Origin of the sequence: Methanocalculus natronophilus (genome assembly GCF_038751955.1) — an archaeon.
In the GTDB taxonomy this organism is placed as follows: Archaea; Halobacteriota; Methanomicrobia; order Methanomicrobiales; family Methanocorpusculaceae; genus Methanocalculus; species Methanocalculus natronophilus.
In genome coordinates this window covers 76740-188169 of the sequence record NZ_JBCEXH010000003.1, presented here as the reverse complement: position 1 = coordinate 188169, position 111430 = coordinate 76740, and the positions used below count along the sequence as shown (strand labels likewise).

The 111430-nt window shown below is 50.8% G+C and carries 129 protein-coding genes and 4 tRNA genes (1 of these 133 running past the window's edge); 71 read left to right on the top strand and 62 right to left on the bottom strand.

The window, feature by feature from the left end:
* Positions 1 to 339 carry the final stretch of a lysine--tRNA ligase gene (gene lysS / locus ABCO64_RS05005; protein ID WP_253456708.1) on the top strand. 1179 nt of this gene lie to the left of the window's left edge, so 339 of the gene's 1518 nt are visible here — the last part of the coding sequence; its start codon lies off the left edge, out of view; its stop codon occupies positions 337 to 339.
* A gap of 137 nt (positions 340 to 476) precedes the next feature.
* Here the strand turns inward: lysS and ABCO64_RS05000 are convergent, their stop codons facing one another.
* The 5 genes from ABCO64_RS05000 to ABCO64_RS04980 form a co-directional block, all read right to left on the bottom strand.
* The gene (locus ABCO64_RS05000) at positions 477 to 1133 is read right to left on the bottom strand and encodes a DUF3558 domain-containing protein (RefSeq protein WP_292616812.1); all 657 of its coding nucleotides are present in this window, start codon (positions 1131 to 1133) and stop codon (positions 477 to 479) included.
* A gap of 103 nt (positions 1134 to 1236) precedes the next feature.
* Positions 1237 to 2439, bottom strand: a complete 1203-nt coding sequence (locus ABCO64_RS04995) for an ArgE/DapE family deacylase (protein ID WP_343089248.1) — start codon at positions 2437 to 2439, stop codon at positions 1237 to 1239.
* A 4-nt stretch (positions 2440 to 2443) separates the two neighbouring features.
* Positions 2444 to 2947, bottom strand: coding sequence for a hypothetical protein (locus ABCO64_RS04990; protein WP_343089247.1), 504 nt, complete (start codon positions 2945 to 2947; stop codon positions 2444 to 2446).
* Positions 2948 to 3023: 76 nt separating this feature from the next.
* Complete coding sequence (gene moaA, locus ABCO64_RS04985) at positions 3024 to 3908, bottom strand: GTP 3',8-cyclase MoaA (protein ID WP_253456718.1); 885 nt, start codon at positions 3906 to 3908, stop codon at positions 3024 to 3026.
* On the bottom strand, positions 3889 to 4494 hold the full coding sequence (locus ABCO64_RS04980) for an RlmE family RNA methyltransferase (RefSeq protein WP_253456721.1): 606 nt from the start codon (positions 4492 to 4494) through the stop codon (positions 3889 to 3891). The genes moaA and ABCO64_RS04980 overlap by 20 nt, the downstream gene beginning before the upstream one ends.
* Before the next feature lie 105 nt (positions 4495 to 4599).
* On the opposite strand from ABCO64_RS04980, the gene ABCO64_RS04975 reads away from it, so the two are divergent.
* Positions 4600 to 5343, top strand: a complete 744-nt coding sequence (locus tag ABCO64_RS04975; RefSeq protein WP_253456723.1) for a DNA polymerase sliding clamp — start codon at positions 4600 to 4602, stop codon at positions 5341 to 5343.
* Positions 5343 to 6440: a DNA primase large subunit PriL gene (locus ABCO64_RS04970; protein WP_253456726.1), complete on the top strand. Its 1098-nt coding sequence runs from the start codon at positions 5343 to 5345 to the stop codon at positions 6438 to 6440. Before ABCO64_RS04975 ends, ABCO64_RS04970 begins: the two co-directional genes overlap by 1 nt.
* Before the next feature lie 95 nt (positions 6441 to 6535).
* Here ABCO64_RS04970 and ABCO64_RS04965 read toward each other — a convergent pair whose 3' ends face one another.
* On the bottom strand, positions 6536 to 6712 hold the full coding sequence (locus ABCO64_RS04965; protein ID WP_253456728.1) for a hypothetical protein: 177 nt from the start codon (positions 6710 to 6712) through the stop codon (positions 6536 to 6538).
* Between the two features lie 160 nt (positions 6713 to 6872).
* On the opposite strand from ABCO64_RS04965, the gene ABCO64_RS04960 reads away from it, so the two are divergent.
* The 9 genes from ABCO64_RS04960 to ABCO64_RS04920 all read left to right on the top strand — a co-directional run bounded on the left by ABCO64_RS04960 (position 6873) and on the right by ABCO64_RS04920 (position 12019).
* Positions 6873 to 7409 carry an HDIG domain-containing metalloprotein gene (locus ABCO64_RS04960; RefSeq protein WP_253456731.1) on the top strand — a complete coding sequence of 179 codons (537 nt, stop codon included), beginning with the start codon at positions 6873 to 6875 and terminating at the stop codon, positions 7407 to 7409.
* A 1-nt stretch (position 7410) separates the two neighbouring features.
* Positions 7411 to 7974 (top strand): thiamine-phosphate synthase family protein, encoded by a 564-nt coding sequence (locus ABCO64_RS04955; RefSeq protein ID WP_343089246.1) that lies wholly within the window; start codon positions 7411 to 7413, stop codon positions 7972 to 7974.
* An 11-nt stretch (positions 7975 to 7985) separates the two neighbouring features.
* Positions 7986 to 8174 (top strand): 30S ribosomal protein S17e, encoded by a 189-nt coding sequence (locus ABCO64_RS04950; protein ID WP_253456736.1) that lies wholly within the window; start codon positions 7986 to 7988, stop codon positions 8172 to 8174.
* A gap of 11 nt (positions 8175 to 8185) precedes the next feature.
* Entirely contained in the window at positions 8186 to 9073 is an 888-nt protein-coding gene (gene dapA / locus ABCO64_RS04945) for a 4-hydroxy-tetrahydrodipicolinate synthase (protein ID WP_253456739.1), read from the top strand.
* Entirely contained in the window at positions 9066 to 9830 is a 765-nt protein-coding gene (dapB, locus tag ABCO64_RS04940) for a 4-hydroxy-tetrahydrodipicolinate reductase (RefSeq protein ID WP_253456742.1), read from the top strand. Before dapA ends, dapB begins: the two co-directional genes overlap by 8 nt.
* 59 nt (positions 9831 to 9889) lie before the next feature.
* A complete protein-coding gene (locus ABCO64_RS04935) occupies positions 9890 to 10063 on the top strand; it encodes a ferredoxin family protein (RefSeq protein WP_253457364.1) in 174 nt (57 codons plus the stop codon).
* Between the two features lie 79 nt (positions 10064 to 10142).
* Positions 10143 to 11159, top strand: a complete 1017-nt coding sequence (gene asd, locus ABCO64_RS04930) for an aspartate-semialdehyde dehydrogenase (RefSeq protein WP_253456745.1) — start codon at positions 10143 to 10145, stop codon at positions 11157 to 11159.
* 8 nt (positions 11160 to 11167) lie between these two features.
* Positions 11168 to 11461, top strand: coding sequence for a DNA-binding protein Alba (gene albA, locus ABCO64_RS04925; RefSeq protein ID WP_253456748.1), 294 nt, complete (start codon positions 11168 to 11170; stop codon positions 11459 to 11461).
* 90 nt (positions 11462 to 11551) lie between these two features.
* Positions 11552 to 12019, top strand: coding sequence for a hypothetical protein (locus tag ABCO64_RS04920; protein WP_253456751.1), 468 nt, complete (start codon positions 11552 to 11554; stop codon positions 12017 to 12019).
* A 19-nt stretch (positions 12020 to 12038) separates the two neighbouring features.
* Here the strand turns inward: ABCO64_RS04920 and ABCO64_RS04915 are convergent, their stop codons facing one another.
* Entirely contained in the window at positions 12039 to 13508 is a 1470-nt protein-coding gene (locus tag ABCO64_RS04915) for an RNB domain-containing ribonuclease (RefSeq protein ID WP_253456754.1), read from the bottom strand.
* 203 nt (positions 13509 to 13711) lie between these two features.
* Here ABCO64_RS04915 and ABCO64_RS04910 point away from each other — a divergent pair, with 203 nt between their 5' ends.
* The 5 genes from ABCO64_RS04910 (at position 13712) to ABCO64_RS04890 (ending at position 16952) form a co-directional block, all read left to right on the top strand.
* Complete coding sequence (locus tag ABCO64_RS04910; RefSeq protein WP_253456757.1) at positions 13712 to 14263, top strand: hypothetical protein; 552 nt, start codon at positions 13712 to 13714, stop codon at positions 14261 to 14263.
* Positions 14264 to 14370: 107 nt separating this feature from the next.
* A complete protein-coding gene (locus ABCO64_RS04905) occupies positions 14371 to 15159 on the top strand; it encodes an alpha/beta fold hydrolase (protein ID WP_253456760.1) in 789 nt (262 codons plus the stop codon).
* A gap of 15 nt (positions 15160 to 15174) precedes the next feature.
* Positions 15175 to 15438, top strand: a complete 264-nt coding sequence (locus tag ABCO64_RS04900) for a hypothetical protein (protein ID WP_253456762.1) — start codon at positions 15175 to 15177, stop codon at positions 15436 to 15438.
* An 89-nt stretch (positions 15439 to 15527) separates the two neighbouring features.
* The gene (locus tag ABCO64_RS04895) at positions 15528 to 15860 is read left to right on the top strand and encodes a hypothetical protein (protein WP_253456765.1); all 333 of its coding nucleotides are present in this window, start codon (positions 15528 to 15530) and stop codon (positions 15858 to 15860) included.
* A gap of 543 nt (positions 15861 to 16403) precedes the next feature.
* Positions 16404 to 16952 (top strand): FecR family protein, encoded by a 549-nt coding sequence (locus ABCO64_RS04890; RefSeq protein WP_253456768.1) that lies wholly within the window; start codon positions 16404 to 16406, stop codon positions 16950 to 16952.
* Positions 16953 to 17027: 75 nt separating this feature from the next.
* Here ABCO64_RS04890 and ABCO64_RS04885 read toward each other — a convergent pair whose 3' ends face one another.
* Positions 17028 to 17225, bottom strand: a complete 198-nt coding sequence (locus ABCO64_RS04885; protein ID WP_253456771.1) for a hypothetical protein — start codon at positions 17223 to 17225, stop codon at positions 17028 to 17030.
* Positions 17226 to 17487: 262 nt separating this feature from the next.
* On the opposite strand from ABCO64_RS04885, the gene ABCO64_RS04880 reads away from it, so the two are divergent.
* Together ABCO64_RS04880 and ABCO64_RS04875 are read left to right on the top strand one after the other, a co-directional pair.
* The gene (locus tag ABCO64_RS04880; protein WP_253456774.1) at positions 17488 to 17877 is read left to right on the top strand and encodes a carboxymuconolactone decarboxylase family protein; all 390 of its coding nucleotides are present in this window, start codon (positions 17488 to 17490) and stop codon (positions 17875 to 17877) included.
* Positions 17878 to 18236: 359 nt separating this feature from the next.
* Positions 18237 to 19451 (top strand): tyrosine-type recombinase/integrase, encoded by a 1215-nt coding sequence (locus tag ABCO64_RS04875; RefSeq protein ID WP_343089245.1) that lies wholly within the window; start codon positions 18237 to 18239, stop codon positions 19449 to 19451.
* Positions 19452 to 19461: 10 nt separating this feature from the next.
* On the opposite strand, the gene ABCO64_RS04870 is transcribed toward ABCO64_RS04875, so the two are convergent.
* Entirely contained in the window at positions 19462 to 19998 is a 537-nt protein-coding gene (locus ABCO64_RS04870; protein WP_343089244.1) for a hypothetical protein, read from the bottom strand.
* A gap of 154 nt (positions 19999 to 20152) precedes the next feature.
* Here ABCO64_RS04870 and ABCO64_RS10960 point away from each other — a divergent pair, with 154 nt between their 5' ends.
* From ABCO64_RS10960 to ABCO64_RS04805, 14 genes are all read left to right on the top strand, one after another.
* Entirely contained in the window at positions 20153 to 20320 is a 168-nt protein-coding gene (locus ABCO64_RS10960) for an AbrB/MazE/SpoVT family DNA-binding domain-containing protein (protein ID WP_425463698.1), read from the top strand.
* Complete coding sequence (locus ABCO64_RS04865) at positions 20310 to 20450, top strand: hypothetical protein (RefSeq protein ID WP_343089243.1); 141 nt, start codon at positions 20310 to 20312, stop codon at positions 20448 to 20450. Before ABCO64_RS10960 ends, ABCO64_RS04865 begins: the two co-directional genes overlap by 11 nt.
* Before the next feature lie 182 nt (positions 20451 to 20632).
* The gene (locus ABCO64_RS04860) at positions 20633 to 21187 is read left to right on the top strand and encodes a hypothetical protein (RefSeq protein WP_343089242.1); all 555 of its coding nucleotides are present in this window, start codon (positions 20633 to 20635) and stop codon (positions 21185 to 21187) included.
* Positions 21188 to 21635: 448 nt separating this feature from the next.
* Complete coding sequence (locus ABCO64_RS04855) at positions 21636 to 22997, top strand: DNA polymerase (protein ID WP_343089241.1); 1362 nt, start codon at positions 21636 to 21638, stop codon at positions 22995 to 22997.
* A 202-nt stretch (positions 22998 to 23199) separates the two neighbouring features.
* Positions 23200 to 23514 carry a hypothetical protein gene (locus tag ABCO64_RS04850; RefSeq protein WP_343089240.1) on the top strand — a complete coding sequence of 105 codons (315 nt, stop codon included), beginning with the start codon at positions 23200 to 23202 and terminating at the stop codon, positions 23512 to 23514.
* Positions 23511 to 23885, top strand: a complete 375-nt coding sequence (locus tag ABCO64_RS04845; protein ID WP_343089239.1) for a hypothetical protein — start codon at positions 23511 to 23513, stop codon at positions 23883 to 23885. The genes ABCO64_RS04850 and ABCO64_RS04845 overlap by 4 nt, the downstream gene beginning before the upstream one ends.
* 145 nt (positions 23886 to 24030) lie before the next feature.
* Positions 24031 to 24552 (top strand): DNA N-6-adenine-methyltransferase, encoded by a 522-nt coding sequence (locus ABCO64_RS04840; protein WP_343089238.1) that lies wholly within the window; start codon positions 24031 to 24033, stop codon positions 24550 to 24552.
* Positions 24549 to 24749 (top strand): hypothetical protein, encoded by a 201-nt coding sequence (locus ABCO64_RS04835; protein WP_343089237.1) that lies wholly within the window; start codon positions 24549 to 24551, stop codon positions 24747 to 24749. The genes ABCO64_RS04840 and ABCO64_RS04835 overlap by 4 nt, the downstream gene beginning before the upstream one ends.
* A gap of 243 nt (positions 24750 to 24992) precedes the next feature.
* Positions 24993 to 25268 (top strand): DUF8136 domain-containing protein, encoded by a 276-nt coding sequence (locus ABCO64_RS04830; RefSeq protein WP_343089236.1) that lies wholly within the window; start codon positions 24993 to 24995, stop codon positions 25266 to 25268.
* On the top strand, positions 25265 to 25561 hold the full coding sequence (locus ABCO64_RS04825; protein ID WP_343089235.1) for a hypothetical protein: 297 nt from the start codon (positions 25265 to 25267) through the stop codon (positions 25559 to 25561). The genes ABCO64_RS04830 and ABCO64_RS04825 overlap by 4 nt, the downstream gene beginning before the upstream one ends.
* A gap of 2 nt (positions 25562 to 25563) precedes the next feature.
* A complete protein-coding gene (locus ABCO64_RS04820; protein ID WP_343089234.1) occupies positions 25564 to 25743 on the top strand; it encodes a hypothetical protein in 180 nt (59 codons plus the stop codon).
* Positions 25744 to 25817: 74 nt separating this feature from the next.
* Positions 25818 to 26006 carry a hypothetical protein gene (locus tag ABCO64_RS04815; RefSeq protein WP_343089233.1) on the top strand — a complete coding sequence of 63 codons (189 nt, stop codon included), beginning with the start codon at positions 25818 to 25820 and terminating at the stop codon, positions 26004 to 26006.
* Position 26007: 1 nt separating this feature from the next.
* A complete protein-coding gene (locus ABCO64_RS04810; RefSeq protein ID WP_343089232.1) occupies positions 26008 to 26484 on the top strand; it encodes a hypothetical protein in 477 nt (158 codons plus the stop codon).
* Positions 26485 to 26510: 26 nt separating this feature from the next.
* Positions 26511 to 26645: a hypothetical protein gene (locus tag ABCO64_RS04805; protein WP_343089231.1), complete on the top strand. Its 135-nt coding sequence runs from the start codon at positions 26511 to 26513 to the stop codon at positions 26643 to 26645.
* A 303-nt stretch (positions 26646 to 26948) separates the two neighbouring features.
* Here the strand turns inward: ABCO64_RS04805 and ABCO64_RS04800 are convergent.
* Positions 26949 to 27020 (bottom strand) — tRNA-Thr (locus tag ABCO64_RS04800).
* Between the two features lie 307 nt (positions 27021 to 27327).
* Entirely contained in the window at positions 27328 to 28035 is a 708-nt protein-coding gene (locus tag ABCO64_RS04795) for a sugar phosphate isomerase/epimerase family protein (RefSeq protein ID WP_253456793.1), read from the bottom strand.
* Positions 28036 to 28384: 349 nt separating this feature from the next.
* On the opposite strand from ABCO64_RS04795, the gene ABCO64_RS04790 reads away from it, so the two are divergent.
* From ABCO64_RS04790 to ABCO64_RS04780, 3 genes are all read left to right on the top strand, one after another.
* Entirely contained in the window at positions 28385 to 29041 is a 657-nt protein-coding gene (locus ABCO64_RS04790; RefSeq protein ID WP_343089230.1) for a radical SAM protein, read from the top strand.
* Positions 29042 to 29180: 139 nt separating this feature from the next.
* Positions 29181 to 30197 carry a hydrogenase formation protein HypD gene (hypD, locus tag ABCO64_RS04785; RefSeq protein ID WP_253456799.1) on the top strand — a complete coding sequence of 339 codons (1017 nt, stop codon included), beginning with the start codon at positions 29181 to 29183 and terminating at the stop codon, positions 30195 to 30197.
* 74 nt (positions 30198 to 30271) lie between these two features.
* Positions 30272 to 30343 (top strand) — tRNA-Arg (locus tag ABCO64_RS04780).
* Positions 30344 to 30390: 47 nt separating this feature from the next.
* Here ABCO64_RS04780 and ABCO64_RS04775 read toward each other — a convergent pair.
* On the bottom strand, positions 30391 to 31101 hold the full coding sequence (locus ABCO64_RS04775; RefSeq protein ID WP_253456802.1) for an FkbM family methyltransferase: 711 nt from the start codon (positions 31099 to 31101) through the stop codon (positions 30391 to 30393).
* Between the two features lie 244 nt (positions 31102 to 31345).
* Between ABCO64_RS04775 and ABCO64_RS04770 the strand changes: the two genes are divergently transcribed.
* The 4 genes from ABCO64_RS04770 (at position 31346) to carB (ending at position 38085) form a co-directional block, all read left to right on the top strand.
* Positions 31346 to 32218, top strand: coding sequence for a protein translocase subunit SecF (locus ABCO64_RS04770; RefSeq protein WP_253456805.1), 873 nt, complete (start codon positions 31346 to 31348; stop codon positions 32216 to 32218).
* Positions 32215 to 33699, top strand: a complete 1485-nt coding sequence (locus ABCO64_RS04765) for a preprotein translocase subunit SecD (RefSeq protein ID WP_253456808.1) — start codon at positions 32215 to 32217, stop codon at positions 33697 to 33699. Before ABCO64_RS04770 ends, ABCO64_RS04765 begins: the two co-directional genes overlap by 4 nt.
* A 170-nt stretch (positions 33700 to 33869) precedes the next feature.
* Entirely contained in the window at positions 33870 to 34931 is a 1062-nt protein-coding gene (carA, locus tag ABCO64_RS04760; RefSeq protein ID WP_253456811.1) for a glutamine-hydrolyzing carbamoyl-phosphate synthase small subunit, read from the top strand.
* On the top strand, positions 34924 to 38085 hold the full coding sequence (carB, locus tag ABCO64_RS04755) for a carbamoyl-phosphate synthase large subunit (protein WP_253456814.1): 3162 nt from the start codon (positions 34924 to 34926) through the stop codon (positions 38083 to 38085). The genes carA and carB overlap by 8 nt, the downstream gene beginning before the upstream one ends.
* Here carB and ABCO64_RS04750 read toward each other — a convergent pair.
* Together ABCO64_RS04750 and ABCO64_RS04745 are read right to left on the bottom strand one after the other, a co-directional pair.
* Positions 38078 to 39433: a hypothetical protein gene (locus ABCO64_RS04750; RefSeq protein WP_253456817.1), complete on the bottom strand. Its 1356-nt coding sequence runs from the start codon at positions 39431 to 39433 to the stop codon at positions 38078 to 38080. The two genes, carB and ABCO64_RS04750, sit on opposite strands and share 8 nt — an antisense overlap.
* Positions 39434 to 39596: 163 nt before the next feature.
* Positions 39597 to 40187 carry a hypothetical protein gene (locus ABCO64_RS04745; RefSeq protein WP_253456820.1) on the bottom strand — a complete coding sequence of 197 codons (591 nt, stop codon included), beginning with the start codon at positions 40185 to 40187 and terminating at the stop codon, positions 39597 to 39599.
* Positions 40188 to 40340: 153 nt separating this feature from the next.
* Between ABCO64_RS04745 and ABCO64_RS04740 the strand changes: the two genes are divergently transcribed.
* Positions 40341 to 41519, top strand: coding sequence for an argininosuccinate synthase (locus ABCO64_RS04740; RefSeq protein ID WP_343089229.1), 1179 nt, complete (start codon positions 40341 to 40343; stop codon positions 41517 to 41519).
* Positions 41520 to 41521: 2 nt separating this feature from the next.
* Here ABCO64_RS04740 and ABCO64_RS04735 read toward each other — a convergent pair whose 3' ends face one another.
* Genes ABCO64_RS04735 through ABCO64_RS04725 form a run of 3 tightly spaced genes read right to left on the bottom strand, consistent with a single transcriptional unit; the run spans position 41522 to position 44019 of the window.
* Positions 41522 to 41926, bottom strand: coding sequence for a pyridoxamine 5'-phosphate oxidase family protein (locus ABCO64_RS04735; protein ID WP_253456827.1), 405 nt, complete (start codon positions 41924 to 41926; stop codon positions 41522 to 41524).
* A gap of 50 nt (positions 41927 to 41976) precedes the next feature.
* The gene (gene ade, locus ABCO64_RS04730) at positions 41977 to 43635 is read right to left on the bottom strand and encodes an adenine deaminase (protein WP_253456830.1); all 1659 of its coding nucleotides are present in this window, start codon (positions 43633 to 43635) and stop codon (positions 41977 to 41979) included.
* Positions 43636 to 43662: 27 nt separating this feature from the next.
* Positions 43663 to 44019: a hypothetical protein gene (locus tag ABCO64_RS04725; RefSeq protein WP_343089228.1), complete on the bottom strand. Its 357-nt coding sequence runs from the start codon at positions 44017 to 44019 to the stop codon at positions 43663 to 43665.
* Between the two features lie 160 nt (positions 44020 to 44179).
* Here ABCO64_RS04725 and ABCO64_RS04720 point away from each other — a divergent pair, with 160 nt between their 5' ends.
* Positions 44180 to 44980 (top strand): CheR family methyltransferase, encoded by an 801-nt coding sequence (locus tag ABCO64_RS04720; protein ID WP_253456836.1) that lies wholly within the window; start codon positions 44180 to 44182, stop codon positions 44978 to 44980.
* Positions 44981 to 44986: 6 nt separating this feature from the next.
* Here ABCO64_RS04720 and ABCO64_RS04715 read toward each other — a convergent pair whose 3' ends face one another.
* A complete protein-coding gene (locus ABCO64_RS04715) occupies positions 44987 to 45229 on the bottom strand; it encodes a hypothetical protein (RefSeq protein ID WP_253456839.1) in 243 nt (80 codons plus the stop codon).
* Positions 45230 to 45413: 184 nt separating this feature from the next.
* On the opposite strand from ABCO64_RS04715, the gene ABCO64_RS04710 reads away from it, so the two are divergent.
* Entirely contained in the window at positions 45414 to 46094 is a 681-nt protein-coding gene (locus ABCO64_RS04710; RefSeq protein ID WP_253456842.1) for a hypothetical protein, read from the top strand.
* 29 nt (positions 46095 to 46123) lie between these two features.
* Here ABCO64_RS04710 and ABCO64_RS04705 read toward each other — a convergent pair whose 3' ends face one another.
* From ABCO64_RS04705 to ABCO64_RS04665, 9 genes are all read right to left on the bottom strand, one after another.
* Positions 46124 to 46303 (bottom strand): hypothetical protein, encoded by a 180-nt coding sequence (locus ABCO64_RS04705; RefSeq protein ID WP_253456844.1) that lies wholly within the window; start codon positions 46301 to 46303, stop codon positions 46124 to 46126.
* Positions 46304 to 46334: 31 nt separating this feature from the next.
* Entirely contained in the window at positions 46335 to 46586 is a 252-nt protein-coding gene (locus ABCO64_RS04700; protein ID WP_253456847.1) for a DUF7123 family protein, read from the bottom strand.
* Between the two features lie 75 nt (positions 46587 to 46661).
* Positions 46662 to 48500 carry a DHH family phosphoesterase gene (locus ABCO64_RS04695; RefSeq protein WP_253456850.1) on the bottom strand — a complete coding sequence of 613 codons (1839 nt, stop codon included), beginning with the start codon at positions 48498 to 48500 and terminating at the stop codon, positions 46662 to 46664.
* Positions 48501 to 48506: 6 nt separating this feature from the next.
* Positions 48507 to 49709, bottom strand: coding sequence for a potassium channel family protein (locus ABCO64_RS04690; RefSeq protein ID WP_253456853.1), 1203 nt, complete (start codon positions 49707 to 49709; stop codon positions 48507 to 48509).
* Positions 49710 to 49744: 35 nt separating this feature from the next.
* Entirely contained in the window at positions 49745 to 50950 is a 1206-nt protein-coding gene (locus ABCO64_RS04685) for a magnesium transporter (protein WP_253456856.1), read from the bottom strand.
* A 27-nt stretch (positions 50951 to 50977) separates the two neighbouring features.
* Positions 50978 to 51910, bottom strand: coding sequence for a ribonuclease Z (gene rnz / locus ABCO64_RS04680; RefSeq protein ID WP_253457367.1), 933 nt, complete (start codon positions 51908 to 51910; stop codon positions 50978 to 50980).
* Positions 51910 to 52680: a sugar phosphate isomerase/epimerase family protein gene (locus tag ABCO64_RS04675; RefSeq protein WP_253456859.1), complete on the bottom strand. Its 771-nt coding sequence runs from the start codon at positions 52678 to 52680 to the stop codon at positions 51910 to 51912. Before ABCO64_RS04675 ends, rnz begins: the two co-directional genes overlap by 1 nt.
* Entirely contained in the window at positions 52680 to 53225 is a 546-nt protein-coding gene (locus ABCO64_RS04670; protein ID WP_253456862.1) for an AAA family ATPase, read from the bottom strand. Before ABCO64_RS04670 ends, ABCO64_RS04675 begins: the two co-directional genes overlap by 1 nt.
* Positions 53185 to 53907, bottom strand: a complete 723-nt coding sequence (locus ABCO64_RS04665) for an anaerobic ribonucleoside-triphosphate reductase activating protein (protein ID WP_253456865.1) — start codon at positions 53905 to 53907, stop codon at positions 53185 to 53187. Before ABCO64_RS04665 ends, ABCO64_RS04670 begins: the two co-directional genes overlap by 41 nt.
* Positions 53908 to 54083: 176 nt before the next feature.
* On the opposite strand from ABCO64_RS04665, the gene thiC reads away from it, so the two are divergent.
* From thiC to ABCO64_RS04645, 4 genes are all read left to right on the top strand, one after another.
* The gene (gene thiC, locus ABCO64_RS04660) at positions 54084 to 55361 is read left to right on the top strand and encodes a phosphomethylpyrimidine synthase ThiC (RefSeq protein ID WP_253456868.1); all 1278 of its coding nucleotides are present in this window, start codon (positions 54084 to 54086) and stop codon (positions 55359 to 55361) included.
* Between the two features lie 143 nt (positions 55362 to 55504).
* Entirely contained in the window at positions 55505 to 57898 is a 2394-nt protein-coding gene (locus tag ABCO64_RS04655; protein ID WP_253456871.1) for a CDC48 family AAA ATPase, read from the top strand.
* Between the two features lie 20 nt (positions 57899 to 57918).
* Complete coding sequence (locus tag ABCO64_RS04650) at positions 57919 to 58347, top strand: Hsp20/alpha crystallin family protein (protein ID WP_253456874.1); 429 nt, start codon at positions 57919 to 57921, stop codon at positions 58345 to 58347.
* 108 nt (positions 58348 to 58455) lie between these two features.
* Positions 58456 to 59373: a beta/alpha barrel domain-containing protein gene (locus ABCO64_RS04645; RefSeq protein WP_253456876.1), complete on the top strand. Its 918-nt coding sequence runs from the start codon at positions 58456 to 58458 to the stop codon at positions 59371 to 59373.
* A gap of 92 nt (positions 59374 to 59465) precedes the next feature.
* On the opposite strand, the gene ABCO64_RS04640 is transcribed toward ABCO64_RS04645, so the two are convergent.
* The 3 genes from ABCO64_RS04640 to ABCO64_RS10955 all read right to left on the bottom strand — a co-directional run bounded on the left by ABCO64_RS04640 (position 59466) and on the right by ABCO64_RS10955 (position 61253).
* Positions 59466 to 60593 carry an RNA-guided endonuclease InsQ/TnpB family protein gene (locus ABCO64_RS04640; RefSeq protein WP_253456879.1) on the bottom strand — a complete coding sequence of 376 codons (1128 nt, stop codon included), beginning with the start codon at positions 60591 to 60593 and terminating at the stop codon, positions 59466 to 59468.
* 3 nt (positions 60594 to 60596) lie between these two features.
* Positions 60597 to 61007 carry an IS200/IS605 family transposase gene (tnpA, locus tag ABCO64_RS04635; RefSeq protein ID WP_253456882.1) on the bottom strand — a complete coding sequence of 137 codons (411 nt, stop codon included), beginning with the start codon at positions 61005 to 61007 and terminating at the stop codon, positions 60597 to 60599.
* An 87-nt stretch (positions 61008 to 61094) separates the two neighbouring features.
* Positions 61095 to 61253, bottom strand: a complete 159-nt coding sequence (locus ABCO64_RS10955) for a hypothetical protein (RefSeq protein WP_425463700.1) — start codon at positions 61251 to 61253, stop codon at positions 61095 to 61097.
* 357 nt (positions 61254 to 61610) lie between these two features.
* On the opposite strand from ABCO64_RS10955, the gene ABCO64_RS04630 reads away from it, so the two are divergent.
* Entirely contained in the window at positions 61611 to 61991 is a 381-nt protein-coding gene (locus ABCO64_RS04630; protein WP_253456885.1) for a PIN domain-containing protein, read from the top strand.
* The gene (locus tag ABCO64_RS04625) at positions 61975 to 62178 is read left to right on the top strand and encodes a hypothetical protein (RefSeq protein ID WP_253456888.1); all 204 of its coding nucleotides are present in this window, start codon (positions 61975 to 61977) and stop codon (positions 62176 to 62178) included. The genes ABCO64_RS04630 and ABCO64_RS04625 overlap by 17 nt, the downstream gene beginning before the upstream one ends.
* A gap of 380 nt (positions 62179 to 62558) precedes the next feature.
* On the opposite strand, the gene ABCO64_RS04620 is transcribed toward ABCO64_RS04625, so the two are convergent.
* From ABCO64_RS04620 to cfbA, 6 genes are all read right to left on the bottom strand, one after another.
* Positions 62559 to 62631, bottom strand: a tRNA-Glu gene (locus tag ABCO64_RS04620).
* Between the two features lie 301 nt (positions 62632 to 62932).
* On the bottom strand, positions 62933 to 63805 hold the full coding sequence (gene ilvE / locus ABCO64_RS04615) for a branched-chain-amino-acid transaminase (protein ID WP_253456892.1): 873 nt from the start codon (positions 63803 to 63805) through the stop codon (positions 62933 to 62935).
* Between the two features lie 41 nt (positions 63806 to 63846).
* Positions 63847 to 65223, bottom strand: coding sequence for a Ni-sirohydrochlorin a,c-diamide synthase (gene cfbB, locus ABCO64_RS04610; RefSeq protein WP_253456894.1), 1377 nt, complete (start codon positions 65221 to 65223; stop codon positions 63847 to 63849).
* Complete coding sequence (cfbD, locus tag ABCO64_RS04605) at positions 65223 to 66284, bottom strand: Ni-sirohydrochlorin a,c-diamide reductive cyclase catalytic subunit (protein WP_253456897.1); 1062 nt, start codon at positions 66282 to 66284, stop codon at positions 65223 to 65225. The genes cfbB and cfbD overlap by 1 nt, the downstream gene beginning before the upstream one ends.
* A 7-nt stretch (positions 66285 to 66291) precedes the next feature.
* Positions 66292 to 67518, bottom strand: a complete 1227-nt coding sequence (cfbE, locus tag ABCO64_RS04600) for a coenzyme F430 synthase (protein WP_292615479.1) — start codon at positions 67516 to 67518, stop codon at positions 66292 to 66294.
* On the bottom strand, positions 67496 to 67900 hold the full coding sequence (cfbA, locus tag ABCO64_RS04595; protein WP_253456903.1) for a sirohydrochlorin nickelochelatase: 405 nt from the start codon (positions 67898 to 67900) through the stop codon (positions 67496 to 67498). The genes cfbE and cfbA overlap by 23 nt, the downstream gene beginning before the upstream one ends.
* Positions 67901 to 68002: 102 nt before the next feature.
* Between cfbA and ABCO64_RS04590 the strand changes: the two genes are divergently transcribed.
* Genes ABCO64_RS04590 through ABCO64_RS04580 form a run of 3 tightly spaced genes read left to right on the top strand, consistent with a single transcriptional unit; the run spans position 68003 to position 70585 of the window.
* A complete protein-coding gene (locus ABCO64_RS04590; RefSeq protein WP_253456906.1) occupies positions 68003 to 69136 on the top strand; it encodes a methanogenesis marker 9 domain-containing protein in 1134 nt (377 codons plus the stop codon).
* Positions 69123 to 69926: a triphosphoribosyl-dephospho-CoA synthase gene (locus ABCO64_RS04585; RefSeq protein WP_253456910.1), complete on the top strand. Its 804-nt coding sequence runs from the start codon at positions 69123 to 69125 to the stop codon at positions 69924 to 69926. The genes ABCO64_RS04590 and ABCO64_RS04585 overlap by 14 nt, the downstream gene beginning before the upstream one ends.
* The gene (locus tag ABCO64_RS04580) at positions 69917 to 70585 is read left to right on the top strand and encodes a DUF447 domain-containing protein (protein WP_253456913.1); all 669 of its coding nucleotides are present in this window, start codon (positions 69917 to 69919) and stop codon (positions 70583 to 70585) included. Before ABCO64_RS04585 ends, ABCO64_RS04580 begins: the two co-directional genes overlap by 10 nt.
* On the opposite strand, the gene ABCO64_RS04575 is transcribed toward ABCO64_RS04580, so the two are convergent.
* The 5 genes from ABCO64_RS04575 to thiD form a co-directional block, all read right to left on the bottom strand.
* Complete coding sequence (locus ABCO64_RS04575) at positions 70582 to 70977, bottom strand: type IV pilin domain-containing protein (protein ID WP_253456915.1); 396 nt, start codon at positions 70975 to 70977, stop codon at positions 70582 to 70584. The genes ABCO64_RS04580 and ABCO64_RS04575 overlap by 4 nt on opposite strands.
* A 201-nt stretch (positions 70978 to 71178) precedes the next feature.
* Positions 71179 to 71607, bottom strand: coding sequence for a hypothetical protein (locus tag ABCO64_RS04570; protein WP_253456918.1), 429 nt, complete (start codon positions 71605 to 71607; stop codon positions 71179 to 71181).
* Positions 71608 to 71716: 109 nt separating this feature from the next.
* Positions 71717 to 71992: a hypothetical protein gene (locus ABCO64_RS04565; RefSeq protein WP_253456920.1), complete on the bottom strand. Its 276-nt coding sequence runs from the start codon at positions 71990 to 71992 to the stop codon at positions 71717 to 71719.
* Between the two features lie 69 nt (positions 71993 to 72061).
* Positions 72062 to 72502, bottom strand: a complete 441-nt coding sequence (locus tag ABCO64_RS04560) for an Lrp/AsnC family transcriptional regulator (RefSeq protein WP_253456924.1) — start codon at positions 72500 to 72502, stop codon at positions 72062 to 72064.
* 27 nt (positions 72503 to 72529) lie between these two features.
* On the bottom strand, positions 72530 to 73348 hold the full coding sequence (gene thiD, locus ABCO64_RS04555; protein ID WP_253456927.1) for a bifunctional hydroxymethylpyrimidine kinase/phosphomethylpyrimidine kinase: 819 nt from the start codon (positions 73346 to 73348) through the stop codon (positions 72530 to 72532).
* 165 nt (positions 73349 to 73513) lie between these two features.
* Between thiD and ABCO64_RS04550 the strand changes: the two genes are divergently transcribed.
* A complete protein-coding gene (locus ABCO64_RS04550) occupies positions 73514 to 74830 on the top strand; it encodes an AIR synthase-related protein (protein WP_253456930.1) in 1317 nt (438 codons plus the stop codon).
* Here ABCO64_RS04550 and ABCO64_RS04545 read toward each other — a convergent pair.
* Genes ABCO64_RS04545 through ABCO64_RS04490 form a run of 12 tightly spaced genes read right to left on the bottom strand, consistent with a single transcriptional unit; the run spans position 74816 to position 85752 of the window.
* Positions 74816 to 75553 carry a class I SAM-dependent methyltransferase gene (locus tag ABCO64_RS04545; protein ID WP_253456933.1) on the bottom strand — a complete coding sequence of 246 codons (738 nt, stop codon included), beginning with the start codon at positions 75551 to 75553 and terminating at the stop codon, positions 74816 to 74818. The genes ABCO64_RS04550 and ABCO64_RS04545 overlap by 15 nt on opposite strands.
* Positions 75550 to 76542 carry an AAA family ATPase gene (locus ABCO64_RS04540; RefSeq protein WP_253456936.1) on the bottom strand — a complete coding sequence of 331 codons (993 nt, stop codon included), beginning with the start codon at positions 76540 to 76542 and terminating at the stop codon, positions 75550 to 75552. The genes ABCO64_RS04545 and ABCO64_RS04540 overlap by 4 nt, the downstream gene beginning before the upstream one ends.
* A complete protein-coding gene (locus tag ABCO64_RS04535; protein ID WP_253456939.1) occupies positions 76542 to 77261 on the bottom strand; it encodes a 4-phosphopantoate--beta-alanine ligase in 720 nt (239 codons plus the stop codon). The genes ABCO64_RS04540 and ABCO64_RS04535 overlap by 1 nt, the downstream gene beginning before the upstream one ends.
* Positions 77258 to 78103 carry a GHMP family kinase ATP-binding protein gene (locus tag ABCO64_RS04530; protein ID WP_253456941.1) on the bottom strand — a complete coding sequence of 282 codons (846 nt, stop codon included), beginning with the start codon at positions 78101 to 78103 and terminating at the stop codon, positions 77258 to 77260. Before ABCO64_RS04530 ends, ABCO64_RS04535 begins: the two co-directional genes overlap by 4 nt.
* Positions 78088 to 79212, bottom strand: a complete 1125-nt coding sequence (gene coaBC / locus ABCO64_RS04525) for a bifunctional phosphopantothenoylcysteine decarboxylase/phosphopantothenate--cysteine ligase CoaBC (protein ID WP_253456944.1) — start codon at positions 79210 to 79212, stop codon at positions 78088 to 78090. Before coaBC ends, ABCO64_RS04530 begins: the two co-directional genes overlap by 16 nt.
* Complete coding sequence (locus ABCO64_RS04520) at positions 79209 to 80084, bottom strand: class I SAM-dependent methyltransferase (RefSeq protein ID WP_253456947.1); 876 nt, start codon at positions 80082 to 80084, stop codon at positions 79209 to 79211. The genes coaBC and ABCO64_RS04520 overlap by 4 nt, the downstream gene beginning before the upstream one ends.
* A 10-nt stretch (positions 80085 to 80094) precedes the next feature.
* Positions 80095 to 81141 carry a 60S ribosomal export protein NMD3 gene (locus ABCO64_RS04515; protein ID WP_292615488.1) on the bottom strand — a complete coding sequence of 349 codons (1047 nt, stop codon included), beginning with the start codon at positions 81139 to 81141 and terminating at the stop codon, positions 80095 to 80097.
* A gap of 10 nt (positions 81142 to 81151) precedes the next feature.
* Positions 81152 to 81439 carry a DUF424 domain-containing protein gene (locus ABCO64_RS04510; RefSeq protein WP_253456952.1) on the bottom strand — a complete coding sequence of 96 codons (288 nt, stop codon included), beginning with the start codon at positions 81437 to 81439 and terminating at the stop codon, positions 81152 to 81154.
* A 47-nt stretch (positions 81440 to 81486) separates the two neighbouring features.
* Positions 81487 to 82314, bottom strand: a complete 828-nt coding sequence (locus ABCO64_RS04505; protein ID WP_253456955.1) for a TatD family hydrolase — start codon at positions 82312 to 82314, stop codon at positions 81487 to 81489.
* Between the two features lies 1 nt (position 82315).
* Positions 82316 to 82639: a dihydroneopterin aldolase family protein gene (locus tag ABCO64_RS04500; protein ID WP_253456959.1), complete on the bottom strand. Its 324-nt coding sequence runs from the start codon at positions 82637 to 82639 to the stop codon at positions 82316 to 82318.
* Between the two features lie 9 nt (positions 82640 to 82648).
* Positions 82649 to 84781, bottom strand: coding sequence for a minichromosome maintenance protein MCM (locus ABCO64_RS04495; protein WP_253456962.1), 2133 nt, complete (start codon positions 84779 to 84781; stop codon positions 82649 to 82651).
* Between the two features lie 2 nt (positions 84782 to 84783).
* Positions 84784 to 85752 (bottom strand): replication factor C small subunit, encoded by a 969-nt coding sequence (locus ABCO64_RS04490; protein ID WP_253456965.1) that lies wholly within the window; start codon positions 85750 to 85752, stop codon positions 84784 to 84786.
* A gap of 2 nt (positions 85753 to 85754) precedes the next feature.
* On the opposite strand from ABCO64_RS04490, the gene ABCO64_RS04485 reads away from it, so the two are divergent.
* The 3 genes from ABCO64_RS04485 to ABCO64_RS04475 are packed head-to-tail and all read left to right on the top strand — an operon-like array spanning position 85755 to position 89957.
* On the top strand, positions 85755 to 86528 hold the full coding sequence (locus tag ABCO64_RS04485) for a hypothetical protein (protein ID WP_253456968.1): 774 nt from the start codon (positions 85755 to 85757) through the stop codon (positions 86526 to 86528).
* Entirely contained in the window at positions 86525 to 87298 is a 774-nt protein-coding gene (locus tag ABCO64_RS04480) for a metallophosphoesterase (protein ID WP_253456971.1), read from the top strand. The genes ABCO64_RS04485 and ABCO64_RS04480 overlap by 4 nt, the downstream gene beginning before the upstream one ends.
* The gene (locus ABCO64_RS04475) at positions 87225 to 89957 is read left to right on the top strand and encodes a DEAD/DEAH box helicase (RefSeq protein ID WP_253456973.1); all 2733 of its coding nucleotides are present in this window, start codon (positions 87225 to 87227) and stop codon (positions 89955 to 89957) included. The genes ABCO64_RS04480 and ABCO64_RS04475 overlap by 74 nt, the downstream gene beginning before the upstream one ends.
* 47 nt (positions 89958 to 90004) lie before the next feature.
* On the opposite strand, the gene ABCO64_RS04470 is transcribed toward ABCO64_RS04475, so the two are convergent.
* Entirely contained in the window at positions 90005 to 90568 is a 564-nt protein-coding gene (locus ABCO64_RS04470) for a TATA-box-binding protein (protein ID WP_253456976.1), read from the bottom strand.
* Positions 90569 to 90941: 373 nt separating this feature from the next.
* Between ABCO64_RS04470 and ABCO64_RS04465 the strand changes: the two genes are divergently transcribed.
* Positions 90942 to 91026: transfer RNA gene (locus ABCO64_RS04465), tRNA-Leu, on the top strand.
* Between the two features lie 17 nt (positions 91027 to 91043).
* Here ABCO64_RS04465 and rsgA read toward each other — a convergent pair.
* Positions 91044 to 92138, bottom strand: coding sequence for a ribosome small subunit-dependent GTPase A (gene rsgA / locus ABCO64_RS04460; protein WP_253457011.1), 1095 nt, complete (start codon positions 92136 to 92138; stop codon positions 91044 to 91046).
* 184 nt (positions 92139 to 92322) lie between these two features.
* Here rsgA and ABCO64_RS04455 point away from each other — a divergent pair, with 184 nt between their 5' ends.
* Positions 92323 to 92508 carry a hypothetical protein gene (locus tag ABCO64_RS04455; RefSeq protein WP_253457014.1) on the top strand — a complete coding sequence of 62 codons (186 nt, stop codon included), beginning with the start codon at positions 92323 to 92325 and terminating at the stop codon, positions 92506 to 92508.
* A 227-nt stretch (positions 92509 to 92735) separates the two neighbouring features.
* Positions 92736 to 93218 carry a hypothetical protein gene (locus ABCO64_RS04450; protein WP_253457017.1) on the top strand — a complete coding sequence of 161 codons (483 nt, stop codon included), beginning with the start codon at positions 92736 to 92738 and terminating at the stop codon, positions 93216 to 93218.
* 166 nt (positions 93219 to 93384) lie between these two features.
* On the opposite strand, the gene ABCO64_RS04445 is transcribed toward ABCO64_RS04450, so the two are convergent.
* The gene (locus tag ABCO64_RS04445; RefSeq protein ID WP_253457020.1) at positions 93385 to 93669 is read right to left on the bottom strand and encodes a DUF1294 domain-containing protein; all 285 of its coding nucleotides are present in this window, start codon (positions 93667 to 93669) and stop codon (positions 93385 to 93387) included.
* Between the two features lie 81 nt (positions 93670 to 93750).
* Positions 93751 to 94740, bottom strand: a complete 990-nt coding sequence (locus tag ABCO64_RS04440; RefSeq protein ID WP_253457023.1) for a hypothetical protein — start codon at positions 94738 to 94740, stop codon at positions 93751 to 93753.
* A gap of 183 nt (positions 94741 to 94923) precedes the next feature.
* On the opposite strand from ABCO64_RS04440, the gene ABCO64_RS04435 reads away from it, so the two are divergent.
* Positions 94924 to 95196, top strand: coding sequence for a zinc ribbon domain-containing protein (locus ABCO64_RS04435; RefSeq protein ID WP_253457026.1), 273 nt, complete (start codon positions 94924 to 94926; stop codon positions 95194 to 95196).
* 53 nt (positions 95197 to 95249) lie between these two features.
* Here the strand turns inward: ABCO64_RS04435 and ABCO64_RS04430 are convergent, their stop codons facing one another.
* Both ABCO64_RS04430 and ABCO64_RS04425 read right to left on the bottom strand, forming a co-directional pair.
* Entirely contained in the window at positions 95250 to 96128 is an 879-nt protein-coding gene (locus ABCO64_RS04430) for a TdeIII family type II restriction endonuclease (RefSeq protein WP_253457029.1), read from the bottom strand.
* A gap of 15 nt (positions 96129 to 96143) precedes the next feature.
* Positions 96144 to 97373, bottom strand: a complete 1230-nt coding sequence (locus tag ABCO64_RS04425; RefSeq protein WP_253457032.1) for a DNA methyltransferase — start codon at positions 97371 to 97373, stop codon at positions 96144 to 96146.
* Positions 97374 to 97550: 177 nt separating this feature from the next.
* Here ABCO64_RS04425 and ABCO64_RS04420 point away from each other — a divergent pair, with 177 nt between their 5' ends.
* The 8 genes from ABCO64_RS04420 (at position 97551) to ABCO64_RS04385 (ending at position 102989) form a co-directional block, all read left to right on the top strand.
* On the top strand, positions 97551 to 98072 hold the full coding sequence (locus ABCO64_RS04420) for a Na+/H+ antiporter subunit E (RefSeq protein WP_253457034.1): 522 nt from the start codon (positions 97551 to 97553) through the stop codon (positions 98070 to 98072).
* Entirely contained in the window at positions 98057 to 98323 is a 267-nt protein-coding gene (locus ABCO64_RS04415) for an MrpF/PhaF family protein (RefSeq protein ID WP_253457036.1), read from the top strand. The genes ABCO64_RS04420 and ABCO64_RS04415 overlap by 16 nt, the downstream gene beginning before the upstream one ends.
* A gap of 67 nt (positions 98324 to 98390) precedes the next feature.
* The gene (mnhG, locus tag ABCO64_RS10950; protein WP_425463699.1) at positions 98391 to 98663 is read left to right on the top strand and encodes a monovalent cation/H(+) antiporter subunit G; all 273 of its coding nucleotides are present in this window, start codon (positions 98391 to 98393) and stop codon (positions 98661 to 98663) included.
* Positions 98660 to 99208: a DUF4040 domain-containing protein gene (locus ABCO64_RS04405; RefSeq protein ID WP_253457040.1), complete on the top strand. Its 549-nt coding sequence runs from the start codon at positions 98660 to 98662 to the stop codon at positions 99206 to 99208. Before mnhG ends, ABCO64_RS04405 begins: the two co-directional genes overlap by 4 nt.
* Positions 99201 to 99623, top strand: coding sequence for an MnhB domain-containing protein (locus ABCO64_RS04400; protein ID WP_253457042.1), 423 nt, complete (start codon positions 99201 to 99203; stop codon positions 99621 to 99623). Before ABCO64_RS04405 ends, ABCO64_RS04400 begins: the two co-directional genes overlap by 8 nt.
* The gene (locus ABCO64_RS04395; protein WP_253457044.1) at positions 99620 to 100003 is read left to right on the top strand and encodes a cation:proton antiporter subunit C; all 384 of its coding nucleotides are present in this window, start codon (positions 99620 to 99622) and stop codon (positions 100001 to 100003) included. Before ABCO64_RS04400 ends, ABCO64_RS04395 begins: the two co-directional genes overlap by 4 nt.
* Positions 100000 to 101487 (top strand): proton-conducting transporter transmembrane domain-containing protein, encoded by a 1488-nt coding sequence (locus ABCO64_RS04390; protein ID WP_253457047.1) that lies wholly within the window; start codon positions 100000 to 100002, stop codon positions 101485 to 101487. Before ABCO64_RS04395 ends, ABCO64_RS04390 begins: the two co-directional genes overlap by 4 nt.
* Positions 101487 to 102989 (top strand): monovalent cation/H+ antiporter subunit D family protein, encoded by a 1503-nt coding sequence (locus tag ABCO64_RS04385; RefSeq protein ID WP_253457049.1) that lies wholly within the window; start codon positions 101487 to 101489, stop codon positions 102987 to 102989. Before ABCO64_RS04390 ends, ABCO64_RS04385 begins: the two co-directional genes overlap by 1 nt.
* A gap of 72 nt (positions 102990 to 103061) precedes the next feature.
* Here the strand turns inward: ABCO64_RS04385 and ABCO64_RS04380 are convergent, their stop codons facing one another.
* Entirely contained in the window at positions 103062 to 105005 is a 1944-nt protein-coding gene (locus ABCO64_RS04380; RefSeq protein ID WP_253457051.1) for a complex I subunit 5 family protein, read from the bottom strand.
* Positions 105006 to 105188: 183 nt separating this feature from the next.
* On the opposite strand from ABCO64_RS04380, the gene ABCO64_RS04375 reads away from it, so the two are divergent.
* The gene (locus ABCO64_RS04375; RefSeq protein WP_253457055.1) at positions 105189 to 106403 is read left to right on the top strand and encodes an FprA family A-type flavoprotein; all 1215 of its coding nucleotides are present in this window, start codon (positions 105189 to 105191) and stop codon (positions 106401 to 106403) included.
* A gap of 118 nt (positions 106404 to 106521) precedes the next feature.
* Positions 106522 to 107946 carry a dihydropteroate synthase-like protein gene (locus tag ABCO64_RS04370; protein WP_253457058.1) on the top strand — a complete coding sequence of 475 codons (1425 nt, stop codon included), beginning with the start codon at positions 106522 to 106524 and terminating at the stop codon, positions 107944 to 107946.
* Between the two features lie 23 nt (positions 107947 to 107969).
* On the opposite strand, the gene ABCO64_RS04365 is transcribed toward ABCO64_RS04370, so the two are convergent.
* Positions 107970 to 108323 carry a hypothetical protein gene (locus ABCO64_RS04365; protein WP_253457061.1) on the bottom strand — a complete coding sequence of 118 codons (354 nt, stop codon included), beginning with the start codon at positions 108321 to 108323 and terminating at the stop codon, positions 107970 to 107972.
* A gap of 137 nt (positions 108324 to 108460) precedes the next feature.
* On the opposite strand from ABCO64_RS04365, the gene ABCO64_RS04360 reads away from it, so the two are divergent.
* Positions 108461 to 109360, top strand: coding sequence for a PPK2 family polyphosphate kinase (locus ABCO64_RS04360; protein WP_343089227.1), 900 nt, complete (start codon positions 108461 to 108463; stop codon positions 109358 to 109360).
* Between the two features lie 45 nt (positions 109361 to 109405).
* Here ABCO64_RS04360 and ABCO64_RS04355 read toward each other — a convergent pair.
* Positions 109406 to 111430: tetratricopeptide repeat protein (locus ABCO64_RS04355; protein WP_343089226.1), on the bottom strand; the 2025-nt coding region annotated here is incomplete at its 5' end.

Here is a 111430-nt window from a genome sequence, read left to right as displayed (position 1 = left end):
TCAAAGCCCGGATATACCGAACGGTTCGAACTCTTTGTTGCCGGGATGGAACTTGCAAACGGCTTCTCAGAACTAAATGATCCCCTTGATCAGAAAAGTCGTTTCGAGGAGCAGGACGCAAAGCGCAGGCAGGGTGACCTTGAAGCGCAGATGATCGATTATGACTTCATCAACGCACTCGGCTATGGAATGCCTCCGACTGGCGGAGTCGGTATCGGTATTGATCGGCTGGTGATGCTTGCAACAGGGCAGAATTCAATTAAGGAAGTGATCCTCTTCCCATCGATGAAACCAATCAGGAGCGGAGAAGAAGAGAGTGAGAACGAACCCGCAGAATAACAGACGTGTCATCTGAAGAGTATTTTTATAGCATACTCAGAATGGTTGCCTGAAGAGATTTGCAGGCAACCCACTTTTGCTGCTTCTCTTCTTAACCTGCAACTCTTTTTTTATTCTGCATCCTGAAAGCAGTTGCTCTATTCTGTGATCATGGGCATCTTCATGCGGATATCTGCTGTCAGGTAATTACCGCTGAAGGTGACATGGTATTGCCCCCACCTCCTGATAGTTATCTCTATCTTCTCATGGTGAGGATATCCCCTGCCAAATCCATCACGGGCAATAACTGCTCCGGTATCCGCATCACGGACCACACATTCATACCAGGAAGCCTCTGAGATCCTGTTGACAACAGCGGTGAACTCTTTTTTCTTCCCGAACTGGCTGGTTCCAACAATCGTCCGCCGGACAGTCGGTGCAGAGATCTCGGTTGTGATGACAAGCGGAGGGTGTGGGAGATCAACAACCACTGCGACATCCTGGTAGCGGAACGTGATAAGCTGGGAGTATATCTCTGTATACCGGGGAACCGGAACCGGCGTTTCAACCGGCGCTGGAGTTGGACGCGGTGTCGGAGGAGGGGTTGATACAGGGAACGGCGTTGCCGGTACGACGACTGAAGGATCATAGACAGGCTCAGCTGTTGGAACAGGTGTGGCAACCGGGGTTGCCGGGGTTTCATCAGGTGTTGCCACTGGCGGATCAGCAACACCTGGGGGAGGCGCGGTGCATCCTCCGACAAGGACCATGAGAAGGCAGGCAATGAGCAGGTACCTTCCATTCCTGACATGCATTACGTTACAATAGCCATTCAAAGTATATAAGAGGTTGAGGTATCCTGAGAGCAGAAAAAGCTCATCCTTTTTTTCTCTCTTCCATCAATGATACCGGATCTGCTTATTGCCCGCCTAAATTCTGGTTTCCATCCTGGTACGAGAGGATCACGCCTTTATATATATCAGCAGCATTGTTGAGATCTTCATGGGAAACCCGTTCATCGATTGCGTGGAGGGTCCGGATATCGCCAGGGCCATATTCAACCACCTGGAACCCCCGTTTTCGAAGCTCGCGTGCATCGCTTGCCGCCCACTGGACAATCGGTTTTGACTGGATGCCATAGAGGTGATCGATCTGCTTCTGGACAGAACGGACTATCAGAGCATCAGGCGAAGTAAGTGACGGGTTCCAGAGACTTGAGGGGGTAACCTCTGCCCGGGTGGCACGTGATCTGATCTCTTTGAGCAGTTCATGGCTGTCACAGCCCCAGGGAAGCCTGAGATCAACCTCAAGGAGACATTTCTGTGCCACAATATTTGCCTTCTCCCCACCTGTAATAACCCCGGGATTATACATGATCTTTGTCAGGACATTCCGCAGTCCCGGGATGCCAAAAACCTCGGTAAGCACGTTCTCGGAATGATCGATGATATCCATCATTGAAGGATCAACCCGGTACTCGCGTTCATGAAGTTCCTTTATATACTCCAGATATACCAGTGCCTCCATAACTGCACTGACCCCGACACAGGGGTAGAGTGAACTATGGCCGGGTGTGCCGGTAAATTCCATGGTAAACCTGCACAACCCTTTCTGCCCGATACAGGGGGCAGTTGCAGGGGTGGGTTCTGCAACAATGCAGTCAGAGGGCAGGATCAGTTCTTTCTGGAGGAGATGATGGATCCCGTGCGGGCCGCCCACCTCCTCATCACAGACAAAGGCAAGACTGACCTGTGGGTCGATCCCCTCATCAACAAGAGAGGCAAGAGCAGAGAGAATAGAGGCGCATCCACCCTTCATGTCTGTTGCACCCCTGCCCCAGACATATGACTCATCAATAGTACCAGAGTATGGCGGGTGGCTCCATCCGTCATCCAGGGCAGGCACCACATCGACATGGCCGCAGAAGAGGAGCGGATGGCCCTGGCTTCGGGTAATAAGATTGGATTTGCCAGGAGCATGCTCGATAATATCTGTTGCTATCCCGAGGGAGTCCAGGATAGTACTGATATATTCGATGACGTCTGTTGTGACTCCCGGAGGGTTGTCACTATTGATTTTGATTAAGTCCGAACAAATCCTGACCGGATCCATGGTATGCATCCATTCACTGGTGGTTCGCTTTAAAGGTTTCAAAAAGCCTGGAGAGCGATGCGCCGGTATAGATACTCTTTATCAGGTCCTTTTTGAAGAATTCATCGATCATGCTATGGAAGAAGGTCGCAGGCATGGGCTTTGTGGTACCCGGATCAAGCACAATCCGGAAGCTCCGGTACTGGGCGGGGTCATCATCAGAGTAGATGCCCTGCCAGAGTGCCGGGAGCCTGGCATAGGTATCCGGATGCTCTGATTTCAGCCAGTTTATAAAAGGTTTAAAGAGGGGTCGATCACCCAGCTTCTCTTCATCTACCCTCCATCTCATATATTCCGCAGCCATCAGGGAGCGGGGGGATTCATAGCTGAATGCCGCAATAGAGAGTGTATAGTCGATATGGGCAATGGCGTCCATCCAGTGGAACCACAAAACCGGATGAAAATCTGATATGGATTCAAGGACCAGTGATTTTGAATAGAGATAATCAAGTTCACGTGAAAACTCGTTTTTTTCCATCAACATAAGAGATAGTTACGCCGGGCAGGAAAAAAGGGTTACTGTGAAGGCAGGTATAAGTGCCGGTATCTCCATATCAGCCATTGAAGGGACGCCGGAGGGTGACAGCATGGCGGATACAGGCATCCAGTTCTTCCCCGCTCTTCCCCCTGATATCCACCTCGTTGTCCCGTCTGAGAAGACAGGGCTTGAGCTTCCCATCTGAAGTCACCCTCAGCCGGTTGCAGTGTGCACAGAATTCGGTATTGTGAAGAGGGCGCACAACCTCAACCTCTGCACCATCGATACAGTATTTCTTCCGGTGGTGCATTCTTCTGGTGATAATCTCGGTTGCCTGGGTTGCAATATCGTCCTCGATTCCATTCAGATCCGCATGAGACTGACAATCATTGAAGTTCATAAGTTCAATGATCTGGAGGATAAGATCCCGGTTTCCCCGTACAAAATCAAAGAAGTCCTCCACCTCATCGGTATTGATATCCTGCAGGAGAACCATGTTCAGTTTGACCGGTGTCAGTCCGGCATCAAGGGCAGCATCGATTCCGGCGAGGGCATCAGAGAGGTTATCGGTTTTTGTGATCTCCCGGTACCGATCCGGCCTGAGGGTATCCAGGCTGATATTCACCCGTTTTAACCCTGCATCCTTCAGTTCATGGGCATAATCGGCAAGAAGTGTGCCGTTTGTGGTCATTGATGATTCGATATGTGATGGTACAGATCCAATAATCTCCACAAGGTCATCACGCAGAGTCGGCTCCCCGCCTGTGAACTTGACGCTCCTGATCTGGTATGCAGTAACAGCATTGATGATCTGCTGGATTTCTGCCGTGCTCATCAGTTTTTTTGAATCTTCCTCGCCTTCTGAATGGCAGTAAGTACAGTTGAGGTTACAAAATGGTGTAAGAGAGATCCGGAGATTGGTCACCGGTCTGCCATATGGATCAATCAGGGCCGGTTTCATTTCTTCTCAGAATATAGTTCTTCGCTATTATATAGGTCTCAGTACTGCCTCTGCGGGTTGCTTTCGTCCGGTATACCCTGACAGAGTAGAAATGGTTCCTGACCTCATGTAAAAAGTCTGGAAACATGTCACCCTGGAATGTCTTGACAACAAAGTTTCCGCCCTGTTTCAGGATGGCACATGCAAACGCAAGTGCCTTTTCGTTCAGATCGATTATGCGCGCCTGATCATAGCTCTTATTACCAGAGAGTTTCGGGGATGCATCACAGGTGACAACACTGGCATAATCCATGATTTCCCTGACCTCGTCCAGGATATGAGGCTCAGAAAAGTCTCCTGTCAGAGTTACAGCCCCATCAAGAGGCGCAACAGGATTCAGATCTATCCCCACAACTGACCCTTCTGTCTGGGAGCAGAGCACCTGAAGCCAGGAGCCAGGAGCAGAACCAAGATCGATAATATTGTCTGTCGGGCGGATAATCCCGAATCTGGACTGAATATCGATTAATTTATACGAGGCTCGTGACCGGTAGCCCTCACCCATTGCTGTCCGATACACCGGATCACGTGACCATTGAGAACCCATTTTACCATATCTCCCAAAAGGTAGCTTTTTATCTGCTACCGTGTCGAATATAGAACAATATAATTATCCGTATTTAGTTCGTAATTAAATGTTAAGGGGTTTGTGATGTTAAAAGCAACTATAGATGCAGAAGTCTTCAGAGAGTCAATCGACGTCATTTCGGCTCTGGTTGGAGAATGCCGTATGCATATCGATGAAAGCGGCATACAGACACGCGCAGTCGACACCTCCAATGTGGCAATGGTTTCACTCGAACTTGATGCAGCCGCTTTCCAGTCGTATACCGCAACACCACTTGAGATTGGACTTGACATTGCCAAGATGAAGAATATCCTTGGGATGGTCGGGAAAGGCGATCCAATAGATCTGGAACTTGATGCAGAAGGAAGAAAACTCCATATAAGCTTCAAAAGCTACAGGTACTCGATCTCGCTTCTGGACACAAAAACAATCCGGAAAGACCCAAATCCTCCAAACCTGAGTCTGCCGGCAGTGCTCAAAATCCCAGGAGACACACTGAACAATGCCATTAAAGCAGCAGCTGTTGTCTCAGATAAAATTGCACTGAAAGTGGATCCGACAACCCCTGTCTTCACCATGATTGCAGAAGGTGACACTGACAATATCAAACTCGAACTCGGCAGGGACGATCTCGAATTTTCAGAAGCAGCTGAGGCGCGCTCTCTCTTCTCACTTGACTATCTCAAGGATATGGGGAAGGTTGTCAGCAAAGCAGCTATTGTCGAAATCAGGCTTGGTATCGACCACCCGGTTCAGTTCATATTCACCATTGCCCAGGAAAACGGGCGTGTCACATATCTCCTTGCACCACGCATTGAGGCAGATTAATGGAAAAACAGCTTGATCCATTATATCGAGCCCGTTACCCTTTTTTAAAAGAAGCAAGTGAGATCATAGCCGAGCAGGGCATCACACTTGAAACCATCACGAACTCTTCCCGTGGAAGAATATTTCTGGATGCAGCAGTCGAGCGGATTGAAGAGGCTGTTCTGGGGCGTGACAAAGAGACATGGGCTGACAAGCCGGATCTCCTCCTGGATATCATAAGCTATGCGCTTGCCCGTGTCCTGATATCATGCTCCCGCAATCGTTCGGGTATAGGCAGCCTTGCTCGATACGAGGCAAAACGAGCGTTATACTTCCTCCAGGTGGCAGAAGACAACGAGGATGTCCGGCGCATGATCTATCAAGAGCTTGGCATCCCATATTCCGGGAGCGGATCTGACTATATTGACTACACGAGGTATATTGAGCTTGCATCCGGGATTTCCGGAGACCAGTTCAGGCTTGTGAACCGCGATCTCTTCAATGGCATGGTGATGATCAGCGTGGAAGAGAAGGATATCCTCCTCCGTGAACGGATTCGGACGCTTCTCACAAGCCAGCTCCCGCTCAGTATACCAGACTCTGTCTGCAGCCAGCTGGCAGAATCAGTTAGCCGTGTTGACAGCATCCTGGCAGAGAAGGCAGCCATTGAGTATGGAGAGATTGACGAGGCAGGCTTTCCTCCATGCATCCGGCACCTCCACACCACCGCAAGTGAGGGGAAATACCTCACCCATTCGGGGAGATTTGCCCTGACAACATTTCTCCATACAATCGGCATGGAGATGACTGCCATTATCAGCCTCTTCTCAGGAGGCGGCGATTTCAACCTCGATGTCACCACCTACCAGGTGGAACACATCACGAGCCACGATACTGAGGGGTATACCACGCCGTCCTGTGCAACCATGAAGACGCACGGCATCTGCATCGGGAAGAATAAACAGTGTGAGACGATCAGGCATCCACTGAACTACTATCGAAAAAACAAGACGAAAAAGAGTAAGAAAACCGGCAGTCCAGGGCCAAAACAGCCGGAGACAACAAAGAGCGGTGAAACCGGATCCAGTAGAGCAGGTGGAAATAGAAAAGACACCTGACTTCTTTTCCATCTCCAAAATTATGCAGACACCGGGAAAAGAGTTGAGCGGCCTTCTGGCTGGTCTCTGGCAACTGATTTTTTTTAAAAAAATAATTAAATTGTCTTTTCAATAACAGTATATCCTGCTCCAAGAAGGACACAGATGAAGCCCATCAGCGCAGCGAGATAGGCATATCCCGGATCCATAATCGCAGGAAGCCCGATGAGCAGAATAAGAAAGATGGCAAGACTGGAGAGGCCAATGATGATATCGGTAAGCCATTTTTGCATGAGTATTATTCTATGGGGCAATGGCTTAACTCTTTTTGTACCAAAAAACCAGCAGAACCACAATCCGGAATCACAACGTCATCAGGCCAGCCGTTTGAAGATGAGATTGCATACGTGAGAAACCATAGAAGATATCCCTTCAGGCGTTCCTATACAAAGCATGAATCCGGAAGAGGCACTGGCCCTGCTGAAGGACCATGTCAGATCAGATGCACTGATTGAACACTGCGTCGCCACCGGCGCAGTTCTCCGTTCTGTTGCACCAGAGCTGAATGGAGACCCGGAGCTCTGGGAGACGATCGGTATTCTGCATGATATTGATTTTGAGGAAGTAGACGGGGATATGGAAAAACATGGCATCGCTGGTGCTGAGATGCTTGGTGCAGCAGGCGTATCATCTGAGATTACCGATGCTGTCCGGAGGCACAACCACCACATCTTTAGTGATCATACAACCGGACTGGATGTTGCCATCCAGGCAGCAGACAGTATATCGGGCCTGATCATTGCATGTGCCCTTGTCAAGGGAGGCGATATATCAGGGGTCTCCACAAAGACGGTAAAAAAGAAGATGAAAGACAAGGGGTTTGCTGCCGGGTGCGACCGTGATCGGATTCGTGGTATAGAAGCGGTGCTTGACCTCGACACGTTTATCTCACGGGCAATAGAGGGTGTTGCATCGATCTGGAGGCGATAGTATGACAGGTAGTATGAGCTCTGAATTGAGAGATGGGATCATTTTGGATCTGCAGAACGCAGTTTTTGAATTGAGAGAGAAGATGGATCCCCGTCTTATCCCTGAAGTCGGCAGCAACATCGTCTACAGCCTGCCCCATGCCAGAGCCCCGGCGGATGTCGCTGGCGTCGATGGAAGGATTGTCAGGCTGCGCGGCAAGGTTCATCCAGTTGGGGAGTGTGCATTTGGTGCAAGCGATCATGTCGCACGGATCGTGCTGACAGCGATGAGGTTTGATCCTGAGATCCGAGCGGCGGCAAATATCAGGTTTTCTGAGTCGCTTGCAGACCTTCTCAAAGACCTTACCTTTGAGATCTGCTGGTTTGATCGGGAAAAGGAGCCTGCCGGGATACAGACCATGGACTGGGGGGTTGCCTCCTGCTGCAAAGACGAAGTCCCCGATATTATTCTCGATCGGGGAGGGGTTGGCAAAGAAGCCATGATCCGGGTTCTTGGCCCTGATCCTGCATCGGTTGCAAACACAATCATTATGTTGTCATCGCGCATTACTACTATGGATATTTGAGGACGATATACATGGGAATCAAACCAAGTTACATCAAGTCAATCGGAACAGGACTCCTGGAACAACATGGAAATTACTTCTCAAACGAATTTGATGAGAATAAGCACGCGGTTACCAATCTCACCACCATCGAGAGCAAGACGGTGCGTAACCGTGTGGCAGGCTATATCACAAGAAAAGTTAATACTGGAAGACGGTGATATTTCACCGTATGTTTCATGGTATAATACCTGCCATCATTACTCCTTTTCAACGAACCGATCAGATGCCCGTTGATATCGAAGGGCTTCGTTCAAATACCGAATTTCTGCAGTCCCAGGGGATACATGGCATTGTTCCCTGTGGCTCAACAGGAGAGTCGGCAACTCTGAGCTTTGCTGAGCATGAGGAAGTCATTGAAGAGGTAGTTTCTGCTGTTGGAAACTCAATTCCGGTTATTGCAGGTACCGGATCAAATAACACAGACGAGGCGCTGACGCTGACCAGGGCAGCAAAAAAGATCGGCGCAGATGCGGCACTTGTTATCAGCCCGTATTACAACAAACCCAATCGTGCCGGGCTTATCAAGCACTACACACTTCTCGCAGAGACGGGCCTTCCAATCATTATCTACAATGTCCCCTCCCGGACAGGACAGAACCTCACTGCTGATCTCATCATCGAACTGGCAGAGCATCCGGGCATTGTCGGTGTCAAGGAAGCAAGCGGGGATATCGGGCAGATATCTCAGATTATCGAGGGTACACGCGAAATTGAGAGGGAGATACCGTTTTCGGTCCTCTCCGGGGATGATAACATGACACTGCCAATTCTCGCACTTGGCGGGATGGGTGTCATCTCTGTTGCAGCAAATCTTGAGGCAAAACGGATGTGCGATCTCTATGCCGCCTGCCGATCCGGTTCATTTGCCAGGGCGCAGCACCTGCATTATGAACTCTCCCCACTCTTCCAGGCAATGTTCATCGACACAAATCCAATCCCTGTCAAGAAGGGGGTTGAGCTGCGCGGACGGGCAGCAGGACCACTCAGGCTGCCGCTTACCGAGCTTGGTGAAGAGAAGACACATCAACTTGCAGAGGTGCTTGGTCGTTATGATTAATGTAGCAGTATGTGGCGCATTTGGCCGTATGGGTACAATTATTGGAGATATGATCAATAATGATCCGGATCTTGCATATGCAGGCGGAATCGATCTGCGATCAGGAGAGCTCTTTGGAAAGCCTGTTGTGGAAGCAGCGGATCTTGATTCATTTCTCAAAACTGTAAAACCGGATTGCCTGATAGACTTCACGATTGCATCTGCATCAGTTACCAATATCGAGATTGCAGCCAGAAACAAAACTGCGCTTGTTGTTGGAACAACCGGCTTTAATGATGAGGAGGAGATGCGGATTCGAAAAGCCACCGAAGGGGTTGTTCCAATCGTCAAGACAACAAACTTCAGTGTCGGCGTAAACATTTTCTGGCAGCTAATCAGGAATGCCGCAACGCTTCTCAATGACTATGACTGTGAAGTGATCGAGGCACACCACCGGTACAAAAAAGATGCGCCAAGCGGCACTGCCCGGACCATTCTTGAGATCCTCGAAGAAGAGATGGGTGCACGGGAGAAACAGTATGGCCGTGTCGGCATGACCGAGCGCGGGAGTGAGATCGGCGTGCATGTCATTCGTGGAGGCGATATTGTCGGAGACCACAAAGTGCTTTTTTCCGGAAATTTCGAGACAATTGAACTTTCACATCGCGCATATGATCGCTCGGTTTTTGCACGGGGCGCACTACGGGCCGCGAAATGGGTGTCAGAGCAGCCTGCCGGGATGTATACCATGAAAGACGTGCTCGGGCTCGCTGACTGACAGTAAAATCGAAACTTATTTCCCATAATTTTTTATAAATACTTATGGAGGTACCAATTTTGGTTGCTATTGTTGATAAAGAAAAATGCACTGGTTGTGAAGCCTGTGTTGATATCTGTCCGTCTGCTGCAATCACCATGAATGATGATCTGGCAGTTGTTGAGGACGATCTCTGTGTTGACTGTGAAAACTGTGTCGATGAGTGCCCTGCCGAAGCAATCCATATGGAGTAGGGACTCCACTTTTCAGGGTTGGTTTTACCGGAAAAAAACTTAACCCTTAAATATATTAATACCCTTAGATCTTCTGCTCATGATCAATGTAGGAGTACTTGGTGCTACAGGTGCCGTAGGTCAGCGTTTTGTCCAGCTTCTTGCCAGCCATCCATGGTTCCATCTTCAGACACTCACCGCATCTGAGCGGAGTGCCGGAAAGCCATATGGAAACGTGGTCAACTGGAGGCTTGATGCTCCATTTCCAGCCAGTATTGCTGATACTGTTGTCAGTCCGACGACTGTTGAAGCTGTGAAGGACCTTGATATCGTCTTCTCTGCTCTTCCAGCAGAGATTGCAAAGGATCTCGAGGTTGCCATCGCTGAGGCTGGTGTCACTGTATGCAGTAATGCATCATCCCACCGGATGGATCCTGATGTGCCATTGTTAATTGCTGAGGTAAATCCCGATCATGCCGGGCTCATTGACGTCCAGCATGACCGCGGACGGGATGGGTGTATCGTCACCAACCCGAACTGTTCAACAATCGTTCTCACCAGTTCACTTGTACCGGTTGTGCCTCTTGGCATATCCGGTGTCAGGGTGGCAACGCTTCAGGCGATCTCCGGTGCCGGGTTTGATGGTATTCCTGGAATGACCATCTTTGACAACATTGTCCCCTATATCGGGTCTGAAGAAGAGAAGATGGAGACAGAGCCACAGAAGATCCTGGGTACATTTAATGGAGCTGAGATTGAGGCTGCAGACCTGTCAATCAGCGCAAGCTGCAACCGGGTACCGGTTATTGACGGGCACATGATGTCAGTCTGGCTTGATACAAACAGGAGTGTTGAAGAGGTACAATCAGCATTTTTGAACTGGAAACCGCCGTTTACGGGTCTTCCGACTCAGCCGGAGAATCTGCTCCATATATTTGAGCAGCCGGACAGGCCCCAGACACGGCTTGATCGAAACCTGGGCAATGGGATGACCGTCTCGGTTGGCCGGATCAGAGAAGGCATCCGGTATACAGCAATGGGACATAACACCATCAGGGGAGCTGCGGGCTCTTCTGTGCTCAATGCAGAATTACTCAAGACAAAAGGATACATCTGAGGGATCATATGCAAAATGACAACACAGTATTCGTTGGCAACAAGCCGGTCATGAATTATGTACTGGCAGTAGTGACACAGTTCAACAATGGCGCAGATCTGGTGGCAATCAAGGCACGCGGCAAAGCCATTTCACGTGCAGTCGATACAGCCGAGATCTCCCTGAACCGCTTCCTTGAAGGAGTTGGGAAAAAAGAGATATCCACAACAACAGAGGAGATTGAGACAGATTCGGGAAGAACAAATGTCTCAAGCATTGAAATTGTTCTGACAAAGTCAGGACAATTTGAGATGAAGGAGTAGACAATTCCCTTCACCGTATTTTTTCTTTTTCCAGTTAGAATATGTGTTTCAACCAGAAACACTATAATTATATAGGAATAATAGTATTCCATGAAAACGGGCATAAGTGTTGCAATACTACTCCTTCTTGCAGCCTGCTGTATGCCTGTCGCTGCTGAAGAGCCTGGCACCAGGTTCAGCTATATTACGTTTGACAGTGTCGATATCATTCTTGAAGAGACAACAGCCACAGTTACCGTGGATTACAATGTTGATCCCGGTGTCCAGTTACTTGTCATGCTCCTTGGCAACCATGATCTCAGGAACAAGGTACAAAGAGCCATGAATTTTGAAGAGAGTACGATTCTGAGCGCTGATCTGAACCAGGCCGTCCTTGAAGTTGAGTCTGCATCTTTTGATTATGGTGATGATACGTACTGGTTCCCGCGCCACACATTTCTGGTCACGGTTCCAAGACTAACAATTGAGACTCCGAGCACGAAGAGAGAGTTTTCCAATGTGTATCAGACAGAGGATGGGATCGGGTTTTTTACCCGCCAGGCTGAACGCAGCTTGTAAACTCCTCTACTATCATATTTTACTCCTGGACTTTTGCAAAATCAATAAAGCCTTTCCAGGGATCTGTTTTCAGCAGGCGGACACGGACTTTCCGGCCTATCCGGCACCCCTGTTCATTCTCTACAATACGGCCCTCAACCGGAGGATCAATGACTCGTGCATAGGTTCCTTTCTCAGACGCACCGGTGATGATACCTGAAAATACTGATCCGATTTTATCCTGAAGCAATAGTGCTGCTGCCGACTTCCTCATAAACCGCTCGACTTTTTTGCCTGCTTTTTCCGAGGCTGAGAGGTGGTCTGCAAGCTCGTGCAGCTCATCAGGGGTGTAGGGGTGTGGATCTGATCTGATTGCTGCCTTGACCAGCCGCTGGATGATGAGATCGACATACCGCCTGTTTGGAGCGGTACCGTGCGTGTAATCGGTGACTGCAAGTGCAAAATGGCCGGGTGAGTCCTCACCTGGTGCAAGTGCGATATACTCGCCCGGGCCAATGAGTTTCACAATGGTCAGGGAGAGGTCCGGGAAGGTGTCAGGATCCCGTTTCTTTTGGGCAAGGAGGAAACGGGCGAGTGCACGGGCATCTGGTTTATGTGGCAGCTTCATCTTCCGTTCCTTTGCTTCTGCGACGATACCCTCCCAGTTCTTTGGTGTCCTGACAATCCGCTGAATTGTCGGAGATTTTTTTGTTTCAAGAAAATCCACCAGGGTTCTGTTCGCTGCAATCATGAACTCCTCAATGATGGATCGTGCAGGGTTGTCTTCCTGGATGATGAGCCCGGCCACCTTCCCGTCTTGTACTACCGGAGTTGCCTCAATGGTTTCCAGGTCTAACACTCCCTGCCTGGAACGGTGCTCGTTGAGCTTTTCTGCTGCCTTGTTCTGGAGAAGCAGCTGTGTACTGAGACCCCGTATAGATTGTACACCTTCGGGAACGTCTCTCTTTCCAAAGAGCCAGTCCCCAATAGTTTCATAGACGAGTTGTGCCTTGTTCTCGACAAGGGCCATACATATCGCTCCATGGCGTGTCGTTCCATCCGGGAGAACAAAATATTCGATGGTGATCGCAGGTTTGTCTTGTTTTGGAAGCAGGGATGAGATATTTGCAGAGAGCCTGTCCGGGAGCATCGGATAGGTGACGACACCCGTATAGATGGAAGAGCCCTGGTGTGCAGCGTGGCGATCTGCCGGGGAGCCTTTCTTCACATAATAATCGACATCGGCGATAGCAACCAGCACCCGGATCTCACCGTTACCTGTCTCTTCACAATACTGGATCTGGTCAAGATCTTTTGAATCGTGGTTGTCTATCGAGCACCAGAGGAGATGCCGGAGATCTGTTGCCTGGTCAGTTGTGCCGATTGAGATCTCATTTTGAATCGCCTCCACATGCCTGATGACATCATCAGAGAAGACTGGAGAGAAGCCATAGCGCTCCATGGCACTATCTGCTATCTCAAAGAGATCCGGGGTTGCTCGTGTACTCATGAACTGTCTGTATGCGGTTCTACCTGATGAAGGTGACAGCGGGATCCGCGTGCGGGTTTTCATACATTATCGACTTTGTATGAGCTTTTGAAAAGGCTGGTTTGGTTGTTCATGAATATCCTGACGTGAGATGCAAAACCTTATTCTATTAATAAAAGAAGAGAAATCTTACTTCTGAACTGATCATCATGCGAGGCTGATTCATGCAGAAACTTGAGTTACTCGGGACAATGCTCATCATTATCGGTGTCATCGGCATCATCGGAACGGGATATAGCTATACTCTTGGATCTGCTGTTGATGCCAGGCATGTCTTACAGGATTCCAGTGCCATAATTGAGCGGCATGAGAGTTCGATCCGATCAACCGGAGAATCGATAGAGAGTATTGGTCAGCCGCTTGAAAAGACAGGCGGGTATATGCGGGATGCAGGCAGGCTTATCAATCTGATCCCACTTGTCAAAGGAGGGGATCCGCTTATTGAGGGTGGAGAGTTGTTATATAAAGTCGGGGTCTCGCTTCATACAACCGGATCTGATCTGGTAGCCACTGCAGATGATATGCATTCCCTTGCTGAAAACCTGAACAGGCTGAGCGATGATATTGTTTCGATTATGAATATGATTCACATCGGACTTGGTCTCATGTCTGTCATGGCGATCTTTGTTGGCATGGGCTTCCTTGAGATTGGATCAGACAGAAATGAGATAAAACAGCTGAGGCGGGAGATTGAGGAGTTGAAGCGGGGAAGATAAGTTGAGAGATGAAAGCGATACGTATGCAAATTTTTGTTGGGATCTGCTCCCGTTTAAGATAACTGCTATCAGCTCTTGTATCGACTGGTTGGTATATGCCTGTTGCTATGACTGAAGATGCTGTCCCTCTCCGGTATGCAATTTGCGGGGATGGGCCGGTAATCGTTTTTGTGTCTGGATATGGGATGACGCTTGACGAGTGGCCATCCCGCCTGATAACGTATCTTGCTAAAAAATACACGATTATTCTCTATAACCACCGGGGGGTTTCCGGCGAGAGGAATCCCGCAGTTGAGTTCTCGATTCCGCAAGCTGCCCGGGATCTGCACCAGGTGATCACGCAGCTTGCTGGTGTTGATGAGCAGCCTGTCCATATCGTCGGGTACTCTATGGGCGGCATGATCGCACTTGAATATGCAGTTCTCTTTCCAGATACGCTCAACCGGTTTGTCCTCCTGAATGCAGATTGCGGCGGGGCATTGAGGGTTCCAGCTGAAGAATGGGTCCTGGAGGAGATGGCACAGGAATTCGATACCCCTGAGGCGTACGTTGATCGTGCAGGCAGGCTCCTTCTCACCGAAGAGTACCGGTGTGAGCACCCCGATCCCAGCACCTGGTTTGTGGACTACGGGGAGGTTGCCAACCCCCAGGCGGTGAAGGAGCAGTATGATGCCATGCTCCTGTGGGACGGAGTCTACCCTGAGCTCCATGCAGTCCGGTCTCCGGCACTGGTTCTGGCAGGCGACCGTGATATTGTCATTCCCCCCGATAATGCAGAACTCATCGCAGCAGCCCTCCCTGATGCCACCCTGCATATACTGAAAGGGCAGGCGCACGGCATGATCTTCTGCGAGCCGGTGAAGATTGCAGTGATGATCGAGGAGTTTCTTGGGTGATTATTGGCGAGAGATGTGAGAGAGAAAGAGAAGATGAGAGGAGAGGAGATAGAGGAGATGGAGGGTACGGAAAAAGAGATTGAGAATTGTCAAGGAGGTCAAAATATCAAATCAGATATGATCGATCAAGATTCGATCCTTACTGAAGAAGATTATATCTGCCTCCAGAAATACCGGCTTGAAAAGGAAAAAGGGCTATTGATTTCTGAATCTGAAGCGAGAGAAGGGCTTGGATTGGAACATATACAATCATTATATTTTATAGATAATGAGACATAATATAGACACAGATTCGCAAATACGAATAAAAAAAAAAGCTTTCGATAATTATTCAAAACTATAACACCGCATTGTCACATCTTGCAAGCATGCAGAGTCAACGGTTCTGGATCGAGCGTTCGTTCCAGGATGTGAACCAACTCGCCGGGATGAATAACTATCAGGTGAGAAACTGGAATGCGTGGCACCATCACATGGCACTGGTTCTTCTGGCAATGCTCTGGATCACGCAGGAACTGATGCAGGCTCTTTCGGTGAGAAAGAAGCTCACTTTGCACGATATTGTACGGATCATCAAGTATCTTATTCCACCGAAAATACAGGATGCACTGAGTGTTGCCAGAACAATCGTGATGAACGAAAAAAACAGGATTAATTCGCGTAAATGTAAAATGAAGAGGAAAAAACGGGTTTTAACCTGAGAAAGGCATTGGAGCCAGGATTGTGTGTGTCAACATATAATGTTAGCTCCGGGCTCAGATCTATTGTAGGATTTTGAAGCGGATAGCCTTTTCGAGAGGGTGGCATTGAGAGGAGGTTTAACCACTCTGTGAAGAAAGGAACGCTCATTCAACCAATCGCATCGCTTGACTCGGATTCATAGGGGATTTCAGGGGCGGGGATAGGATTATGGTGAGCTAATGTGCCATTGTAGAGTTAACAGGATACTCAGAAAATAAGTGGCAATTGAGTTAATTATTTATTAGTTTACCGCCTTTCTCTTTTTTATGAACATTTTTACGAAGATTTGCATGTTGGTCTTAATCACTGCTCTTGTTTGTACCTGCGCTCTGCCCGTGTCAGCCCAGACCGGATCTCATACGACATTACAGGTCTGGACTGATGAATCGGTACTTGGACGAGTAGTGTCGATCACACATGCCCCGGATGATTCGAGTGGAGGATACTCAGTTTCTATAACACGGGGCATGAGCGCCCAACCCGCCAAAACTGGTGATAGCATTTTGGAATATAATGTTCTGATTCTTGGTCCGGGATCTTTTGCCACTGTTTCATTGGCTGATAGAGGTGAGACAATGTTTAGTGGTGGTACCGGAGGTACGGCGATAGTGTTTGAACGGGGAGGCAGCTCCCTATTACCAAAACCGACCCCTGAAGCGACCGATGTCCGCCCGAAAGTTCTTGATAGAATTCTTCTACCAGATGGAGATGATGTTGAAGTTGGGAGAATAACCTACGTTCGAGGAAAAGGGTATATTCAGAGACAGAACCGGGTTATGAGTGCAACCGTTGGGGAGAGATTAATGGCAGGCGATACTGTCTACGCAGATGATGGATCTGAAGTGATCGTTCAATTAGATCACGGGGGTAGGCAGGTTGTCGAGGGGGGAAACAGCTTACATTTAGAGAGGCAGATTGTTGATAAACCGATGAGTGTTCTGGAACCGATCGTATCAATTATTGAAGATACATGGATGAAGGTGAAAGAATTTCTTTCAGGGGAAAGCTTTTCAAGTATGACACCTTCGGCTATTGCTGGTGTCCGGGGATAAGATTATTTGGCCTCGACGAGATAGCTACACCGATCCATACCGGACCTTCCATCAGCCGAAAGGATGAGTCAGATGTCAGCCCCCTCTTGGCCCGATTGCGACAAAAACAACAATAAAGAGAGCTAAGAAGAAAGCGATAAAGTTGATCGGCTCCTGAAGGTGCTCAGGGATAAAGGAGTAGAGTATTGGGGCGAGGAGACCGATGAGGAGCAGAACCAGGCCCGTGATGAGATATGCATACACCTCTCTATCCGACATGATCAGATCGTTCATCTGATCTCATAATAGTAAATAATTTGGTAAACGCCCCTGTGCTTGTACAAACAATGATGACCAGTACCTCAGATCATTCTGCGGTAGTACCAAATCCGGTGACTACAATCTGAATACCATAGAAAATCAATAGCTCTGGGCATTGTCGAATGCATATAGGCTGTCTGGGATATTCATTCCATCATTGATCGGAAATGCTGCCATAAGAAGGTATCAGAAGATCCGAATTTTTTTCTGTCCACAAGTGGTATTCATCATCCTGATGTCAGAGGAACGATACAACAAAGGGCTCGCCCAACTCGAGAAGATGGGTGGCGAATCGGTGCAGGCGATGCTTCATCAACTGGATGATATGTCACCTGATCTCACCAGGATGACGGTTGCGTTTGCGTATGGTGATGTGCTCTCCCGCCCCGGACTCGATCTCCGAACACGCCAGCTTGCGACTGTTGCCGCTCTTACGGCTCTCGGTACAGCCCCGGTACAACTCAGGACCCATATTGATATGGCACTTGCTGTTGGCTGCACGAGGGACGAGATACGTGAGGTCATCATTCAGATGGCGGTGTATGCAGGATTCCCTGCTGCCCTCAATGGAATGGCGGCGGCAAAGGAGGTTTTCAGGGGTCGGGATGAGGGGGAGACGGGGTGAGGTTTTGCGTAGGCGAGTTTCATATTTTTCCTTATCGCGCTTCCTGATATGCACGTATGTGTATCCAGTGAGAAATAATTGATTAATGGTGTTAAAAAGACAAAATGGACACGCCCTGAGCGTATTCGCCAGCGGATGCATCTATCATTAGATCCAGAAACCTACGAGCTTCTTTCAAAAGAAGTCCAAAATGCTTCCCGATTCATCGATGAGCTTATTAAAACAATCAGAATACAATCTAACGAATTTATGACGACAAAAAAAGAAACGATGGGCAAATTAAGCCTCGGGCGGGAACTTAAACCTAAAGTTATAATTCCCTACGAAAGTATTAAGATAAGAGGGAGCGATATAATAGTATGGAGAATGATAGGTTCCACCACACAACAGAGAACTATTACAAACTTGCTGATAGGTCTCTAGAGAGGGGTATTCGTGAGGGGCGGATCTCCGAGGATGACGCACACCTGATCAGGGCCTTTGTAGATGAACGATCTACGAGGCTGTCACCGTCCAGATATTTCAAATCAGTTTCTATCTTAGTGACTGTGCGAAAGTTCTTCAGCGCCCCCTATCGAGAGACCAAGAAGGCGGATCTCTTTGGCGCTCTCAGGCTTGCAAAGGCTGCCAAGAAGGCGGACGGCAAACCATACACACAGAACACCGTAGCCGATTTTTCAAAATTTATCAAGCGGTTCTTTACCTGGCTGGCTGAAGAGGGAACTGTTGAGATACCGATTGCTACGGTCAAAGAGATGGGAACGATCGGATATTCGACAAAAACCAAGGCAGACGGCGATATTCTCACAGCCGAAGAGATCACAGCCATCATTTCAGCAGCACGGACGGCCAAATACAAGGCGCTGATCGGGGTATTGTATGAAGGCGGCTTCAGGATCTCCGAAGTCGCTTCTCTCAAGTGGAAGGATATAACCTTCCTGCCCTGGGGGGCAAAGATACGCACGGACGGCAAGACTGGCAAGCTTCGCACCGTGCCTATTATCAGTTATGTGGCGTACCTAGCCAATTGGCAGGCCTCCTACCCAGGCGGCAACCCCGGCCCGGACGATTGGGTATTCATCACTCCAGAAGGGAAGCCGGTTCAATATATGGGCGTTAGGAAGGCGATCAAGGGATTCGTTCAAGAGGCCGGGATCACAAAGAAGGTCACTCTTCACAGCTTCCGACACAGCAGGATAACGCATGTATTACGGGGCGGGATGCAGGAGACGCTCTGTAAAAAGGCTTTCTGGGGCAACCAAAGCACCAATATGATCGAGTGTTATTCTCACTTGATAGATGAGGATATTGATCAGGAGTTCGCACGGCAAGCCGGGATCGAGCTTGAAGGTAAGAAAGAGAGCGGGGCCCCGGAGCCTGTGACCTGTCCCGGCTGCCATACGGTCATGCCTCCGGGGAGCTGGTTTTGTAATCGATGCGGGGCTAAGCTGACACAGGAGGCGATCAAGTCCGTAGCGGATGCAGAAAAGGTTATCGAGCGCTGGCTGACTGCGAGCCCCTCCCGGACGATTGAACTTGCAGAGCGGATTCAGGAAGAAGAGAAAAGGGGTTAAAACTCTTTTTTCATTCCTTCTTTTCTATCCACCGGGAGCGGGCCCCGCTTAGAAGGGAATTCATCGTCTCTCTCATTCTTTCTCTATCGTCCACTGATGGCCTAGATCGGGGCGTCCCGGTTCCTGTGGTGGCTTCGACCTGGTAATACTTTCTTGTCTCCCAGGCTCGATCATTCATGCCCGCCTCAAGAGCATTCATCAGGACGGTATCGAGTTGTCCAAAGGTGCTTACTTCTCTCCCAAGCTTTGCCGTAACTAACCAAACAATAGAGGCCAGATGATCGGGATCTATTCGGCTCTTCAGGTCTTCAGAGTCGAAGAAATTGAGGACGAGCAGCAGGTCTTCAAGGACTAGGGGTACTTTCTTCAAGATATCCGACTTATACCGGCTCCGCATGCCCGGATCGATTCCGGCCCGCTCCTCCTCTCCCATTTTGAGAAAATCCCTTTTATTCTTCGTTAAAAATCCTAATGTTTCTGATTTTGGGTTAGCGCCCCGGCCGGATTGTCCCGCCTTTTTCTCTCCTTTCGTTATATCAGGTATCATGAGAATATATTGGTTTTACTGATATAAGTATTTAATTCTCTGATCTATGCGCTATATAGGGTATTAAATTACTAAATATACCTTATATGGGTTTAATATTAAATACAGCCGTCTTATAGTGTGATCAGAGGCGGAATGCCTCAGGAAGGAGAAAATGCAGACAGAAACTAAAAGGCTTATCAAAGTGGGAGGGAGTCGGATGATCTCGATCCCGCCTGATTGGCTTAGAGATAATCATCTAGAGGATGCTGAAACTGTTTCTCTGGAGACAGAGGGCGGGCGCCTTGTCATTTTTGCGAGTGAGGTCAAGAATGGCAGCTGAAATATTCCAAATTCAGCAGGATGTATTCGATCACCTGCCCCGCTTGCACAAAGTCGCAGCACGGATGATGGTAGAGAGAGGAGAACTTGAGATCTTGAATGAGGAGGAAAGCGATGATAGAACAGAATGAGGGGGCCTGCCGGGGGGTTAATCTGGCAGACTCAGGAGACGCGGAAACGTCTAACCTATTATTAGAGTCTAATATATATAATTGTTGCCGTATTTTAACTAAGATCGAGGATGATCTCGATCGGATGATTGCAGCCTTAGCGAAATGCGGAGGATCTGGCATACCTTCGGGGGGCTTCTGATATGGATCTGGATGCTTGCCGCTTGCCGCCTTCCTGGGAGACCGGGATCGCAATCAAGAAGCAATTAACCCATATTCCGATACGGAGGCCGGACGCTTCGCAGTGGTTCAGAGTACGCCCCGGTGATGAGTGGGTTTTTGACTGTTTTCTCTTCAAGGATGACGACAGCGAGCCCTTTCTTATCATGCCCCGGTATCAGCCAGAACTACTCCAGCAGGGACTAGCCCGGCCTGTGAGGATCTACATGCTGATGACCTACGGATCAAATACTCTCAGCCTTTCAGATGTGGGGCTCCCGGATGCAGAGGGGAAGCATAACACCTGGCATCAGAGCCGGATGGAGCATTACGAGCTAGCTAAAACTCAGTGGATAAGGATCTCTGCCAGCCGGTCTTTAAGTTCTTATGAGTTATGGCTGCCAGATGGTAACCTGGTAGAGCCGGACTGGCCCGATCAGCCTGAAACGATGATCAAAGCGCTGGAGCTTGCCTTCAAGGATCGGATCATTGATACTGATGATCACCCCGTCTTAAATCGTCTTCGGGGGCGTGCCTGATGACTACGGAAGCGCGCATAAAACACAGGGAATTAGAACCTGTGTTTAAATTCCTATACAGGGACTATAAGAGGGGCTTCTAATGAAGGGCTTTAATGAACTTTGGGCCGTAGATTTTGAGTTTTACGCCCCCGATGGAGAAAGGCCCGTACCTCTCTGTATGGTCGCTCAGAACGTGATAACGGAGGAAATAAGCCGGTTATGGTTGCGTGAGTGTGATAATGCCCCTCCTCCGTTTTTGAGCCCTGAAAACCTGTATATTGCCTACTATGCGAGCGCTGAAGTAGGGTGTCATCTCGCTTTGGGCTGGGACGTTCCTTATAATATTTGTGATCTTTTCACAGAACACAGAGTCTTAACGAACGGTCTTCCCGGAGTACGGAATGGCCTTCTTGATGCTTGCGAGTACTGGCAGGTAGAGACCGGATCAGCATCCCACAAGGCCGATATGCGAGCGCGGATCATGGAGGGGCCGCCCTACTCGGAGGAGGAGCAGCAGGCGATTCTTGACTACTGTCAGAGTGATGTAGAGGCCACAGTTTACCTATACCGGAATATGGAAAGCCGGTTAGATGGCCCCAGAACGCTTCTGCGCGGGCGTTTCATGGCTGCTGTGGCTTCTATGGAATACCGGGGCATACCGATAGACCTTGAGACACTCCGCCGATTAGAGAGGCATTGGGAGCGCTTACAGGAGCGACTGATCGAAGAGGTTGATCAGTCTTATGGAGTCTATGGGGGCCGGACGTTCAAACTTGATCTCTTCGAGAAGTATCTTCAAGAGAGAGGTATGGATTGGCCCCGGACAGAGACCGGGCGGCTCTCTCTCACTGATGACACTCTCAAGGATATGACGAAGACGTACCCCGGTCTTCAGCCCTTGCGGGATCTTCGGTACATCCTGGGGCAACTTCGGCTTAACTCTCTGGCAGTCGGATCAGATGGAAGGAACCGGACGCTTCTTAGTCCCTTCAGAGCGAAGACAGGCAGGAACGCTCCTTCTACTTCAAAGTTTATCTTCGGCCCGGCTGTATGGCTGCGAGGACTCATCAAGCCGGAAAAGGGCCGGGCGCTTGCGTATGTGGATTACAGTCAGCAGGAGTTCGCACTAGCCGCCTATCTCAGTAATGATCCGAATATGATCCGGGCTTACGAGTCGGGAGATCCGTATCTCAGCTTCGCACAAATGGCAGGGGCGGCCCCGGAAGGAGCGACCAAACAGACGCACGGACAGATCCGGGATCAGTTCAAAGTATGCGCCCTAGCCGTTCAATATGGCATGAAGGAGCAGAGCCTTTCAAAACAGCTGGGAAAACCTCTTCCTTATGGCAAGGAGTTGATTCAGCACCATAAACGGACGTTTAAACGGTTCTGGGAATGGCAAGACCGACTCCAGGGAACCTCTCTTCTTGAGAAAAAGATCAGCACTTCCTACGGCTGGCAGTTTAAACTCATCTCAGGGGGCGATCAGGTATCGACCCTTCGGAATTGGCCGATGCAGGCGACCGGGGCCGATATTCTACGAATAGCTGCGATCATGCTTGAGGATGCAGGTATTGAGGTTCTATGCCCGGTACATGATGCCTTTCTGGTCGAGTCTTCGATCGAGGATCTGGAGGAGACGGTCAAGACCTGCCAGAGTCTCATGGAAGAGGCTTCCCGGCAAGCGCTAGGGGGCGCTGGCTTTGTTCGCACTGATGCAGAAGTGATCACCTATCCGGGGCGGTATTGTGACAAGCGCGGCCGGGATACCTGGCAGATGATCCAGAGGCTTCTGGATGAGATCGAGCAGGAGACCGGGGCATTATGAGAAGTCAGGTAAACACGCAGGGGCGCGGGTTTATAGGTCTTAGAGAGAGTCGGAGAAACCCGCTATCTTGCAGGTTTAAACCCGCTATTCTGCGAGTTATAACCAGCCATCTTGCCGGTTTTAAACCCGCAGCGATCCCTACCCCGCCCTTACTTTCTTTCTTTGGAGTACTTAGGTATTTAGAGGGAGAGGGAGGGCGGTCATGACTGATCTATACTGTGGCTTCGTGCCTCTGAAATGGCTTCGAGTGATCAGCGAAAACCGGGCCGCCCACTCTGCCACAAAGATGGCACTTCTCATATGGCATCGGGCCGGGGTTGAACGAAGAGGCCAGGATCTCCCGCTCACATACAAGCGGGCTAAAGAGTGCCTGGGTATCGGCCCGGACAGCTTCGGCCGGGGGCTCGCAGAACTTGAGCGGCTGGGACTGATCAAAGCAGAGAGGGCAAGAGGCCGGGCGATCAGAGTCTCCATAGTCGATTATGAGACCTATAAACGGGGCGGGGTGAAGGCATGACGGACTTTAAAAAGGTCGGATATGCCCGCCTTTGTCATCGGGCCGCCTGTGTTTACCTCTCTGATGAGCCGGATCATTTCTTCGTTATCCGGAGGGAGGATCTCGCTCAAGTGATTGATCGGAAAGGGGCGGCTCTGGTCTATCGGATAGATGAAGAAATGACCGAATCGCCCCAGAAAGCCGGTTTTATGAGGTTATCGAAGAGTGGAAAGGCCCTTGTCTTCAAACTAAAAGGGTTTCAAGATTGGTTCACCGTACCGGCTAAGGCGATGATCTCAGTTTTGGGAGGAAACAGAAAAACGGCCCCGGTCTCTCTTCCTGCCAGTGGAGAAGCCGATCGACAGGTCACGCTTAAGGGGGTAAGATCATGAAGGTTTTTCAGTTCTATTGTGGCCGATGCAGCCACAGCTGGAGCGTATCTGGGAGATGGAGGCGGCCCCTTCTTTGTCCCAAATGCGGATACGGGGGCGGCAAAATCGTTTTTTCAACGCGGGATCGCAGGGAGGGAGAAAGGAAATGAACAGCATCACAGCAGCCGGTTCTCCCTTGCTCTCTTCAAGGAGTGAGGAATGGTACACCCCGGACGCGATCATAGATGCAGTGCTCCAGGTATGGGAGAGGATCGACCTTGATCCGTGCTCTCCCTCTCCTCCCAGCATCCCGGCCGGGCAACATTTCACGAAAGAGGATAACGGTCTTCTTCAGAGATGGAACGGCCGGGCTTATGTGAATCCTCCCTATGGGCGGGAGGTTGATAAGTGGATCATGAAGGCTCTTGATGAGTACGAAGCCGGGAACGTCTCAGAAGTGATCATCCTGATAGCTGCCAGAACAGATACACGATGGTTCAATCGTCTTTCTAAGTGGCCCTGGTGCTCCATCAGAGGACGCTTAAAGTTTTCAGGTCACAAGGACGCGGCCCCCTTCCCTTCAGGAGTTTTCTATCTGGGAGCGAATACCGATCGCTTCTTCGAGGTCTTTAGTAGCCTGGGGCCTATCTGGATGCCCGCCCCGGATTCAGCAGGGGGGAGGTCATGACCTACAAGATCCGCCTGCCAGAAGAGATCAGGAGGCGGGCTGGACTTGAGCCGGGGATCTATTCGATCCAGTATGTTATGGATCGGATCTCAGAGACAGATCCGGAACACTCCCATCTATGGAGGGGGCGGCAAAAGTGCCAGCGGCCCGAAAGTATCGAGAGAGGAACACAGGCAGACATGGAGGAAAAAGCATGAACACAGACACACTTTACAAGCGAATTCAACGAATCGAACGGGGCGAGGATGGTCTAGAGCTCGTATTTTGCGAGCCTGAGGAGTTCACACCCGGCCCAAACAAGATCAGACTAGATCCGGAGGATCGCGATTTATGAACACAGGAGCGAAAGACGGGAGCAAATCCGAGATCGATAGCATACTTATAAATACTGTATGCGCACTAGAGATATTATCAGAGAATAATATGATTGGGGGGCATAAATGGTAAATAAGGAATTGAACGAAGCGCGGATATCGGGGGATTCTCAAAGAAAACTCTCCAGAGATGACCTTCTGGAAATATCCAGCGCGGTTATCTCAGAACTTCGACAGAAAGCGGTATCGGGCCGTTTTCGTTCACCGGATACCGAGAAGATGCGGGATGCGAAAACAAGACTCCTGATTCAAGGTATCCAGGTGTATGGTAGCATTCTGAAGGACTGCGAGTATGACGAGATACTGAAGCGGATCACAGCATTAGAGGAGGCGAAGAAATGACGACATTAAACGAGGCAAAAAGGCGGCTTGAACTTGCAGAATTGCACACAAAACACAGGAACGAGCGCATATCACCGGAGCAGCTATCCGAGGAGGTCGATCAGGTGATCCGGGCTGTGGGAGAAGAGATCCTCCCATCGGGGATCAGATTCATGGATGCGACACCACAGGAGCAGAAGCGGTATAGCGAGCGCTGGCTTCTGGAGCATCCAGAGGGCCCGGACGATCGGATCAATATCGAACGAGAATACCGGAAGGTTGCTCACCTTCTCCCAGAAATTCGGAGGCTCTGATTATGGTTCTTGGCAAGCATAACGCAGGATCGGCGCTGGGTGTCAGGTCTTCACGGATTGAGGAGGAGGAGAAGCGGCAAAGGGCAGTTACGAAGATCATAACTCGCACAAACCCGTTTCACCCGGACGACACAGATCCAGAGATCATATCAGAAAAATGGGTACCACAGTTGGAGGACTGACGGGCGATGATGCAGCAGCGGAGCCCCAGACATGGTAACTACCTCTTACCAATTATTTTTTCAGGAGAATAAAAATGGCGATGACAAGATCAGAATTCCTAAAACAAGTAAGGTTGATTAAAGAAGAACTTGAAGCGGCGGATAAGAACTTCAAGCGAAGGATCGGGTTACTCCAGAGCGAGAAGGGCGGCGGCAACACAGAGACAGCCGTCAACGATCAGATCCAGATCGATCGTAAAAATGGCATTATCCGGAAGTGGTGACATGAGCGAAGCGGTATCAACAGCAGAGGCCCGTATTGAGGAATTGGAGAATCGCCTTCGGTTCCCAGGACACACAGCAGAACAGCTCAAGATCGTTCTTGCGAACGAGGCGCGGGATCGTCTCCAGGCAGAGAGGCGCATTGAGGACAACGAGCGGGCCCGATTGGGAGCGATCGAGAAGGTAAAACGCACACAGAATGAGATCATCAGCTGGGTTAAGAGTGGTCGCCTTCGGATCGAGGTTGAAGGTAAACGAATAGCGAGTATAAAAGAGCCTGCGATCCCGTGTTCACGGTGCAAGAAACCGATCCCAGAGACGATCAGCCTTCTCCTATCCCTACACGAACGCCTATCCTATTGTGGCAACGATGGCATTTTGATGATGAGGGCCGGGGCGCTCTTCTGGGATTCTGGGTATGCTTGTCAGCACTGCGGTGATCACAATCGAGTAAAGATCCAGATAGTTTTGATTGAGTGATCGCGATGCCATTCGTTCAAATTCCAATGGATGAACTGCGAGGCCTTGACAAAACGATCCAGGAGCTTAAGGCGATCATCACCGAGCAGGAGAAGCTGTTGGAGAGATCGGGCGTCTTGATAAAAGGCGTGATGGCTTTGTATCGCACCGAAGACAAATAACTCTCTTTTTTGTCAAGCACCATATAGAGCGGGGGTAAAAGGCACAGCCCTACCGTCTCTCTCGTTGATGATCTCCCTTCTTCCCATACTCAGATATGCCTTTGATAGTGGAGGCTCTTTAATCGCCTCTGTGATGATGATTAACGGTGGCTCCAGTGGAAATATACCTCCTTTTCTGATCTTGCCTGGGAAAGCCGTATTTCAGAATCGGGCAGAATAGCGAGATTTTAATTATATGTAAGAAAAGAAATAAAGGCAAAATGGGCTTCGATTTTAGCAGGGAATTATAACTTTAGTTCCTTAAGCCTCGGGCGGGAATCGAACCCGCGACCTCTTCCTTACCAAGGAAGCGCGATACCGCTATGCCACCGAGGCAGATTACAACATTACTATATTCTATGCCGCCATTTCAGGGATATGAGCCCTTTAAACCGGCAACAACCCTCATTCTCATGAAAAGTTGCATTACATTATACGAGAGAGCTGTTTTAATACCTTTTGGAATGGTTCACAGATATTGAGGCATTCTGCCATAAATCTGGCATACATGATGTGTAGGTCAATCCAAAACGCATTCCAAAACGCATTCTAAAACACATACCAGCACACAGCCCCACCATGCGATACCGGCTTTGCTACCCAAAACCCACGTAGCCCTGTACCCCTGCATCCCTCCTGGCCCTTACCACCCAAGCGCCCTGATGCTCTCCTGTACTCCATCGAGTGTCTCCACCTCGATCACCGGGATGACATGTTCACGCTCAATTGCAGAGCGGACATCATGAAAATCTATTGTCCCTGTTCCAACCGGCCCATGAGAGTCCTTCAGCCCGTCATTATCGTGGATATGGATATGATCAAAGGGGTGCTCCAGGAACTCAGGCAGGCAGGCATTCAGGTGTGCATGGCCGATATCAAGCGTAAAGCCGGTTCCGTCAATCAGCGGCAGTTCATCAGGTGTGCGGAGGAAGAAATAATCCCAGTTCCCCATATTCTCAACAGAAAACCGGACACCCAGTTCTTCAGCAGCACTCCTGATCTCAGCAAGTGATCGCAACATCTGCCGCTTTGCAAGCGTGCGCTCCTCAACCCAGGCAAAATACCCCGGATGGATAATAACCGGTGCATTCACCTCTGCTGCAACTGCAAAACAATCAGCCGCAACCTGCACACTCGCCTTCCGAATCGGCTCAAGAAGCGAGGCGATATTAACACCCCTGGACGGGGCATGAATCGAGTACTCAAAATCAAAATTCAAGAGAATATCAGGTGAGCTGACATAGTGGAGGCCGTCATCCATCAGCTCAACAGAACTGGTAATCTCTGCGAGCATCTCAAGAGCAACCGGCAGCGGTTCCCGGTGGAGACAATAGGTGGATACGGCAAACATACAATCAAGTTGAGAAGAGCCAGACCATAAATATACAGGATCAGACTATTCGCTGCCAGCACCCTTCCTCTCTAAATACCATTTCTTCCAATCCACCTCTCTCTATCAGACGCATTTTCTCGTCCATTCCAGGTTCGCCCCCCCCTTCAGGCCTCTATTTCATACATTTTCCCTCCAGTTTTCCATACATCTATCCATACACCTTTCCATACCGTTTCCCATACAGAGCACGCTTCCATACACGTATCTCTTCCAAAAACAAATACAGCAGATAACACCAATGCACTACCTCCACCTCTTCGGCCCGGTCAGGTCACGCCGCCTTGGCATATGACTTGGAATAGATCTCGTGCCGGGCAGCACCTGCTCGCTGGACTGCATCTACTGTGAATGTGGAAAAACCCACCACCTCACCCTCAGGAGAGCAGAATATGCGCCAACAGATGAAATCTTCGATGAGCTTGACCTCTTCCTCAGAACAGAACCAGAGCTTGATTATATCACCCTCGGCGGAACGGGGGAGCCCACCCTTCATTCCGAGATCCGCGATATCCTGGATTTCATCCACTCCAGTCATCCAAGGTACAAAACAGCTGTCCTGACAAACAGCACAACACTCCATGATCCACAAATCAGATCAGAGATCAGAAGTGCGGATCTCATCCTCCCCTCTCTTGACGCCGTGAGCAGCAGTGTATTCAATGCAATAAACCGCCCCCCTCCCGGCATAGAGACAGGCATGATGATAGACGGGCTCATAAACCTCAGAAACGAATATACGAAGGCAATATGGCTTGAGATATTCCTCATACCTGGCCTGAACACCCATGAATCCGAACTCTTGCTTTTAAGAGAGGCAGCAGTCTCAATACGCCCGGATATCCTCCACCTCAACTCCCTTCACCGCCCCGGTGCAGAACCAGGCATCCGAGCCCCCTCCGAATCAGAAAAGAAACGGATATGCCGGTTCTTCAGGGAACAGATCCCGGAGACTTACATAATCTGAAATCCGGAATCAGACGAAAGTCCGGCGGAACCCTCCCGGATGGGATCCGGATGAACAGCCATATCCCTCTCGCCACCAAACAGAAACATATCACCTTTTCCTCTCTGCAGGAGAGATCAGTTACGGAGCGTTAAGTCGAATGGCGGTTGGAAGAGATATTATTGCCGGGATCAGGGAACAGGTCAGATCTGATCTCCGGATCATGCACGTCTGCGGAACACACGAAGCAGCAATTGCAAAACATGGGATACGAAGTGTCCTGCCAGACAAACTCAAAGTTGTCATGGGCCCGGGCTGCCCGGTCTGCATCACACCAGCAGGCGAAATCGATACTGCAATCAGTCTGGCAGAATCGGGAAAAATCGTCACCACCTACGGCGACCTCCTCAGGGTGCCGGGATCAGAGGGATCCCTTGAGTCTGCAGATGGAGATATCCGTATAGTACAGGGGATACATAAGGCAGTTGAGATCGCAAAGACAACCGACAGGGATGTCGTCTTCATCTCAGTCGGGTTCGAGACAACTGTCCCGACAGTCGCAGCGACACTCCTCCAGGAGCCGCCAGACAACTTCAGTATCCTCTCCTGTCACCGGGTTGTCCCACCTGCCATGCAATGGCTCCTTGACCAGGGAGAAGCAAACTTAAACGGCTTCATCCTCCCGGGGCATGTCTGCACTGTCATGGGCTACCATGAGTACGAGCACTTCCCTGTCCCGCAGGTCGTTGCCGGATTTGAAGCCGAAGACCTGCTGCTTGGCCTCTTTATGCTCATCCAGCAGATAAACGACGGCAGGGCCGAAGTAGAGAACGCCTACCCTCGCGCTGTCACCCGTGAAGGCAACACAAAAGCCCAGGCACTGATGTATGAGGTGTTTGAACCCTGCGATATCGAATGGCGGGGTTTCCCGGTCATCCCGGGCTCTGGCATGGCATTGAAACGACAGTTTGAGGCATATGATGCAGAGAAAAAGTACGGTATCACCATACCGCACATCGAGAAACGTTCCCCCTGCATCTGTGACCAGCTCCTCCGTGGACTTGCTGATCCAACAGACTGCCCCCTCTTTGGGACTGCATGCACCCCGAGAACACCTGTTGGCCCATGCATGGTATCTCATGAAGGAGCATGCAAAATCTGGCAGCAGTTCAGGTGATGACGATATCCTTATCTGTTTTTAGACAGATGTATCTAGACGAAAGGGCGGCAGGTGCCGTGCATTCGGATTCTGTCTCGGTAGGGTAGCGGATATCCTAGAAGCCTCCGGAGCTTTTGACCCGGGTTCAAGTCCCGGCCGGGACGTATCTCACTCACTTTTCTGACAACTCAGAACCCAGAATCACGCATTCTCAAACCTGATCATGGTATAGACCATTCCCTTTGTCGCTGGCGTTTCGAAGGGCTGCAACAACAACAGGCGATCGCGCCCCGTTTTTGAGGTAGGTGCGCCTGATACGGGATCGCATGAGCAGAAGATGAGCCTCATCCTCTGTCAGCTCAATGCCTTCGTGGCCGCTCCGGTACACAATCGTATAGCCAAGCTCTGCAAGCCGGTCCAGTACCCATTGTGGATCCTCTCTGAAGCACCTTGGATGAATCTCAACAATGATTGCCCGTGGCTGGATCTGAAGCGATGTAAGGATGGCAACCTCTGCCCCCTCACAATCAAGCTCAAGAACATCACAGGGTGGGAGGTCCTCTGGTGCAAGGAATGAGGCTTCTGAATAATCCCCACCATATACATCAATATGCGGGCCAACCAGGGTGTGATGAATAGTGCAGACATCAGTGATGCCTGTTGCTGCAACCAGAGAGCGGATCTGTTGAACAGATCGATCTCCAGCCTCATAGACAGTCACAGACCCCTCCTCTCTGATCAGATCTGCTGCAGATAAAACAGTCCTGCCATCGCCGCCGCCGACAATAACAACATGATCACCGGGCCGGATCACCTGGGGATGGGCACTGATGATCCCATATTCAGATCCGCCTCTTTCTGCAATATCATGGAAGAAGCCCCTGAACTGGATGATGATATCTGCAAAGGCCGGGGGAATCATCAATAGAATGGTTGCACCAGGTAATAATGAATCCATCCTTTACCCGATAGAGACCCCGGACAACCATTCCTGCTGCCGGCAGAGGGAAAAAAGTCATTACAGCATGTATCAGCTCTCAAGAGAAGAACAAATTTTTTCCCGGCGTACCCGGTAAAAAACCCGGGCAAATCGCAACATCCGGATTTGAAAAGATTTGGTTATAACCATTCTTTTAAGCAATCAGATAACACATACTATAGATACTATGGGGTTTGACCTGTACGACTTAGTAAATAAATATCCTCCAAAACAGATGATGACAGTGCCGCTCATCATCGCTCTCGTCGCTCTTGCCATCGTTGGCCTGAATTATATGATGTTCGGCGTCCCGGTGAACCTTGGGATCGATTTTGCCGGAGGTACTGCGGTTACGACCACGACTGATGATACAGTAGCAGAGATTGAAAGCTATTTCGCGGAGTACCCGCTGATCAGTGTTGGAGAGGGACTGAACCGCGGCACATACATCAGGTTTGGTCCAATGGATGATGACCAGTTCCGTGCACTTACGAGGGATATCAATGCCCGCTATCCGGACGCAAAAGTAGATCAGATAGGTGAGACATTCGGCCAGACACTGCAGCAGCAGGCACTGCTCGCCCTGCTCTTCTCCTTCATTGGCATGTCCATCATCGTCTTCATCGCGTTCAGGACAATTGTCCCGTCGATTGCGGTCGTCTTCGCTGCATTTACCGATATCCTGATCACAGCAGCGATAATGGATCTGCTGAATATTCCCTTAACACTTGGAACAACAGCAGCGCTTCTGATGCTCATCGGGTACTCTGTGGACAGCGATATCCTGCTCACCACACGTATACTCAAGCGGCAGGGAAAGCTTGAGGATAAACTGAGAAATGCATTCCGCACCGGATTTATCATGACAACAACCACGCTTTCCGCAGTCATTGCTCTCCTTGTTGTAGCCTGGATAGGCCAGATCGAGATCATCTTCCAGATCGCAACAGTCCTTGTGATCGGGTTAATCATCGATCTGATAAACACCTGGATGTTTAATGCCGGACTCCTGAAGTGGTATGTACAAAGCGGAAAAGCAGCACGAGGTGTATCACGATGAAGAAAAGTGGACGCACACCGGTACACCGGGAAGAGCAGGTTTCACTTCTGAGAGACTGGCGGATCATCCTGATGATCGCGGCTATAATCTTTGCAATTGCATCGATTTACTTCCTTCCCCCGGCCTTTGACAAGGGAATCCAGGGCAACATCGGCCTCGGCCTTGATCTTGAAGGCGGATCATGGATACAGCTTGAATATAAAGCGCAACTGGTCACATTTGAGACGGACCAGCCAATAGAAGAGCTTGTCAGTGGCCTCCAGAAGGAACTCGACACAGAAGTCAACCTGGTTGAGGCAGATATACTCGAGATACGAAAAGCTGTTGCCCAGGAAGACCTGGAACCGATCTTTGCCCGATATGGAGCGACCATCACCCGCTATGAGATCGGAGTATCTGAGGAGACTGCAGAGACCGTCAAACGCATCCTTGAAGAGAAGATCAACAGGCTTGGAACCCGGGATGCAACCGTCAATACCCTTACCACCTTCGGCGGCGCCTCACGATATATCCGTGTCGAACTGGCTGGCGTTGACATGGCAACTGCACAGGATATCGTCGGCCAGCAGGGACGATTTGAGATCCGGATCCAGACCGAGGGCGATGAGACAGAGCATGTCCTGTTTGGAGATGCCATATCTTCAGTCGGGCTCCCGACTCAGCAGCCCCCTGGCAGCGGCTCCTGGGGTGTCCCATTCACTATCAGCCCTGAGGGCGCACGTGCATTCCGGCAGGCTGCAATAGAGTCAGGTGCAACAGATCGTCCACAGGATCATGAACTCATCATGTACCTGGACGGCGAGGTCGTCTACAGCGCACCACTCTCACCAGACCTTGCGTCACGCTTAAAGGTCGAAGAGTCACGAAATCTTGTTGCATCGACAGGCATGGGTGAGTATGGTATGGAGCGGGCAAGGGTGCTTGAGATACACCTCCGTGCCGGCGCACTCCCGGTTGATGTGACCATTGCCGGATCAGGATCGGTATCTGCGGCACTGGGCGAGCATTTCAAGATGATGAGTATCATCGCCGGTATATTCGCACTCTTCACAGTGGGACTGGTTGTCTATTACCGGTACCGTGAACCAAGCATCGTCATTCCGATGCTCCTGATCAACACCTCAGAGATCCTGATCCTCCTTGGTATTGCACGGTATTTCACCCAGCTCGACCTGGCAGCAATCGCAGGCCTGATTGCGGTACTTGGAACAAGTATTGATCAGCTGGTTGTGATCACCGACGAGGTGTTGCATGAAGGCAAGGTGCCGTCCCCGAATGTCTATTTAAAGCGCCTCTCACGGGCACTCGGCATCATCATCGTTGCTGCCATAACAATGATTATTGCCATGCTCCCGCTTGCGGTAATGGATCTCTCCTCACTCAGGGGCTTTGCGATCATTACCATCATCGGCGTTATGATAGGCGTGGTCATCACGCGGCCTGCATATGGCAAGATCATTATGGCGATCCTCTCCCGCTAAATCCTTTTTTTTGATCGCGCATAGAAAAACCAGATAATCCTGTCCGGAATTGCCCCGGTTCATCATACACGGTACGAGAGCAGCACAAAAATGCTGTTTTTGCATCACGTGTAGATGGTACCTGCCCCTATTGTTAATATGAGATACGAACAGAATGAATATGGTCATTCATGAAGGCGGTTTTGGGGCTTGAAGACGGAAATTATTTTGTCGGAGAGGGTTTTGGTGTCGAGGGCACAGGCACCGGCGAACTGGTCTTTACCACGCAGATGACAGGATATATGGAGGCGCTGACCGATCCGAGTTATGCCGGTCAGATCCTGATGTTTACCTATCCTCTCATCGGCAACTATGGTGTTGATTTTGATAATTTTCAAAACCCTCATATCCATGCCCGGGGTTGTGTTGTTCAAGAGATTTGCAGATCTCCGAAACATGCGCCATCACTGGTCACTTTTTTTGAGGACCAGGGGCTTTCCGGCATATCAGGTGTCGATACACGAATGCTGACAATTAACACCCGTATCCACGGGACACTCCGATCAGCGCTCATTGTCGGTGACGACAACGGAGAACTGGCAGTGGACTTGGCAAAAAAAGCACCACAGTTATCTGACCAGGATCTTATCAGGTCAGTTACCTGCACTGATCCCTACCGGGTCAGGGGGAAGGGAAAGAGGATTGCGGTGCTTGATCTCGGAGTCAAGAAGAACATCATCGTCAGCCTCAGAAAGAGAGATGCTGACATCTACATCTATCCTGCAACTGCCACAAAGGAAGAGATTGACGCCTGTCGTCCAGAAGCACTCTTTATCAGCAATGGACCAGGAGATCCGGCACGGGCAGCAACTCCCATCCAGACAGTCAAATCATATATTGGCGAGATCCCGATCTTTGGCATCTGCATGGGCAACCAGATCCTGGCACGGGCGCTTGGAGCAGAAACCAGGAAGATGAAATTTGGTCACCGGGGCTCGAATCAGCCGGTGCGGGCTCTGGATGGATCGATTCACATCACCACCCAGAACCACGGATATGTGGTGGATGGTGAGACGCTTCCTGAAGGGTGCGAGATCAGCTATGTCAATGTCAATGACAACAGCCTTGAAGGGTTTTCTGATACGTACCTGAACATCTACTCAGTTCAGTTCCATCCGGAGGCCTATGGCGGCCCGCAGGATACAGAACAAAAAATCTTCGACAAGATCTACAGGAGCATTCCGGATGCCTAAATTGCCAGACATTCAAAAGGTTTTGCTGATCGGATCCGGTCCAATCCAGATCGGGCAGGCGGCAGAATTTGACTTCTCAGGAACACAGGCCTGCAAGGCGCTCAGGGAAGAAGGGCTCTCGGTTGTCCTTGTCAACTCCAATCCCGCAACCATCCAGACAGATCCCGAGACCGCGGATGTTGTCTATGTCGAGCCTCTCAAGGCCGACATCATTGCGGAAATCATCAAAAAAGAACGGCCTGACGGCATACTGAGCGGCCTTGGGGGACAGACCGGCCTGAACCTTACCGCAGAACTTGCCGAGATCGGAGCACTGGAAGGTGTTGAGATCCTTGGTACACCCCTTGAGGCAATCTACATGGGTGAGGACAGGGAACTGTTCCGCGACCTGATGAACCGGATTGGCGAGCCTGTACCAAAATCAATGATCCTCAACCGGCTCGATCAGGTTGGGGATGCCCTGAAGGAAGTCGGGCTTCCGGCAATCATCCGGCCTGCCTATACCCTCGGCGGCTCAGGCGGCGGAGTGGCGACAACAGAAGAAGAGCTTTACAGGATCGTTGAGATGGGGCTGTCCCGCTCGAGAATCCGGCAGGTTCTCGTGGAAGAGAGTGTCAAGGGATGGAATGAGATCGAATTCGAGGTGATGCGCGATGCTGCCGATACCTGCATCATCATCTGCGGGATGGAGAATGTCGATCCAATGGGTGTACATACCGGCGAGAGTGTTGTTGTTGCCCCAATCCAGACACTCCGCGACGACCAGTACCAGATGATGAGGACTGCGTCAATCAAAATCATCCGTGCACTCGGAGTACAGGGAGGATGCAACATCCAGTTTGCCTTCAAAGATGGCGACTACCGGGTCATCGAGGTGAACCCACGGGTCTCACGATCATCTGCCCTTGCCTCAAAAGCAACCGGCTACCCGATTGCACGGGTAAGCGCAAAGATTGCAATCGGCCTCAGGCTTGATGAGATCACCAATACCGTCACCGGTTGCACACCTGCATCATTTGAGCCAGCAATCGACTATGTTGTGGTCAAGGTACCGCGCTGGCCATTTGACAAGTTCAAAACAGCAGACCGATCGCTGACCACTGCGATGAAAAGCACCGGTGAAGTGATGGCGATTGGCAGAAACCTGGAGGAGGCTTTTAAAAAAGCACTCCGGTCAATCGACACCGATCTCTTCAATCATACAGATAAGGACGAGATCCGGATGATCCTTGCAAGGCCAACAGACGAGCGTTTTCCCGCACTCTTCTCCGCATTCCGCATCGGGATGACGATAGAGGAGATACATGCCTGCACAGAGATCGAACCGTTCTTCCTGGAGAAGATCCGCCATATTGTTGAGATCGAAAAGAGCATCTCCCCGGCATCAGGCGATGAAGAGTTTTGGTATGCAAAGCGGTTTGGGTTTGCCAATACTGAGCTTGCAGAGCTCAGCCAAAAACCAGTTCCCGCTATAGAGGAGATCGTCGGGGAGCCAACCTACAAGATGGTTGATACCTGTGCGGCAGAATTCCCCGCCACCACACCTTATTACTACTCCACCTGGGAGACAGGATGTGAGATCCAAAAGACAGGCAGAAAGAAAGTCCTGATCCTCGGATCAGGGCCGATCAGGATCGGCCAGGGTATCGAGTTCGATTACTGCACCGTGCATGCAATCCAGGCTCTCAGCGATGGCGACGTCGAGGTGCATGTCGTCAACAACAATCCTGAGACAGTCTCAACCGACTTTGACACCTCCGACAGGCTCTTCTTCGAGCCTATGCAGCTTGAGGACATCATGAACATCCTCAAAAAGGATGATTATTACGGTGTCATGGTCCAGTTCGGAGGCCAGAACTCGGTCAATCTCACAATCCCGATCTCGCAGGAGATCCAGCGTCTTGGCCTTCAGACCCGGATACTGGGAACAAGCCCCGATGCCATGGATGTGGCAGAAGACCGGGACCGGTTCAGTCTGCTTCTGGAAGAACTCAGGATTCCAAGCCCGGCGAATGGATCCGCATATTCCGAGACGGAAGCCTTCGAAATCGCCGGGAGGATAGGCTATCCCGTTCTGGTCAGGCCTTCATATGTCCTTGGCGGCCGGGCAATGGAGCTTGTCCATGACGAGATGGAGCTGAAAACATATATCAAGGAGGCAGTCCGTGTCAGCAACAAACACCCGGTATTAATAGACTCATTCCTCCAGGATGCAGTTGAGCTTGATGTCGATGCTGTCAGTGACGGAACAGATGTCCTGATCGGGGGTATCATGGAGCATATCGAGGAGGCAGGAGTGCACTCAGGAGATTCCGCATGCGTCATCCCGACACAGTCTCTTGCGCCCGAAACGATTGAGACCGTCAGGGAGTACACCCGGAAACTCACGCTCGGGCTTGGCGTTGTCGGCATGATCAACATCCAGTATGCAATCCAGGATGGAATCGTCTATGTCCTGGAAGCAAACCCCCGTGCAAGCCGGACAGTTCCCTTTGTCTCAAAAGCTACCGGAATCCCCCTGGCAAAGATTGCAAGCCGTGTTATGCTTGGCGAAACGATCGCCGATACCGGCTATACTGAGCGGGAGATCAATCATGTTGCAGTCAAGGAAGTCCTCCTCCCCTTCAACAAGCTCCCCGGTGTCGATGCAGTCCTTGGCCCTGAGATGAAGAGCACGGGAGAAGTGATGGGGATAGACTTTGACTTTGGACGTGCCTTCTTTAAAGCAAGCCTTGCAGCTGATAACACACTCCCAGTGCAGGGCCGTGTCTTTATCTCGGTAAGCAATGAGCAGAAAGAGGTCAGCATCCCCATTGCACGGAAACTGGAAAGCCTTGGCCTTGAGCTCTACGGGACATCCGGAACAGTACATTCCCTCAGCCAGGCGGGTATCAGGGTAAACCTTGTACGGAAAGTGCAGGAGGGATCCCCCAATGTCATCGATATGATGCGCCGGGGTGAGATCCAGCTGATTATCAATACCCCTTCAGACAAGACCTCGCGCCAGGATCACTACCAGATCATGAGGATTGCTGTCGATTATCAGATCCCCTATATCACAACCATACCTGCTGCAGATGCTGCTGCACGGGCAATTGAGGCCTTCAAAAGGAATGAGACGACAATAGAGCCACTTGGGTTCTATCTCAGGTAAAGAAGATCTCACTCTTTTTCTTTTTTTCAGCAATACCTGATCCACGAAGCCTGCATTCAATGATTGCAGCTTCGTTTCTTGGCACCTGGATAGTTCCCTGCACGATCCGGGTCTCTCCCTCAGGAATCGGCATTGCAGTAATCGTCTCCTCAAAAACCCATGACCCATCATCGTCTGCCGGCCTTGCGGTTATATCGACTTTGACATCACGGGCAGTACCGGTGCCGGTACTTGAGATGCTGCAATAGACCTGGTAGTACGCATATCGCTGATCGATATGAATCAGGCGGGCATTGAAGGTGAAGCCGGCATCCGGGTTTCGAAGAGGTTCATGGATTGCCGCGCCATCGATGACAGCCTCAGGCATATAGTACTTCTCCCGAAGGGTGCGAATGAAGAAACCCCTGAATTGAGGTGGCAGCGTACCGGGAGCGTGACCGGGGATATTCGATTCAACATAGAGGTAACTATGCCTGGTAACCGAGTTGTCTCCACGATAGAAATCCCGTATCCTGTTCTGGTCATCAATATAATTTCCCTTGAGAATCTGCGAGTCGCCGCGTTTATACAGGTATACCAGGTTCTGATCTTTCTGTTGTTCAGTAAGAGGGAGAACAACAGCATAATGTTTGGGCGTCTCAAGAAGTGATGCCTGGATGCCAAGCAGCCGGAGCAGTGCTGTCAGAAGAATAGCAGTATCCTGGCTGTCTCCTCCTCCGTCATAGAGAGTCTGCAGCGGATATCTCGGATATGCATCATAGGTTCTGACTGTCCCGCCACGGTTGTGTGGAAGTGACTGGACAAATGCAATGACCATATCCCGCCTCTCACGTTCATTCAGATTCTGGGCATTGGCCAGGCGGATCATATCTGAGACAATCTGCTCGAGTTCGGGGCGTCCGCGATCTGACATCACATAGTCGGCGGGATGCGGTTTATCCCGGGGGAGAGTTGCAAAGTAGTTGTACCGATCTGCTGGAATATGGATTGTCCACGTATAATACGAGCCTTTGTAATACCACCGGTATGTGGCGGCAGTATCTGTAGTCCGTGTCCGTATGGAAGATGGGATGTCCGGATGGGGGTCAGGATCCACAACAGTGTGCTGCCTGACCACAATCGTCACGCCATCGGGTGGATCCGGCTGGAGAACGTCAGGCAGATCAGGAGCAAACGGCGGCTCGACTGGAGGAGGTGGTGTATCCGGAAATGGTTCATCGGGTGCAGGTATGGAGGGCTCAGTATCCCTTATACCAGGTATGGAGAGCCCCGGCTCCTGAATGAGGAGAGCGATGATCAAAACGACTGCAAGTCCTGCAGCCATTATAAGCAGATCATCTTTGCGCATACAAGAGTATTTTGATGCTGAAGGTAAATTGCTTTGTGTTGCTTACCTCCATTGGACAGATGGATCAGGGTATACACCCTGGAGCCGGAACATGGGGGGTGGCCGGTTGAGAAGACGTCGTGTGCCGCCACCAGTCCCTGGAGAGAGGGTATATTGCGATTTCTCATATCGCCCTTGCGTGTTCCTGCCTCAGAATAGTGCATTGCCGGTGGAGATCCATAAGTAATGCCCGTGTCCTATGCAGCTCGTGCACCTCTCTCTGTGAGAACAGAGAGTCTGGTATGGAATCAAGACTGTATGCAGCAGAGAGTGCGTCATCCTCCATCTGCTGGAGCAGTTTCTCTGCCTTGTTCATTTCATCCCTGTACAGGATATAGTTGAAAGCATCATACTGCTGTTCGGCTCTCCTGAGATGAGTCTGATAGCTATCATAATCATTGCTGATGATCCGGCTTGCCGTTCTGAGGGACTCTGTCCAGGTGCGGTATGCGGCATATCGGGCAATGGTCTCTTCATCATCTTCCGCAACCTCAATCTCTTCCATCTCAACAAAAAGCAAATCGATTGCCATGATCTCATCATCCAGGGCAAATGTATTGGATTTCCCTTCAATGATATTGAGACCTGTGAGGGCATTGTTTGCCTGGGTGATATGCGGTGGAATGTCATCCAGCGGAGTTTTCAAAAGCGGGCATCCTGAGCTGAGAACTGCTGCGGCAACAAGGAGCAGGAGGAGGAGAGAGCTACGTTTCATAACCGTTTTCACCAGGAGTATCTCGTATTGTATCATGGTACTGGTGGAGGGAAAGCTTTTGTGTACCTCCTGGCAACCCATTCCCGGAACACCAGGGAAGAAGGCTCATTGCTTTTGAAAGAAAAAGAGTACCTGCTAATTCGGTGAATAACTATGTCAGACAAGACCGTTGTGCTATCATTCTCTGGAGGGCTTGACACCTCCATCTGTATTCCGCTTCTAAAAGAGCGGTATGGATTTGACCGTGTCGTTACTGTAGCAGTCGATGTGGGCCAGCCCGAAGAAGAAGTGAAGATGGCAACTGAGAAGGGTGAGCTGATAGCTGACTCTCACTATACCATTGATGCCACTGATACATTTGTGAAGCATTACATCTTCCCGGCAATTAAGGCAAATGCATCCTATGAAAGCTATCCGATGGGAACGTCACTCGCCCGCCCGTTAATCGCAGAAGAGACTGTTGCTATTGCAAAGAAGGAAGGAGCAGCAGCTGTTGCTCATGGCTGCACCGGAAAAGGAAACGATCAGCTCAGGTTTGACGTTATCTTCAGGATGCATGGATATGAGATCATCGCACCGATGCGGGATATGAACCTCACCCGTGAATGGGAGATCGAATACGCAGAAGAGCACAATATCCCGGTTCCGGTAAAGAAAGACAAGCCCTGGAGCATTGACGAGAACATCTGGAGCCGGAGTATCGAAGGAGGAAAACTCGAGGATCCTGCGTACCACCCACCAGAGGAGATCTATCACTGGACAGTATCCCCACGGGACGCACCCGACACCCCTGAGGCCATCTCAATTCAGTTCCAGGAAGGAGTGCCGGTGGCACTCAATGGTGAGAAAATGGACGGGGCAGCCCTGATCCGGAAGCTGAATACATTATCAGGCAGACACGGCATTGGAAGAAACGATATGGTGGAAGACCGGATTCTTGGCCTGAAGGCGCGGGAGAACTATGAGCACCCGGCTGCAACGGTCCTGCTGGCAGCCCACCGTGATCTCGAGAGGCTCTGCCTGACGCGGCAGGAGCTTGCCTTCAAGCTCGGTGTTGATGATAAATGGTCTGAACTCGCATACATGGGCCTCGTTCACGAGCCACTATACCATGCACTGAATGCCTTCATTGATACCACACAGAAGCGTGTGAATGGATCAGTTGACATGGAGCTCTTCAAAGGGGGAGTCCACATCCTCGGACGCTCGTCACCTGATGCCATCTATTCCGATGATCTCGTCTCATTTGACAGCACAACCCTTGATCAGGCTCATGCAGTCGGCTACTCGGTCTTCTTCGGGCTGCAGGCAAGGATGGCCTCGAAAAAATAAGGTTAGTCGAGTAGCTTCCCGGCATTCGGGCCCGGGGCACACTCATATTTTTCTTTTACTGTAAGGATGAGAAGCGATTTCCCCGGTAGATTGGGTTTTTTCTCGTGGATCATCGCTCTCATCTTCTCGACATTCTCACCGCTTGTTTCGACCACGACATCACATTTCAGCTGCACACAGCCCCCAACACTCTGGCTCCAGACATAGAGAGCTGCATGAGGATTTTCAAGGACGTTCTGGAGGGTTTTCTGCATGAAATTATCCCCAATCCAGATCGTCTTCTCATCCATAACCCAGACGCTTCCCATCGGAACAACATTCGGGATGCCATCCTTTGATGCTGTTGCAAGCGGAACAATCCGGACTTCAGCAATCGACTCTTTCAGTTTCTCGTCAATATGTACCATTCTTTCTCCTCCTTTCCGATGAAGAGATGAACATTACAGGTATATAAGCCTTATTTCAAAACCGGTGCTCTGTCGAGAAAGAGATCTGTGTTGGTAAAACTGGTGTTGTCAAATAATCCACGTTCTGTCAGGCGCAGTTGTGGAATAACCGTGAGTGCAAGAAACGAGAGGTACATGAAGGGGTTGTCTGTTGCACCAAGGGATCCGGCATGCTGATCTATCTTCTGAAGCATACTGATAACCTCAGGATAGGGCTTATCCGACATGATACCGCCAAAGGGTAGTGGAAGCATGGTTGTTTTCTCTTCTGAGACAACAGCCATTGCACCATTCTGTGATGCAACCAGATCCAATGCAGCTACGATATCTTCGTCCCGGGCACCAACAGCAACGATATTATGGGAATCATGAGAGACACTGGCTGCAAGAGCGCCATTCCAAAGGCCAAAGCCCCTGACAAGCCCAAGACCAAATCCTGATGCATGGTATCTGTCGCAGACAACCGCTTTCTGAATATCCCTATCCGTATCGGGAAGATCAGATCCAACAACATCATGAATCTCCTCACACGTTGCGATCTGGCCTGGAATAAGTCCAATCACCCGTGCCGGGCCGTCCCCCCGGATCGCAAGATCAGCTATTGTGGGAAGTCTGCAGGAGAATCTGATATTCAATGGCTCTGGAGGCTGGTATGAGAGGTTTTTCATCTCCCGGCCACGCTTGAATACCCGTTTCACCTGGAAGCTCTCTGAATCATCAAGAACACAAAAGTCGGCTATACGTCCGGGTGCCAGAGCGCCGCGATCATGAAGAGAGAGACGTTCAGCCGGGGTTAACGTTGCCATCCTGAGGGCAACCTCTTCGGGAATACCGCTCTCCATTGCAATTCTGATACAGTCATCAACTGATCCATTATACGCAAGCATATCAGCAGGCCGGTCATCTGTTGCAAAAGCAGATCGGGATGCTGTGTGGCAGTCGGCAAGAGGGGCAAGATCCCGGAGGTTTTTTGCAGCAGCACCCTCCCTCATGAAGATATACATCCCTTTCCTCAGCTTCTCTGAAGCCTCGTCAAGGGTGATACATTCATGATCGCTTCCAATACCTGCCCGGATATACGCATCAAGGGCAGGTCCGGTCAGCATGGGTGCATGGCCATCTACAATTGTAGAGAGCCTGAGTTTTGCCAGCACATCCGGATCTGATCCAAGTACACCGGGGACATTCATCATCTCCCCAAGACCTGGCACCAAGGGATGGTCAATTAGTTCTGCAAGGTCGCCTGCAGTAAGGGTGGCTCCTGCACAGTCCATTGGAGTTGCTGGAACACAACTGGGAAGCATAAAGAAGATATCAAGTGGTGTTCTGGATGCATCATCCATCATCGCCCGGATCCCTGTGATCCCGGCAACATTGGCGATTTCATGGGGATCAGCTATCACTGTTGTTGTCCCATGAGACAGCACCAGTCGTCCATATTCTGCAGGCGTCAGAAGGGAGCTTTCAATATGGAGATGGGCATCTATCAGGCCGGGAACCACACGTGCTCCATGAAGATCAATAACCTCTTCTCCACGATAGCCATCCCCTACTCCAAGCACATACCCATCCCTGATAGCAAGATCCTCATGCTCCCAGTCGCAGGTAAACGGATTGAAGACAACACAATTTTTAATGATACAATCAGCATAGAAGGAATCGCTCTGCATACTTCCCCCACATTCCAAACCCTGGTATTATTCTCCCTCCAGAGTCAGTCGAAAAATTCTTCCGGCAATCCGCTTCTCTTCAGTGAAGACAAACAGATGAAATTTATACGTTCCTTCCTCGAGAGTGTGGGGAATAGTCAGTGTATCGGTTCCTGGCTGAATGCTCATCGTCTGGATGATGAGGTCCTCCTCCACCTGGTGGAAACCCTGCATGGAAAAAATGATTATCTGCACAATGACTTCTTCAGGCAGCATGCTTTCATCAATTGTAATGTGAAATGCATGCTCTTCATACGAGATCTCGTCAATGCCGGTTGTCATACAGCCTGCTGAAAGGAGACAGGCAATACACACTCCGATCATGAGAAAACAATGAGATCTCATAATGAGAACATAGAAGAGCAAAAAAGATAAAGATTGCTATTTTTTTATCATGAGAGTGGACTGGCATCCAGAAACAGAGGCTACAATTGCTCAAGAGGATTGTCGCAAACTGAGAACGTTATTTATAGATTGGCAGACATAAAAGTAAAGGATAGTGCTTATGGATAAAGATCTCAAGCAAATCAAGGATCTTATTGAGAAGACCCTGCAGATCCGCTGTTCAAATTATAAAGAAGAATACATCAAGCGGCGGCTTCTTTCACGGATGCGGACAACGCAGTCAGCAAATTATAAGGAATATATGCAATATCTCGATAAAAATCCTCCTGAGTGGGAATTGCTGAGAAATGCACTCACCATCAATGTCACAGAGTTCTTCAGGGATAAAGAAGTCTTTGAGATTCTACGAAAGGAATTAATCCCTGAAATACTCTCAGGCAACGGGAGGATCAGAATCTGGTCTGCAGGCTGTTCATCTGGTGAGGAGCCCTATTCGCTCGCCATGATACTCTCAGAGATCACGACAAAAAAAGGAGGTGCGGTAGCGACAATATATGCAACAGATATCGATGAAAAAATCCTCAAGCGAGCAAAAGATGGAATATATGAGGCAAAAGTTGTTGAGAAGCTGCCTGCTGCAACAATCAGAAGGCATTTTACAAAGCTTCCCGATGACCAGTATCAGGTGAAGCAGCATCTCAAAGATATGATACACTTCCGAAAACATGATCTGATGAGCGGTGTTCCTGCATCACGGTATGTGGATATTGTCACCTGCCGGAATGTCACCATCTACTTCACCGAACAGCAGAAAAATGATCTGGCACGAACGATACACGCTGCACTGAATAAAAATGGCTATTATGTGATGGGAAAGACAGAATATCTCGGACGCGAAGTAGAGGGGCTCTTCTCCCATTACAACGCCCTGCAGAAGATTCTGAAGAAAAACGAAGTATAGCGGTACTCACCAGAGTTTCTTCTGGTCAAGATTATATTCAGGATCATCGATCCTTGCTATCTCTTTTAATCTCTCAGTCTTACTTTTCCTTCTCAGGATTTCACCATAGATGGTGAACAGATTTACAGCAATTAAGACTATAACAAGAAAGAGGCTCACCCATAACATTATCCCCTGAATGGTGAGAAAGAGTGCAAAGAGAAGCACAACAAATGATAAGAGGTAGAATATAACCCATGTCCTGAGCATAGGAATCTCCATAACAAGCAGATGGAGCATCAATTTAAAAGAACTTTTCTATCCCGGACAACATAATTCAACATTCCCACCTCTGGCTAATCAGATAAAGGGGGGAGCACCATGAGCGGCGTCAGCTACAAATTTTTTCGCACAAAAGCATATAGCAGACAACACACCAGACAATTACATAACAATGCAGAAAGGGGATCTCATCACCCTGGCACTTGGCCTCTTCGTCATTCTCATAGTCAGTCTTATTTTTCAGCATCCTTCCCTGGATATCCCGGGGATTGGACAGATACAGGAAGAAGAGTATACAGACAATGCACAGTATCACCCACTCTTTCTCCGGGAGTTTGCCGAACAGGAGCAGGGAGTGCGGCAACCGATCTTCACCATACAGCTGGTTGAGAACCCCTTTGGCTATCCACGCATATACATTCCGGGATCAGCCTCATTCAGGGATAAAACGTTTATTCTGAGCGAAGACGAGATGGCAGGGGCCATTCCGGTCTTTGGAAGAGCACCATACACAACCGCCTATTATGAAACGATTGGGACGATCTCCTGGGTTCCAATCGGGGTGCTGGAACAGAAAAGAGGGGGAGTATCCAGCATATTTACCATACCGGATACACCATTCTGGCGGATACAGATAGATGTACAGGCAGATATCCGTCCTGGTCAGGCACTCTTCCAATATGTTCTCTGTGATGCAGAAACAGGCACACTCTATGATGGGGGAGAGATCATGGGTCCCGGAACACGGCGGAGTGTCGTGGTGGCATCAGGAAAAGATATGTATTTCATTATAAACGCCAGAAATATTGATAATTACCGAATTGAAATCCAGGTTCCGGCAGAGTATCTCTGAACAGGAGGAGAAGTCTGAAGCAGGAAGAATCAGGCTCTCTCTATCGTCACTTTAATCCGGTCGCCCTCTTTTAATCCATGGCCTTTTGGGACATCGATATTGAACCAGTGCGATTCCGGTGGATCCTGTGACATAAGACAGTCTTTTGTCTCATCGATATGGGCAACAAACTCGATAGTGCCGAGTATCTCGGTAATGATCGTCGTCATAAATATAAAAAGGATGGTTTGAGATTTAAATTTATATGGCCCGCGACGTTACCATCCAGGTTGTGCTGTTGGAGTAGCTCCACCGCTTAATCTCAAGATCATCACAGATCTCAGAGAGGATAGCGAGATTTGTCCCGACCTCCTTTGAAGAGAGGCCGAGATCCCGGGCGATATATTTTGATTTAAAGAAATGACGCCCTTTTTGTATACCTCCACGCAGATATTTTAAAATACGATCCTGCGTTTCATTATACTTATTCCGGATAGAATCTGGTACAGTCATATGCTTGACCTCTGGTGATATATTAGTGCCACACTTATATAAAATAATTATGGTTAAAGCACCATCTATCGCAGATTAGTGTGCAACCCCTGCTTCTCCAATCTTTTCGATCAGCTTTTCAATGACCGTCTGCCGCATCCCTTCAACAAATTTGATGCTGCCGACGACGAGATGGCCGCCTCCATTCACGCCGCCCCCGGATATCTCTTCCCTGAGCTCGCGCACCATCTTCGGGATATTCATCAGGACACCGCGGGAGCGAAGAACAGCAAAATCCGGTCCGAGCCCGATGGTGACAACCGGCTCATTCTGATATTTCTGGCAGAGGAGATCATGTATCTCACCAGATGTTTTACCAGGTGGGGGAAACGTGAACCGGTGTGCATACATCTCGACATCGGCGATAAAGAGATGTGCTCCTGATGCCAGGCGCTGTTCTTTCACATGGGGCATAAGGGTTTTCACCTGTTCATTAATTGCCGCCTCGGCTTCTTCCACAAGGAGCGAGACAAGTCGCGCATGCCGCACCGGGTTATTTGTCAGGTTCAGAATATCCCTGACGATCTCCCGGCCGTCATTAAACCTGAGCCAGAACTGTTCATAGTCAAGGGCAAGGGCAATCTTTCTGCATTCCTCAAGCGGGTACGTATCTTTGACCAGGGAGAGGTACTGTGGAAGTTCCTGTGATTCACTCCTGTCTGCGACTCCGGCAATAGCCGGGAGATGGATGATCTGATCTTCAACTGCGGGATTGATCATCCGTGCGAGTTCTGTTCCGATCATGCCTGCGGTGATGCCGAAGTCGCCGCCAACATGATAGGGATTCACATGTGCCTTGAGGAACTGATCGATGATCTCATCTGGATGATGATGGTCCGCAACCACAACATCCAGATCATAGACCTGTGCAATTTTGTATGCAGGCATATCCTCTTCAGTCGAGCCATTATCCATCAGGAATATAAGGGGGAGTTTCTGGCCAAACCGTATGCTGTCTTTCAGCATGAAGTCAAGATCCCGGGTGATATCCTCAATCTCATAGAACGGAGCTTTTGATGGCGATCGTTTGAAGAGATAGTAGTCGAAATCGCCCTCAGATGCATGTTCCCTGATAAGTGCGACAACCGCAGTTTCAACAGCAACTGCAGCAGAAATACCATCTGCGTCTGCATGGTGGCGGAGGATGATCGGCTGCTGTGTAAAGACAGCACGCCTGATGATCTTTGCCAGCTTTCGCATCTCAGGCTTCAGTTTTGTCAGCACATCACTCTCAACAAGGAAGGGTATCTCCGGGGGCTCAGTTCTTGTATCAAGTGCTGCTTCGATTCGTCCCCGGACAGTCTCGGCGTCATCCCCTTTGAGCAGGTGAAGTGCAGAAACCTCTATCTGGAGCTGGTTGTTCCGCTTCATCACCTCTCCGGATATCTGTACAATATCGCCTGTATCTGCCTCAGGATAAGCCCGGACACCTGCTTCGATGAATGCTGCAGCATTCTCTGTTCCGGATTCATCAAGTATCGTAAATATGGTTGGTCCACTCGTCTGTTTTACCTGGGCAAGCTCACCTTCAACCGTGACGCGTCTGCCAATTTTTGCTCCAAGGTCAATAAGAAGTGTGGTCTGAACAACCCTGTTTACAATTTTTGTCTCATAGTCATCAAGGATCACTTCATGCAGGTCAATATTGCCGTTTGGCCGCACCTGCGCAACCTGCACGAGAATGTCTCCACGTTCACGGTGCTGTGTCAGTGCATTGCTCTTATGAACAAGGCCTTTGACATTGTTATTCAGCATCACAAACGTTCCAAAGTTTGCAAAACCCTGCACCTTTCCTGTATATATTGCTCCCTGCTGTACATCCTCAACCTCACATCCGGGGCCAAGTTTATAGACTGTTTCCTTAGAATTTACCATTCCTGATTACTCCACATGAATTTGTTCTTCCTGTGGCACACTGAGTGCCAGTAGCCTGCATTCACCATCACGCCGGCCTTTTGCAATGATTGTGTCCCCGTCATATAATTTGACATGTTTCCGGGGGCGGTAGATCCATGCATCACCGCGCTTGATGGCAAGGACGATCATTCCTGTTACAGAACCAAGGGATGCTTCCTTGAGGGTTTTCCCGGCAAGAGCGGACGCAGGCTGCACCTCGATATGGGTGATGATCTCATCGGACTCCCGGATGATCTTCCTGAATATGGGAGGGATTTCTATATCCCGCCTGATTACATCGACAACAGAGAAGGCCGCACTACAGATCTCATCTGCAAATGCTCCCATATGCAACAGCCCCCTGAGGCTCTCAACCTCTTCCACCCGTTTTGCAGCTTCAAGGATCCATAGATCCAGGCGATGCCGCATCGAGTCCATCCGTTCATTCAGCCAGACCACCTCTTCTGCGATATCCCTGCTGTCAAAGAGGAGCGCGGTATAGGCAAGTCCAACTGCCAGTTCACTGATATTTTTCATCTCTACAATCAGCAGCACCGCACGATCGAGATCATCGACAGCGGCCCCGATTGCCGGATCAATAGATGGCAGATCAACTCCAGCCTGCCTGGAAAGCGGCGCTATGCCATCTTCAGGCCCTTTGGCGATGAGGATATCACCCTTTTTCAGGCGGGTATGCTTATCCGGACCATACGTCCAGACCCGGCCGCGGCGGATCGCGATGACCAGCATACCTGTTGTACTCTGGAGACGCACCTCGCCAATGACGCTCTCATCAAGTTCGCTATCAGGCTGGATCTCGACGCGGATTGTCACCTCTTCTGCCTCGGGAAGAGCCTGCCGCATCCGGGCCTGGATCCGGATGTCTTTCAGCAGTACTTTTGCAATCTCTGAAGCAGCATTTGAGATCCGTTCTGCACCTTCAGCAATCTGAAGCAGGCCACTCATGGATTCGGCCTCCTCCATTCTTCGTGCTCCGAGAATACTGGTGATCCGCGCCTGGTAGAGGAGCTGGTTCATCGTCTCCTCCAGGTTGATAACTTCCCTCGAAATCTCCTTGTTCTCAAAGAGTATCGCAGAATATGCCAGATCGACCATCAACTCTGAGACATCTTTCATCTCAATGAGGACATCTTTGAAGTTGACAGGCTGACGGTCAGGGTCGAACATATTTACAGTAGTACTGGCTCTTTCATTACTTATCTCTATAGGAGCAGGTGTATCACCAGGATCAGCACACTTGCCCCAACCAGATCGATAGAGCTTGTGACAACCGGGATACCAAAGTTATCGGGGTCATAGCCAAGGGCAAATGATACACTGGCTGTCAGGTATGCAAGAAGATTCAGGCCCGTCACCACGATGACGCCGGCAGTCATGGTCACTGCAACCATCATAAGAAGACCAGGAGAGTCAAGACCCATGAAGACTGCGGCTCCATGCGCAATTGCTGCCATCAGTGGGAGGATCACCAGGGCATAGAGGTAATTTTCCGAGAACCCGGAGAATACCTCGCGGCCAGGGACAAGTGTGGGCTCAATCGATCCCATGTGCATGCCGGTCGCCAGTTTTGAGCAGATGATCCCGCCTATTGCTCCACACCCGTTCATGAATGGCGGGATGATAATAAGGAGCGCTGCTGTTGCAACAAGATCTTCAAGTCCGTCTGTATAGATAACTCCCGCAATTGTCCCGAGTATACAGAGCGGTGCAAGCAGCGGAACCCCCTCGGATATGATGGAGCGGACAAGCATCGTGCCTTTCACTATGCCAAGTATGCTTATTCCAAGCAGAACGAGAGTCAGCACCAATAAGAGAGTCTGCCAGAATCCGGTCAGGTTCACGACAAAAACAGCTGTGACGACCAGAAGCGGCAGGGTAATGACATCACCGGCCGTTGTCACAGTCGGTGCCCCAACCATATCGAGATCCAGGCCATAGCGGTATGTTGCAAGAGAGACGAGAAGTGTCACTGCAGTGACAAGAAGGCCGGCTATACAGCTTGAGATGACTGATATGAGTACCATCTCGGTGATGGTGATGATCTTCAATCCTGCCAGCTCACCGATTAGAAAGCCGATACAGCCGACAATTGCGCCGATTACGACTGTGAGAATAAACGTGGCCTGGAGATTGTCGCCAAGCACAGTTCCCCGGTTGTATGATACATTAAATGCTCCAAGATGCATTGCCGAGGCGAGGCGGGACGCGAGTATCCCGGCAATTGCACCCCGCATATTAATAGAAACCGGGACAAGGATCATCAGCCCAGGTATGAGGATTAAGATGTCATGTACTGAACCAAGATAGATGCCTGCAACTGATGCAAGCAGTGTGGTGATGAGAAGGGCAACCAGCCCTGTCAGGAAGTCGCGGTAACGGCGGGCGACATCTGTCATCAGCTGGTTCATCTGATCCTTCTCCTTCCATGGGTATACTCAATCCTGAAATGGTATCTCGATCATTGTGCAGTCAGTAGGAGACAGCACCTCTCCCTGATAGTGTTTTTTTGCATCCTGTATATGATTTGCTGTCTGGGTATACCGTGAACTGATATGAACAAGAGCAAGCCGCATCACCCCGAGATCCCGGGCGGCCTGACCCGCACTCCCGGCGGTTGCATGAAAAACCTCATCTGCACGCTCTTTTTCCAAATCATCAAATGTGGCATCGTGGATGAGGAGATCTGCACTCTCAGCCGCCTTTGGCCAGACCCTGAGAGGCCGGGTATCTCCCGTATACACAACTGTTCTTCCCGGCCGTGGTGCACCCATCACCTCGCCGGGAGTAATGATCTGATCCTCCCCATCAACAGAGACAGTGACGGTTTCACCTCTCTGGAGACGCCCAAAAAGCGGGCCTGGCCGTACACCAAGCGCTATTGCCTCTTCCCTGTTAAATCTCCCCGGCCTGTCGTCTTCCTTGAGAATAAAGCCATAACTTTCACAGCCATGCCGGGTGGCAAAGGCGGTGACACGGTAGCCGGAAAAGAGAGCCTCCATCCCATCCTCAAGCTCAACTGCAATAATTGGGAAGCTGATCGTCTGGTTCAGCTGCCTGATGACAGCAACGACCTCATGGAGACGCCTTGGGCCATAGAGCCGGATCGGATCGGTTCTGCCATGAAAACTCATCGTTTCAAAAAGACCAAACAGTCCGAGATAATGATCAGCATGCCAGTGGGAGATAAAGATGGCATCGACTGTAAAACCGGTTCTCGCACGCATCATCTGCTGCTGTGCACCCTCACCACAGTCAAAGAGGATCGTATCTGAGCCCCGTCTGATCATGATGCAGGATGGATTCCTCTGTGGGGTGGGGAGAGCTCCGGCAGTCCCGAGGAAATGGACATGGAGTGTCTCTCCGGCGATCAGTGCCACCCCCTGACAACATGCAGGCTCTCCTCTGCTTCCACGAGATTACGGCCCTCAACGACAACGATCCCCGAATATGATTCAAGTACGGCTTTCGAGACACGGTTCCAGTCAACGGTTCCTCTCCTGAGGGCAAGATGCTCATCTGAGGATCCATGGTTGTCATGGAGATGCAGGTGATCAGCTGATCCGAGGTGCCTGAGAAACTCATCAACTGTGCCTGTTGTGTTGGCATGGCCGATGTCGATAGTTGTACCGATACCTTCAATTCCCTCAATCATACCAAAGAGCTCCCCGGGATCCCGGCAGAGAAATTCCTTAATGGAGATCATATTTTCAAGGCAGGCAAGAATGCCATGATCCTCTGCGGTTTTCCCGATTTCTGTGAGTGCCTCTTTCTGGAGTGACCATGCCCGCCCGGGGTCATATTTTGAGAGGGGTGAGAGATACCCCGGATGGATCGTCACCCGGTCTGTCAGATCAGCTGCATGCTCGATACAGAGGCAGACCTGCCTGACAGATTCACGCCATATCGGATAATTTATGGACGCAGGATTGAGATCGCCATAGGGTGCATGTACAGTCACCTGCAGGCTGGTACTTGCTATGACATCAGACAAACGCTCTTTTTTACTCTTCTCATCAAGCCGGTAGTTGCCGTCTGCTGAGATCTCCCAGCCGTCATAGCCGATCTCCTCAATTCCAAAGACCCAGTCCGGATCATCCCATACCTTCGATGATGAGGAGAAATAGAGAGCCTGAATCATTATAAACCGCCCAAATCTTTCAATATATCGCGTACCCGTGTCTGAAAAGCTTCAAGGGACGTTGTATTCTCTATACGGACATCTGCATGGTGCATTGCTGTAGCAAGGCCAAAGCCGCACTCACGCTCATCGCGCAGCCTGAGATCGTCTTCACTCTGCATATCATCTGATCGCCTTCGCTCTTTCAGGCGCCGTAACCGCTCGGAGAACGGGCATTCAATGGCAATTAAGAGAAAATCGGGAAAATGACGGCGATAGAATGCAACCTCGGCATCTCCCCTGATACCATCGACCAGGACAACATGAGCATCAAGAGCCTCGATCACGGGTATGGTCAGCTCTGCAATAGCCGCCATCCCCTGCTCTTCCCTGAGACGGCGTGCGATGGTGCCGAGGTGGAGATCAGTTGCATCCACTCCTTCCTCTTCTGCATACTGCCGGATAACATCGCCCATGACAACGACCGGGATGCCCAGCTCCTCTGCTATACGTGAGCATTCACCTTTACCGCTCGCCGGGAGACCGACCAGTCCGAGTACCTTCATAGTAAAATTCTCCATCTTCCCGTGTCCTGATTATGACCGATCGTCCTAACCCATCAGCAATCACCCTTAGTTCGGCTGATGAGAGTGGTGTAATCTCACCGAATACCCCCTGCTGAAGCACAAGAGGGAGATGCATTGTATCTCGTGAGATATATTTGACCTCATCCTCATAGCCGCGAAAGAGCGTGATAACAACCTGAAATTCAGGGAGTTCACCTTTAAGATATGCTGTTTGGCAGGTAATGAGGGTTTCTTTCACAGCCCTGCAATAGTTCTCCCTGAGGAGATTGTCGTATCGGTTCCACCGCGCCTTGATATCAAGGGCAACCCGGTGAAGCGATCCATCACTGATGAGATCCCTGAGCGTTTCGGGGTAGACACCATTGGTATGGATGCCGACACGAATACCCATCTCACTTGACCGCTTTGCCAGTTCACGGAGCGCTTCTCCCTGGTGTGTCGGTTCACCGCCTGAGAATATGACGCCGGATGCTGCTATACAGGATGATTGTATCATCGCAAGGATCTCATCCACCAAACGGAGATCGCTGCCATTCTGGAGGTCTGCATTATGGCAGTAGTCGCACCTGACCGGGCAGCCGCGCAGGAATACCGTACATACGGCACGTCCGGGCCAGTCGACAGTACTGATTGGAATAAAACCACCAAAATTAACGAGCAATTATTCACCAGCATTAAAAATATTGGCTCTGAATTTTATTTAAGGTATGTCAGGCTGCACCAGAACAACTTTTGAGAAGATAATGTAAACAATATTTATTGCCAAGAAAGAAAGTAAAATTGAGCTTTTTTTGAGAAATAAAAGGCTTTATCTTCTATTTGATCATTGTACTCTGCATGACAATACTGGAAGATGCCAGGCGCGGCATCATTACCGAAGAGATGAAACGTGTTGCACAATCTGAAGGAGTCACAGAAGATTTTATCAGGCGCAGTATTGCCGGAGGGCATATTGTCATTCCGATGAGCCCATACAGGGATGTGAAGATCTGCGGAATCGGTGAGGGCCTCAGGACAAAAGTGAATGCCTCCATCGGAACATCCTCAGATATTGTGGATATTGAAGAGGAAGTTGAGAAGGCACGGCAGGCGGAACTTGCCGGTGCAGATACCTTAATGGAGCTCTCAACAGGTGGAGATTTCCTGCAGATACGGCAGAGAGTCATAGAGAATACCACCCTCTCTGTCGGATCTGTTCCCCTCTACCAGGCATTCATTGAGGCTGCACGGAAGAAAGGCGCTGTTGTACACATGGATGAAGACGACCTCTTCAAGGCGACAGAGGATCAGGCGAAGCTTGGCACGAACTTCATGGCGATCCATACCGGGATCAACTGGGAGACGATGAAGCGGCTCCAGAACCAGGGCAGGCATGGGGGCCTTGTCTCCCGTGGCGGTGCATTCATGACCGCCTGGATGCTCCATAACGAGACCGAAAACCCTCTCTACCGCCGGTATGACTACCTCCTTGAGATCATGAAAGAGCATGAAGTGACACTCTCCTTTGGAAACGGCATGCGTGCAGGAGCAGTGCATGATGCAACAGACCGTGCCCAGATCCAGGAACTCCTGATAAATGCGGAACTGGCAGACAAGGCAAATGAGTTTGGTGTACAGGCGATTGTGGAGGGGCCGGGCCATATCCCGCTTGATGAGATTGCAACAAATGTCCAGCTCCAGAAGCGGGTCACCAATAACAAGCCATTCTATATGCTCGGGCCACTCGTCACCGATATCGCACCCGGCTATGATGACCGTGTGGCAGCGATCGGCGCTGCTGTTTCATCCTCAGCAGGAGCAGACTTCATCTGCTATGTCACCCCGGCAGAGCACCTTGCACTCCCGACACCAAAGGAAGTCTATGAAGGAGTGATATCCTCACGGATTGCGGCACATGCCGGAGATATGGTCAAGCTGAAGAAGACCAGGGCACTTGACCTTGAGATGGGGCATGCCCGCCGGGATCTTGACTGGGAGCGTCAGTTTGCTGTCGCGATGAATCCTGCACATGCCCGGCATATCAGGGACAGCCGATCCCCTGCAGATACTGACGCATGCACGATGTGCGGAGATTATTGTGCATTAAAGATCGTCAGTAAACACTTTAATTTCTAATTTTTTTTCATTCCGTCAGCTTTTTTAACCCACGGAGATATTACAGATTTGCCGTAACCACTGATGTGGAATCCTAAATCCCGATCAATAGAAAATTATATATATTGAACAAGACTAACGTATGGTAAATCAAGGTGATTACTATGCCCACAGATAAAGAATACATGGATCTTGTTGTCAAGGAGGCAGCTCATGGCGATGCCGGACGGGGCATTGCCCGCCTCTCAATTGATGTTATGAAGCAGTTAAACCTGGTCTCAGGGGATGTTATTGAGATCTCGGGGAGGAAGAAAGCCGCTGCCATCGTCTGGCCGGGTTTCCCCGAAGATACCGGACGGTCTGTTATCAGGATTGACGGAAATGTCAGGAGCAATGCCAGTGCCGGTATTGACGATCGGGTCAGGATCAGGAAGCTGGAGGCAGGATATGCAACAAAAGTGACCATCCAGCCCACCCAGCCGATCCGTCTTGTCGGCGGTGAGCAGTACCTCAGGCGGATGCTCCTTGGGAGATCAGTCTCCCAGGGACAGACCGTACGGGTGAATGTCCTTGGGAACCCGCTTACCTTTGTTATCGCGAAAGTAAGCCCGAAGGGCGTTGCAATCGTTTCTGAAGAGACTGAGATTGAGCTGAAAGAGACACCCTATGAAGGCGATAAGGGACGGGAGGGTGTCTCTGATATCCATTACGAGGATATCGGCGGGCTTGGCCGCGAACTCCAGTTTGTCCGCGAGATGATCGAGCTCCCGCTACGCCACCCGGAACTCTTCGAAAAGCTCGGTATCGAGCCCCCAAAAGGCGTTCTGCTCTATGGGCCGCCAGGGACAGGCAAGACCCTGATCGCCCGTGCGGTTGCCAGCGAAGTGGATGCACACTTCATCACCCTCTCGGGCCCTGAGATCATGAGCAAATACTATGGAGAGTCTGAAGGCAAACTCCGTGAAGTCTTCGAAGAGGCACAGGAGAATGCGCCGACGATCATCTTCATCGACGAGATAGACTCGATAGCCCCAAAACGCGAAGACACCAAAGGGGAAGTTGAGCGGCGGGTTGTTGCCCAGCTTCTTGCCCTGATGGACGGGCTGAAGAGCCGGGGACAGGTGATTGTCATCGGCGCCACAAACATACCGGATGCCATCGATCCCGCTCTCAGGCGCGGGGGCAGGTTCGATCGCGAGATCGAGATCGGTATCCCCGACAAGAAAGGGCGGCTTGAAGTCCTGCAGATCCACAGCAGAGGCGTCCCGCTTGCAGATGATGTTGACCTTACCCGGTTTGCTGACATCACCCACGGATTTGTCGGGGCTGATCTCGCCCTTCTGGTGAAGGAAGCCGCGATGCATGCGCTCAGAAAGATCATTCCAAGGATTAATGTTGATGAAGAGATCCCAGCTGAACTCCTGGACGAACTGAAGGTGGTGCGCGAGGACTTTGATGAGGCAATAAAGCATGTAGAGCCAAGCGCAATGAGAGAGGTTCTCGTTGAGGTTCCGGATATCCGCTGGAGCGATGTCGGGGGACTTGAGCATGTGAAGAGCGAGCTGAAGGAAGCAGTCGAGTGGCCGCTCAGGTACCCCGATCTCTTCCAGAAGCTCACCACAAAGCCGCCAAAAGGCATCCTCCTCTTCGGCCCTCCGGGTACCGGAAAGACGCTCCTTGCAAAAGCGGTTGCAAATGAGAGTGAATGTAACTTTATATCCATCAAGGGACCCGAACTCCTCTCGAAATGGGTTGGAGAATCCGAGAAAGGAGTGCGGGAGATCTTCAGGAAAGCGCGGCAGGCATCCCCGTCGATCATCTTCTTTGACGAGGTGGATGCACTTGTTCCACGGCGGGGCACCTACATGGGCTCATCCCATGTAACCGAGAGTGTGGTCAGCCAGATCCTGACCGAACTCGACGGGCTTGAGGAACTGAAGGATGTTGTTGTTATCGGCGCGACAAACAGGCCCGATATGATGGATCCTGCACTCATGCGTCCCGGGCGGCTTGAGCGGCATATCTTTGTCCCGCCACCTGATGATGAGGGACGGAAGCAGATCTTCAATGTCTACCTCAGGGATGACGAAGGTGTGCTTGCACGGGATATCGATCTCGATGCCCTCGTTACAGAGACGAAGGGGTATGTGGGAGCAGATATCGAGGCGCTTGTCCGTGAAGCCAAACTCTATGCAATCCGTGACTTCATCACCAACATGAGTGGCAGGAGCGAGCAGGAGATGAAAGATGCAATGGAGAATGTCCGTGTCACCAAAGAGCATGTGATCCGTGCACAGCAGAAGGTGAAGCCGTCGCTTGACAGTGACACCATCCTGGAAGCCGAGCGGCAGTCCTGGGAGTACCTCTATAACGAAGAGCAGCGGAAGGTGCTTGAAAAGGGGCTGAATGTCGCAAAACGTGCGCTCATGATTGAGAAGAGTGAGCAGAGTGCTGCAGAGGCAGAGAAGCTTCGTGATCTGGTCCTCTCGGGTAGCAAACAGTTTGATGTGATCCGAAAGACTACAGAAGAAGTGGAATCTGCTCTGGCAGAGGATTGAGACTGAGTGTGAAATAAGCAATGAGCGAAAAACCATCAGATGCATACAGGGAACTTATTGACGCGGTACGGAAGATTATGGAGGAGTCAATGGATCCGGGGCTGCCGTTTCCCCATATCCTTGGATTCCGTGTAGTGATAGGTGGATTTCCAGTAGATTCACCTGACTTTTTCCCTGAAGAGAGGGAGCAACAGGTTGAGATCTATGAGATCAACGATGATCTGATGATTACAACCGATGTCTCGGGATATGATCCCGATCAGATCCGGATCTTCTTTGAGGGCGGGCGCCTGCATATCATCTCGCATGAACAGAAAAGCCCGATTGCAGTCGTAGATATTCCCCAGGTTGATCCTGACAATACCAGGATGACCTGCATCAATGGCATCCTTGAGATCACCTGTACGAAAGATTCAGGGAAAGGACATCAGGTTATCCATATCGAGTAGAAAGGATACCAAAAACCCCTCTTTTTTCAAAAGTTCCAAATAGCCGGAAGCACCTGGCACCGGTACCATCCGCAACCATTAATCAGCTTCGGGATGATATTCTCTGGTATGACAACAGAAGATGTCTTCTCGGTTCCACTCGATGTGCCGTTTCCGGCAGTCGATACATTCATCTCAAATTATCAGCGGGTGACCAGGGGTACCGGCCGCCTGATGCTTTTTGCAGGAGATCAGAAGGTTGAGCACCTGAATGACGACTTTTTTGGGGAGGGTATTCATGAGGATGATGCAACGCCGGATCACCTCTTTACAATCGCATCCCAGAGCAGGGTGGGAGTCTTTGCCACGCAGTATGGCCTGATTGCACGGTATGGGATGGATTATCCTGATGTGCCGTATCTGGTCAAGCTCAATTCAAAGACGCATCTTGTGAAGACAGAGCAGAAAGACCCCTACAGCCCACTCCTCGTATCTGTGCAGGATGCAGTTGATCTCCGCGACAGAACAGGCCTTGCCATTGTCGCTGTCGGCTATACCATCTATATCGGATCCCAGTACGAGGCAGAGATGATGCGGGAGGCGCAGCAGGTGATCCTGGATGCACATGCAAACGGGCTCCTGGTCGTGCTCTGGATCTACCCGCGTGGGATTGCAGTCAAAGATGAGAAGGATCCGCATCTCATCGCAGGTGCAGCCGGAGTTGCAGCCTCTCTTGGTGCAGATTACGTAAAAGTGAATGCCCCGAAGAAAGAGGGTGCGAAATCGTCAGACCTCCTGAACGAGGCGGTGCTTGCTGCCGGCAGGACGCGGGTAGTCTGTGCAGGCGGATCGTCAATTGATGAGAGGAAGTTCTTAGATGAACTCTATGACCAGATCCATACCGGCGGGGCGGCAGGCAATGCCACCGGCAGGAATATCCACCAGAAAGAGCTTGCAGCAGCTGTCAGGTTCTCAAATGCAATCTATGCAATAACTGTCGAAGGAGCAACCGTCGACGAGGCATGGAAGATCTATACCGGAGCATGAGGAAGAGGAGAGGATCTCACCATTTTTTAGTAATATCAACATCAGATAAAACCTAATTCAGTGACTACTCCCCCTACTAACGTCAGGGGCATCTATGCAGTATTTGCAAGAGATTGTAGCCCCAATCTCATAATATTACGAGACGCATTCAGATCGCGATCCATGATTAACCCACAATGAGAGCAGGTATGGACGCGATCAGAGAGTGTCTTTTTCACGATTGTTCCACAGATCGAACACATTTGCGTCGTCTGCGCTGGATTCACAAGAACAACCTGACAACCAGCTTCTTCCGCTTTGTTGATGGTTGTTGAAATTAAAAGGTTCCAGGCAGCATCGCCAATACTCTTTGCAAGACTGTGGTTTTTCATCATGGTTTTGATGGTCAGATCTTCAAACACAAGCAGATCGTACGTCTGAGTCAGGGTATGTGCGGTTTTATATGCAAAGTCCCTCCTCCGGTTCGCAATCGTTTCATGGATCCGAGCAACAACCAACCGTTGTTTCCTTCGTTTGGGGGTGCCTTTCTCACACCTTGAGAACTTCCGTTGTGCTTTGGCAAGACGTTTCTCTTCTGTACGAAACCACCGGGGGTTCTCAATAGTGGTGCCGTCAGAGAGAGTACAGAATGTTGTGAGCCCGACATCAATCCCCACAACTGAACACTCAGTGAGAGGAATTGGGTCTGCGGGTTTTGGCTCGTCCATTTTCACAGTAAAGCTGGTATACCACTTCCCGGTTGAGGTCCGACGAATAGTGACCCGTTTGATAACCCCCTCAATCGGGCGGTGATACACCATCGGGATATCCCCAATCTTGGAAAGATGCAGGATTGTCCCCTCACTCTTCAGGTGGAACCCGGATTGGGTATACGAGATACTATCATACCGGTATTTCCCTTTGAACCGGGGATATCCCACTTCTTTCTCGCCGTTTTGGACTCTTTTGTAGAATGCCTGATACGCCAGTTCTACCCGGTGCGACACGTCCTGAAGTACTTGTGAATGAACTGACTTCAGGTCGGGTCTCTGCTGTTTCCAGAGAGGAAGCTGGCGTTTGGTTTCCAGGTACGATACGGACCTCTGCTCCTGCTCCCAGGCATTCTTCCTCATGGCAAGCGTTTCATTGTAGACCCACCGACAGTTCTCAAGCGTCCGCTCAAGAATGGTGATCTGCTTCCTGGTAGGGTATAATCGATACTGGTACGCTTTGATTGCCATGAGTCACTTTTCTTTCTGAGTGTTGATGTAATTCCGGATAACATCCTTCGTTACATCCCCACAGGTACCTACATAATAGGAGGGGTTCCAGAGATGTCCTTTCCAGAGGGGTTGACGAAGATCGGGGAACGACTCAAAGAGTTTCTTAGCTGTGATCCCTTTAAGAATCTTCACCATCGTAGCGGGAGCGTGCTTGGGATGAGCGGTGATGAGCAGGTGAACGTGATCGGGCATGATCTCCTGCTCATGCAGGAGAAAACCCCGCTCGTGAGCTATGGACTCATGCAACTCTCTCAGCCGCTCTGCAACGTCCCCAACCAGGACTTTACGCCGGTATTTTACTGACCATACGAAATGGTAATTAACATTGTATACGCAGCCTCTCGCGCTTATCCAATGCTCGGGGTTTACCATTAAAAATACTATGCTACACCATATGCAATTTACATTGTGGTGATGTGGAGGCGGCTGTATCCCACCTTTGAAATGGCGGGGATTAGCCTATTTTCGATACGAAGCTTTGAAGTGACCCTCCAAACAGATTTCAGCAATCCATACTGCATCTTTGGTATCTGTCTTTGAAGAGGGGACGTATTTAATGAAGTATGGATTTGCAACAAACGTTGGTACAGCATGTTCGAGTATGGTATAAACAGGCACCCAGTAGATGCCCGTTGCCTCGAAGAACGAGCCCACGTGCCGGAAAGGGATGAGCAGCAGGTAACCGGGGCTCACCGAGTAGAGGTCATATCGGAAGAAAGGTGTGGGAAGTTTGCGAGGACGATACCGGAGGAGGCTGGGGCGCAGAAGGGGCAGGTGGGGGCATTACGTGCTATATTTATGACTCTTTTGAGCGAGGATTAATAGTGTTTCCTTCAGAATGTCGATACTGAGCACAAGAACTATAGGATTTATTAATTCTGGTGATAAAGTTTCATTTGGAATCAAATGAGAATCTATTTGGATGTCTGTTGTCTATGCAGACCATGTGACAATCTTCAGCAAGAGAAGATTGCATTGGAAGCAAATGCGGTGCTTGCGATTCTTGATCGATGTCTCCATGACTGGGAATTGATCGGCAGTGTTGTCATTGATGATGAAATCTCCTTCATACCTGATATTGAAAAGCGATTGAAAGTAGAGCAGAAATTATATCTCATCAACGAATATATAGAGTACAATGAGAGTGTATTTGAACAGGCAACCCGATATATGAAAATGGGACTGAAACACTATGATGCTCTGCATCTGGCATGTGCGCAATCGGGGGAAGCTTTACTTCTTACCACTGATAAAAAGCTAATAACCATCTCCCGCAATATCCCTGATTTATCAATTCGGGTCGAAAATCCACTAATATGGCTCATGGAGGTGTTAGAAAATGAAAACAATCAGTGAGATTCGGAAAGAGGGTATTTGCGCATTGAGCAAAGCTCTTGGACCTGTTGATATGGCTCGTTTTATTCAGAGCTATGAGTCTGGAAGTGGGGATTACACAAAAGAGCGGCATGAGTGGCTTCCTGACGATACTGAAGCTTTGAATAAACGATTACTTGAAAGAGAGAAACAGAGGAAGAAATTATAATCAATAACCGCAATTTTGTTAAAACCGCCTATCTCCAGAACCATGCCCATAATGGCACGTAGAGTTTCGATTGTCTCTCTTGCATCAACTCGGGCCGCAACCTGGGCTGTGGCTCACCTTCACTCGTCTTTTCAAAAAGCAAAATATGGGTGATCCCCCCTCACATAACCAGTCAGGTACCGCTCCCCTTCCTCCAGGCGCCCTCTGGAACAATCATCTCAAAACGTGCTCCTTCTCCGTGCCTGATATATGAGACTCCCAAGTGCGTACTGGCCCATTTCCGGAACGCATGAGGCATAGAAGAGTCCGGGTTTATAGTTCTGCTCCAACGACCAGAAAAACACAAATAAGCGATAAAATGCGAAGAAAAGCAATCTGAGTGCTGATATGGGGATTTGAACCCCAGTCGTCGGCGTGAAAGGCCGACATGATTGGCCACTACACTATATCAGCGATGCAACAAAAGTGCTATACAAGGTAGTCGTCAGGAAATAAAAAGATATTGATATCGTCTTTGCCGATCCGGTATTCGGCTGCCAGACGGAGACAGGGCAGAGATGACGACGTCACGGCACAAGCCACGATGAAGCTGCATCAAAGCCACTACAGAGTGTCGTGACGAGACACCCGGTTGTGGCACTGTGGCATGGGATCATGCAGCAGTGTTATGCAGTTGTATAATCCAGCGGTATCATGCAGCGGCGTTATGCAGCGATGTTATCCAGCGGAGTTATGCAGTTGTATCATGCAGTATTCATTCGGTATAGACGGGTGTTCCTTCCTGCTCGGTGATCGTCTTGAAGGCCGCCATGATCTGTTTTGTTATCGGGCCAGGCCGGCCGCTTCCAATACTCCTCCCATCGATTGTGACGATTGGCGCAATCTCTGCAGCAGTTCCGGTGACAATCACCTCATCTGCGGTATAGAGATCAAAGAACCCAAGCTCAACCTCTCTCACCTGGATCCCAAGCGATTCTGCAATCTCCATTAAAATATCCCTGGTGATTCCTTTCAGGTTCGTGTAGGTATAGGGCGTATAGATGATCCCGTTCTTGACAACAAAGATATTATCTCCAGACCCTTCTGAGATTCGTCCCATGGAATCAAAGAAGATCGCCTCATCCCCGCCTTTGTAATTTGCCTCGATCTTTGCCAGGATATTATTCAGGTAATTCATGCTCTTCACATTCGGCGGAAGCGCGTCAGGGGCGTTCCTCCGGACAGCAACCGTCACCGCGGTGAGCCCTTTCTCATAGAGATCGCCATACATCGCGCCCCACTCAATTGCTATACAGATGACCGTCGGCTTCGGACAGTGGGTTGGATCAAGCCCCATCGTGCCGACACCACGGGTGACAATCGGCCGGATATAGCCGTCTTTCAACCCGTTTCTCCTGACCGTCTCAATGATGATATCAGCAAACTCCTCCTTTGAAACCGGAACCGCCATATCAATTGTCTTTGCCGAGTCATAGAGCCGGTCGACATGCTCTTTCAGCCGGAATATTTTCCCGTTATAGCTCCTGATCCCTTCAAAAACTCCATCCCCATAGAGGAATCCATGGTCAAAGACCGAGACCTTCGCTTCAGTCTCAGGAACAAATTGTCCGTCGATGTAGATTTCCATGATCAGGTATTGGAAAGAAGATCAATGTATGTGTTGCGTTTTCAAACGCTCCCATCCCGGCAGGCAGAGAGAAATGATGCAAACATATCGCTGCTCGCAACCGGATGCAGGTGAGCATAGCTCCCGATGGCGTTTTTGTAGACAATACCATCGTTTCCATCAAAAATACCCTCGCCCCTTGAAAGCCTGAACATATACCTCTCACCAGGATTCATCACAATCTCGCTGTAATGGAATTCATGGCCACGGAAATCCGACTCCCCCATCAGCCCGCCATGTGATCTCCCCTCAACATACCCAAGCACCCGCCGGGATGGAATTGATGCATCACCCGGGAAAAGACCACACATCTGGTATCTGAAAGCACTCTCCCTGCCCTGCCATCCCGCCTTTGTCTGTATGGATCGGCAGAGGTACATCAGCCCGCCGCACTCGGCATAGATAGGAACGCCTGCTTCTGCCGCACGAACTATTGCTTCCCGCATGGAGGCGTTCTCCTCCAGTTCACGGCCATACAGTTCGGGATAACCGCCTCCGAGGATATAGCCGTCTGCATCAGGAAGAGAGTCATGTATCAGGGAGAAGAAAACAGGTTTGGCTCCATGCGCAGTGAGCAGATCATAGAGATCGGCATAGTAAAAGTTGATCGCCTCGTCATATGCAATACCGATCCTCAGATCAGCAACCGTTCTCTGCGTCAGAACAGGGAGGGGTGTCCCACTGGAAGCTGGCTCGTCTGCAAGCGCGTAGAGCGCGTCCATATCGATATACTCTTCAATGACACGGGTTATCTCGTCAATCCGTTCAGTAAAGTCAGAATCAGCGTTTCCTTCACGATAGGGAACAAGCCCGAGATGCCGCATTGCAAGCTCCATCTGCGGCGTATGCGGGACAGCCCCGATAACCGGAATCCCGCAGTAGTGTTCGATTGCACCCTTCGCCTTCTCAAGATGCCGTCCCGGGGATATATTATTCAGGATAACCCCTTTGATCCTGACACCTGGATCAAATGCCATAAATCCTTTCACAATGGCTGCAGCACTGCGTGTGATACTTTTTGCATTGATGACCAGGATCACATGAACGCCAAGCGTTTTGGCAATTGATGCTGTACTCCCGACATCTCCAAGGACCTCGGCACCCTCATAGAGGCCCCGCACACCTTCGATAATCCCGATGTCTGCTCCCTCTGCTGCATGCGCATACACTCCGCGGAGCTCGCCATCATCCAGCACATAACTATCCAGGTTCCGGCAGGGCCTCCCGGTGACACCGGTCAGGTAACTGGGATCGATATAATCCATCCCGACCTTGTAGGTCTGGACCTTCATCCGCTTTGCAAGGATAGCAGATATTGCAAGCGTAATGCTCGTCTTTCCGCAGCCTGATCGATCACCGGATATGAGGAGGGTCCGCATCACATGCTCCTGAGCACGGCCCCGAATTCTGCTTCAACAACCGACCGGACACCCAGGGTTTTTGGGTGGAGATCAATTTCGACCATCACATGCCGGTGGCCGAGTTCCCGCAGCGGCGCCACCTGCCGGGGGCCGTTTGTTATCGAGAAGACCTCGATCCCCTCAGTGTATTCAGCAGGGACAGCATGGGGGACACCAACGATGAAGAGAAACTCCGGATCCCTTTCCCGGATAGCTGCCCCGATATCCTCACCAATTGCACCATATTCATCGAGTGATCCAAGGATTGTTGGATCAAGGCCACGCCGGGAGACCTCATCCCGTATCCGTTCTGCATCTGATCTGACTTTTGGGAGTCCCCGGTCGTCAAGGTTAGCAAGATAGGAGATATCAGCATCAGGCGCTTTCTCATGGAGGGCAAGGAGCTCATCGATGAACATGTATGCAGTCTCTTTTTTCGCATTCATGACTGCCATGCCGCGCCTGCCGCTTCTGGCAAGGTCGAGGAGGGCGCGTGCGGCAATATGTTTCAAGTCACCGCGTTCCGGCTCGATATACCGCTTTGAGGCAGCCCCCCTGAGCCGCTCCACCTCGTTTGCGCGGGCAAGCAGCGTCCGCTGCCGGTCGAGCTCGTCTGCAGATATCCAGCCGATTGCAGCAGCAGGTTCAAGAGCTGCAATGACCCCATCGATATTCTCGGAAAACCCGGCGTGGATATCCATTGGAATAGTTGGTGTCGTAATACCGGATGAGTCGATCGCCGCCTGCATATCCTCACCAATGATCATCGAGACACAGGTCCCGATAACTGCCATCCGTTCCGGGGAGAAGGTCTCTTCTGCATACCTGAGGACGTCCTCAAGCACCGGCTGGCCACCGAAGATGAATTCGTTCTCCTGGAGTGAGGTGGTAATCACCCGGAGCCCGTCCTCTTCGAGGAGGCGTGCATGTTTAAATGAGCATCCGGATGGACCGTGCAGTATGGCCACATCAACGCCGAGATCACGGGCGGTATAGAGTGCGGCAACAATGGAACTTGGGCGTGGCTGAATGTAGTGCATCTAAATCTTATCTCCATGTTTTTACTGCCAGAAGAATAATTGATCCGGGTTTCCTGGCAGCATCCCGGATTGCCTCATCCAGGGATCGTTTGGCATCAGATTCCGGGTACCGGGATCCGAAATCATAATCCTGGTTTCTCTGGACTATGGTAAGTTTGTCTGGCTCTATCTCTTCTATTGCCATCCGGATATCCGCGTCTGCAAAATTTTCGCAGACTGCGTGTTCGTCCTGGCCGATCACGAGATGAAGAGGGGAGCCGGGATGGTTTCTCCGGGCATATGCTGCTGCTTCTCGTGTCGTCTCCCTGTTTGTCCCGCTGTTTGACGCATCAACAAAGATACAGCCATTCTCCTCCCATATCCGCATTCGCCCGGGAAGTGCATTGAACCGGGCAAGGGGTGCGGGATCGGTTCCGAGGAGGCAGGCAGCAGCAGCAGCACAGGTGAGCGGTTCCTGATATCCTTTCAGGGAGAGGAGAGGATTGGTAAAGGATCCGGAGATCTGTTTATACTCATATGTGACTGTGGTATCATCGCAGGAAGCGATTGCGCCCACCCTGTGCTGATCGGGATGATCAATTCCTCTGATGCCGTCCGGGAGGAGGAGTTGTTTACAGGTCTTCAGGTGCTCCAGTTTGGCAGCGAGCGCAGACGATTTGCCATTTGCTATCCGGTAATCGGTATCTGAGGTGAGGATACCAAGATCCCCTCTTCCCGAAACACCAAGCGAGCATTCGCCAATGAACCACCCGTTCATGGCGCGTGCCTCTGCTGCAGGAGCAAGAAGGCTTGCAGGCGTGATGCTTGATCTGCTGATCATCTCCATCTCCGGGTAGCGGATTGTGCCACTGGATGAATGGAGAACTCCACGTTCCGGCATCAGGTGAGCCAGTGCAAATGCTGTTGTCGTCTTTCCGCGCTCTCCGGTGATCTCGATGAACGGCTCTGGCGGGTTGTCCCCGATGAGCATGCCTGCTGCCAGGTGATGCGAGATAACCGGTATCCCGGCATGAAGAAGAGGGTGTGCCGGGTCAAGGTGAACCGGTGCGATACAACAGGAATACCGGGTATTTTGGGCAGTCTCTATTGAGATTCCGTCGCTGCCCCGGTATACATCCACGCAGTCAACGCTCAGTCCCTGCTCACGGAGAGCGGAGGCGATGACGCCTCCGCCATGGATGGTATCAAGGATGAGCAGCCGCATGGGGAGATCAGAGATGATCGCGGATGGCATTCTCCGCATTCTTCAGCATCAGTTCGGCAAGCAGGGGATCAGATCCGATAGGATCGGCGTAGACAAGGGGAATCTCCGTTCCTTTCAGGGTGATGGATCCCTTCTTCTTCCCTTCTTCCAGTCCCAGGATGCCTGGGATATCCTTTAATATGTGGACGCCCTTTGCAAGGAATAACGGAACAACAACAAGGAGGTTGATATCCTCGTCTGCAAACGCCTCTATTGCATCAGGAACATTTGGTTCGTTCATGCTCATGAACCCGGATTTGACAACATATCCATTGTTCTTTGCTGCAATGAACGCGGCAGTGCTCTCGACAAGTTCTTTGTTATGGGGAAGTTTGCTCCCGTGTCCAACCAGTAGTAAGCCTTTCTTAGCCATTATAGAAGAGTTGTACAACTGATGCTAAAAAGTGTTATCGATCCGGATCAAAAAAACAGATGCAAAGGGATATCCCCTATCATTGCTAATTATAAAGAATCTATGATGGAGGCGTACGAACGTTTTGAACTCCTGGTAAACCAGCAGATAGTTCGGACACCAATTGCGCTTGCATCCATGGCGGGAATCGTGGATGCGGCATATGCGCTTGAGAGGAGAGGCCATATCGGCGCTGCCTTCCTCGGAGGGTTCTCTATAGACGAGGAGACGATACTTGCAAGCCACGATCTTGCAGAAGCCGGGAGGAAGGAGTTTTTCTTTGCTGATCCGGTCGAGGGGATACGGTCCGAAGTAGCGAAGCTAAAGGGATCTGACATTGTTCCGGGTATCAATCTCAGGGGAAAGAAACCGTCATCGTTTGTCCGTCTCGCAGATGAACTCGGTGATATCGCCGTATACGAAATTGACGCCCATTGCCGACAACAGCCAATGATCGATGCGGGATGCGGAGAGTATTACCTCACCCATCACCATGACCTCTGTGAAGCCGTCAGGGGCCTGAAGAAGATGGATGTCTGCGTCTCGGTGAAGATCCGTGCCGGACTGACTGACGAAAAGGCGCTTGCAGAGGCGCTCTGGAAGGCCGGTGCCGACATCATCCATATCGATCTGATGGATTTCGGGTACCAGAAGATCCGCCAGATCAGGAACGCCTGCCCCCTCCAGATCATCGCCAACAACTCGATGCACTCCTATGACCGCGTGATGGAGCAGTTCTCCCATGGCGCAGATCTCGTCTCTCTTGCCCGCAGGTCTGATCTCCATACGCTCAAAGGACTTGACGCCGCCATCCGCAGGTACGCTGACGATGTCGGCTGGTATAATGCCCCAAAACAGCTCTGCCGGGGAGGGGATCTCCGCGCCCTCACTTTCTGCTGCATGCCGGTGAAGGAGTGTCCGCTTCTTCCGATTTTACAGGGAATCGGCCTTGAACGAAAAACCTATGTGCAACTGAAGCAGGCGGCAACTGAGGGGACGCCACTGCATCAGGGATCCCACACCTGCTTTGGGAGCCTCGCCTGGTGCTGCAAGAGCTCAACTCCCTGCATGTTCAGGGATATGACCCTGAAACAGCTTGGCAATTCCAAAACTGAGTATATGAAGCAGAAACGGAGACTTGCAGAGAAGATCATGGAGGACATCTTTTGTGAAGTGCCCGCCGATGTCAAATGCTGAGCTTGCGCAGCTCGCGATGATGCTTGAGGTGACGGCACACCCAAAACCAGGCAATGTTGATCGGTGCCACGACTATCCCGACACCAGGCTCGAGCATTTTCTTGCTTCAGTGATCGCCTGCCGCCCTTCCTTTGATGCAGTGTCAGAAGGAAGGCTTGGGATCGGCGCTGGCCTCTATGACGCAGTTATCAGGACAAACTGCCATTTAGGGGGCAATACACATTTTGGAGCGTTTATTCTCCTTATGCCGCTTCTTGCCGGGCAGGATATCCAGGAAGCAGCAAGCATCATGCAGGCAACAACAGTCGACGATGCGGTTCTCTTCTATCAGGCATTTGCTGAGACCGAGGTCCGGGTGCTTCAGTCAGACGACCTTGATGTCCGTGATCCGGAATCAATTAAGCAGATCAGGGAGAGCCACATGACGCTTTATGATGTCATGGCATATTCAGCCCCCCGCGATATGGTCTGCCGCGAGATTGTGGAGGGGTTTTCGCTCACCCGGCGGTTTGCCGATGCACTGCTCAGGCGATCTGATGGCGCACGGGGGATCAGCCCGGTATTTATCCAGCTGATGGCTGAGGTTCCCGATACCTTCATCGCAAAGAAGTTCGGCGAGGCGGTTGCCGAAGAGACGCGGCTCCGGGCGCAGGCTGTCTGCAGGGGTGAGCTCTCTATCACCGAATTTGATGAGGAATGTATTGCATCCGGGATCAACCCGGGATCTTTAGCAGATATTGCCATCGCCGGGATCTATGTCGCACTCAGGGAGGGGTGGCGATGGGACTGATTCCATCTCCCACCACCGGCCCCGGCACCGGCACCACCGACACCACCGGCCCGGCCAACACTGGCCCCGGTACTTCCTCCACCAGGAGCACCATCCTCAGGGAGGGGATCAACGAGGTGATCGGCACCACGCACCTGAATGCCGCACCAATGGGTGTTATCTACCGGAACGGGAAGTTCGCCCTTGCCCTCTTCAAAGGAAGTCACACCGCAGAGAATATCGTCCGTGACGGCTGGTTTGTCGCAAACATCATCCATGACCCGGTCATCTATGTGGAGACGGCGTTTGGCGATCTGGCAGATGATTCTTTTGTGCCAGAGGTAATTGATGGCATGGAGATGCACCGCCTCGCTGCCGCCGAAGCCTGGGTTGCCTTCCGGGCAGCGGTTGTCAGCGAGAGCAGCGAGGCATACAGCATCACCCTCACCCCAGTCAGAGAGGAGGTGCGCATCTGCTCCATGTACCCGGTGAACCGGGGCTTCAATGCCATCATCGAGGCGGCGGTGCACGGCACCCGGTACCTGATGAACCACGATCCCGATCTCAAATGGCTGATCGACCATCATCTCGCGATCGCACGGAAATGCGGCGGCGAGCGGGAGAAGGTGGCGGCGCGGATGGTTGAATACGTAATAGGAAAAAAAGAGAATGGAGTTTAAAAGGTTCGCTCAAGGAGTACTTGTTTTATTCCATCCTCGAACTCGCCAACAAGAGTAACTCTCTTTCCTGCAACATCTTCTCCTTTAAAGTCAACTATATCTCTGGATCCAACAGTATATGGCTTATCCCCAACCACCTGTTCATCATTTCCATCAAGTAATGCAGTTGCATTAATAAGTGCTCCCAGATCGGCACCACCCTGCCAGGTAAATCCTACTGCAGTGTCATTAATCTTTGTTGCAGTCACACCCACAACCTTTGCTCCTTCGACGCCGCCGACGAGACCAAACACAAATGCTGCAATGACTGCAGCCAGGATCACGGTGATGGCGACCATCAGGATCACACCGATGACGGGTGAGACCGCATCATCATTTCTCTTCATCGTCATTTTTTACACCTCACGACCACACCATCCGCCGGCCCTGCAAAAATGAAATCTTGCACCCATCCGGCGATATGGGGTAGGTATGAGGAGTAATTGCTATAGTTGGTATATATAGTCTGTGGTGAGCCGGAATATCGGTGAAGAACACATACACATCAGAAGAAGTTTCGAATAATATTTCAAAAATACGAAATGATCGAAATTTTATTTTTTTACTCTGCACCGGAAATCTAACTCCGTCTCATGCAGATGCCAGTCGGGGAGGGCGCTCTCGAGGAGGCCCCGGAGGTAGGGAAGCGCAATATCTCCCACTACAAGATTCGTATCATCAATCCGGGAAAAATCCTTTCGAATACGGATCTCCCCATCCCCTATCCGCTCATAGGGCAGACCTGCCGCAAGGAGAAAACCCTCAATGAGGGTCAGGGGATCATCGTCTGGGATCCGCTCCTTCAGACCAGATCCATCTGCCCGCCCAAGTTCAGCTGCATGCCTGGCAACCGCCTCGCGGACAAGAGGGTCCGCATCTGCTGCAATACGGCCAAGAAGTGGACCGGCAATCCGGTTCTTCCCAAAGAACCTGGAAGTCTTGCTGATCGTCCAGTCACGTGCAAAACCCGATCCAATTTTCATGCCAGCCAACTCCCGGAAACTATCAGTCTTCCCTACATACTCTCAATTACAATCCAAAACCAGTCAGTATCCTCTCATTACCCTTCAGTACACAAAAGCACGCCACCATCTACCTGAGAACCCCCGTGATCATGCACCCGATTCCGGCAATCTGGAGAAGCCGCGAGATCACAATCGACCAGTACGCCAGAGCTCCCTCTCCCATGATCATCGAAACAATATCCGAGAAGACAATCCCGATCACCAGCAGGAAGAGGCCAAGGTTGAAGAGCAGGAGCGTCTGCTCCTTCACCCGCGTGTATGAGAGATACACAAGCACATTCAACACCGCACCCATCACGAGCGTGATGATGGCAAGCAGGCCATATAATGCCTCAAATGCCATTATTGCACCACCCTGCCCCCTGGCCCGCACCCAAGGCCCGCATCCAGCCCGCACCCGGGCTCACAGCAATCAGCCAACATATGTCTGCTCCTTGATCTTCTTTACCGCGAGGATAGTATTCACCTCACGGACACCCGGCAGTGCCGAGAGCGGATAGATCAGATCGTTCTTCAGCTCACTGGTATCAGCAGTCACCGTCTTCACGAGATAATCATTTGGCTCAAGCACCTCGAATACCTCACGGACAACCTCCTTCTGCTGCAGGAACCCGATCAGATCATCAGCTGCACCGGGATCAACCTTGATAGAGAGGAATGCAACAAGTCTGCGGGGAAAAAACTCCGGATTGACGGCAATCGTGAACCGCTCAATCACTCCCTCCTGCTTCATCCGCTCGATCCGCTTGAAGACCGTTGAGGGTGCGATGGAGAGCTGTTTGCCAAGATCCGCAAGTGGCACCTTCGCATCTCCCATCAGCGCAGCAAGGATAGCAGAATCGGTCGCATCCATTGTTGAGTGATGGTCAATTGGATCTGATTAATGGATCGGTTTGTTCCCGGTTCTGCTGCGTTCAAAGAAGGGATCGGGCACAGTTCCGCCTGAAGAAAACCGGATTGCATGCCGGATTGCACCGTCGATAAACCGTTTTGCCCCCTGAAACGCAGCCTGCGCATCACGGCCACAGGCACGTTCTGCTGTCAGAGCAGCAGCAAACGTGCACCCCGATCCATGAACAGCATACGGATACCGTGGCCCTGACAGCACCATCTCACCATGCGAATCCAGCAGGATATCTGTTGCCTCTCCACCCTCAAGATGGCCGCCCTTCACGATCACCGCACCTGCACCCCCAGCTAGGAGGAGCGATCCCGCTTCCCGCATATCATCCAGATTACAGATAGGCGAGAGTCCCGTCAACGCCTCAGCCTCAGGGATATTCGGCGTCACAAGAGAGGCAACAGGAAGCAGCCCCTCGATAAGCAGGGTGAGTGCATCTTCAGAGAGGAGGCGGTGGCCGCTTGTGGAGACGATGACCGGATCCAGCACAAGCTCTGCACCGGCAGGCAGGTTGTCAATGACCGCCTCAATAACTCCAGGTGTGCCAAGCATCCCTGTCTTCCAGGCAGATACATGAAACTCCTCGCAGAGTGTTGCCATCTGCACTGCAACAGACTCACCTGACTGTACCCATGCACCTGCAACCCTCCCTGTATTCTGGGCAGTCACCGCAGTCACAACAGAGAGACCATAGACCCCGTATGCAGCAAAGGTCTTCAGATCAGCCTGGATTCCTGCGCCTCCGCCCGAATCCGACCCGGCGATCGAACAGGCAGTATACGGGCCTTCTCCGCTCATACTAATGAACTCTTGTCTGCTCTTCCACATCAGGATTGCGATCCGGGTGCAGAGGATTGCGGTTTCAGCGCATGCGCCCTCTCTTCACAGGGCCGGGAAAACGATCCTCTCTCCGGCAACCGTGCATCACGCCTTTATTGCCATGTACGTGCAACACCACGGTACATGGATATTGAAGGGTACATACGCAGGCAGAGAAGTGCCGGGTGCTCTGATGAAGACCTGCGGACCAGTCTCCGAGACAGGATTCTTGAGATCAAAAGCATCTCCCACGAGTATGCCGAATCATTTGCAGACGCGGCAATCGAAGAGGTCAGCCTGACAGACGGGCTTGAGAGTGACCTCTTCACGTACGAGCGATCCGGGGTCTCGATGGGTGAGTTCGGGGTTGGATCCCGCGGAACCGGTGACTTCTATGCACATGCAAAGATCGCCCAGATCATCGGCGATACCGGCGCATCAGTCGGCGTCACCGAGATGGATGACGGAGGGGTTGTCCAGGCAGGCGGCACCTACATCATCGCCACAGTCGACGGCATGCACTCCCGCCTCTCCGACTTTCCCTTCCTCGCAGGATTCCATGCCACCCGGGCAACCCTCAGGGACGTCTACGTGATGGGCGCAACACCTGTTGGCCTCATCTCCGACATCCATGTCGCCGATGACGGCGATGTCGCAAAGATATTCGACTATACTGCCGGCGTCACCACGGTTGCAGAAGCCCTCAATGTCCCGCTCATCGCCGGATCCACCCTGAGAATCGGGGGCGACATGGTACTTGGAGACCGGATGACCGGCTGTGTTGGGGTTGTCGGGGTTGCAGACCATATCACCGCACGCAGGCAGATACAACCCGGCGACCTCTTCCTGATGACCGAGGGAGCAGGCGGCGGGACTGTTGCTACAGCCGCACTCTATTCAGGCAATGCAGAATATGTGGACTATACAATCAACCTGCATTTCCTCCATGCCTGTGCTGCCCTCATCAGGGACCCGGTCTTCAGAGAGATCCACGCAATGACCGATGTCACAAACGGCGGCCTCAGGGGAGACATCTTTGAGATGGCAAAAACCGCCGGGTGCAGGATCATAATTGAGGAGGAGAAAGCCAGATCTCTTGTGAATCCGGCAATTTTTGAGCTCCTGAACAAGCTCGGAATCGATTATCTCGGCGTCTCACTCGACGCACTCCTGGTGGCTGTTCCACCAGAAGCAGCAGACCGCGTCATCCAGGTGATCGAGGCAACAGGAACAAAAGTACACCAGATCGGCCGGGCAGAGGAGGGTCCGCCTGAATCTGTCCTGCTCTCGGAGGGAGCGGAGATTGATTTTGCGCCCCAGTTCCGGGAGGCGGCATACACACCCCTGAAAAAAGTTGTTGAGAAGCAGAGCGGAGATTTTGAGGAGATGAAGAAGCATATCGACCGTGCAGCAGACGCTGCATTGAAGAAGAAAGAGCGGATCCTCTCACTTCTTGGATAAATCCCCCCCTTCTTTCTTCCCGCTCACACAGACATTGAATGCAAAGACAGGAAGGCGGCGCTCGACGAATCCCTCAACCTGCTGGGCAAAGGCAAAGATCCGGGGTGAGAGAGTATAGTGGGCAAACGAGCAGCGTGTTGAGGACACCTCAGTAAAACCTGCCCGTTTAAACATCTCCACCATCTCTTTCTCAGAGTAGTAATGCTCCCCAAAATCTCCAACACCAATCTTCCGATACCCGATCCGTTCGCCAAGACGATAGAAGAACGGAACCATCCAGGTCATCATGTTCCTTCCAAGCGTCACAACAGCGATGCTGCCACCGGGCTTCAGGATCCTGTAGGACTCACGCAGCATCGCTTCAGGATCTGGCAGGTAGGTGAAGGCAAGGAGGCTTGCAACAGAGTCAAAACTCTCATCTTCAAATGGGAGAATATCAGCTGTTCCAACAATATATTCGGCATCCGGACAGCGCACTTTCCCGATTCCAACCATGCCAGGCGAGATGTCAAGGCCGACAGCATCTCCACCGGCAGCAGTGTAGTGCTCAATGAAAAGGCCGGTTCCACACCCGAGATCCAGCAGGGTGCCGTGATCCAGAACCCGATCAAGTATGATACCGCTTAAGTGGTGGTGGTAGAGCCGCCCCTGCCTGAGATCATACCGCTGGTCATAGACATCTGCAACTTCATCATAATGGGCCTGCACCTTGGTTCTGCTCATAACTGCATCTCCTCTAACGTGGTCAGCAGGGCATTCACCTGCAGATATTCATTGCCGGATGCGATCAGTGAAGCATCGCTCTTTGCCAGAAGAAGGCTCAGATCAGGATCCCGGCAACAGGTATTCAGCTCTTCCCAGAGCGCTGCAAGGAGCTCCCGTGCTGAGAGTCCATACTCTATCATCAGGCTTTCTGCCAGCTTCTGCGCATTCTGTGACTCTCCCCGCCTGACCGCTTCGATTATGGAATGAGCAATGCGGGCGGTCTCTGTGTCATCAATTGAGCCCGGATCAACCGGAGTTGCTGTTTCAACTGCAACCTGCAGATGCATGATCGCCTTTCGCAGATCCCCCCTGACCGCCAGTGCAAGGAGCTCGATATCATCAGATGAAACCACGCCTTCACTCCTTTCTGCCTGAAGAATCTCCGTGAGGCGTGCAGCAACCAGGTTGCTCGCAACCGGGGGGAACGCAAGCGGGAGGGATCGGGATCGTAATGGATCAATGAGTGCAGAGGGGCGTGTTGTGACAAAGACAAACCGGCAGGTGGAGCTGAACCGCTCCATTGTCCGCCTCAGCGACTGCTGAGCCTCATGAGTCAGGGCATCAGCCTCATCAAAGACAACCACACGGAAGTCGGCATTCAATGGACGGAGAGAGGCATGCCACCTGACGATATATTTGAAATTTGAGAGAACGCCCTGGTTCTTCTGGTAGAGGTGAGAGAACTTCTCGTTTGCCTCAAGATATGCCTTCCCCTGTGAAAAGAGCGTGCCTGAGGGGATAATTGTTGTATTTTCCTGAACCGATGTTCCATAGACACGCTGCAGGAAACACCAGAGCGTTGCAGTCTTTCCAGATCCCTTTGGTCCTGACAGGAGGAGATGCGGAAACGATCCGGTACTGGCAAACTGGGTGAGCATCTCCCTGATATGCTCTGCTCCCAGGATCTCATCAAGAGTCCCGGGCCTGTATTTCTCAATCCAGAGCATCAGTCCAACCTCTTCTTCATCTCTATCTTTGCATCGGAGAGGAACTTCCCGTTATCGATTGTATCCGGGATTGAGTCCGATCCACTCATCTGCTCCTGCCTGCAGAATGCAGTGATTGCAGGGAGCGCCCGCGTCAGTTCATCCACAATCGTCAGTGTTGCAGCCTGTGCTGTCCGTGAAAGAGGGTTTAAATCAATTGCAATGACGATCTTATTCATCTTCCGCAGCGCAGTGCACCTGTCACCATCTTCGAGCATAACAAGAACAAGATCGGCTGAGCCGATCCCATGGGGCAGGCAGAGGCCGCGATCATGATCCAGGGGCACAAGCCGGTCGCAGTCCCCGGAGAGAACCGTGACACCATGCTTCTGAAGATGATCCGAGATGAGTGCCATTCTCGCCTCTGTCCTGTGAAAGAGATTCACTTCAACAGCAGCACCGGATGCCTCCTGGAGATCAGCAATTGCCGGTGCTGCCAGTGCGGCAGCGTTTCCATTCACCGAGATGACCGGTTGCCGCGCCGAGAGGAGCAGCTCTGCGGCAAGCCGTTCTGCTGCTGCCGCACTTGCAGTCGTCATCTCACCAAGCAGGTAGTCGAAGGCTTCACCCCGCCCGTGAGCGGCGAGTCCTTCAAGTGAGACAAGGCCGGTTCGTGCAGCCTCTGCCAGTGACTCGCGGACAGTCAGTGAGCGGTACCGCGGATGATCTGGTGGAATCATGAGACCACGTCCTGCAGACGGGGTCCATAATCTGCAATTCCCGTGCAATACACCTTTCCAAACCCGGAGAGTTGAGCTGCTGCCTCTTCGCCTGCTGCAAAGACACCGTCACCAAGCATCGTCATGCTGGCAGCAATCCCGGCATCATCACAGGCATTGAGCATGCGCCGCACGGCTTTCGTAACCAGGCCGGAAGACTCTGCAAACCGGCGGGAGAGACGAAGAAGATCCAGGAGATCTGCCGGGCATCTTCCGGGATAGGCAGCGTCCACCTGCTCCATAGTTTCTGCAGACAGAAGGACGTCCCTTGTTGCAATCGGGCCAGCGGTGATGATCGAGATGGAATCGCTGATAGCAAAGATACGACGCTCTACCCCATCGATACCGGGAGCAGTCCGGCATGCAAGTCCCCCGCCGCAGATCGCTGCAACATCACCAAGGCCATTGCCATGGAGAACCTCGATCTCATGGGCCATCTGGTATAGGTCATGTATTCCAAGGTTAAGCGAGAAGAGCCTGTCAGCTGCCAGGAGAAAAGCCAGGAGCGAGGCTGCCGAGAGGCCAAAGCCGGATCCAATCGGGAGGGGGGAGACTGTTTCAACAGATGCCTGCAGGTTCAGTCTCCTGAGAGCCTCTTCTATTGGGGGAGACCCAAAACTCTCTTCTCCGGCAGCAGATATGGCAACAGTTGTCGCTTCTGCAGGCATAACCCGCACAGTGACACCGTCTTTGAGGACAATCCCTGCCCCAAGACTTCCAGTCTCCCGGGGATCACGGCCAATCTTCCTGCAGAAATATCCAGAGATATGGCCGGGAGAGAAGGCGGTTACAGACGACGGCATACCTCGAAGGCCACCTCCTCCTTTGATCCAACCTCAAGCTCAAGGGAGTCACCAAGTATCAGAAATGACCCACGCTCTGATCCCAGAACGGTTGGGGGGTTTGCAACCACCATGGATGCACCCCGTTTCAGCAGATCCCTGCCTGCAACTGCTGCATCATCCCCGAGCTTGAAGCCTATCGTCGTCACACCGGGAGTTGCCAGTGCGCTCTCGATCACCTTCGGAAGCGGGTCCAGCCGGATCGATTGTCCGGTACCGGAAGGTATCTTTCCGGGGAACCGTTCCGGGGCGTAATCAGAGATTGCTGCTGCACTGATGTAGATGTCAACCCCCTCATCCAGCACCTTCAGAACCGCGTCATACATCTCGCCTGCAGTCTCCACAGGGACATTCCGGACTGCAGGGAAGTGACTGCTATGGATGACAATCACCTCGGCACCCAGGCGGAAGGCTTCATTCGCAAACGCACGGCCCATCTGGCCGCTTGATCGCGTTGTGATCACACGGACATCGTCAAGCGGCTCCCGGCAGGCACCACTGGTTATGGCAACCCGCTTTCCACAGAGCGACCCCCGCATAAGGGCACGCTCAACCCAGAGGACAATCTCTTCAATTGACGCGATTTTTGCCTTCCCCTCTTCAATCCTGGGGAGCACAAGATCAATGCCAAAGCCGATCAGCGTCTCAAGATTCTTCACTATCGCCTGATGCTTAAACATCGAGTGGTGCATTGCCGGGACAACCACAACGGGCTGGCCACTGCCAAGAGCAGTTGTGGCAAAGGTGGTGACCGTGGTATCATCGATCCCAACAGCAATCTTACTGATGGTATTTGCAGTACAGGGCGCAATCAGGAGAAGATCGGCCTTTCCTTCATCCCCTGAATACCAGACATGCTCGACATGGCCCGAGATATCGACGATTGTGTCTCTCCCTGTTGCATAGGTGAGTGAGGCAGGACTGATGATCCCCGTTGCAGCATGCGACATCACAGCCTGAACGGTTGCCCCTCTCCGCCTGAGTTCATGGGCAAGCTTTACCGTCTCAACTGCGGCAATGCTTCCTGTCACCGCAAGCACAACCAGTTTCCCTTCAAGTGTCTGCCTCATTCAACCACCACATCCATTACAGAGTGCCATATCTGTGGCGCATATTTCTTTACCTTATGCACAGTTATAGCAGCATCATATCCATGATCCAAAACCATTGCAGCAACGCGCTCAGGGTCAGGGTCAAGGGTATGGAGATGGAGTGTGCTTCCCGCTTCACTATGGCAGAGTGCATCATGAAGATATGCTTCTGCCTCAAAATGTCCCATGATGATGCGGGAATAGGTGCCTGAGAGGAGATCCCTGCAGTCCCCGCATTCTGCATGAACCCTGGCAGACAACCCGTTCTCCCGGATATTCTGCTGGAGATAGCGGTATGATGTGGGGTTTATCTCCATTGCATGCACAGAACCGCCTGCATCTGCTGCATGAAGCGTAAAGTAGCCGATTCCGGCGAACATATCTGCGATCCGCTCATGTGCCGGTGATGATCGGACGCATGATCCGATCCGTTCCTTCTCGGGGCGGTTCCCCTGGGAGAACATCACGTTTGCCGGATGAAGCCGGTATGAAAACCCCGATTCCCGGTGAAGCACCTCGTGCGGTGTTCCTGAAATGACTTCACAGGCGGGTATCCGGCATCTGCCTGTATGTGAGGGCATAAAAAGAATGCAGGACGGCTGCTCAAAGGCATGGATATCAAAAAGATCAGATGCCGACGGACGCCTGCCATGAAAGATGATGGTATCACCAAGCCGCTGGTATCCCCTCCCCCTTCTCCGGCGGTTGGGTATATGCAGATCACAGGGATACTCCTCCCGCACCGGGACATAGACCATATCACCCTCCCGGTACGGCCTTCGTGTCTGATCAACCCATTCGAGGGTTTTGAGTTCCGGGAGTGCCCCGGCAGGCAGTATCCTTGCGCGCATCGGTTCCGATTCACTCCTGGCAGCCGACAATAACCAATGTCTCCCCGTCACGGAGTATGGAGACGATCGCTCCTGCATCAGCTCTGCACCCGGCAGGAGCTGGAAGCTCATGGGGAAGATGTGATCCCGGATCCAGAATCCCAATCGTCTCTCCTTCCCGGAAGGTGACCATTGCTTCTTCGGCATCTCTTCTATTGCCGATCACCGCTATCGTCTCTTCATTTCGGATACTCCGTGGTGCGGAGGTGAGGAGATCCCGTGTCCTGAGTGTTGTCCCATCAGATCCCGTAACCTGGAAGTAGCGTCCGGCGACGGCGATGACATCTCCACGGACGATCCTTGGGAGCCTGACTGACCAGGTGACACGGTACAGCTTTTTCCCTTCCTTTTCTCCAACCAGTTTCGGATGTGACGTCGACTTTGCACCGAAATAGGAGGATATGTCATTGACGATTCCCTGCCCAAAGCCAAGGGAAGAGACGATGATATCAACACCATCCTTTGTAGCGTCGACAGATGATACAAATGAGAGGCGATCTCCGCCGGTCTGGGCAGCATCCTCGGCCTGAAACGCGATCTCTGCACTTCTCCTGGCTTCCCATTCGGTTGGGAGCCTGCCTTCTCCCCTGACCTGGATGATACCCTCATAATAGCTGCCGCTGATCCGACAGCACCGGTCACATTGTTCCTTACCCCAGGCGATCAGCACCCGGAATGTGTCAGAGACAGGGATCCCGTAACAGACTCCTCTGATGTTGACTTCCGCCCGGGACCGGTTTGAGCTTATATCACGGATATCCACCGTGACGTCCTGGTTTTTGAGATCCTTGTGCATCCGGAGTGATTCAAAAATTAAAGACCTGCCGAGCGTATCCCTGTCCACCTCAATGTCAGACCAGGTACTCCCAACTTTCCTTGACCCGCAGGTCGGGCAGAGGATGGCAGAGACCCGGGGCTGAATCACTGCCCATTCTATCTCATTCAGCCTGCAGCTGCCGCAGAGCCCGTCGTCAGTCGGGCTGCCGCACCGTGGGCAGATAGCTTCCCTGATGCTCATGGTATTCCTGTCAGATAAACTGGGCATGCGGAATGCTGTTGATTACCAGGCATGAATCGGGATCAACCAGTCCAAGCGAGACTGCAAGTGCGACAACACGTGATCCGATGATATTGCCGTTTTCTGCTGAGAGAAGAGCTGCCCTGACGTCCTCTTCTGTTGCCAGAGTATCTCCATAGAAATCGCTGGTGATTGTTATCTGGATCGCTCCATCCGAGATCGTTGTATCCATGAGCTCACGATCACAGACAGCAACCACCCGCTCGCCCCCGGGGCCGGTGTGAATCTTCAAAAACATTTCATTGTATAATTGGGGATTCATGATGCAAAAATGATCGGTTCGTATCAGAGCGAGATCGGGACACCATACACCTTCTCAGGAACCTCTGCATGGATTCTCCAGATATCATCCTCTGAGAGGGTGCCCTCGCCCAGGTGCCGCAGCGTGAACCGGGGAACCGAACGCGGGCCAAGAACCGAACCGGGCCGGTCTGCTTCATCAATAAAGTCACTCTCCATGGTAAAGGGGAGTTTGCGCTCTGCATAGGTTGCAATCGCCTCATGATTGGCAATAAACGAGGGGTGAAGCGGTGTATCCGGAGATGCAAAGTGTTTGACCACCCGTTTTGGATCAATACCTGCCTTTTCAGCCATCGTTTTGACATCAGAACAGGTTCCACTCTCGGCATGCAGCTGAACAGCAGATCCAAGATCCGCTGACAGTTCCAGGGCAGCATATAGTATCCGGTTTGAGGCCTCCATGAGCGCGGGATCACATTCATAATGCGGCCTGCCGCTCTTCAGGGCTACAGCTGCCCCATCAGAGACAAAGCCGGAGGCCAGCTCAAGGGCGCCTGTCATCAGGGCTTCTGCATCTGCGACACTCAGACGCTCTGTCAGACGCGAGATCTCTGCCGGATGCACTCCAAGTATCGGATAGGTGACAACACCCGCGCCAGAGCATTCCCTGGCAAGGCTGATCGTCTTCTCAAAAACAGGCAGATAGTCCTGTGGTGTAACAGGGTCAATTCCAAATGACCAGGACGGTTTTGTGACAAGAAAGATGTGTGTGCCACCGGATCGTGCAAACTCGGATACAGCCTTCAGCCCGATCCCGTTTACGGGATCGATATGCATATGATCATCTGTTATGGGAAAACGGGGTTTCTGCATTTTAATCCTGAATAGACATCATCGGATATCCGTTCTCATAGTTCAGGCGGGCAGTGCAGGTTGCATCCCCGACCTTAGTCGAGACCGTGACATCAAACATCCGCCCCTGCACCTCGGAATACCCAAAGGGATTCTCAAGCATGACTGAGCGGTCGAGGGATACACGGACATCCGTCACATACGGCTGGAGCCGGACAGCTGACTCGATTGCCGCCTCAATTGTATCTGCGGTCTCCGGTGAGACCGGGGTGCCGACAAACTGGTGGTAGAGGGCACCGAGTTTTATTGCAGCTTCAAATACTGCCATTTCTCGTTCTGTTGGCATAGATATCACCTAGATCAGTTTGATAAGCCCGTTTCTCGGTGAAAGGGCTTCGCCTCCCCTGAGAAGCAGATCTATCTGCTTTTCTATCGCATCGCGTGAAAACCCTTTCTGCACAAGATCATCAATGACCTGATCAACCCGGGCAGTCCCGCTTTCATCGCCCAAGTGGCGGATCGTCTCCTTGATACTCCGGATAAGATCCCTGCTCTGTTTTGATACGCCGGTTGCAATCTTGTCGATATCATATGATCCGGTCTGGGGATCATAGGCAACCTTCCTCAGGCAGGTATCAACTATCCGGATCACCCGGATCGCATCATCGGTCTCAATTGATGGTGAGAGGCGGGTCCTCGCGCTCGCCTCTGCAAGCCTGACGAGCGCCTCAAGCTGGCGGGCAGTCACCGGAACGGGTTTGTCAGGTGATGCGAGGTTCCGGAGTTTCATATAATAGTCAACCAGGGTATTTTTGGCTTCCTGGGTGATGATCGGGAAACAGTTTCTCTTGGCATAGGCGATATACTTCCGGAACATCACCGGATCGATTTCGGGTGTGACAGGAGCCAGTTCCCGTTCGATATACTCCTCGTTTACCCCGTCAATCGGGCTTTTCCTATGCTGCATGATCAGCTCGCCAACCGAGTGTGCCTTGAGAATATGCTGGGCTATTGCCTCGTCCCGCTGCTTCTCGGGTTTATCGGTCATGATGAAGATGAGATCAAACCGGGAGAGGAGGGACGGGGGCATATTGATCTGCTCAGATATCCCGACATACTCATCAAATCTCCCGAGTTTCGGGTTGGCAGCACCGAGAAGTGCACACCGGGACTTCAGGGTTGCAGTGATGCCTGCTTTTGCAATCGAGATTGTCTGCTGCTCCATTGCTTCATGCAGAGATGATCGATCATCCTTCTGCATCTTGTCCATCTCGTCCACACCGGCAATACCCATATCGGCAAGCACAAGTGCTCCTGCCTCAAGTGTCCAGCGTCCGTCCCCGAATTCATCCTTCACCGCGGCAGCAGTCAGACCGGCGGATGTTGCGGATTTTCCGGAGGTATAGATTCCCCGCGGCGAGAGTTTTACCACATACCGCAAAAGCTGCGACTTTGCAATACCCGGATCACCAACGAGAAGGATATGGATATCGCCCCTGAGGGTACTTCCATCAGGCATCTCTTTGGATATTCCGGAGAAGAGCTGAAGCGATACCGCCTCTTTGACATCATCATTCCCATAGATTGTGGGTGCGATAGAGTGGGCGATCTTCCGGTAGAGGAAGGGATCCTGAGAGAGTTCCAGTATGGCAGCTTCATCCTCCTCGGTGATATTCACTTCTTCAAACTCTTTTTCACCAAATTCCACCGAGTTGCAGTCCAGATAGATATCAAAGGTCGTGCTCTTTGTACCCTGTACCATCCGCTGAATTGATTTTAATACGCCATTGACAATCACCCGATCTCCTGGTGCCGCAATGCCTGTCAGGTCGTCTGTTGCATCAATATCAAGTGTCTGAGGCTGTTCACCGCCCCTGAGCCCTTCGGGGAGCTCCTGTATACGGATCTTCTGGGCATCGATGAATTTTGAGCGGTTTGGAATAAGTTCAAGTCGCTTATGGGTACAGTCTGCCATCCCGCAGGAGTCAGGCTCATTGAACTTTCCATATCCCTGTTCACGGATTGTCATGTGGCCGCTTGCACACCGGAAGACCGCCTCAACGATCCGGGGGCGCACCTCGGTTGTCTTCCTGATGATCCCCTCAACCGAGACGAAGGTGTTCATCTGGTCAGACCGTATGTCACGGACAAGGGTCTTTCTCGGGAGGTTGACAAACCGGATATTCATCCTCTGGATGATCTCATGTGCATCCTTGCGGGCAAGGAGATTATGCGCCCTGATCGCATCGCGCACTTCGGCAAATACCTTGTTTGGATAGGTGATCAGTTCATCGGCAAGCTTGACACCGCTTTTTCCAAATTTCTGAAGGGTTTCATAATTGATAATGAGTGATCGGTTATGGGGGAACTCCCTGCCAATAGACCGGAGTTCGGGTTTATATTTTTTTGAGAGGAAATCAGCCCATTCCCTGGCTTTATCAGTCTCATCCGTTTCAAAATCCAGTTCACCAGACACTCTCTCATCCATCCTCAAATGTATTTTGATGCCGAAAGCACAAACCGCGCAATCATCGCCTCCATCTGGAGATCGCTTGTTGCACCCTCTGATATCCGGAAGTCAGCCTCACCGACATGATCGATCAACTCCACTTTGAGTAGCCTGTCAATCTCAAGTGCAAGGATATGCCGGTAACACCTGGCAAGGATTTCATTTGGTGCAATTCCCCTTTCCCTGGTTAGGGAGGAGAGATGCCGTTCTGCGCGCTCAAAATCGCCCGACAAAGAGAGGCTGATGAGATCCGCTATCTCTTCGGGACGGGCATTCTGGGTAATCCCATAGACCTCCTCTTCAGAAATAGTTGCTGTGACAACTGCTGCTCCCTGGAGTGCATTCACGGCTTTTCTCATATCACCCTGCGCGACATACACAATGGCATCTTCTCCATCCGGGGTCAGGGTCAGGCCTTCCCTGCCTGCGATCCTGCGGATCTCTTCTTTTATATCGTCACCGGTGAGTGGTTTGAACCGGTAGAGGGCACATCTGCTCTGGATGGGATCGATGATCTTTGACGAGTAGTTGCAGGAGAGGATAAAACGGCAGCTCTCTGCATAATTTTCCATGGTTCTCCGCAATGCTGCCTGTGCATCCGGTGTCAGCGCATCGGCTTCGTCAAGGAAGAGAACCTTGAAGGTGGCAGAACCGATCGGCTGGGTTCGTGCGAACTGCTTTATCTGGTTCCTGACAACGTCGATTCCCCGTTCGTCGGAGGCATTCAGTTCGCGGAAGTTCATCCTCCAGTCCTCGCCGAAGAGCTCGCGGGCAAGCGCCACAGCCGCCGTCGTCTTCCCGACACCCGGGCTTCCGGTGAAGAGGAGGTGGGGGAGGCTGCCTCGTTTGACATAACTCTGCAGGCGCTCGACGATATCTTTGTGACCCACCATATCAGCCAGGCTGGAAGGGCGGTACTTCTCGATCCAGATCCCGTGGATATCCTCCATACATGATCATTGGAACTCACCTGATGAAAAGTATACTACTTATCGATATGCTCTTGAGATACCCGGTAGACAAGTATGCTGCAATGGGATATGGAACAGATCCCGTCAGTTGGATCTTTGCTGATGAGTGCCATCGGGCAGTACGGAGAGAAGAGGGTTTTGTCACCCCAACGAAGGCTGTACTGAACCGGCTTTTTATGATAGGCGTACTGACTGAAGTGCATGTCCAGTCAAGCAGATCGGTTGAGGCACGGGTGAGCGATCCAACAGGTGGGTTGAATGTTACGGTAAACCGTTCCTGTCCGCTTGTTGCTGACCTTCTTGCAGCAACCCCGCCCCCTGCATTCGTCGCACTCGCCGGAGAGCTTGCGCAGCGCGGCAGAGAGGAGATCATCATCATCGCAGACGCCCTCCAGATCGTCGAACGATCAGACCGTGACCGGTACCTGCACCTCTGCGCGGAGGATACCATCCGAAGGCTTGAGCTGGCAGGCGATCTGACTGAAGAGCAGGTGGCAATTGCCACCATGGTGAAAAGGGCACTTGAAGTCGCGGGAAAGAGCAAAGAGAACCTTCCCGTTGCCGCAGATCCCAGAGAGCAGATGATACAGATCATCCACGCACAGTCCGGATCAAACGGGGCACTGGTTGCCGATATCTTCAGTGCCGCATCTGATGCCGGAATAGGAGATGATCAAACAAAAACCATTCTGACAGAGCTCCTTGAAGAAGGAGAATGTTACATGCCGACAAACGACATTATCCGTCTTTTATGAAACCCCGATTCATCCCGGAAGGCCCGGCACTCCTGGTGACAGGGGAGATGCGGGTGCTTGTTCTCGCTGACATTCATCTTGGTGTCGAAAGTGCGCTTGATGCTGCAGGATGGCATCTGAAAAGCAGTACAGAAGAAAGGCTCTCCCGTATCATAGCATGCATCGATACAACAGATCCGGATCTGGTAATTCTTCTTGGAGACCTGAAGCATTCTGTTCCCCGCATAACCTGGCAGGAGCATACGGAACTTCCAGGTGTGCTCAATACCATCAGAAAGAGGGTGCCAATTGGGCTTCTCCCCGGAAACCATGATGTCGGGATCGAACGCTACATGGAAGAGGGAGAGCTGCTTCCAAAGAACGGGGTTGTCATCGATGGCACAGGCTATCTCCACGGCCATACCTATCCGTCTCCTGATCTTGCCGGACACCTGATCGTCTCCGGCCATCATCATCCGGTGCTCCACCTCTATGATGAGGTTGGGTGTTCGCTCAGGGGAAGTCCTGCATTTCTCCTGGCCGAAGTGGATGAAGCAGTACTCAGGATGAAGCATGCAAAAAGACCAACCCGGCTTCTCCTTATGCCTGCGTTTTATGAATATGCAGGTGGAATCGATATCAGAACACTACCGGAAAGCGGCATCTCCCCGCTTTCACGGAGCATCAGGATAGATACCGCAGAAGTGTTTCTCAGCGATGGAACCTACATCGATACACTCGAATCCCTCAGATCTGATCAGAATACCGGACCAGCTCGACGAACGGATTAGAGCTTTGCTTCAGAAGCGCGGGTTTACTGATCTCTCCGAGATCCAGCTCCGTGCGATCCCGCCGCTCCTCTCGAAAGAGCACCAGATCCTGATTGCCCCGACCGGAACCGGTAAGACCGAGAGCGCAATGCTTCCGGTCTTTCATGCTCTTCTCAATAGTGAGCGAAAGGATGGTTTTTCAGCCCTCTATATCACCCCTCTCCGGTCCTTAAACCGCGACATGCTCCACCGCCTCACCTGGTGGTGCAGAGAACTCGGGCTGACGGTTGGCGTGCGGCACGGCGACACAACACCTGCTGAACGAAGGAAGCAGGCACTGAAGCCACCCGATCTCCTGATTACGACACCGGAAACCATCCAGTCAATGATGATGGGCCACCGGCTGCGGAAGCATATGGCTGGTATCAGGCATGTGATCGTTGATGAGATCCATGAGCTTGCAGATGGAAAACGCGGAGTACAGCTTGCTATTGCACTTGAACGAATTGTCGAGCATGCGGGTGAGTTCCAGCGGATTGGCATTTCTGCAACAGTTGGAAACCCAGAGACCGTGGGATCATTTCTCTGCGGAGAGAGGCCATTTGGCATCATCGAGGTCCCGGTTGCATCCAGGCTCTCACTGAATGTGATCTATGCGGGAGATCGTTTTGAGGATCAGGTGAAGAGAATAGAGCAGGAGATAGAGAAGAAGAGATCGACACTTGTTTTCGTCAATACCAGGTCTGTTGCCGAGGCGATTGGCCACCATCTCATCCATCGGGGGGATCTGGAGGTGCATCATGGATCGCTCTCAAAAGAGGTCAGGATTGATGCAGAGGAGCGGTTTTCAAAAGGAGAGATCAGGTGTCTCGTCTGCACAAGTTCGATGGAACTTGGGATCGATATCGGCCATATTGAGCATGTGATCCAGTTTGGATCTCCCCGTGATGTCTCCCGCCTGATCCAGCGTGTGGGCAGAGCCGGCCACCGCCTTGACCAGATCTCCCGGGGCACAATTCTTGCGACAGGATTTGACGACCTCCTCGAATCGCTCGTGATTGCTGATCGGGCAATCCGGAACAAAACCGAGGAGCTGGCACCCCCTCTCTGCCCGGCGGATGTGATCGCAAACCAGGTGGCGGCAATTGCAGTTGAACGGGGAGAATTTGAGATAGAGCGGATCCGATCTATTTTAAAGAGAGCATGGCCTGTTGCATCCTGTGGCGACCTCCTTGATGCCTGTATTGCCAGGATGGAGGAGCACCGCCTGATCAAAAAGGATGATGCGCACCTGATCAGGACAGGGAGAGCCCGGAAGTACCTCCAGACCAACCTCTCGATGATTACAGATGAGCGAAAGTTCCGTATCCTTGATTATGTAACGAGAAAGACAATCGGAACCCTTGATGAGTCGTTTGTTGTCGGGTGGATTCATACGGGTGCAGTCTTTATCACACGGGGCAGGCTCTGGCGGGTGCTTGAGGTGCTTGAGGATATGGTAACAGTTGAACCAGCACCCCGCAGTGTCGGTGAACTCCCGTCCTGGGAGGGGGAACAGATCCCGGTTCCATTTGAGATTGCCCGGGAAGCAGGTGCGCTCAGGAGAGTGCAGAATTTCAGTGATTATGGGGCAGATGAAGAATCAACAGAGTACTGCAAACGGATTCTTCGGGAGATGGAGAAGAACAGGACGCCGGTTCCAACTGACAGGCTTGTGATGCTTGAGCATACGAAAGAAGGCGTCATCATAAATATTTGTGGGGGGCATAAGGCAAACGAGGCTCTCGGGCGTGCTCTCTCAATTCTGATCTCCGCCAGGTTTGGGACAAGTGTTGGCATTGAAGTGAATGCCTACCGGATATTCCTCCGCCTCCCAAAGAGCGTTGGCACAGTTGATGTCCAGGAGATCCTCTCCTCGCTTGAGGCGGATCATATCGGGGGGATCCTCAGGATAGCGATGAAGAGGACTGCCCTCTATAAATGGAAGCTTGTTGCTGTTGCAAAGAAGTTCGGTGCAATTGATGCGGATGCTGAATATGAGAAGATAAGCATTCATCGTCTGAGCGAACATTTTGACGGAAGTGTCATTGAGAGAGAGGTGTACCGGGAGCTCTTCAGCAGGTATATGGATGTCGCAATTGCCGGGAGGCTCATCTCTGAGATCCGCTCTGGATCAATTGAAGTCGGTACAGGCGCACTTTCTCTACTTGGAGCTGAAGGGCTCTTCAGTTCGCGTGATTTGATTGCTCCGCCGGATATGGATCAGGCAGTGATCGCACAGCTGAAGAGGCGGCTGAATGCGCAGGAGGTGATACTGGCCTGTATGCACTGCCGGAACTGGAAACAGCGGACAATTGTTGAACGGGCACCAGACCGGCCGGAGTGCCCGAAGTGCGGAGCCCGCCTCGTTGCCGCACTGAAGCCATATGAAGATGAGAATTACCGGGTTGCACGGAAGAAGAAGAAAACCCCTGAAGAGAAGGAGGTTGAGATGCGCATGCTCAGGTCTGCAAATATGGTTCTCTCAAGTGGGAAAAAAGCGATTGTCGCACTTGCGGGACGGGGTGTCGGCCCTGAAGCGGCATCACGGATACTGCATACGCATGCCGCAGGAGACGCATTCTATAAAGAGATCCTGAAAGCAGAGAGGAAATATATCATGACGCACCGGTTCTGGTGAGGCGAGCCTGCCGATTGGTTACGATAAACAATCGTTTGCAAAAAAAATTAGAGAATGTCTGCCAGGTGCTGTTCAAGAACACCAAGTCCGGCCCTGACATCCTGCAGGTTCTTTCCTCCTGTCAGGATAATCTTGCCTGAGGAGAAGAGAAGGGCTACGATCTTTGGATCCTCAATTCTGTAGACAAGGCCCGGAAACTGCTCAGGTTCATACTCGATATTCTCAAGCTGAAGGGTGATGACGACTTTATTCAGGTTGATTGGTTTTCCCATGTCATACGAGCAGACGATATTGGTTATTTTGACATCCGGCTCTGCATGGGTTTCCACACCAGCACCATTGAGCGATTGAATGATCAATGCAAGCCCGCGGTCGAGATCACCTTCGTTTTTGATACCGGTCAGGACAACTTTGCCGGAGGAGAAGATGAGTGAGGCCATCTTTGGATCTGTGATCCTGTAGACCGCACCGGGAAACCGTTTGGTATTGAGCTCACATCCTTCAATATGCTCAGATATTGCCAAAAGATCAATAGTATCTGCAATCACTCCTGAAGCAACGATATTCTCTATCTTCAGGGAGTCGTACTGTTCATTGGTTTGATCTGCCATCCTCGTACATATGAAGTCTGGCATACCATAATAATGATGGAGAAAGATTTATGGCATCCAACGGGCGGGTGTTTTAAAGCCTGATCTGCATTTTATTTTACCATGCTATAAAAGACCTCGCGAGAGGAGAACACCCTCGTGACAGGTGCCAGTGATAGTGACAGTGACAGGTGCCAATGCTGTGCCGGCTGTTCCTATCGGCACACTATGCAACTATTGTACTTTATCTGCGCCACCCTATATGCGCCACCTGGTTTGGCTATGCCACGTATATTTACACAATTTTGCACATAATCACCATTTTCACCCCGGCCCCCGGATCAATTGTGGACATATTTATAGCCGATGAAATCATAGAGGTAAGAGCACAGGCGCGAGGGTTGCCGAGCCAGGTCAAAGGCGATAGGTTCAGGGCCTATTCACGTAGGTGTTCGCCGGTTCGAATCCGGTCCCTCGCATCTACATTTTCTATTGTTTACGTCTCCTTTCTCTTCTGAGTCTCTTTTGCGAATTTTGCTATGCCTTTCCAGCGTTTTCTCTCATATTGCACAAGTCCAATCTCCGCCTTCTCCTCTTCGAATGCAAGTTCCCGCATCAGGCGTTGATAGCTCTCAAGACGGGATGCTGAGAGGAGCCTGTTTTGTACTGCTGCCTTCACCGCACAACCCGGCTCCTCTTCGTGTTGGCAGTCTGAGAACCTGCATTCTTCTGCCAGTTCCAAAACATCCGGAAAGGTATCTGCGATACCAGCAGATGCACAGCCAATGCCAACCTCCCGCAGGCCGGGGTTGTCAATCATGAGTGCACCGCTCTTCAGGATGAATAGCTGGCGGACTGTCGTTGTGTGGCGGCCTTTTCCATCACTTTCACGGATGTGCGAGGTCTCCTGCACCGGATTATCCAGAAGACGATTTATGAGTGTTGATTTTCCTACACCTGACGATCCGATGAGGGCGATTGTTTTTCCTGGCAACAGATACGGGTCAAGGCCTTCAACACCCTTCCCACTCATCGCACTGATCGGAATAACCTGTACATCTGAAGAGATTGAAAGGATTTCATCAATCAGTATTGCCTGATCATCTGCAAGATCGGTTTTATTCAGCACAACAACCGGACAGACACCAGATGCATGGGCAATAACGAGGTAGCGTTCAATTCGGCGGAGATTAAAATCATGGCCTGCTGCGGTGACGATGAACACATAATCAATATTTGCAGCAATCACCTGATCGAAGCTCTCCCGGCCCGGTCTCCCCCTCGAAAACCGGGACTTTTGTGGGAGGATATCAACAATTGTCAGGGTTCCTGCCTCTGGCTGGCTAAACAGAACGACAAAATCCCCAACAGCAGGATACCGGCCAAGTTTACGCAATGCTCCGGATAGTCCGGCTGTGACCTGTCCATCTTTTATAAGCAGATCAAATACCGTTTTCTGCCGGCAGGCGACGCGGCCTGGGATATACGGCCCGTTATATTTTGAAAATGATCGTTCGAACTCTTCATTCCAGCCGATCTCTTCAAGGGTATTGAGATGTGGAGAATTGCATGAGGATGGTGATGTATTCATCGAATGACCAGTAATCTTTCAACTAGATTGATTGAGAAGCGCAATGTGCTTTGTGGTAGTACTATGAGACGAAATACGTTTTTTTCTATGGAAGCAGATCCCAATAGCCTGTATAACAGCGATGGTGTGCAATCGAACTAAAACATGAGGGAATTGTAATATCATTCAATACAATAACTACCATATGCACGTTACGAAAAAAGATCTGATCATCATCGCAGGAAGCATCATTGTCATTCTTGTCAATATCTACAGCATTGCAACAGGAGTCACCGGGATTGGATTCTATATCTCGGTGTTTGCAATACTCGTATTCTCTATTCTCCTCATCAATACCTTATTCAGGGTAACAAGACAGGCAGAGAAGTAGTGTTACAGCACTTTTTTTTCCACACCCTGTGTTGTTAATTACAGGAGAGCCACTTAGCAGAATGATCTTAATTGCCCCATTCGTTGCAAGTCCGGCACGGGCATGGGTGCAGGCGAGGATGAAGGAGTATTTGGAACCGGGGGAGGAAATATTCAACACACCACCCCCGCTCCCAACCTTTCAGACGCTGGGAATTCTTATCATCCTCAATTGCAGATCTGGTTACCATGAAGAGAGAGCTATGCAGTTTCCTTACTGGGATCATTATAATCGGACTGGTCGCTGCTGCCGGGTGTGCAAGCGAGCAGGAGCAGCCGGGAGCACCGGTGGATTGGGACGGACCAGACCCTCTTCTGGACCATGAGGTCACCTTTGGTTATGCTCCCGGAGTGGTGCAGGCGGATCTGGTTGTCAGGGGCAGAACCGATCTGCCGGATGGCTCAATAGTCATAGTCGAGATGAAAGATAATTTCCTCCCGGCTACAATACCGGATGAGCCAACAGTCATGCCTGATGGACGGGTGATCACCATCACTGAAACAGGAACAGTCACAACACGTGAAGTCAGGGTATCAGATGGAGCTTATCAGGCGACATTCACTATCATAGACATCCTCACCGGCGACGAGTTCTGTATCCGGGCAGGATATTATCCGGTGCAGGGAGGGGAGCCGCGTTTTCTGGACAATGAGGTGTGCGTGAGGAAATAATACCCTGTTTTCAGGCCATTTATTTCCAATTTATTCTTTTTTTAAATAATGGAGCCCGGAGAAGCACCAGACCGCATCCACATGAGAACCCCGCAGAGGTATTTCTGCGGGAAACGCGACAAGAGTCTGCAGATGCAACAGACTTCACCACTTTCCTGCGCAATCATCAGGATAGCATGGGCATCAGATAATACCCAATCAGGATGATATGGAGCAGGAGGAAGAGATATACTGCTTTGAATGTGATCTTCTGCGTCTTATGGCGGAAAAATCTCATCCCTGCAAGCGCACCAATCGGGCCGACAAAGGCATAGATGAGCAGCCGTTTCTCACTCGTCCTCCATGAATTGTTCCTTGCCTTCAGCTTGTCATCTGCGAATGTGAAGAACGAGAAGATATTCAGCACCGCGTAGAGAAGCAGGTGGAGCAGGATAGGATCAGTCTGTGGCATCGTCAGAACTCCTCAATGGTAGATATATGTGCTCTATCATACTATCAATACACATCCTGCATACGACAACACTCATCCAGCTCATCCCTTCTTCCGCATTGCCTTTCCGAACTTGAGCAGCCGATTTGTGCCAGACAGAAGTTTAGCTGCGATCAGTTCGTCAACGAGTATCTTTGCAATTGAAGGATCAAGATGAATCGTACATCCTTCACTCCCATCATCTGCGGGTATCGAAAAGCAGGCAATCTCCCTGCTGAGATCGATCAGGGATACTGACTCATTGTGTGCAACAATCGTCATAATCATCGCCAGAATCTGGCGCTTCAGATAATAGTTCTCCAAAAACGTGTCCCTTGAAGCATCATCAACAGAAAGAGATGAGATGATATCGGGGATTGCATGCATCTCATCACAGAGGTAGAGTGCAGGATCTGTATTGACAGTACATTCTGATGAGACATAATACTCTTTTCTGAATGTCGGATTATATGCTTCTGTTCGTTTTCTCAGCTCCGGGGAGTCGGGATTAAAACTGCTTGTATAGAGAAGTGATCCCGGATCAACAGTCATATCGAGACGATAGCCATCGGGAGAATCAACAACCACGTGGTTTTCCCTGAAGATTATATCAATCGGTATCCAGACATCATACTCGCCTGGATCAAAAAAGAGTGCTTCTGCATCTCCCTGAGGACGGGACAGGAGTGCCATTATTGCCTTCTGCACCTGATCTTTGGTATAGACAACATCCCCGATCGTTTTGTTCATCAGCAGTTCTTCCAGTTTTACCAGTGTCCTCTGTAGAAGGTCGAGTTGTTGTTCAAAAACCCGAAGATCCGTTTCGGAACAGGGATACGGCAGGGGACTGCCATCACCCTGGCTTGCAGCATAGTCACCGGCTACAGCCGACAGCCACGAGATGTACCCGTCAAGAGAGCAGGTTATAACCGTCTCTGCAGTGGAATACCCGCGATTGCTCTTCTTTGCACGAACACCCCTCTCTTTCAGATACTCTAGAAATACACTGGCGTCCTCTTCAGAGTGAAAGATGAGTGTCTCTTCAAGAATCATAGCAGTACAATTGGCACCGGGCGTAATGAATGCTCCATTCCTGACCTGGTCCTGATCTGGTCGCAGCGCAAACAACCTGTTTTGGGAGAAGATACACATACATGGCACCAATACTGAATCCAGTAAGCTGCCAGCTCCACCAAAAAGCGTACTTTTTTATCAGAAAAAGTCAATCCATCTCGTATGACAGAGATCCCACAGGGCCCGTTCTGCCAGAGCTGCGGCATGCCGATGAGTGAAGAAGAGCACTTCGGAACAGAAAAAGACGGCTCAAAGTCAGAAGAGTATTGCAGTTACTGCTACCAGGACGGAGCATATATTGATGACACAATTACCCTGGAAGAGATGATTCAATTCTGTTCGCAGCAGATCAGTGATATGGGCATTATGCCGTATGATGAGGCAAAGGAGATGACAGGGAAGTTCCTCCCGGAACTGAAGCGGTGGAAAAAGTAAAGTCTTTTTTTGCTGAAAATACGTTTTGAGAAGAGCATGTAACAAAAGACTTGTTATTCAGTATTATCTGGATGATAATCGGGTGCAGGCTCCTGGAGCAGCGCCTGCTCGGGCACATATGCTGCAGGAGGTTCAATTCCAAGATACTCCCTGTAAATCCGCTCTTTATACTCTACGCCGATCTCGTTTACTGCTGTAATAAAAGCATTGTAAGTACCAGCACCCCCAATCATATTCCAGAATTCTTCACCAATCAGCACCACGTGATCCTGCTTCATATCAAACCACCTGGCAGGGAAACTCCATGAATACTGCTCACGTGCTCCATAGGGATTATAGGGGAGTGCAAAAAAGGCTCCATCAACCACTTTTGGTTCCATACAGCACAATTTTAAGATTTTTTCTTTGCTCACTTTCGTCTGATCACTATTTGGCATCGGTGCCTTTAATTCAAAGGCATACCGCTTGTTTGTCACCTGATTTTCAACATAGAGATCGCATACCACCGCTGTATGGATGAGTTCACCAGTTCCTTCTCGTATATATGATAGTTCTCTCTTCCAGTCCGGAAGAACTTTGCTTGTTCCTCTTGCCGAATGCTCCAGCCTGTTCAGTACCTCTGCAATTCGTTGGAGCTGGCCTTTTGGCACATAGCCATCAATACGATAGCCCATCTCTGCATAGCCCAGACCATGTGTTGCCGCAACGACTGCCAGTTTCTCCCAGACTTTTCCAAACGGTGTGACAAACCTGCGTTCGAAATGAGATCCTTTAAAGATTTCATCAGGCACAAGCGCCGCATATAAAGGTTTTTTTGAGAGGTGTTCCTCTTTTAGAAACGGATCAGTATAGAGAACATTCTCCATAACCCGATCCATTAATTCCATAATGACTGACTGAATCGCTTGTTTCATCTCCTGTGATTCATCCATCAATTGTACCTCAATTCATGCTTTACGCCAGATAAAAATAGATTCAAAGAACTCACTTGAACGCCTGCCGGTCCTACGGTTGACATGCCGTTCTATCACATTTTCCACTTCAACATCCAGTGATGCAGCGATATCACCATAGAGATTATCCCTGTCATTGGCAACAACGATTAATCTTCCATCTTCATGCACTGAATGAAGAATCCGCCTGAATACATCGATGATGTCCTTCTGGTATGCTTCTTTTGCAGACATACTCTTTCCATTGGATGCAGGGCCGATTTCACACTCCCTTTTATCTTCAAGACCGAGGAGATTATACGCATACGTATGCTGCTCATGATAATCTATTAATCCAACATATGGTGGACTTGTTATAACCCCATCAACCTCTGGAAAGTCGACTTTCCGACAATCATCATGATATACAGCCACGCTTGCATCAGTTCTCAGAGAGGCAAATTCAGATACACGCTTAATCGTATCGTGACTATATCGTTTTATAAATTTGAAAGCTTCCTGTGTCGGCTGGCAGATCCGGTTATGTTTATAACAATGGTACGGCTCGTTTACCGGATTCTTTGGAAAATCCAGGTCAAAATGTGTTGTTAGCCGTGCTGATCTGGCAGAACGGCAGAGTATGATTTTGAGTAGATCTTTATATTGATAATCCCCGGATTCGATAAAATATCGATAGGTGAGCAGCTCCTCACGAGCTTTTGGTGCAAACCACCTCTCAAGATACTCGTTGTTCGTATCGGAGAGATATGGACCTTGCGTACACCCAAACCACAACCGACTCTGTGCTGAATCCACCTGGGTCGCCGCTTGAACCTTATTCAGTATATCAAGGACTTCACGTTTCATACTCAGCAGATCATAATCCTGTGTCTTTGCCCGGGCAAGGAGAACATTAAATGCAGAAATATCAAACCCGATTGAGTTGATGCCAAGCTCATGTGCCTGTACAAGTGTCGTTCCTGATCCAGAGAATGGATCAAGGACTGTCTCTCCTCTGGAGAAGTACTTTCTGAGAAATATTTCCACAAGCTGGGGTATGTATTTACCAAGATAGGGGTGCAGGCGGTGAACATGCTTTGTCCGTTCCCTTTCAGGAAGCTCTTTTTCGGTCCAGTTCATGTTCAGGCACTCAAGAGGGGTGTTGGCTGTCACATCATGAGATCTGGTTGGCGTCTGCTCAATTGAATAAATTTTAACCCGTTTCTCCTCATTTGTGAGCAACATTGAAAGTCCTGTGTATTGATTCTGTTTTATACCTGGTTTGATTCAATAGTAAGATGTCACCGATAAAATACATATTGATCCACTACGTAAGCCCCGCTCGTTTTTGATGATTACGAGAGGAATACGTCCTCGACAAATACCAATATCTTTTTTAATCCAAACAGACGAGAATACCATATGACCGGGAGAAAACCATTTCAGATCATTCTGACAGCGGTAATCCTCTTTCTCTTCTGGATCATCCTCTCAGGATATCTTGACCCGGTACATCTCGGGATGGGCATCATCGCATCATCGCTTATCGCCTGGTTCTTCCCGGTTATTCAATCAGTTGAAACAAGGCAGGGCATCCGGGAATATGGAGTCTTTCTCCTCCACCTGATCCCATACATCCTCAGGCTCCAGGTTGAGATCATCAGGGCAAATATCGAGGTTATATGGATAACCCTCCACCCAAACCTTCCGATCTCACCTGCAGTCAGAAGATTCAAAACCGATCTCACTTCCCCGACAGCCCTGACCACATTTGGAAATTCGATAACGCTGACACCGGGAACCCTCACCCTCGACATCAACAGCAGTGGCGATACATTCATCCACTACCTCAAAAAGCCTGATCCCGGTCAGCAGAAGACCACCGAGATCAGGGATGCGGTTGCAACACTCTTTAGCGGAGGTAACAAATGGAAACAGTCCTGATAATCTCTGCGGTTATTCTTGGGATCGCCGCACTCCTCTGCCTCTACAGGGTTGCAGAAGGCCCAACCCTCCCTGACCGTATTATGGCAATCAATGTCATCGGAACGACAACCGCAGTCATGCTCGTCATCATCGCCACCTATATCGGCCAGCCCTTCATCGTCGATATCGCCCTCACGTATGCACTGCTTGGTTTTCTTGTGACAATTGTTGCATCACGCTACCTGACAACCGGGAGGATCTTCTCATGATCGCGCCTGTTACGATCATTGCTGCAACGCTCCTCCTTGCAGGCAGCTTTTTTTTTTAGTCGGATCAATCGGCATCATCAGGTTTCCTGACTTCTTCTGCCGTCTCCATGCAACAACAAAGTGCGATACACTTGGACAAACCTGTATTCTTCTTGGAATAGCCCTCATTGAAGGCTTCAGTCTCCTGTCTGTAAAAGTACTTGCAATAGCAGTCTTCCTCTTCATCTCAAGCCCGACAGCCGCCCAGTCACTCTCAAAAGCTGCATACTGGTCAGGAATCAGGCCGGAAAACCTTGGTGAAACTGATGAGTATGCAGACACCCTGGAGGAGAAGAGATGATCTGGTTTTTAAACGGGGCACTCCTCCTTGCTTTAATCGTCCTTGCCATCTGGGCTCTCAGGAGCAGAGATCTCCTTGTTGCCGCCATGATCCTCTCGGTATACTCGTTTCTGATGGCGATCATCTATGCCCAGCTCAACTCTCCAGACGTAGCACTGACTGAAGCAGCCATTGGTGCAGGGATAACAACCGCCCTCTTCATCCTCGCCATCAGGATGACTGCCAGGATGGAGGAAGAGACTGACGACAACAAAATCAGGATCGGACCCCTTGTGGTTGTTCTGACAGTCGGGGCAATTCTAGCCCTTGCAGCTGCAGGGATGCCCGCATTCGGAAGCCCGGACTCTCCTGGTGCAACAGTAACCGGGAACCCCTACATCGAGGAAGGGCAGAAGATCATGGGTGTTTCGAATGTGGTCACCTCAATTATTGCATACTTCCGGGCTTTTGATACGCTTGGTGAAGTGACTGTTATCTTTGCTGTTGGGATCATCATCATCGGCCTCTTCATACAAGGCAGGGTCAGGAGGGATGATTTTGAGTAGCGATATCATCGTCAGGACAGTCTCCCGTCTGATGGTTCCGTTCCTCCTGCTGTTTGGAGCCTACGTGATGCTGCATGGGCATGCCGGGGCAGGAGGTGGCTTCCAGGCAGGAAGCATCATTACAAGCGCTCTTATTCTGGCAGCAATCGGCATGGGTATCAACGAGGTGAGGCGATTTGCACAACGGCGGAGGCTCTGGATAATTGGGAGTGCGGGATGCCTGATCTTCATCCTGACCGCAGTTCTCGCACTCCCTGCCGGTGGAAATATCTTTGAGTATGGCACGATTCCCCTGCCATACCGCCCGGATGCGATTCACGCAATAGCAATCACACTTGTCGAGATAGGAATCGGTCTTGCCGTCTTCTCGATCGTCTTTCTTATAATCCTCGCAATTGCCGGGGGTGAAGAATGAACTACCTTGATCCCGGGTTCATTCTGGGCCACTACAACTACTGGGTCTCAATCGTGCTCATCATGATCGGCCTCTATGCGATGATTGCAAAGCGAAACCTCATTAAAAAATTTATTGGCCTGAATATCATAGAGACCGCGATCTTCCTCTTCTATATCTCGCTTGGGGATGTGGAAGGGGGGGTTGCGCCGATATTTCCAAAAGATGCAATTGATCTTTCCCAGGAGACCATACTCTATGCAAATCCACTCCCCTCAGCAATGATGCTGACTGCAATTGTTGTCACCCTCTGCATGACGGCACTTGCCCTCTCCTTTGCCGTCCTGATTTACCGGCAGTATGGAACACTTGATGCACGGAGGCTGATGGAAGAGTTATGAGCGCCATTACCCTGCACCTTCCGATCCTGATCGTATTGATCCCGTTTGTTGCCGCATACCTGCTTCCGGTGATCAGCTACTTCATCGAGGGATGGGCACGGAGAATAACACTCATTGCAGTGGGTGGAACGCTCCTCTCAGCACTCATGCTCCTCGCAGAAGTGGCAGCATCAGGACCTGTCACATACCATCTCTCGGGCATTGCACCACCGCTTGGCATCGCCTTTGAGACAGACTATCTCGGAATCACAATCTCGGTAGTGATCCTGGCAATAGGATTGCTGACGATCCTGTATGCACAGGATCCAATCACAGAGATCGGGGGAAGAAAAACAGTATTCTTCTACACGGCAATCCTCCTTGCAGTCGGCGCAATGCAGGGGATTGTCATCTGTGCCGATATCTTCACCCTCTTTATCCTCCTTGAGATCCTGGCAATTGCAATGTATGGGCTTGTTGCCCTTGGAGGAGACGGCCGGGGACTCCTTGCAGGATACAAGTACCTCCTGATCGGATCTGCCGGATCGGCATTCATCCTTATTGGAATCGGGTTTCTGTATATCAGCACCGGAACGCTGAACATGCAGCTTATGGCAGAGATTCTGCCTCCAATCAGCAGCTCATGGACGGTGCTTGCAGGCATTGCCCTCCTCATTGCCGGGCTCAGCACCAAGACCGGCCTCTTCCCACTCCATATCTGGATGCCTGATGCCTATGCGTATGCACCCTCAATTGCACCCGTCATCTCAACACTCGCACTGAAAGCAGGGCTTGTCGCCCTGATCCGGATCATCTATACCGTCTCAGGCCCCGTCATTACCGTAGACCAGGTCCCGCTCCAGTCAATCCTTGCACTCCTTGGTGCGCTTGCTATTGTTGTCTGCTCCATCATGGCAATCCGGCAGATCGATATCAGGAAGATGTTTGCCTATTCGTCTGGTGCAAATATCGGTTGTGTCGTCCTTGGCATGAGTATCGGGACACTTGCCGGACTGGAAGGTGCAATCCTTTTAATCATCACCCATGCACTTGCAAAAGCCTGTCTCTTTCTCTGTGCAGATGTACTCCTGATACAGGCCGGTATCAGGACCATCTTCCAGTTTCGGGGCCTTGGCCAGACGATGCCCTACACGATGGGAGCCTTCTCGATGGCTGCGATATCAATCATCGGCATACCGTTATCAGGGGGTTTTATGAGCAAAGTCTATGTCGCAAATGCGGCTATTGATTCGGGACTCTGGATATATGCCGGAACAATCCTCTTCTGGACACTTCTTACAGCACTCTACTTCTTCAGAATCATAAACAGCGCATACTTCGATGAACCCGATCAGAGAACCCGTCCCCATGATCCCCGCAGAATGAATCTCATACCTATCATGACACTCGCTGTTGCCTCAATTCTGATCGGGTTCCTTGTAGAGATTCCAATGGATCTCATCAGGCCCGCGGCGATGCTGTTGCTCCCGGGGGGTGGAATATAATGCCCGAGATCATACACTCGGCTGTTCCCGCTTATACCATCCTTATATCCTTTGGAGCAGCCGTAATCACAGCACTCCTCGGCAACAGAATACGGTACCTGAATGAGGGAATCACCCTTGCTGCGGCCTTTATTAAATTCGGACTGGTCTTTCTCCTCTATCTCTCCATTACCGCAGGAGCAGTCTACCTCTTCGATCCCGTCAACCTCCTGCCGGGTGTCCCTTTCTCACTCAAAGTTGATCTCTTTGGCATCTATTTTGCGTTCCTCTCATCCCTCCTCTGGATAGTGACATCCATCTACTCAATCGGGTATATGCGGTCTCTCAATGAACCGAACCAGACCCGGTATTACCTCTCCTTTGCCGTCTGTGTCGGCTCAACCGTTGGTATCGCCTTTTCAGGCAACCTGCTCACATTCTTCATCTTCTATGAGCTCCTCACCTTTGCAACCTACCCGCTTGTTGTGCATAACCAGACACCCGAGGCAATGGCGGCAGGCAGGAAATACCTTGCCTACCTGATGAGCGGCGGGATCATCCTCCTCTTTGGCATTATCCTCACCTATACCCTGACCGGAACACTTGACTTTGCAGACGGAGGCATTCTTGCAGGATCAGCTGCCCCGGATATCCTCAGGATGCTCTTCTTTATCTTCATGATCGGCGTTGGAGTCAAGGCGGCGATCATGCCGCTTCACGGCTGGCTCCCTGCCGCGATGGTTGCCCCGACACCGGTATCTGCACTTCTGCATGCGGTGGCTGTTGTCAAGGCCGGAGCATTTGGCCTGCTTCGCGTTCTCTTCTTTGTGTTTGGCATTGAACTTGTCAGGGAGATCGGTGTCGCACCATTTCTTGCAGCTGCAGCTTCAATCACCATTCTGGTCGCATCCATAATCGCACTCTCGCAGGACAACCTGAAGATGCGGCTCGCCTACTCGACTGTAAGCCAGCTCTCCTATATCGTCCTTGGTGCTGCACTCCTGACTCCGGCAGCTCTTGAGGGAGCTATTGTCCACCTGATGAACCAGGCATTTATGAAGATTACGCTCTTCTTCTGTGCAGGAGCAGTCTTTGTTGCAACAGGAAAGAAGCTGATCTCCGAGATGAAAGGTCTTGCAGATGAGATGCCCTATACATGGGCAGCCTTTACCATTGCCGGACTTGGCATGATAGGCATCCCCTTAACGGCTGGTTTTATCACCAAATGGTTCCTCATATCAGGATCATTTGAGGCTGAAGCTCCCATCTTTGTCCTCATACTGCTGACAAGCGCTCTTTTGAATGCAGCGTATTTCCTCCCCCCGATATACCATGCCTACTTCCCGGCAGAACATGGAAGGGATCGACCGGAGATAAGACTGACCTGGCTCATCAGGGGCCCGTTAATCTTCACTGCAATCGTCGTCATACTCTTTGGGATCTTTACTTTTTCACCATTCTTCCCGCTTGATCCCGCAAGAGATATTGTGCAGCAGATACTCGCCGGGTACGCATTGCCATGACAGAAGAAGTCATCAAAACCACCAATACCATACCGTCACCCATTCGTCTGCATCAGGGGCAGAAGAGTTGAATCAGAGCAGGGGAATCAGTGTAAAGAGCACCAGGTACATGCCAAGGACGAGTGTGATCAGGAGGATGCCTCCCTCAATGGTCGAGAGATAGTCGATTTTGCTCTTGTGACGAAGCGATACTGAGGAATGTTTCTTCTGGAGGTACTGATCAGCTGATCCCGTCGCCTGCTGAATCCTTGTGAGGAGATCAACTCCTACCAGGTGGGAGAAGCGAAGAATTGCTCCTGTTGATCGTTTGTACCATGCATCAGGAGAGATGGCAGACGGAATCTGCTTCTCCCAGTGGAACCATCCAAAGATGACATAGGCAACAAAGATACCAAGGCCGACCAGGATCTCAAGGCCGGCCATACCGAGGGTATATGACGTATAAACCGCAGATCCCCCGGCTCCAAGGTATCCGGCGAGGTATTCGATGCCCGGAATGGAAAACGGAAAGACGGCAGCAGCAGGAAGAATCAGGCTCATTCCAAGGCCTGGAAAGAGGCCAAGGAGGATGATTGGGATCATCAGCCCCACAAGTCCTGCAGTCACGAGGAGGGGTGTTCTGCCAGTATAACTAACATGTGCCTTCTTTTCACCAAAAAACGTGAAAAGAAGCAGCTTTCCAGTTGATGCAACAGTCCCTCCACAGGCGATGATGAAGATAGCCTCTGCAGGAAGGAGAAGTAATCCCCCGAGAGCCTGGGCATCCACCAGGGCATGGTGGATAAACGCCTTGCTGACAAACCCGTTGAATCCCGGAACGCCTGAGATGGCAAAGACACCAACAGCCATTGCAATACCTACAAAAGGCATGCTCCTGAAGAGCCCGCCAATACGGTACATATTCAGCTCCCCGGTCCTGAGAAATACTGCACCGACTGACAGGAAGAGGAGGGCTTTGAAGAGTGCATGGTTCACCAGGTGATACAGTCCTCCCGCATACCCGGTAGCGCCTGCCTCGCCAAGATAGAGCCCGCAGCCGATTCCAAGGATAATAAAACCCATCTGGCTGATACTGTGGTAGGCAAGCATCCGTTTTGAATTTGTCTGCATCAGTGCGAGAAAGACCGCAAAGATCATGGTGATGAGGGCAATCCAGATCAGAAGGATGCCAGCTTTCGAGTTGAAGAGGGAGAGGGGTTCGAAGAAGCCGGTCGGCGCCAGAATAAAAAACGAGGTGATGATGATACCATATGCACCGACCTTAATCATCACTCCTGACAGAATAGAAGAAGCGGGTGTCGGTGCAGCCGTGTGGGCATCAGGCAGCCAGACATGGAGAGGATAGATACCAGCCTTCACACCAAACCCGATGATCATGCATACCGATATGAGCGCTGCCATCTCCTGTGAAAGTCCATAGACAGGTGCAACGGCAATTGAGCCGGTGACAGTATACAAAAGACCTATGCCTGCCAGGATGAAAAAGCCGCCAAACAGTCCGAGGAAGAGATATTTCCGTGCGGCAGCCAGGGATTCCTGGGTCTTTGCATGGTTGATGAGGATGAATGTCGAGAGTGTCAGGAGTTCAAAACTGGTATAGAGAGAGATGAAATCCCCTGCAATGAGAACGCCAAGCGTTGCAAACAGGGTAAAAAGCCAGAAGGAATAGAACCTGTTTGTCCGCTGTTCTTCAGGCATATACCCAAGTGCAAAGAGACCAGCACACATCCAGACAAAGATAGAGATGAGCAGAACCGTATAGGATAATGGAGTGAGTGCAAGAACCGGTGTATAGAAGAGGTGCTCACTCTCTATTGGAATGCGAATGGTGAGATTTGGTATCGCATAGGGAATGCCAAAGCCAATGATAGCAAACGTCAGAACACTGGTCACACTAACAGAAAAATCCCGAAGCCTGCTCGAATACCTCCCCAGACCATAGCAGGCGAAGGCACCAATAAAGGGAACTGCGAGTACCAGAAGGAGAATAAGTGCCTGTTGGGTTGCGAATGTCATCTGGATCCAACTCCTGATACCACGGTCTGAAGAGATCGGTATACTGAGAAATGTCTATTATACCGTTTTTGAATGGAAGACTCTTATATTTTGCCGCTTTTGGGATCTCCGATCAAAATCGGAATTTTTATATTTGTTCGTAAACAATAGAACAATCGTACAGATACGAACGAGATGAGTCCAATGAAAGCAAAAGCAGAGAAGATCGCAGATGGTGTCTACTGGGTAGGCACCCTTGACTGGGATATCCGAACCTATCATGGATATACCCTTGACGGAACCTCATACAATGCATACCTGGTCTTTGGAGAGAAGACGGTGTTGATTGACAACGTCTATCCTGGCCAGTCCCAGCAGATGTGGGGGCGGATTGCAGATGCCTGTGCCTCAGAAGGAAGGCCGGAGATGATAGACATTATCATCCAGAACCATGCGGAAAAAGACCATTCGGGAGCGCTTCCAGAGATCCATAAGAGATTCCCGGATGCACCAATTTACTGTACAGAGGTATGTCAGAGCGGTCTGCTCCGCCACTACAGCGGCCTGCAGGATGCAACCTTTTGCCATGTGAAGACCGGCGATACCCTTGATATCGGGGGCAAGACACTTGCATTTGTTCAGGCTCCGCTCCTCCACTGGCCTGATTCGATGTTTACGCTCTTTGTTGAAGATGGCATACTCTTCCCAAATGATGCATTTGCCCAGCACCTCTGTTGCACCGGACGGTATGACACAGACATTCCGGAGACAGTCCTGATGGATGCAGCACAGAAGTTTTATGCAAACCTGATCGTTCCCCTGACACCCCTCTTCCTGAAGAAAGCAGAGGAACTGACAGATCTTGACCTGCTGTCAAAGGTTAGGATGATAGCCCCTTCACACGGCCAGATCTGGACAGATCCATCGAGAGTAATCAATGGATATGTCGGCTGGGCAACCGGCCAATCCATGAAGAAGAAGGTAACAATCATCTATGATACGATGCATGGCTCAACTGCAAAACTTGCACAAGCCCTTGCAGAAGGCGTCATGGCAGGTGGAGCTGATGTCAAAATCTTTAACCTGCACAATGATGAGCGATCTGAGATCGTCAAGCACATCCTTGAGTCAAAAGCGATCATGATTGGTGTCCCGGCAATCAATGATATGCCCTATCCAAGTATCGGAGATCTCATCTACTATCTCAAAGGCCTCCATTTCGACAGGACCGGTGAGCGATTTGCATATACCTTCGGCTCAATGGGAGGACGTGGTGGAGCTGCCACCTTTGTTGCCCGGGAGCTGGCAGATGCAGGGTTTACCGGTACTGGAACACTTGAAGTCAGGTTTGTCCCTGATGAAGGCGAACTGGATGCTGCATTTGAAGCAGGACTTGAGATGGCAGAAAAGATTGCCTGATCAAAGATTGCCGGAATACAAACCCTCTCTTTTTTGATTCCATCCCCGGTTCTTCTCCCGGAGTGGAACTGAGGGCTCTTTCGCCATCTTCAAGTAACCTGAAGACAACCATACCGCCATGCGTATCCTGCTTGTTACCGGCACCCAGACTGAAGTGATGGTCAGGGAAGCTGCCGTTGAATCCGGCCATTCGTGCGATGTGGTTGTGATCGGAGAAGTGGCATCTTTTATATCTCCTGAGCGGCTCATCACGCTCGTCAATTCCCAATCATATGACTTTGTAATCGTATCCGGGATGTGCACAGCGGATTTCTCGTCTGTTGAAGCCAGAACAGGAGTTCCAGTCTATCTTGGACCACGGCATGCCGCTGATCTGGCAATGATTCTGCCGGGTGTCGGTCATATCCAGCTCTCAAGAACTATTCCTGCAGATGATCTCATTCTCCGGATGAAACGGGATCAGGCAATGGAGAGTCTTGCGTTACTTGAAGAGGAAGCAGAGCCGGACTTTTTCATCAGGGGACTGAAGGTAGGCGGCGGAAGCAGGATGAAAGTGGTCGCAGAGATCATGGATGCACACCGGCACCCCGATATCCGATCTGCTGTAGGCCGTTTCTTCGCATCCGGTGCCGATATCGTGGATCTCGGTTTTGGCTTTGATGCCACCCCTGATGATTGTATCTCCACGTTCGCAGCACTTGAGGGAATCGACCGGCCGCTTGCAGCAGATACACAGGACCCTGAGCTTATCAGGGCAGCGCTCCCGCGGGCTGATCTTATCCTCTCACTCCAGGAAGAGAACATTCCACTGGTTGGATCAGCAATTGCAGATGCGGGGGCTGCCGCAGTCGTTGTACCTGGCGAAGCAGGACTTGCTGCAAACCTGGATGCAGCACGAGCCTGCGGGATCGAGTGCATCATCGCAGATCCCATCCTCCCGCCAGCAGGATCCGGTCTTGTCAGGGCACTTGCAGGCTTTTCCACTCTTCAAACAGATGTGCCGATCTTCTTTGGCGCCGGAAATGTCGTTGAGCTTCTGGATGCCGACTCCCCGGGCGCAAATGCACTTCTTGCGGCTATGGCAGCCGAAGTTGGAGCTTCACTGATCTTTACAAGCGAACATTCAGACAAGACCAAAGGTGCAATCCAGGAGATGCGGAAGGCAACCATGATGATGAGCCTTATGCAGGAGCGGCCATACCCAAAAGACCTTGGAGTCGATCTCTTTGTCATTAAAGAGAAGCGAAGGCGAAACGAGCCACCAGTCACCTATACCACGCTCCTGGAGAATGAAGATGAAGATTATCCCCTGGTCTATGATCCAATGGGCAATTTCAGGATCGGGGTTGCAGACAACCAGATCATAGCTGAGCGAAAAGGTGTTGCCATCCGTGATATCGATGCAGGCAGGATTTTTTCTGCTATAGAGAGAAACGGCTGGGTATCACGCCTCGATCATGCGGCATACCTGGGCAGGGAACTCTATAAAGCCGAGCTTGCCATCAGGTTTGGACGGAGTTTTGAACAGGATGGCGAGTTTTAGGGATGAAGCATCGGGAGATACCCTCAAAAAACGCCAAACCAGATAGTAAACGATGCTACCACCATCAGGATAACAAGAATGGTGAGCATCTTAAAGACACAGGGGCTGCATATCCCGAATCTGCACCGCTCCTCATAAAGGTTATAGCACACCCTGCAGAGAGACCCTGAGCGCACCCCCGGATGATCTTTCTCATATAATGACCTGATCCTCCCCTCAATATTCTCTGAATGCCTGATTTGGTGCCACTCCTCTTCAGAGATACCGATAAAGAGATTACATGTTCCGCACTTGATCCAGATCTCATTATCTGAAGGCTGCTCAACATGTAGTGTGGGTTCACCACATTGAGGACAATGGAGATCAAGTGTATTCATGTCCACTTAAATTGATTAAGAAACATATAAATCTATTCATCAATCCTGTTGAACACAAAAAATGCGTCTCAGAGAGAGATGTCGTCCACTGAAACAAACCTTATTTCTTTTGAGAATAATCCACAATAGGGTTTGACGTGATCAAAGAGAGTTTCATAGAGAAGTTACTTGTAAAGCCGGGTAAATTGGTCAGTCTGACCGATTTTAATACCGGTTGGGCACAGACTGAAGAATTAAAGGGAGAAGGGAAGAATGCGGTAAAATCCAGGGCTGCAGATATTCTTGAGGAGAATAAGGAAGCGCTCACCTCAGCTCAGGAACTCCTCTGGGCTGATAACCGGTATGCAATTTTGGTCATCCTCCAGGGTATGGATACCTCTGGAAAGGACGGGACAATCAAACACGTGATGTCCGGAGTAAATCCACAGGGGTGCAGGGTCACGAGCTTTGGAGTTCCGACACAATATGAGCTGGATCATAGCTTTCTCTGGCGGTTCTGGAAAGCATTGCCACGGAGAGGTGAGATCGGAATCTTCAACCGATCCTATTATGAAGATGTCCTGGTTCCAAAGGTACACCCTGCTATCCTGGACGGCCAGCGTCTTCCACCCGGGTATGGAACTGAAGCGTTCTGGGATGCCAGGTATCGGGATATCGTTACATTTGAGCAGCATTTAATCGAAAATGGAACAATTATCCTGAAAGTTTTTTTCAATATCTCAAAGAAAGAGCAGAAGAACCGGCTGATCTCCCGGTTGAAGACTGAGAAGAAGCACTGGAAATTCTCACTTTCAGACCTCACAGAACGGCAGTACTGGGAGGTATACCAGGCGAGCTATGAAAAGGCATTTTATCGGACAAGTACAAACGAAGCGCCCTGGTACATTATTCCCGCAGATTATAAGTGGGTTGCACGCACCGTGGTTGCAGATCTGCTTGTCCGTACCATCAACCGTCTCGACCTTCGGTATCCCGAGACAACCAAAGAGCGTATGAGAGAACTTGAAGAAGCACTCATAAACCTTGAAAATGAGTGAGTGACAAATACGATAGCGTTCACAACGAGGAAAAAAGGACCTGCCTCACCCTCTTTTCTGCCTGCATCTCCGTATCTCTTCAAGATATGCCTGATCCGGCTGTATATCATATGCTTTCTCAAATGAGAGAAGTGCCTCGTCAAACTGGTTGAGTTCCACAAGAGCCCTGCCCCTCGCATACCAGAGCCTGTGCCTGTCAGGCTGGGCATCAAGGGCATGTTCAAGCGCAAGAAGCGCCTCATCAAAACGCCCGAGCCGCAGAAGTGCCTGTGCCTGCGTCTGCCAGGCAGAAGAAAACCCTGCATCAACCTCGAGAGCCTCCCTGCCTGAAGAGACAGCCTCTTCAAAACGGCCAAGCTGGTGAAGCAGGAGGGCACGTGCATTCCAGACAACAGCACTCCCGGCATTGATGGATAAGGACCTGTCAAATGATTCGAGTGCATCGTCAAAACGGCCCATGCTGCCAAGTATAGTGCCACGGATATACCAGGCGCTCGCATCACCGGGTGTCAGTTCCACCGCAGTATCAAGCGAGCCCAATGCATCCTTGTATCGCTGAAGACGATGGAGAACTGTTCCCTTGAGGATCCATGCATCTGCATAACCGGTATCCAAAGCAAGCGCCTTCTCAGCAGATGTCAATGCATTTGGATATCGCCCAAGCCTGCCCTGAATGACACCACGAAGATACCATGCCTTTGCATTATTCTGCTTATCCCTGATAGCCCGTTCAACTGATGAAAACGCATCCTGGTATTTTCCCATCTTGACCAGAAGCCGGGCATGTCCATACCATGCATCGGGGTCATCCGGATTCAGATCAAGCCAGCGCTCACAGGATGTCAGTGCATCCTCAAGCCTGCCAACCTGATACAGTGATGAAGCAAGCCCTCGTGCCAGCAGGGGATTATCGGGAGCACGCCGCAGCCCACGGGCATATGTTGCTATTGCCTCATCATATCTCCCAAGATCTGATAGTGCCGATGCATACCTGTATAATACCTCGGAATCGTCTGGATGTGAGTGAAGGAATCGTTCATAGGATGAGACTGCCTCTTCATACCGTCCAAGCAAAGACAGAAGATCACCCCTCTCAGCCCATCCATCAGGCTGATCTGGAGATACGGCACGGTCATAGACAGAAAGTGCATCTTCGGGGCGATCAGCCATCATAAGCAGCTCAGCATATAAAAAGAGGATCTCGGTATCATCACCCACCTCACCCCCGAGGGATCCAATGATATCAAGGGCCTGGTCTACATGTCCAAGTGCGATCAGGGAGTTTGTAAAGGCAACAAGTGCAGGCGTTTCCAGGAGAGCCGGATCCCCTGCTGAGCCAAATGCTGCAACCGCTTCGTCATGCATACCCAGGTGAGAGAGGAGCAATCCTTTGCTGGATGCAGGAAAGTCAGGCAGATGATTGTATGCATACAGCGCCTCATCAAGCCGGTTCAGCCCTTCCAGTCCCTTGCCGTAGAGCTCCCAGAGAACGGGATCGTCATAGCCGCTTCCAACCAGCTCTTCAAGAACAGCGACTGCTTCATCAAAGCGAAAGAGGAGAAGGAATGTTTTGGCAAGCCCAACACAAGACGTATAATCTGTCGGGTCAAGCCTGAGCGCCTCTTCAAAGGAGGAGAGAGCATCAGGTATCCTGCCTTCCAGGAGCTGTTGCTCACCTCTTTGCCGGAGGCCTTGTATAACTCCATCCTCGTCATCTGGTGGAGACATTTCGTCATGAGAAAAGAGAGATTCGTCAGACGAGAACCCCGTTTCAGGTATCAGGAGGTCTTCATCAATTGAATCTGAATCTGCAGATACAGCTTCATCCACCTCATCCGGCCATGGTTCCTGATGCGGGAGATCTGCTTCGTCTGAGAGATCAGGCTGATCGATGATATCATGCGCCTGCATGAAAAAATCATCCTCTGGAATATGATCTGTTTTTAGGAGATCCTCATCTGGAGGAGACGTTTCATCAGGAGGAGACGTTCCGTCATGAGAAAAGAGAGATTCATCAGACGAGAACCCCGTTTCAGGTATCAGGAGGTCTTCATCAATTGAATCTGAATC

Bases quoted from the DNA above. Each gene is read 5' to 3' on its own strand.
- ABCO64_RS05000 (WP_292616812.1), bottom strand. From the start codon at position 1,133: ATGCATGTCAGGAATGGAAGGTACCTGCTCATTGCCTGCCTTCTCATG.
- ABCO64_RS04995 (WP_343089248.1), bottom strand. From the start codon at position 2,439: ATGCATACCATGGATCCGGTCAGGATTTGTTCGGACTTAATCAAAATC.
- ABCO64_RS04990 (WP_343089247.1), bottom strand. From the start codon at position 2,947: ATGGAAAAAAACGAGTTTTCACGTGAACTTGATTATCTCTATTCAAAA.
- moaA (WP_253456718.1), bottom strand. From the start codon at position 3,908: ATGAAACCGGCCCTGATTGATCCATATGGCAGACCGGTGACCAATCTC.
- ABCO64_RS04980 (WP_253456721.1), bottom strand. From the start codon at position 4,494: ATGGGTTCTCAATGGTCACGTGATCCGGTGTATCGGACAGCAATGGGT.
- ABCO64_RS04975 (WP_253456723.1), top strand. From the start codon at position 4,600: ATGTTAAAAGCAACTATAGATGCAGAAGTCTTCAGAGAGTCAATCGAC.
- ABCO64_RS04970 (WP_253456726.1), top strand. From the start codon at position 5,343: ATGGAAAAACAGCTTGATCCATTATATCGAGCCCGTTACCCTTTTTTA.
- ABCO64_RS04965 (WP_253456728.1), bottom strand. From the start codon at position 6,712: ATGCAAAAATGGCTTACCGATATCATCATTGGCCTCTCCAGTCTTGCC.
- ABCO64_RS04960 (WP_253456731.1), top strand. From the start codon at position 6,873: ATGAATCCGGAAGAGGCACTGGCCCTGCTGAAGGACCATGTCAGATCA.
- ABCO64_RS04955 (WP_343089246.1), top strand. From the start codon at position 7,411: ATGACAGGTAGTATGAGCTCTGAATTGAGAGATGGGATCATTTTGGAT.
- ABCO64_RS04950 (WP_253456736.1), top strand. From the start codon at position 7,986: ATGGGAATCAAACCAAGTTACATCAAGTCAATCGGAACAGGACTCCTG.
- dapA (WP_253456739.1), top strand. From the start codon at position 8,186: ATGTTTCATGGTATAATACCTGCCATCATTACTCCTTTTCAACGAACC.
- dapB (WP_253456742.1), top strand. From the start codon at position 9,066: ATGATTAATGTAGCAGTATGTGGCGCATTTGGCCGTATGGGTACAATT.
- asd (WP_253456745.1), top strand. From the start codon at position 10,143: ATGATCAATGTAGGAGTACTTGGTGCTACAGGTGCCGTAGGTCAGCGT.
- albA (WP_253456748.1), top strand. From the start codon at position 11,168: ATGCAAAATGACAACACAGTATTCGTTGGCAACAAGCCGGTCATGAAT.
- ABCO64_RS04920 (WP_253456751.1), top strand. From the start codon at position 11,552: ATGAAAACGGGCATAAGTGTTGCAATACTACTCCTTCTTGCAGCCTGC.
- ABCO64_RS04915 (WP_253456754.1), bottom strand. From the start codon at position 13,508: ATGAGTACACGAGCAACCCCGGATCTCTTTGAGATAGCAGATAGTGCC.
- ABCO64_RS04910 (WP_253456757.1), top strand. From the start codon at position 13,712: ATGCAGAAACTTGAGTTACTCGGGACAATGCTCATCATTATCGGTGTC.
- ABCO64_RS04905 (WP_253456760.1), top strand. From the start codon at position 14,371: ATGACTGAAGATGCTGTCCCTCTCCGGTATGCAATTTGCGGGGATGGG.
- ABCO64_RS04895 (WP_253456765.1), top strand. From the start codon at position 15,528: ATGCAGAGTCAACGGTTCTGGATCGAGCGTTCGTTCCAGGATGTGAAC.
- ABCO64_RS04885 (WP_253456771.1), bottom strand. From the start codon at position 17,225: ATGAACGATCTGATCATGTCGGATAGAGAGGTGTATGCATATCTCATC.
- ABCO64_RS04880 (WP_253456774.1), top strand. From the start codon at position 17,488: ATGTCAGAGGAACGATACAACAAAGGGCTCGCCCAACTCGAGAAGATG.
- ABCO64_RS04875 (WP_343089245.1), top strand. From the start codon at position 18,237: ATGGAGAATGATAGGTTCCACCACACAACAGAGAACTATTACAAACTT.
- ABCO64_RS04870 (WP_343089244.1), bottom strand. From the start codon at position 19,998: ATGATACCTGATATAACGAAAGGAGAGAAAAAGGCGGGACAATCCGGC.
- ABCO64_RS10960 (WP_425463698.1), top strand. From the start codon at position 20,153: ATGCAGACAGAAACTAAAAGGCTTATCAAAGTGGGAGGGAGTCGGATG.
- ABCO64_RS04865 (WP_343089243.1), top strand. From the start codon at position 20,310: ATGGCAGCTGAAATATTCCAAATTCAGCAGGATGTATTCGATCACCTG.
- ABCO64_RS04860 (WP_343089242.1), top strand. From the start codon at position 20,633: ATGGATCTGGATGCTTGCCGCTTGCCGCCTTCCTGGGAGACCGGGATC.
- ABCO64_RS04855 (WP_343089241.1), top strand. From the start codon at position 21,636: ATGCGAGCGCGGATCATGGAGGGGCCGCCCTACTCGGAGGAGGAGCAG.
- ABCO64_RS04850 (WP_343089240.1), top strand. From the start codon at position 23,200: ATGACTGATCTATACTGTGGCTTCGTGCCTCTGAAATGGCTTCGAGTG.
- ABCO64_RS04845 (WP_343089239.1), top strand. From the start codon at position 23,511: ATGACGGACTTTAAAAAGGTCGGATATGCCCGCCTTTGTCATCGGGCC.
- ABCO64_RS04840 (WP_343089238.1), top strand. From the start codon at position 24,031: ATGAACAGCATCACAGCAGCCGGTTCTCCCTTGCTCTCTTCAAGGAGT.
- ABCO64_RS04835 (WP_343089237.1), top strand. From the start codon at position 24,549: ATGACCTACAAGATCCGCCTGCCAGAAGAGATCAGGAGGCGGGCTGGA.
- ABCO64_RS04830 (WP_343089236.1), top strand. From the start codon at position 24,993: ATGGTAAATAAGGAATTGAACGAAGCGCGGATATCGGGGGATTCTCAA.
- ABCO64_RS04825 (WP_343089235.1), top strand. From the start codon at position 25,265: ATGACGACATTAAACGAGGCAAAAAGGCGGCTTGAACTTGCAGAATTG.
- ABCO64_RS04820 (WP_343089234.1), top strand. From the start codon at position 25,564: ATGGTTCTTGGCAAGCATAACGCAGGATCGGCGCTGGGTGTCAGGTCT.
- ABCO64_RS04815 (WP_343089233.1), top strand. From the start codon at position 25,818: ATGGCGATGACAAGATCAGAATTCCTAAAACAAGTAAGGTTGATTAAA.
- ABCO64_RS04810 (WP_343089232.1), top strand. From the start codon at position 26,008: ATGAGCGAAGCGGTATCAACAGCAGAGGCCCGTATTGAGGAATTGGAG.
- ABCO64_RS04805 (WP_343089231.1), top strand. From the start codon at position 26,511: ATGGATGAACTGCGAGGCCTTGACAAAACGATCCAGGAGCTTAAGGCG.
- ABCO64_RS04795 (WP_253456793.1), bottom strand. From the start codon at position 28,035: ATGTTTGCCGTATCCACCTATTGTCTCCACCGGGAACCGCTGCCGGTT.
- hypD (WP_253456799.1), top strand. From the start codon at position 29,181: ATGGCGGTTGGAAGAGATATTATTGCCGGGATCAGGGAACAGGTCAGA.
- ABCO64_RS04775 (WP_253456802.1), bottom strand. From the start codon at position 31,101: ATGATTCCCCCGGCCTTTGCAGATATCATCATCCAGTTCAGGGGCTTC.
- ABCO64_RS04770 (WP_253456805.1), top strand. From the start codon at position 31,346: ATGGGGTTTGACCTGTACGACTTAGTAAATAAATATCCTCCAAAACAG.
- ABCO64_RS04765 (WP_253456808.1), top strand. From the start codon at position 32,215: ATGAAGAAAAGTGGACGCACACCGGTACACCGGGAAGAGCAGGTTTCA.
- carA (WP_253456811.1), top strand. From the start codon at position 33,870: ATGAAGGCGGTTTTGGGGCTTGAAGACGGAAATTATTTTGTCGGAGAG.
- carB (WP_253456814.1), top strand. From the start codon at position 34,924: ATGCCTAAATTGCCAGACATTCAAAAGGTTTTGCTGATCGGATCCGGT.
- ABCO64_RS04750 (WP_253456817.1), bottom strand. From the start codon at position 39,433: ATGCGCAAAGATGATCTGCTTATAATGGCTGCAGGACTTGCAGTCGTT.
- ABCO64_RS04745 (WP_253456820.1), bottom strand. From the start codon at position 40,187: ATGAAACGTAGCTCTCTCCTCCTCCTGCTCCTTGTTGCCGCAGCAGTT.
- ABCO64_RS04740 (WP_343089229.1), top strand. From the start codon at position 40,341: ATGTCAGACAAGACCGTTGTGCTATCATTCTCTGGAGGGCTTGACACC.
- ABCO64_RS04735 (WP_253456827.1), bottom strand. From the start codon at position 41,926: ATGGTACATATTGACGAGAAACTGAAAGAGTCGATTGCTGAAGTCCGG.
- ade (WP_253456830.1), bottom strand. From the start codon at position 43,635: ATGCAGAGCGATTCCTTCTATGCTGATTGTATCATTAAAAATTGTGTT.
- ABCO64_RS04725 (WP_343089228.1), bottom strand. From the start codon at position 44,019: ATGAGATCTCATTGTTTTCTCATGATCGGAGTGTGTATTGCCTGTCTC.
- ABCO64_RS04720 (WP_253456836.1), top strand. From the start codon at position 44,180: ATGGATAAAGATCTCAAGCAAATCAAGGATCTTATTGAGAAGACCCTG.
- ABCO64_RS04715 (WP_253456839.1), bottom strand. From the start codon at position 45,229: ATGCTCAGGACATGGGTTATATTCTACCTCTTATCATTTGTTGTGCTT.
- ABCO64_RS04710 (WP_253456842.1), top strand. From the start codon at position 45,414: ATGCAGAAAGGGGATCTCATCACCCTGGCACTTGGCCTCTTCGTCATT.
- ABCO64_RS04705 (WP_253456844.1), bottom strand. From the start codon at position 46,303: ATGACGACGATCATTACCGAGATACTCGGCACTATCGAGTTTGTTGCC.
- ABCO64_RS04700 (WP_253456847.1), bottom strand. From the start codon at position 46,586: ATGACTGTACCAGATTCTATCCGGAATAAGTATAATGAAACGCAGGAT.
- ABCO64_RS04695 (WP_253456850.1), bottom strand. From the start codon at position 48,500: ATGGTAAATTCTAAGGAAACAGTCTATAAACTTGGCCCCGGATGTGAG.
- ABCO64_RS04690 (WP_253456853.1), bottom strand. From the start codon at position 49,709: ATGTTCGACCCTGACCGTCAGCCTGTCAACTTCAAAGATGTCCTCATT.
- ABCO64_RS04685 (WP_253456856.1), bottom strand. From the start codon at position 50,950: ATGAACCAGCTGATGACAGATGTCGCCCGCCGTTACCGCGACTTCCTG.
- ABCO64_RS04675 (WP_253456859.1), bottom strand. From the start codon at position 52,680: ATGATTCAGGCTCTCTATTTCTCCTCATCATCGAAGGTATGGGATGAT.
- ABCO64_RS04670 (WP_253456862.1), bottom strand. From the start codon at position 53,225: ATGAAGGTACTCGGACTGGTCGGTCTCCCGGCGAGCGGTAAAGGTGAA.
- thiC (WP_253456868.1), top strand. From the start codon at position 54,084: ATGACAATACTGGAAGATGCCAGGCGCGGCATCATTACCGAAGAGATG.
- ABCO64_RS04655 (WP_253456871.1), top strand. From the start codon at position 55,505: ATGCCCACAGATAAAGAATACATGGATCTTGTTGTCAAGGAGGCAGCT.
- ABCO64_RS04650 (WP_253456874.1), top strand. From the start codon at position 57,919: ATGAGCGAAAAACCATCAGATGCATACAGGGAACTTATTGACGCGGTA.
- ABCO64_RS04645 (WP_253456876.1), top strand. From the start codon at position 58,456: ATGACAACAGAAGATGTCTTCTCGGTTCCACTCGATGTGCCGTTTCCG.
- ABCO64_RS04640 (WP_253456879.1), bottom strand. From the start codon at position 60,593: ATGGCAATCAAAGCGTACCAGTATCGATTATACCCTACCAGGAAGCAG.
- tnpA (WP_253456882.1), bottom strand. From the start codon at position 61,007: ATGGTAAACCCCGAGCATTGGATAAGCGCGAGAGGCTGCGTATACAAT.
- ABCO64_RS04625 (WP_253456888.1), top strand. From the start codon at position 61,975: ATGAAAACAATCAGTGAGATTCGGAAAGAGGGTATTTGCGCATTGAGC.
- ilvE (WP_253456892.1), bottom strand. From the start codon at position 63,805: ATGGAAATCTACATCGACGGACAATTTGTTCCTGAGACTGAAGCGAAG.
- cfbB (WP_253456894.1), bottom strand. From the start codon at position 65,223: ATGCGGACCCTCCTCATATCCGGTGATCGATCAGGCTGCGGAAAGACG.
- cfbD (WP_253456897.1), bottom strand. From the start codon at position 66,284: ATGCACTACATTCAGCCACGCCCAAGTTCCATTGTTGCCGCACTCTAT.
- cfbE (WP_292615479.1), bottom strand. From the start codon at position 67,518: ATGCCATCCGCGATCATCTCTGATCTCCCCATGCGGCTGCTCATCCTT.
- cfbA (WP_253456903.1), bottom strand. From the start codon at position 67,900: ATGGCTAAGAAAGGCTTACTACTGGTTGGACACGGGAGCAAACTTCCC.
- ABCO64_RS04590 (WP_253456906.1), top strand. From the start codon at position 68,003: ATGATGGAGGCGTACGAACGTTTTGAACTCCTGGTAAACCAGCAGATA.
- ABCO64_RS04585 (WP_253456910.1), top strand. From the start codon at position 69,123: ATGTCAAATGCTGAGCTTGCGCAGCTCGCGATGATGCTTGAGGTGACG.
- ABCO64_RS04580 (WP_253456913.1), top strand. From the start codon at position 69,917: ATGGGACTGATTCCATCTCCCACCACCGGCCCCGGCACCGGCACCACC.
- ABCO64_RS04575 (WP_253456915.1), bottom strand. From the start codon at position 70,977: ATGACGATGAAGAGAAATGATGATGCGGTCTCACCCGTCATCGGTGTG.
- ABCO64_RS04570 (WP_253456918.1), bottom strand. From the start codon at position 71,607: ATGAAAATTGGATCGGGTTTTGCACGTGACTGGACGATCAGCAAGACT.
- ABCO64_RS04565 (WP_253456920.1), bottom strand. From the start codon at position 71,992: ATGGCATTTGAGGCATTATATGGCCTGCTTGCCATCATCACGCTCGTG.
- ABCO64_RS04560 (WP_253456924.1), bottom strand. From the start codon at position 72,502: ATGGATGCGACCGATTCTGCTATCCTTGCTGCGCTGATGGGAGATGCG.
- thiD (WP_253456927.1), bottom strand. From the start codon at position 73,348: ATGAGCGGAGAAGGCCCGTATACTGCCTGTTCGATCGCCGGGTCGGAT.
- ABCO64_RS04550 (WP_253456930.1), top strand. From the start codon at position 73,514: ATGGATATTGAAGGGTACATACGCAGGCAGAGAAGTGCCGGGTGCTCT.
- ABCO64_RS04545 (WP_253456933.1), bottom strand. From the start codon at position 75,553: ATGAGCAGAACCAAGGTGCAGGCCCATTATGATGAAGTTGCAGATGTC.
- ABCO64_RS04540 (WP_253456936.1), bottom strand. From the start codon at position 76,542: ATGCTCTGGATTGAGAAATACAGGCCCGGGACTCTTGATGAGATCCTG.
- ABCO64_RS04535 (WP_253456939.1), bottom strand. From the start codon at position 77,261: ATGATTCCACCAGATCATCCGCGGTACCGCTCACTGACTGTCCGCGAG.
- ABCO64_RS04530 (WP_253456941.1), bottom strand. From the start codon at position 78,103: ATGCCGTCGTCTGTAACCGCCTTCTCTCCCGGCCATATCTCTGGATAT.
- coaBC (WP_253456944.1), bottom strand. From the start codon at position 79,212: ATGAGGCAGACACTTGAAGGGAAACTGGTTGTGCTTGCGGTGACAGGA.
- ABCO64_RS04520 (WP_253456947.1), bottom strand. From the start codon at position 80,084: ATGCGCGCAAGGATACTGCCTGCCGGGGCACTCCCGGAACTCAAAACC.
- ABCO64_RS04515 (WP_292615488.1), bottom strand. From the start codon at position 81,141: ATGAGCATCAGGGAAGCTATCTGCCCACGGTGCGGCAGCCCGACTGAC.
- ABCO64_RS04510 (WP_253456952.1), bottom strand. From the start codon at position 81,439: ATGTTTTTGAAGATTCACACCGGCCCCGGGGGCGAGCGGGTGGTTGCT.
- ABCO64_RS04505 (WP_253456955.1), bottom strand. From the start codon at position 82,314: ATGCAGAAACCCCGTTTTCCCATAACAGATGATCATATGCATATCGAT.
- ABCO64_RS04500 (WP_253456959.1), bottom strand. From the start codon at position 82,639: ATGCCAACAGAACGAGAAATGGCAGTATTTGAAGCTGCAATAAAACTC.
- ABCO64_RS04495 (WP_253456962.1), bottom strand. From the start codon at position 84,781: ATGGATGAGAGAGTGTCTGGTGAACTGGATTTTGAAACGGATGAGACT.
- ABCO64_RS04490 (WP_253456965.1), bottom strand. From the start codon at position 85,752: ATGGAGGATATCCACGGGATCTGGATCGAGAAGTACCGCCCTTCCAGC.
- ABCO64_RS04485 (WP_253456968.1), top strand. From the start codon at position 85,755: ATGATCATTGGAACTCACCTGATGAAAAGTATACTACTTATCGATATG.
- ABCO64_RS04480 (WP_253456971.1), top strand. From the start codon at position 86,525: ATGAAACCCCGATTCATCCCGGAAGGCCCGGCACTCCTGGTGACAGGG.
- ABCO64_RS04475 (WP_253456973.1), top strand. From the start codon at position 87,225: ATGGAACCTACATCGATACACTCGAATCCCTCAGATCTGATCAGAATA.
- ABCO64_RS04470 (WP_253456976.1), bottom strand. From the start codon at position 90,568: ATGGCAGATCAAACCAATGAACAGTACGACTCCCTGAAGATAGAGAAT.
- rsgA (WP_253457011.1), bottom strand. From the start codon at position 92,138: ATGAATACATCACCATCCTCATGCAATTCTCCACATCTCAATACCCTT.
- ABCO64_RS04455 (WP_253457014.1), top strand. From the start codon at position 92,323: ATGCACGTTACGAAAAAAGATCTGATCATCATCGCAGGAAGCATCATT.
- ABCO64_RS04450 (WP_253457017.1), top strand. From the start codon at position 92,736: ATGAAGAGAGAGCTATGCAGTTTCCTTACTGGGATCATTATAATCGGA.
- ABCO64_RS04445 (WP_253457020.1), bottom strand. From the start codon at position 93,669: ATGCCACAGACTGATCCTATCCTGCTCCACCTGCTTCTCTACGCGGTG.
- ABCO64_RS04440 (WP_253457023.1), bottom strand. From the start codon at position 94,740: ATGATTCTTGAAGAGACACTCATCTTTCACTCTGAAGAGGACGCCAGT.
- ABCO64_RS04435 (WP_253457026.1), top strand. From the start codon at position 94,924: ATGACAGAGATCCCACAGGGCCCGTTCTGCCAGAGCTGCGGCATGCCG.
- ABCO64_RS04430 (WP_253457029.1), bottom strand. From the start codon at position 96,128: ATGGATGAATCACAGGAGATGAAACAAGCGATTCAGTCAGTCATTATG.
- ABCO64_RS04425 (WP_253457032.1), bottom strand. From the start codon at position 97,373: ATGTTGCTCACAAATGAGGAGAAACGGGTTAAAATTTATTCAATTGAG.
- ABCO64_RS04420 (WP_253457034.1), top strand. From the start codon at position 97,551: ATGACCGGGAGAAAACCATTTCAGATCATTCTGACAGCGGTAATCCTC.
- ABCO64_RS04415 (WP_253457036.1), top strand. From the start codon at position 98,057: ATGGAAACAGTCCTGATAATCTCTGCGGTTATTCTTGGGATCGCCGCA.
- ABCO64_RS04405 (WP_253457040.1), top strand. From the start codon at position 98,660: ATGATCTGGTTTTTAAACGGGGCACTCCTCCTTGCTTTAATCGTCCTT.
- ABCO64_RS04395 (WP_253457044.1), top strand. From the start codon at position 99,620: ATGAACTACCTTGATCCCGGGTTCATTCTGGGCCACTACAACTACTGG.
- ABCO64_RS04390 (WP_253457047.1), top strand. From the start codon at position 100,000: ATGAGCGCCATTACCCTGCACCTTCCGATCCTGATCGTATTGATCCCG.
- ABCO64_RS04385 (WP_253457049.1), top strand. From the start codon at position 101,487: ATGCCCGAGATCATACACTCGGCTGTTCCCGCTTATACCATCCTTATA.
- ABCO64_RS04380 (WP_253457051.1), bottom strand. From the start codon at position 105,005: ATGACATTCGCAACCCAACAGGCACTTATTCTCCTTCTGGTACTCGCA.
- ABCO64_RS04375 (WP_253457055.1), top strand. From the start codon at position 105,189: ATGAAAGCAAAAGCAGAGAAGATCGCAGATGGTGTCTACTGGGTAGGC.
- ABCO64_RS04370 (WP_253457058.1), top strand. From the start codon at position 106,522: ATGCGTATCCTGCTTGTTACCGGCACCCAGACTGAAGTGATGGTCAGG.
- ABCO64_RS04365 (WP_253457061.1), bottom strand. From the start codon at position 108,323: ATGAATACACTTGATCTCCATTGTCCTCAATGTGGTGAACCCACACTA.